Raw genomic sequence first — 112,834 nt, forward strand, 5'->3', positions numbered from 1 at the left:
GAGCGTGACATACTGGTTCGGGAACGGGTGGCATGCGTGAACAGTTTACGCGCCATGCTGGCCGAGTTTGGTCTCATTATGCCTACCGGACATTGCGCTTTTCATCAGGGCATTCCCGATATCCTGGGGAACGGAGATATTGCACTGTCCCCCTTTGTGCGTCGCAGCGTTGCGCGCCAGTTTGAGCATATTCTTGCGCTCGAAGACCAGGTTACCCTGATTGAACAAGAACTCAGTCAGTGGGCGAAAAGCCAGCCAGCCTGTCAGCGGGTGATGAAAGTGCCGGGAGTAGGGCTGATGACCGCGACCTACCTGGTGGCGTCGGTAGGCAATGGGCAGCAATTTCATTGTGCAAAGCANGCCGTTGCGGCGGTGATTGAACGGCACAGGGAAACGATGCCGTGGTTGTTCGCCTTGCTACAGAAGAAAAACTACAACGTGGCCGTGGTGGCCCAGACGAGCAAAACGGCCCGCATTCTGTGGTCGATGCGGGTGAAGGGAACAGAATATCGCCCTGCTGCCCCCATTGAGGCGACCTCAATGGGGGCAGCAAGCGTAAACGCAGTCCGGTAGTTGCCCGTGTAATCAAGAAGATGGCGAAACAGGTAAGACCACAGGTGAGACACGCCGTAATCGGTCAGGGCAATGTAGCCCGTACGGATGGTTAGGCGCTCACCTGGCGGATTTCATCATGGTTCGGTTCACAGCAAGACCCCGAAAGAAACCGGATATATGGCTGCAATACCTGTTCACGTTTTCAGAAAAAAACATTGGCATTATCGGAGCGTCCATATAAGGCCGATTGAGGCGAGACAAACAGGGAGGTTTGTCGTAGCCGACCCGCCCGGCGACGGGGACACCCGCGCAGCGGGCAGGCCATGTTAAGCGCAGGCCGGGGTGTCGGGGCCGGGCCTTCGGCCCTGACAATTGCCTGCCACTATTGCCGCAAAGAAATTCGATACGATTAAGGCAATTCCCTTTACACGGCGGGTTACAGATACTGTTTCGCCGACGTTGTTTGTTGGATGTGTGGAAGAACGCGCGTTAGTGCTTAAACATCACATGCCGAACAACCGTGTAATCTTCCAGCCCATACATCGACATATCCTTGCCGTACCCCGACAGCTTCTGCCCGCCGTGCGGCATTTCACTCACCAACATGAAGTGCGTATTCACCCAGGTGCAACCATACTGCAAGCGGGCGCTCAGGCGGTGCGCGCGGCCAACGTCCTGCGTCCATACCGAAGACGCCAGGCCATAGTCAGACGCATTGGCCCAGGCCAGCGCTTGTGCTTCATCTTCGAACGGCGTAATGGTCACTACCGGCCCAAACACCTCGCGCTGCACAATTTCGTCCTCCTGGCGCGCGCCGGCCAGCAGCGTCGGCTGGAAATAGTACCCCGGGCCGTCCACTCTCTCACCGCCGGTAACCACCTGAATGTGCGGCAGCGCCTTGGCGCGCTCGACAAAGCCGCTCACCCGCTCCAGGTGCTGTTGAGTGATCAATGGCCCAAGCTCGGTGCTGCTGTCGTCCGGCGAGCCGATTTTCAGGCTGGCGACCGCTTCGCCCAGCGCCTTCACCAGTTCAGGATAGATACCCTTCTGTGCATAGATACGGCAGGCGGCGGTGCAGTCTTGCCCGGCATTGTAGTAACCGAAGGTACGGATGCCTTCCACCACCGCGGCCAAATCGGCGTCGTCAAACACCAACACCGGCGCCTTGCCGCCCAGTTCCATATGGGTGCGCTTCACCCCCTGCGACGTGTGGGCGATAATGTGCGAACCGGTCGCGATCGAACCGGTGAGCGAAACCATACGCACTTTGGCATGCCCGGTCAGGGCGTCGCCCACGCTGGCGCCTGCGCCGAACAGCACATTCAGCACGCCGGCCGGGAATAGCCCGGCGGCCAGTTCAGCCAGTTTGAAAGCAGTCAGCGGCGTCTGCTCGGCGGGTTTCAGCACCACGCAGTTGCCCGCCGCCAACGCCGGCGCCAACTTCCAGGCCACCATCATCAGCGGATAGTTCCACGGCGCGATCGACGCCACCACGCCAAGCGGATCGCGGCGGATCATTGAAGTGTGGTCCGCCAGATATTCACCGGCGGCCAACCCGCCAAGGCAGCGGCTGGCGCCGGCAAAGAAGCGGAACACGTCCACCACCGCTGGCAGTTCGTCATTAAGCACCGCATGGTAAGGCTTGCCACAGTCCTGCGATTCAAGACGGGCAAAAATTTCCGCGTTTTGTTCTATCAAATCGGCCAGCTTCAGCAGGTGTTCGGAGCGCTCTTTCGGCGTGGTCTGGCCCCAGGTCGCGAAGGCCGTATCGGCAGCCTGTACCGCCTGATCGACCTGCTCGGAGCTCGCCTGTGCAATTTGCGCAATCACCTCACCCGTCGCCGGGTTATACACCGGCAATTTTTCGCCCTGGCCGGTCACCAGTTGGCCGTTAATCAGCAGTTGACTTTGCATAGGGGTATCCTTTTGTGTTCATTAACCCTGGTTCTACAAGTTTGCAGACATCAGCATATAAAGGCAGTGGCGCAGAGCTATTTGCCGCTGCCGGCAACGCCTTCCCCACCTTTGGTGAGGTAATAGGCACCCAAAATCGGGATCATGGTCATCACCATTACCGCTAGCGCCACCACGTTGGTGATCGGCACGTCACGCGGCCGGCTCAACTGATTGAGCAGCCACAGCGGCAGCGTGCGTTCGTGCCCGGCGGTAAAGGTGGTGACGATGATTTCATCAAACGACAACGCAAAAGCCAGCATCCCGCCCGCCAACAGCGCCGAACCGAGGTTCGGCAGGATCACATGGCGGAAGGTTTGCCAGCCATCGGCGCCAAGATCCATCGAAGCCTCAATCAGGCTGTACGACGTGCGCCGAAAGCGCGCTATAACGTTGTTAAACACAATCACCACACAGAACGTGGCGTGGCCGATAACGATGGTCATCATCCCCGGTTCAATATCCAACGCCTTAAACGCCGCCAACAGCGCGATACCGGTAACGATCCCCGGCAGCGCGATCGGCAACAGCAGCAGCAGTGAGATGCTTTCCTTACCGAAAAAGTCGCGGCGATACAGCGCGGCGGCGGCCAACGTGCCGAGGATCAATGCGATCACCGTCGCCAGACAGGCGATCTGCACCGAAAGCCACACCGCATCCATAATGTCCTGGCGGCCGGCGGCCACGCTGAACCAGTGCAGGGTGAAGCCGCGCGGCGGAAAACTGAACGCCGCGTCCTCCGTATTAAAAGCATAAATAGCAATAATCACCAATGGAAAATGTAAGAAGACCAGGCCGCCCCAGGCGGCGATCTTCAGGGCTAATGGCGCGCGTTCAGAGTGCATCAAAGGCCCCCAGACGTTTCACAATGGAAAGATAAATGGCGATCAGTACGATGGGCACCAGCGTGAACGCCGCCGCCATCGGCATATTGCCGATCGCCCCCTGCTGGGCATACACCATGCTGCCGATGAAATAGCCCGGCGGCCCCACCAGCTGCGGCACGATGAAATCCCCCAGCGTCAGCGAGAAGGTGAAGATCGAACCGGCGGCGATCCCCGGCACGGCCAGCGGAAGTATCACATGGCGGAAGGTCTGCGCCGGGCGTGCGCCCAGATCCGCCGAGGCCTGCAACAGCGACGGCGGCAAGCGCTCCAGCGCCGCCTGGATCGGCAGGATCATGAACGGCAGCCAGATATAGACGAACACCAGAAAACGCCCCAGCCCGGATGTCGACAGGGTATTACCGCCCACGCCGGGCACCGACAGGATCGCCGTCAGCACCGGCTCCAGGCCAAGGTGCGTCAGGAACCACTGCACCACGCCGTCTTTTGCCAGCAACAGCGTCCAGGCGTAAGCCTTAACGATGTAGCTGGCCCACATCGGCATCATCACCGCGATATAAAACAGCGCCTTCACCTTGCCGCTGGTGTAGCGCGCCATGTAATAGGCGATGGGAAATGCCACCACTGCGCTGGCCAGTGAAACCACAATCGCCATCGTTAACGTACGCACGATGATGTCGTAATTGGCCGGGTTGAGCAGCGCACGCAGGTTGTCGAAGGTCAGATCCGGCGTCACCGTCATGGTGAAATCATCAAAGGTGTAAAAGCCCTGCCACAGCAACGTCAGCAGCGATCCCAGATACACCGCGCCAAACCACAGGAGCGGCGGCACCAGCAGCAACGACAGGTACAGCGTAGGTTTGCGATACAGGAAAGTTGATAGCGCACGCATCCTACCGCCGCGCGCCCTGGGGCAGTCAATGCTCATATCCATCTCACCTCTCCTCCAGCTCCACCATCGCCTCGCGCGCCCAACAGGCGGTCACCGGCTGGCCAATGGTTGGCAAGGGTTGCGCTGCAGGCCATTGCGGGTTGGCCTGGCTGACCAATAGCTTCTCGCCGTTGGTCAGTATGATTTCATAACGCGTGGCCGCTCCCTGATATTGAATATCCTGCAAGGTGCCCTGCACCTGCACATCGCCATGAGCTGCGTCTATCCCATCCAACAGACGAATATGTTCCGGGCGGATGGAGTAAGTGGCGCCCTGGCCCAGCAGTTGCTGCGCCAGTTCACGGCGCACCACGTTCGACGTGCCGACAAATTCGGCGACGAACGGCGTTTTGGGGCGCATATACAGCTCACGCGGCGCATCTACCTGCTCAATGCGGCCGTTGTTGAATACCGCCACCCGATCGGACATCGACAAGGCTTCACTCTGATCGTGAGTGACGAAAATAAAGGTGATCCCCAACTGGCGCTGCAGCTTCTTCAGCTCGCCCTGCATCTGCTCGCGTAGCTTCAGATCCAGCGCGCCCAGCGGTTCATCAAGCAGCAGCACCCGCGGGCGGTTGACCAACGCGCGCGCCAGCGCCACCCGCTGGCGTTGGCCGCCGGAAAGGTGCGCCGGTTTGCGCTGGCTAACAAAACCCAGCGCCACGCTTTCCAGCGCTTCCTGCGCACGCGCCAGGCGCTCTGATTTGGACACGCCCTTCACCATCAGGCCATAGGCGACGTTTTCCAGCACCGACATATGCGGGAACAACGCGTAATCCTGGAATACGGTGTTCACATCACGCTGGTAAGGCGGCAGGCCGGCGGCTTCCTGGCCGTGGATACGAATGGCGCCGGCGCTCGGTTGTTCAAAGCCGGCGATCAAACGCAAGCAGGTGGTTTTGCCCGAGCCGGAAGGCCCGAGCATGGAAAAAAACTCGCCATCTTGAATATCAATGGATACACGATCAACAGCGCGAACATCGCCGAAAACCCGCGAAACATCTATAAACTGCACGGCAATGGTCATAATCATCGCTCCCAATTTTACCGAAATCCGTCAACGCGGCGCAGCCGGGCGGAGGCTTGGCGGCATACGGTGCCGCCCACAGCCAGGTCGGCTACGCATCCGCGGCCTTAACGCCCACCCATAATGGCGATATAGTCCTGCGTCCAGCGGCTGTAAGGGACAAACTTACCGCCCTGGGCCTGTGGCGTTTTCCAGAAAGCGATTTTGTCGAACTGGTTGAATCCATTGGTTTCACAGCCTTTCTCGCCCAGCAGCGTGCTGGCCTTGCAGCCGGCGGGCGCCGCAGGCACCGAGCCAAACCAGGCGGCGATATCGCCCTGCACTTTCGGCTCCAGCGACCAGTTCATCCATTGGTAGGCGCAGTTCGGGTGTTTGGCTTCGGCGTGCAACATGGTGCTGTCGGCCCAGCCGGTCACGCCCTCTTTCGGGAAGACGGTGGCGATCGGCTGCCCTTCCCCTTTCAAGGCGTTGGCCTGATAAGGCCAGGCGCTGGAGGCGACGATGCCTTCATTTTTGAAGTCGCTCATTTGCACCGAGGTGTCATGCCAGTAGCGATGCACCAACGCATGCTGGCTGCGCAGCAGCTTCAGCACCGCCTGGTACTGCTCTTCATTCAATTGGTACGGATCGGTAATACCGAGCTGGGGTTGGGCGGTTTTCAGGTACAGCGCCGCATCGGCGATGTAAATCGGCCCATCATAGGCCTGCACGCGGCCCTGGTTGGTTTTGCCGTCCGGCAGGGTTTGCTGTTCGAAGACCACGGCCCAGCTATCCGGCGGCGTTGGGAAGGTTTTGGTGTTGTACATCAGCAGGTTCGGCCCCCACTGATAGGGCGTGCCGTAGGTTTTGCCGGCAACGGTATACCACGGGCCGTTCAGCAGGCGCGGATCGATGTTTTTCCAGTTCGGGATCAACGCGGTATTGATCGGCTGCACCCGCTTGCCGAAAATCAATCGCAGCGAGGCATCGCCGGAGGCCGTAACCAGATCGTAGCCCCCTTTGGCCATCAGGCTGACCATCTCATCAGACGTAGCGGCGGTTTTTACATTCACCGCACAGCCGGTTTGCTTTTCAAACTGGGTGACCCAGTCATATTGTTTGTCGGTCTGGCCGCGCTCGATATAACCCGGCCAGGCGATAATATCCAGGCGCCCTTCGCCCTTGCCAATCTGCTGCGGAAGTTCGGCAGCCAGAGCCTGGCCGCAAAGCACCGTGAAACAGAGTGCGGAGAGCGTGGAGACAGTGGTGGTTTTTCCCATCGTAATTTCCCCTGTATTGCGTATGTTACGTTTTATTACGGCAGGGAACGGCTGCCGCGGTTTTTATCCCCGTTCTCTTTCAGGCCACAGCGGCGTTTTTAGGGCGTGCGTGCGCCGCCTTGCCACGGCCTGAAAGCTATCAGGTGTAATTTATAATTCGCTAAAATGCGGGTTTAACTTTCGCCATCACATGCCTGACCACGCTGTAGTCCTGCAGTGAATCGCTGGAGAGATCCTTGCCGTAGCCCGAGCGCTTCATGCCGCCGTGGGGCATTTCACTCACCAACGTAAAATGGGTATTGATCCAGGTGCTGCCGTATTGCAGATGGGCGGCAATGTGCAGCGCCCGATCGATATTCTGCGTCCACACCGAGGAAGCCAGGCCGTATTCCGAATCGTTCGCCCAGTCGACCGCCTGCTCCAGCGCCTCAAAGCGCGTGACGCTGACCGCCGGGCCGAAGACCTCGCGCTGTACGATTTCGTCGCTTTGCCGGCAACCGGCCAGCAGCGTGGGCTGGTAGTAAAAGCCAGGCCCCGAATGTTCGGCGCCGCCGGTGATAAGCTCAATATGCGGCTGGCTGAGCGCACGTTCGACAAAGCTGGCGACGCGATCGCGCTGGCGTGCGCTGATCAAGGGGCCCATCTCGTTTTCTTCGTCGCGCGAGCGGGCAAAACGCAGGCTGGACACCGCTTCACCCAGCGCGTCCACCAGCCGTGGATAAATCCCGGCCTGAGCATAGATACGGCAGGCGGCGGTACAGTCTTGCCCGGCGTTGTAATAGCCGAAGGTGCGGATACTGCTGACCACCTCATCCAGATCGGCGTCGTCACAGACGATCACCGGGGCCTTGCCGCCCAGTTCCAGATGGGTGCGTTTGATGTTTTTCACCGACGCCTGCAGGATTTTCTGCCCGGTGACGATATCGCCGGTAACCGACACCAGCCTCACCTGCGGGTGGCCGACCAAATGGCTGCCGACGCTCTCCCCGCCGCCATAAACCACGTTCAGGACACCGGGCGGCAGAATCTCCTGCAATGCCGGCACCAGCGCCAGAATAGTCAGCGGCGTATGCTCAGACGGTTTGAAAACTACGGTATTGCCAGCCGCTAGCGCCGGCGCAATCTTCCACGCCGCCATCATTAGCGGGTAATTCCAGGGCGCGATTGAAGCCACCACGCCCAGCGGATCGCGGCGGATCATGGAAGTGTGCCCGGCCATGTATTCGCCGGCCAGTTGCCCTTGCTGCGTGCGCACGGCGCCGGCAAAGAAACGGAACACGTCGACGGCGGCCGGTAAATCATCATTGAGCGCCAGGTGCAGCGGCTTGCCGCAGTTGAGCGCTTCAAGCTGTGCCAGGCGTTCGGCCTGGTGTTCGATAGCGTTGGCGATGCGTAACAAAAGCGAAGAGCGATAGGCCGGCGTGGTACGCGCCCACTGGCTGAACGCCTGCTGCGCGGCCTGCACCGCGTGGCCGACCTGCGTGGAAGAGGCTTCGGCGATGGAAACCAGCGTTTCGCCGGTCGCAGGATTGATAATGCTTTCATTCCGGCCTTCGCCAGCCACCGATTGCCCGTTAATGTACTGTTGGCAGGTAAAGCCCGTCGGGAAGCACACATCCACCATTGCGTATCCCTCTTGTTAACTAAATGTGATAAGCCGGTTTTATCAGACTAGGCGAGACGAAGGCGGGCAACAAATTCTAAATACTGAACGCCGCGTTCGGTTAAACCGAATGCTTGGCGGCGGCGCTCATCGTGCTGTTTTCTCGAGCAATGGTCAGGAACGGCGTGACCAGCTCCGGCCGCGCGCTGCCGCGCCGCCAGGCCAGGCCGATATCCAACGGCTCCAGCAAATCCACCAGCTTGCGCGCTTCAATCAGGTTGCCTTCCAGCGACCAGGCGCGGTAGGCCATATCGGGCTGAATGGAAATCCCAATGCCGGCGGCAACCAGGCTGCGTACCGCTTCCGTCGAGGCGGTTTTCATCGCGATATCCGGCTTCAGGCCAGCGCGCGCCCAGATACGCTGCGCGTGCATATCCATTTCATCTACGTTGAGCTGGATCAGTGGCTGCTTGGCCACGTCCGCCAGGCTGATGCTTTCATGCTCCAGCAGCGGGTGCAGCGGCGGCAGCCACAGGCGGTACGGCGAGTGCATCAGCACTTCGGTTTGCAAGGCGTCACGGTCTTCGATGTTGGACAGAATAAGCACGCCGATATCGATTTCACCGTTAACCAGCAGGTGCTCGATATACCGGCGCTCGTCTTCGATCACCCGCAGGGTGACGTTGGGGTAAGCAGACTGAAAGCGCTTTAACAGCTCCACCAGAAAATAGCCGGCCACCAGGCTGGTCACGCCGATAGTCAGCTTGCCGGTCAGGCTTTCCGTGCCCAGTTGCAGGCTGCGCCGGGCGTTGTCGACGGTCGCCAGGATCAAATAAGACTGGCGTAAAAACTGGTGGCCATGATGCGTCAGCTCCATGCCTTTGGCGTGACGATCGAACAGGCGGACACCGATATCGGTTTCCAACTGTTGGATCGCTTGCGTCAGCGAAGATTGGGAAACAAACACCGTTTGCGCCGCGGCAGAAATTGAGCCATTTTCAGCCACGGCAATGAAATGGCGGATCTGGCGTAACGTCATCATGGCAAGAACCTCAAACAAAACATACGGTTTGAGTATATGTATTTGCCTGCGGCCGATCGAGTAACCTGCGAAAAACGCGATAGCGTTCGCTTTTTCCGAATGATAACAGTGGGAAATAGCGAGTTTTGCAACGACTGCGGTTTGATTACACGGGCGGAGAAAGAAAAAATGCGCCACCAATGAGAAAGGCGCAGCACGCTGCGCCTTGATAAACAGGAAGGGAAACGGCCGCCGCCGCACAGCGTTTAGCGGGGCGCGGCCGCAATGGCGAAATTAGATCGCCTCTTCGTCCTGCTCGCCGGTGCGGATCCTTATCACCCGCGCCACGTCAAACACAAAGATTTTGCCGTCTCCGATTTTACCGGTCTGGGCCGTCTGCATGATGGTTTCCACGCAGGTGTCTACGATATCGTCAGGCACGACGATTTCCACTTTCACCTTCGGCAGGAAGTCGACCATGTACTCGGCACCACGATACAATTCGGTGTGGCCTTTCTGGCGACCAAAGCCTTTCACTTCGGTGACGGTCATCCCGGTGATGCCGACTTCAGCCAGCGCTTCGCGGACGTCATCCAGTTTGAACGGCTTGATAATAGCGTCAATTTTCTTCATGGCGTTTCCTTAATTACCAATTTTTGCGGCCAAAGCCGGATGTGATCGGATAGCGACGATCCTTGCCGAAGTTACGGGCAGTGATACGTGGCCCGACGGGGGCCTGACGGCGCTTGTATTCGTTAATGTCTACCAGGCGGATCACCTTGCGCACCGTGGCTTCGTCAAATCCCTCGGCTACCAGATCGGCCACCGATTTATCAAGCTCCACGTAGCCGCCCAGGATCGCATCCAGGATATCGTACGGCGGCAGGCTGTCTTGATCGACTTGATCCGGCGCCAGCTCGGCGGATGGCGGACGATCGATCACCCGCTGTGGGATCACGTAAGAGACGGTATTACGGTATTCCGCTAGCTTGAACACCAGGGTTTTCGGCACATCTTTCAGCACGTCAAAGCCCCCGGCCATATCGCCGTACAGCGTCGCATACCCCACCGCCATCTCGCTCTTGTTGCCGGTGGTCAACACGATGCTGCGCCGTTTATTGGACAGCGCCATCAACACCACCCCACGGCAACGCGCTTGCAAGTTTTCTTCTGTGGTGTCACGTTCGGTGCCGGCAAACATCGGCGCAAGCTGGCCCATAAACGCATCAAACATCGGCTCAATCGAGACGATATCGAAATCCACACCGAGGATCTCGGCTTCTTCTTTCGCATCGGCAATGCTGATATCTGCAGTGTAGCGGAACGGCATCATTAACGCCTGAACCTTGTCTTTGCCCAGCGCATCCACCGCAATGGCCAACGTCAGTGCGGAATCGATACCGCCAGACAGGCCGAGCACCGCCCCCTTGAAGCCGTTTTTGGTCACGTAGTCACGCACGGCCAGCACCAACGCCTGATAGATTTGCGCCAGCGCCGGCAGCTCTGCCGGCGGTTCCGCCATCGGCAGCGGCGCCAGATCGTTGAATTGCAGCATCGTCACCTGTTCAGCGAACGCCGCCAACCGATGGGTCATATTGCCCGCGCCGTCAAACACTTTGGAGCCGCCGTCAAAAATCAGCTCATCCTGGCCGCCAACCTGGTTCAGATACACCAGCGGCAGCCCAGTGCGCTGGCAGTGGCCGGCCATCAGCGTTTTACGCACGTACGGTTTTTCACGGTTATACGGTGAAGCGTTGATGGACAGCAGGATCTCGGCCCCTGCCGCGCTGGCGGCGTCGACCGGTTCAGGGAACCACATGTCTTCGCAAATCAACAGCCCCAAGCGGTAGCCTTTCAATTCAACCACGCAGTTTTCCGTGCCTTCACGGAAATAGCGTTTCTCATCAAAAACGCCGTAGTTCGGCAGGCGCTGTTTAAAGTAGCGCGCCAGCAGTTTCCCTTCAGAAAACAGCGACAGCGCGTTATACAACGCCCCGTCTTCACGCCACGGGTGGCCGACCAGGATCCCCACTTCGCCGGACGCCTGCTGCAGCCGGGCCAGCTGTGCATCGCAGCGCTGGTAGAAATCGTCGCGATACAGCAGGTCTTCCGGCGGATAGCCGGACAGCGCCAGTTCGGTGAACATAACCAGATCGGCTCCCGCCGCCTGCTGCTCCTGCACAATTTGCAACATACGTTCGGTGTTGCCTTCAATATCGCCCACCAGCAAATTCAGCTGGGCCAGAGCGATGGAAAGTGATCTGCTCATTGTTTCGATCTCGCTTAATACGATCCAAATTCACGACGAACGGTCATGCCGCAAAAAAAGAAACCGGAGTGTAAAACATTCCAGGCCATTTGTTGAGAACCCGCGTTACCGCAGGCCCGGCAAGAAAACATCATTCTTTGAAATCGTTCGCGTCCAATTCGTGGCGCGATAACAATTTATAGAACTCCGTACGGTTGCGGCCCGCCATGCGCGCCGCCTGGGTGACGTTCCCTTTGGTAATCTGCAGCAGCTTGCGCAGATAGTGTAATTCAAACTGATTACGCGCTTCGACAAACGTCGGCAACGCGGTATTTTCGCCCTCCAGCGCCTGCTCGACCAGCGCTTCGCCGATCACCGGCGCCGAAGTCAGCGCCACGCACTGTTCGATCACGTTGACCAGTTGGCGCACATTGCCCGGCCAGCTGGCGGTCATCAGCCGCTTCATCGCATCGGTAGAGAAACTGCGCACAAACGGCTTATGCCGGTTAGCGGCAACCCGCAACAGGTGGTTCGCCAACAGCGGAATATCCTCCGCACGCTCGTTCAGCGCCGGGATTTTCAGATTAACCACGTTCAGGCGGTAGTAGAGATCTTCACGGAATTCGTTTTTCGCCATCGCTTTTTGCAGATCGCGGTGCGTGGCGGAAATAATGCGCACGTCGATGTCCAGATCGCGATTGCTGCCCAGCGGGCGCACCTTGCGCTCCTGCAATACGCGCAGCAGCTTTACCTGCAAAGAAAGCGGCATATCGCCGATTTCATCCAGGAACAGCGTGCCGCCCGCCGCCGCCTGGAACAGCCCTTCACGGTTGCTTACCGCACCGGTGAAGGCGCCTTTGGCGTGGCCGAACAGTTCCGATTCCAGCAGTTGCTCCGGCAGCGCACCGCAGTTGATGGCGATAAAAGCCTTGCCTGCGCGCGGGCTGGCGCCGTGGATTGCCTGGGCCAACACCTCTTTGCCGGTGCCGCTTTGGCCATTGATCAACACGCTGACGTCAGACTGCGCCACCATTTTCGCCTGCTCCAGCAGGCGCAGCATAATCGGGCTGCGGGTGATGATATCCTCACGCCAGCTTTCATCGCCGGCCGGCGCGGCAAGCGCCAGCGCCTCGTCAATCGCCTTGTACAACGCATCGCGATCCACCGGCTTGGTAAGGAAGCTGAACACCCCCTTTTGGGTGGCGGAGACCGCATCCGGGATCGAACCGTGGGCGGTCAGGATGATCACCGGCATCCCCGGCTGGTGCTTCTGGATTTCCGCAAACAGCGCCATGCCGTCCATTTCATCCATCCGCAGATCGCTTATCACCAGATCGATCTGCTCACGCGCCAGCAGGCGCAAGGCCTCCTGGCCGCTTTCGGCGGTGGTGACGTGAAAACCTTCACTGCTCAGACGCATGCCCAGCAGCTTCAACAGGCTTGGATCATCGTCTACCAACAACAGGTTGGCCGGTTTACGTGCGGTCATTGCGCGTCAGACTCCTTGTTATCAGGCAGCGGCATCTCGCTATCTTCTGGCTCCACCGGCAGCGCCGTACCCTTCTCCGGCATAGATTCCGGCGCCGCTTTTTTGGCCGGGGCGCTGCCCTTGCCGCTGTTATCCGGCCGGGTGGCGTTTTCCGGAATGTCGCCCTGCAACTGTTTGCGCGAAGAAAGCCGCCGCTCAATATCAGTCAGGTTTTCCAGCTTGCGCGACGTTTCCTGCAGTTGCGTTTGCAGGCCTAGTTGGCTTTGGCGAAGCGCATCAATCTGGCTGTCGCTGCTTTCCTGCAACCGCTGATAACGGGCCTTTTCATCAGCCAGCGCAATCTGCAAGGCCTGCTGCTGGCTCCAGATCTGCAGTAACGGGCGCAGCGCATTCGGGAACTCCAGGCTGTAGCTGTTCACGCGCTCGGCCTGTTGCCGGCGCTCTGCCACCACGGGCTGTGCGGCGCCAAGCAGGATAGCTTGCTTAAAGGCGCCGTCCCAGTGGCCATTTTCCACGGTTTTCGCCAGCGTGCGCGCCTGATTGGCGCTCAGGCTTTCCGCACATTCCATGGCACGCAGCCAGTAAAGCGAATTCTCCAGCGTTTCCTGTTCATCGAGCTGCCACAGTGTGCCGCAGGCGGCAAGGCGAAAATCCACCACTTTGCTGTCCGGGATGGTTTCTTGTTGTTGCAGGGCCAGGCTGCCGCTCACGGCGCGTTCAGCGCAACCCGCCAACAGGAACGGCGCTAAAAAAAGCATTCCCCATAAAGAAAGAGGATGTTTGTTGAGCAACGCTCCCTGCGTTGCTCGTTCACGCGTTATGCGACGTGGGCGTTTAAGCCATGTAGACATTTTTTATTCATTCTCGGCGGTTAATGGCAATTCAATACGGAAGCAGACGTCAGCGCCATCTACGCTGACCAACTGCAACTCTCCACGCATGCGGCGGATACAGTCCCGAGCAATGCTCAACCCCAGCCCACTTCCTTTTACCGCCCCTTTCCGCTGGTGACTCCCTTGGAAAAAAGGCTCAAAAATCATGGCTTGTTCGGACTCGGGAATCGGCGTACCGGTATTGGCGACATCGATCTGCACGCGTTGCCCAACCCGGCGGCTGCGGATCCAAATGTTACCGGATTCCTTGCCGTAGTGCACCGCATTGGAATAGAGATTATCCAGCACACGCATTAATAGCGTAGGCTCTGCCCAGCAAATTTCCGCCTCGAGTTCAACCTCGGTTGCGATCAGTTTGGCGCGCGCGGGCAAACTGTGGGCGGCGACCACCGCCTCGACCAGGGCGACCAGCGCGACCTTTTCATGTTCCGCCGGCCCATCGGCCATCTTGCGGTTATAGTCCAGCAACTGTTCGATCAGGCGTTGCAGATGGCGGCTGCTTTGATCGAGGATCGCCACCACCTCTTTTTGATCCGGCGTCAGCGAGCCGACCACTTCATCCGCCAGCAGCTCGGTGCCCTCGCGCATACTGGCCAATGGCGTTTTCAATTCATGCGAAATATGGCGCAAAAACTCATGGCGCTGTGATTCCAGCCACGCCAGGCGCTCACTCAACCAGATAATGCGCTGCGCCAGGGAGCGCAGCTCACGCGGCCCCTTGAAGGTCGCAGTGCTGCCCAGCGCCCGCCCTTCGCCAAGGCGGTTGATCATGCGTTCTACCGCCTTGACCGGGCCGATGATCATCCGGGTAAACAAACCCACCAGCAACACGCTGACCAGAAACAGCAGCAGCGCCTGCCAGCCAAAGAACTGGCCACGCTCGGCGATCGCCCGTTGCAACTGCTGGCCGCGGGAAAACACCACCGTGCGCGTTGCCTGGACCATTTCGGCGTTTGAGCGGGAGAAAGATTCCAGCAATTCAGAGGTATCGGCGTCGGGGCCGCTATTGTGGCATTTTATCGCCGCCAGTTGCGTCAGCAGGCCGCGCAACGTTTGATAATAGCGTTCATCCGGCAACACCGGCGCATGGGCATCCAACATTTGCGAATACTGCTTGCGCTGATTTTGGTAAAGCCGCGCCAGCGTTGGATCCACCAGCACGCAGTATTGGCGGTAGCTGCGTTCCATTTCCAGCGCCACGCTGGTCATCGCTTCACTGCGGCGCGCATCAACCAACGTGGTGCGGTTAATGTCCGCCGCCTGCGCACTCAGGTGATCCAGGCTCTGGTAGGCCTGATACGCCAGGACCAGCAACGGCAGCAGCACCAGCAGGAAGGCCATCAATACCAGTTGGCGCAGCGAGCGCGGGGATATACGCCATTTTTTCAACGAAATCATCTCATGGTTTCTCTTCTGCTGTGATGCTAACCGAGTCGCTGGTAAGAAAAAAGCCCAGGCGGGAAGAATCCGCTGATCCACGGCGCCCCGCCAGGATAAGCCTTAAAAAAGCACCAATTTATCCACCATGCAGCGGTATTTGGCGCCAAAGCAGCGTTGGCAACAGAACAGGATAGAGACGGCAGTGAGGGACGGGTTATAGAGCGGATAAGACAGGGAAGCGCGGGGCAACGCTGTGCCCCGCGGCAGGAATGCGTGGATGCTGTGTTTCGCCCCAGGCCGATGCATCACAAGTGACATCGTTATTGCTGCGCCAGGCAGCCAAGGCGGAGCATCCGGTTTTGATGAATGCGTCACCAAAACTCGATACAGGCGGTGCCTCACTCCACGTGTCGCCCGATGCTTGATAAAGCGCTTGCGCGGCTGTTATCGGTTTGGTTGGACGATAGGCACCATTTCTTTGGCATCATTCTGGGCTTATGAGGTATGTTGCCGATCTATGCCGGACCATCATAAAAAGTTGAATGAGCAACTGGTGGGTATAATGCATGTGGCGTGCCAAACTTGCAAAATAAAAAATAACAAATTGAAAATAATAAGTTTTATTTTACAGCATAGATAATTCATCGGGGAATGCCCGGCAAATGGCGTACGATAATTCGCTATACCGTCGCCAAAACCCGACATCCAAACACAGAAAATATAATCAGAATATAAATCAATGAATTGCATGTCACCTTTTGGCGACAGGCGAAATCAGGTTTGTCGCTAAAAACCGACAATGGCGGATATCAGGCACAACATGGGGTGGAAAACAAAACACGTTGGCCGCAACAGCAGCCAACGTTACACAGGCAGATACTCGTCATACTTCAGGTTGGCTGCGCCAGCACGCCCCGATCGCAGAATGCTCTCTGCTCCCAGGCACTCACTGACGCGCCGCCCCGGCGCATGGTGAATGATTTACCTCAGCGCAATTACCCTAATTGCTTACGCGCATTGCGGAACATGCGCATCCATGGGCTATCTTCACCCCATGAATCCGGGTGCCATGAGTTGCTGACCGTACGGAACACGCGTTCCGGGTGCGGCATCATCACGGTAGCGCGGCCATTGGCGCTGGTCACCGCCGTGATCCCATTCGGCGAACCATTCGGGTTGGCTGGGTAAGTTTCGGTTACCTGGCCGGCGTTATCAACAAACCGCAGCGCCACCAGGCTGCTGCTTTCCAGCGCAGCCAGGTGCGCGGCATCACGCACTTCCACATGGCCTTCGCCGTGGGAAACCGCAATCGGCATCCGGGAACCGGCCATACCCTCCATAAACAGCGATGGGCTTGCCGCCACTTCCACCAAGCTAAAACGCGCCTCAAAGCGCTCTGACAGGTTGCGGACAAAGCGCGGCCAGTGCTCAGCACCCGGGATCAGTTCGCGCAGGTTAGACATCATCTGGCAACCATTACACACCCCTAATGCCAAGGTCTGCGGGCGGTGGAAGAAGGTTTCGAATTCATCGCGCACGCGCGCATTGAACAGGATAGACTTCGCCCAGCCTTCCCCGGCGCCCAGCACGTCGCCGTAAGAGAACCCGCCGCAGGCCACCAGCGTGTGGAAATCTTCCAGGCCGATACGCCCGGCCAGCAGATCGCTCATGTGCACATCCACCGCATCGAAGCCGGCGCGGTGGAACGCCGCGGCCATTTCCACATGCGAGTTGACGCCCTGCTCACGCAGCACGGCGACCTTCGGCCGCGCGCCGGTGGCGATATAAGGCGCGGCGACATCTTCTTCCAGTGCAAAGGTCAGCTTCACGTTCAGGCCCGGATCGTTGTCGTCCTGCTTGGCCTGATGTTCCTGATCGGCGCACTCTGGGTTGTCGCGCAGGCGCTGCATCTGCCAGGTGGTCTCTGCCCACCAAGTGCGCAGATGGGTACGGCTTTCGCTGTACACCGGCTTGCCATCCTGGGTGATAACAAAGCGATCGCCCGCTTGCACGCGGCCAATCGGGTGTACGTTATCTACCAGGCCATGCTGAGCAAACACCTGTTGCACCGCCGCGCGCTGTTCAGCCGTAACCTGGATCACTGCGCCCAGTTCTTCGTTGAACAATGCCGCCAGTGCATCGCTGCCCAGCGCCTGAATATCCACTTCCACGCCGCAGTGGCCGGCAAAGGCCATTTCTACCAGCGTGACCAACAGGCCGCCGTCGGCGCGATCGTGATAGGCCAGCAGTGCGCCGTCGGCCACCAACTGCTGCATGGCATTGAAGAAGCCCGCCAGTTGTTCGGCGCTGCGCACATCGGCCGGTTTGTCACCCAGTTGGCGATAAACCTGCGCCAGCGCCGTTGCCCCCAACGCGTTGTGGCCGTTGCCCAGATCGATCAGCAGCAGTTCGGTGTCGCCTTTATCCGTACGCAATTGCGGCGTCACGGTGCGGCGCACGTCTTCCACGCGGGCGAACGCGGTGATCACCAACGACAATGGCGAAATCATCTCGCGTTGTTCGTTGCCTTCCTGCCAGCGGGTTTTCATCGACATGGAGTCTTTGCCCACCGGAATGGTAATGCCAAGCGCCGGGCACAGTTCTTCGCCCACCGCCTTCACGGCATCGTACAAGCCGGCGTCTTCGCCCGGGTGGCCGGCTGCGGCCATCCAGTTGGCGGAAAGTTTCACACGCTTCAGAGAGCCGATATCCGTCGCCGCCAGGTTGGTTAACGCTTCGCCCACCGCCAGGCGGCCGGAAGCGGCAAAATCCAACAGCGCCACCGGCGCACGTTCGCCGATCGACATCGCCTCGCCGTAATAGCTGTCCAGGCTGGCGGTGGTCACCGCGCAATCGGCCACCGGCACCTGCCAGGGGCCGACCATCTGATCGCGCGCCACCATGCCGGTTACGCTACGGTCGCCAATGGTGATCAGGAAGGTTTTCTCGGCCACGGCCGGCAAATGCAGCACGCGTTTTACCGCATCGGCGAGGGTGATACCGGCACGATCGATCGCTTCACCGGGCGCCGGCAAGCGCGCCACATCGCGGGTCATCTTCGGTGTTTTGCCCAACAGCACGTCCAGCGGCATATCGATAGGCTTATTGCCAAAGTGGCGATCGCTCAACGACAGGTGCTGTTCTTCGGTAGCTTCACCAATCACCGCATACGGCGCGCGCTCACGGCGGCAGATTTCGTCGAACTGTGCCATCTGCTCCGGCGCCACCGCCAGTACGTAACGCTCCTGAGATTCGTTACACCACACTTCCAGCGGGCTCATGCCCGGCTCATCGTTAAGGATATCACGCAGCTCAAAGCGGCCGCCGCGGCCGCCGTCGCTCACCAGCTCCGGCATGGCGTTCGAAAGGCCGCCGGCGCCCACATCGTGGATAAACAGAATCGGGTTTGCCTGCCCCAGTTGCCAGCAGCGATCGATCACTTCCTGGCAACGGCGTTCCATTTCCGGGTTGTCGCGCTGCACCGAAGCAAAGTCCAGATCGGCGTCAGACTGGCCGGAAGCCATGGAAGAAGCCGCGCCGCCGCCCAGGCCGATGTTCATCGCCGGGCCGCCCAACACCACCAGCTTGGCGCCGACGGTGATTTCCCCTTTCTGCACGTGTTCGGCACGAATGTTGCCGATGCCGCCGGCCAGCATGATCGGTTTATGGTAACCGCGCAGCTCAACGCCGTTGTGGCTGTTGACCTGTTCTTCATAAGTGCGGAAGTAGCCCACCAGCGCCGGACGGCCGAATTCGTTGTTAAACGCAGCGCCGCCCAGCGGGCCGTCGGTCATGATATCCAGTGCGGTCACAATGCGTGACGGCTTGCCGAAATCCTGCTCCCACGGCTGTTCAAACCCCGGAATTCGCAGGTTGGAAACCGAGAACCCCACCAGGCCCGCTTTAGGCTTGGCACCGCGCCCGGTGGCGCCTTCATCGCGGATCTCGCCGCCGGAGCCGGTTGCCGCTCCTGGCCACGGCGAGATCGCCGTTGGGTGGTTGTGGGTTTCCACCTTCATCAGGATATGCGCATCTTCCTGATGGTAATCATATTTGCCGTTTTCCGGCGCGGCGAAAAAGCGCCCAACCGATGAGCCTTCCATCACCGCGGCGTTGTCTTTATAGGCGGACAACACGTAGTCGGGGGTTTTCTCGAAGGTGTTCTTGATCATTTTGAACAGCGATTTAGGCTGCTGTTCGCCGTCGATGATCCAGTCGGCGTTGAAAATTTTGTGGCGGCAGTGCTCAGAGTTGGCCTGCGCGAACATATACAGTTCGATGTCGGTCGGGTTGCGCCCCAGGCCGGTAAAGGCCTGCAGCAGATAGTCGATTTCATCCTGCGCCAGCGCCAGACCCAGCCGGACGTTGGCCTGCTCCAGCGCTGCATGCCCTTCACCCAACACGTCCACCGTCTGGTACGGCGCCGGTTGATGATGAGAAAACAGTTGCTCGGCCTGCTGCAAATCGCTGAATACGGTTTCCATCATACGATCGTGCAGCAGCGCCACCAGTTGCTGCCACTGGGCCGGCGCCAACTGCGGCGCCGTAACGTAAAACGCCAGGCCGCGCTCCAGGCGCACAACCTGCGCCAGGCCGCAGTTATGGGCAATATCGGTCGCTTTGGAAGACCACGGCGAAATGGTGCCGGGGCGCGGGGTCACCAGCAGTAGCCGCCCTTCAGGGGCGTGTTCGGCGAGAGAGGGGCCGTATTTGAGCAGGCGCTGCAGTTTGGCGTGCTCTTCAGCGCTTAGCGGCGCGCTGACATCGGCAAAGTGAACGTATTCGGCGTAAATATCACTAACCGGAAGTTGAGCGTCCTGAAAGCGGGACAGCAGTTTAGTAATACGAAAGGCCGACAAAGCGGGCGAACCACGCAGTATTTCCATAATCAAAGTTCTCTCGTCTTCGAAGCAACTGACTTCAGCACTTCATTGGGCGCAACAGGGGGAAAACGCGCGCCATTATAGAGAATCCACGCCGCTGACGAAACCGTTTGCGTGGCGATAATTAATAAAAGCGCACCGGCCGGGCAAATTGTCATAACGTGTCAATAAAGTTGCACACTGGCGTTTTGTTGCGCAAAATGCCCCGACACTGTTGATTTAACCATAACAAATTTACGGTAGAAAACCAGCGGTGTTTATGTGTCACCAGCGGATAACTTTTTGAAACGTATAAAAATAAATTACATACTGATCGGTATTGTCGCCTTGCTCCTGGCGCTTGCCTTATGGCCCAATATTGCCTGGCGCAATGGGCAGGGTGGGCAACTTGATGCCATCAAATCCCGTGGGGAACTACGGATTAGCACGTTAAATTCACCGGTCACCTACTTCTCGACCCCGCAAGGGCCGGGAGGGCTTGACTACGAGCTGGCAAAACGCTTTGCCGATTACCTGGGCGTGAAGCTGGTTGTGCAGGCGCACCAGAACATCAACGATCTGTTTGACGATCTGGACGACGGCGATGCCGATCTGCTGGCCGCTGGGCTGATCTACAACCAGGAGCGCATCAGCCGTGCGCGCACCGGCCCGGCTTATTACTCTGTTTCCCAGCAGTTGGTCTATCGCCTGGGCACGCCGCGGCCGAAAAGCTTTGCCGATATCAAAGGCCGGCTGGGGGTTGCTTCCGGCTCGGCGCATGCCAGCACGTTGAAACAGCTCAAGCAGGCCACCTTCCCGGCGCTCAGTTGGGAAGCCGCCAGCGACCAAACCTCAAAAGAGCTGCTCGAACAGGTTGCCGACAACAAGCTGGATTACACCGTGGGCGATTCGGTGACGATCGCCCTGCTGCAGCGCATTCACCCACAGTTGGCGGTGGCGTTCGACGTGACCGACGAAGAACCCGTTACCTGGTATTTCAAACGCATGAATGACGACAGCCTGTACGCCGCGATGCTCGATTTCTATAGCAAGATGGTGGAAGACGGCACGCTGGCAAAGCTGGAAGAAAAATACCTTGGCCACGTTGGCAGCTTTGATTATGTCGATACCAAGACGTTTCTCTCGGCGATCGATACCGTGCTGCCGAACTTCCGCACGCTGTTTGAACACTATGCCAACGAGATCGATTGGACGTTGCTGGCGGCGATCGCCTATCAGGAATCACACTGGAACCCGCAGGCCACCTCCCCTACCGGCGTACGCGGTTTGATGATGCTGACACGCGCCACGGCCGATGGGCTGGGGGTGAATAATCGCCTGGATCCGGAAGAAAGCATCCAGGGCGGTGCGCTCTACCTGCAGCGCCTGATGGACAAGGTGCCAGACAGCGTGCCGGAAGATGAGCGCATCTGGTTTGCCTTGGCCGCCTATAACATGGGCTGGGGCCATATGCTGGATGCCCGCAAGCTGACAAAAATGCAAAAAGGCAACCCGGACAGTTGGGTGGATGTAAAACAACGCCTGCCGATGCTCAGCCAGAAACGCTACTACCCACATCTGACCTACGGCTACGCGCGCGGGCGCGAGGCTTACTCCTACGTAGAGAATATCCGCCGCTATCACGTCAGCCTGGTAGGGTATTTGGTGGAAAAAGAAAAGAAAGCGGCAACGCAGAAGTATAGCTACCCGGCTGTTGCGCCGGAGCTGGCGCTCAATCAACAGCGGTGAGCCGCATGGCCCACGCTTATTGCTCGCCTTTCTCCGCTCGACGCGCCAGCTTTAAGGCCTTTTGCTGCTCGCGGCGCTGGCGGAAGAACGCGCTCAGCATCCCCGCACAGTCATCGGCTAACACACCGGCGGTAATAGTCAGTTGGTGATTCATGCCAGGGTGGCGCAGGATATCCAGCAACGAACCGGCCGCGCCGGTTTTCATATCCGCCGCGCCGTAGACCAGGCGGCCGATGCGGCTGTGGATCATCGCGCCAGCGCACATAACGCACGGCTCTAGCGTCACATACAGCGTGGCGTTCAGCAAACGGTAGTTTTGCAACACCGCCCCGCCCTGGCGCAGCGCCATAATTTCCGCATGGGCCGTTGGATCGTGGCGGCCGATCGGCCGGTTCCAGCCTTCGCCAATCACCTGGTTGTCCAGCACCAGCAGCGCCCCGACCGGCACCTCGCCTTCCTCCTGCGCACGCAGAGCAAGCCGCAATGCCTGGCGCATCCAATATTCATCATTATGTTCGGTCATGGCATGGCTCCTCGGGCGCTTTTGCGGCGGGCATTATACACACCCGGCGGGGCCCGGCAATGCCGCGTGAGTGCCCCCCGCTATCGTTTGGCTATGCCGCCAGAAACGGCAAAGGGCGGAAATCCGCCCTTTTTTCATTCCAACTGCTGCAGTTCGCCCTTCTTGCTCACCCGCCAACGGTGTTCGCAAAAAAACAGCAGCGGGTTGTCCTGCTTGCTGTCGCTGTAGCCGCTGTACAGCTTGAGCGGCGCGCCCAGCCGTTGTTCCAATTGCACCACTTTCTGCACGCCAAGACAGCGCATTGCTAGCACCCAGCCGCCGTGGCGGCGCGCCATCTGGCTGCCCACTAGCCGCACCCCGGGCAGAAAAGCCGAATCGCGATAGACCTGCTCCACCAGGCGCTCTGGCGAGCCGGTGATCAACCACACCTGCGCATCGTGCGATTCAAGGTATTGCCGCAGGCGCAGTTGCACCACGGGAAAAGCGGTGACCTTCGCGCGGAACTCGCTGACGAACTGCTGCTCCAGCGCTTTCAACCGGGCTTCGCGACGGCCGAAGGTGATGGCCCACAGCAGCACGCTCATCGGCCAGCGCGCCGCGCGCCCCATCACCAGCATGGCCAGCCCGACGATTGGCAACAGCGGCACCACCAACAGCAAGTTCAATGGCATATTACGCAGCAAAAAGCGCAGAAAGCTGCCGAACATGTCTTCCTGATGCAACGTACCGTCCAGATCGAAAAAGACGACGCGGTAACCTTCTATGGCCTCCTGGCCCTGTTGGTCATTCAAACCTGACTCCTTTGGAGGTTAAACCCAGCATTCGGGCAAACATACGCCCAGCGGCTATCGTAATCACCCCGCCGGGCAGATACAACTGAGGCCGCACTCCGGATACCGGCACGGCCCCAACGCAGGCCATCAGAGCTGCAGGCCTAACGCCGCACGCAAATAGCCCTGGTGCTGGCGCAGGCGCCGCTGGGCTTCGGGTGCATCAACGCCGGCCAATATCATCAGGATCGCTGGTTTTACCTCAAACCCCGTTTGCGCCAGCGCCGCCTGCGCCGCGCTACGTTCCGCGCCGGTGGCTTCGACGACGATACGGCAGGCGCGATCCACCAACTTTTCATTGGTGGCTTTCACATCCACCATCAGGTTCTGATACACCTTGCCCAGTTTGACCATCGCGCCAGTTGAGATCATATTCAACACCAGCTTTTGCGCAGTGCCGGACTTCATGCGCGTGGAGCCGGTCAGCGCTTCAGGGCCGACCACCGGGGAAATGGCCACCTGCGCTTCTTTTGCTATCGGCGAACCGGGGTTGCAGGAAATAGCCGCCGTCGGGCAGCCCAACTGGCGCGCATAGCGCAATGCGCCGATCACATACGGCGTGCGCCCGGAAGCGGCCAGGCCAATCACCATATCGGTGGCGGCCAGGTTTAACGCCCGCAGGTCTTCTTCGCCCAAGGCGGCATTATCTTCCGCCCCTTCCACCGCTTTCAGCAGCGCCCCCGGCCCACCGGCGATCAGCCCCACCACCATGCCATGCGGCACGCCAAAGGTCGGTGGGCATTCCGAAGCATCCAGCACCCCCAGGCGGCCGCTGGTGCCGGCCCCCAGGTAGATTAAGCGCCCGCCGGCCTGCAGCGCCGCCGCGGCCAGATCCACCGCCTGCGCAATCGCCGGCAACACCTGTGCTACCGCCTCCGGCACGTTGTGATCTTCCCGGTTAAAGCAGGCCACCATTTCAAGCGTGCTCATCTCATCAAGCGCCATAGTCGCCGGATTGCGGGTTTCTGATACTAAAGCCCCTAAATCCATCTCATCACCTTTTACACGTTCAATTCTCTAATTGATTAATTTTTGAATACTTTATGCAACAAAGCGAGCGCTATTTGCTATTTTAAATGCGTACGCACGGAAAAATTTAACGTTTTTTTGACTGCCAGCTCCGCTGGCTCAAAGGAAAGGATTCAATGAATACCTTACTGCGCATTCGCCAACTGTACCCAACGTTGGCGCAGAACGATCGCAAACTGGCAGACTTTCTTTTGCACAATACCGAGCAGGTTTGCCATATCAGTTCGCAAAAGCTGGCCGATCTCATCGGCGTGAGCCAGTCGGCAGTGGTGAAATTCGCCCAAAAAATGGGCTACAAAGGCTTCCCGGCGCTGAAACTGGCGCTCAATGAAACCCTGGCCCATACACCGGCAGAGACGGTGGTGCCGGTGCACAACCAGATCCTCAGCAGTGACGCACTGAAGACCGTGGGCGAAAAACTGCTGGCCGAAAAGCAGGCGGCGCTGCGCGCTACGCTGGATATCAACAGTGAGGATCGCCTGGCGCAAGCGCTGGAGATGCTGCGCCAGGCGCGGCGCATTATCCTGGTGGGCGTGGGCGCCTCCAGCCTGGTGGCCAAGGATTTTTGCTTCAAACTGCTTAAAATCGGGGTGATGGCCACTGCCGAAGCGGATACCCACGTGCAGTTGGCCGCGGTGCAGGCGATGGAAAAACAGGATTTGCTGGTGGCGATTTCATTCAGCGGTGCGCGGCGGGAAGTAAATCTGGCGGCGGAAGAGGCGCGCCTTGCTGGCGCCAGCGTGCTGGCGTTGACCAGCTTTACCCCCAACGCCTTGCAGCAGCGGGCCGATCACTGCCTGTATACCATCGCCGAAGAGCCCAATACCCGCAGCGCCGCAATCTCTTCCAGCACGGCGCAGTTCGCGCTGACCGATCTGCTCTTCATGGCGCTGATCCAGCACGATCCCGATCACGCACGCGATCGCATCCGCCACAGTGAACAATTGATGAAAAAATTGGTGTAACGCGTATAATCTGCGCTCCGAAAAGTTCCCCCTGTAAATAATGAGAGATTGACCATGGCCCTGCTAATCACACGTAAATGCATCAACTGCGATATGTGCGTGCTTTGATTTATTTTGCTTTTTAATCAATTTTTTATAAAAACGCGTTACCAATTGCGTTCCCAGCTCTCCTCCTAAAAATTCATCGACACAATCACCAGCAACACAAACTTACTCCAAATCCAGTAATCCTTTACTTGATCAAATCTGGAAAATGTTTGTGGAACTGGTTTTTGATAAGCGCAACGTTGCCGAACTGCCTGGCGCAGCAGACATCATCAAGGCAGAACTCACCAAGCGCGTACACAAAGTTTACCCTGATGCTGACGTCAGGGTAAAACCTATGCAAGCCAATGGGCTAAACACTGATGCCAGCAAGACGGAAAAAGAGAAGCTGAGCCGGCTGTTGGAAGAGATGTTTGAAGAGTCAGATCAGTGGCTTGTGGTCGATATTTAAGGGCAAACTATCTGATAGATAGCCTGTTAAGGACACCACACATGGATGCAGGCGCTGCAGCAGGTATTCGTGCAGACAGATGAGAAAAGCTTCCATGCGACCCGGCGGGAAGTGGCCGGTCAGTTGGAGAAGTGCTTGCCGGCAGTCACGGAGATGATAGACGACGCCGAAGCAGATGTGCAGGCGTACTTTGCTTTCCCGAAGGCGCATCGGGTGAAAATCCACTCCACGAACACGTTGGAGCGTCTAAACAAGGAAGTGAAACGCCGTGCTAACGTGGTAGGCATTTTCCCCAACGAAGAGGGAGTCATGGGGCTTCTGGGGGCGGTACTGACGGAGCAGAACGAGGAATGGTTGCTGCAAAACCGCTACCCGCCACAACACAGCATGGCGGAGATAGAACAGACTGCAGATAACGATGTAATAGAAACACCTGGCGATTAACGCATAACAGGCACATTACCGGGCCGGAAAGCTGACACTGTATTTACACCACCTTGACGGACTCGACCGCAATTTCTTCCAATACCGATTACAGATGCAATGGTTAAGTAAACTTCTCGTTACTGATAATGGAAGGGAATTTTATGTTTACGACACCGTTCTGGCCTGCTGCTGACTCATACCATATCCACATGATGGATATCCCTCTGCCTGACTCACTTTCGCCCGCGGCGCTGGACCTTATCCACCAGGCTACGCGTCTTGCAGAAGCGGCCAGTCATATTCACCCTGTTTCCACACGAACCGGGAGTACGTTGCTTCAGTCTGTTGAAGAAAAGCTCAGCATTATCTGTTTTAAGCTTGCGCAGGAATTTGACGATCCGGATACCTGCAAAGCGTTGCAGTTACGCGCAGAAATCCTCTGTGACGCCAGCACAGCAAGAGAACTTCTCCCGCAGATAGCAGCGCTGGATGAACAGGAGCTGGTGCAGGGAATAGGTTACATGTCGACATGGGTAGGTAAGTCCCGCACGCAGCATTATTCCGCCTGGTTTGGATTACCCAATCGCGGACTGCAGGAAGTTTCGGATGCGGTGGATGACCTCTTTCCTGACAACCTGTGCTGGCTGCAAAACCATATCGACCAGCGGCTGGTTGCGCTGCCTGGATGCCGCTACAAAATTGTCGACCTGTTTGCCATTGCCGGCGAAGCTAACAGCTACCCAAAGCATTTCGCCTATTTTTTCCCTGAAGATGAAGGCGTGAAATATGCACCTCAGAAGCGCACCATCGTGTTTGCGAATACATATCTGAACCTGTTTGAACGGTTTGCCCGGTCCCAGGCTTCTTTGCTTGGCTGGCATCATGAATCTATCCCGAACTGCACTCTCTGTGCCCGGCACCTGATTGCCTGGTTCCGCGGTCATGATCTTGGGCATTCCGTTGTCTTTGAAAAGATGATGTTTGGCCAGTTAAGTAAACAAGACAGATGGGGATCAATGGTTGTGCAGGAAGCTCTGGCGGATGTGTTTGGACTGCTGATGTGCCTGACGGAGCCTTCCCGGCAGGCCCTGCAGCTGAATGAGACGTTGCAGTTAAAAATTTTCTTGCTGGAAATGCTGCGATATTTGCGCCGCGGCCCGTGTGATTATCCTGACGCAGAGGCGGCCTATATACAGCTCAAGTGGCTAACTGAACACAAGTGCCTGAACTGGAGTGGGACGCATTATGTGGTGGAACTCAGCGCGGTGAAGCCTGCTCTGACGGCACTGGCAACAGCAATGACACACTCTGTATTGCAGGGTGATACAGAGGCCGCCCTGGCATTCCTGCAATGCTATTCACCTCATCATCAGCGTGAAGCGGCGGATCTGCTGCTGAACCGGTTGGGTAAAACTGTCGACATGATCGAGTACGACCAGAAGATTAAAGGCTTTACGTTATGATCGAGTTTTCAAGTGGTTTCTTACTGAGCCTTTCGCTGTGTCTTGATATCGGGATTGCCAATATCGCTATGATTACCCTTGCCATGCAACGCGGATATTTTCATGGTTTCTGGCTGGGAATGGGGACTTGTGTGGGTGACCTGGCATATGCATTACTGGCGCTGGCGGGAATGGCTGTACTGCTTCAGTATGAAGCAGTACGCTGGATACTGTGGATTGGCGGTGGTGCTATGCTTCTGTGGTTCGCCGGCAAAATGCTGATGGCCGCTTTCAGGCAACCTTCAGAGCTGAACGTGAGCGAAACTCATCAGTATAGCCCGCTGCTGCGTGAATTTAACCGGGGTGTGGTGCTTGCCATGTCCTCCCCCACCGCCATTCTGTGGTTTGCGACAGTGGGCGGTGCGCTGATATCCCGGATGGGCCAGCATAGCGTTACGGCAACGTCCTGGTTTCTGAGTGGCTTTTTCATCGCGGGAATGTTCTGGACCTGTGTCCTGTGCCTGATTGGAAGTTTTGGAGGCAAACTACTTGGCCAGCGCCTGCTTAAATATTCCTACATAGCCTCAGCGCTCATATTCAGCTATTTTGCGCTTTACGTGATCGTGTCAGGGTACCGGGAGTTTATGATGACCTGATCTGACCTGCGAAGCATAGTGATGGGGTGTTGTTCCCATCACTTTGCGAAATGCATTAATGAAATGACTCTGATCGTAAAATCCCAGCATTATCGCCGCATCTAGCGGATGGACGTTTCTGCGAAGCAAGTCGCGGGCATGGTGCAGACGAAGCTGCATATGATACTGCAGAGGCGGCATACCCGTATGCCGGGTAAAGAAGCGAACAAGATGATATTTGCTCATCCCCGCCAGCTGTGCGAGTATCTCCAGCTGCGGTTTTGCGCTGAGGTGCTCCTGCAAATACCCGATAACAACATTGATTTTCTGCTCATCACCTCTCTGAAGTAGAGCTGGCGTCTCAATTAGCTCACCACAAAGTAAAATTAGTTCCTGCTCCTCATCCATGCCCGGCTCCAGCCGGGCTGATGTTGCAAAACGGTACAGCGCGTCAAACAGGCGAGTGTTATTGATTATACCTTCTCGCAGAACAGGGGCTTCATGAGCGCTGTTAAGATTGTCTTCATCTGCATGTATTTTTATCACTGTCTGGGGTATGTGCACACTGATGAATTCCACGGCTTGAGTATCAAAACGCGAAGCCTGAATGGTTCCCGGATTGTATAAGGTAACCTGACCACTTTTAACATACGCGGTTTTTCCTGCCAGCCAGATTTCCTCTACCCCCGTCAGGTTTGCACTGATGACATATTCATCGTGAAGATGTTTCGGAAAGCCCGAATTACGGGCTCTGACCCGTGAACACTCTATGCCATTCCGGCTAAACCACTCTGCAGACTCTAGTGACAACGTACCTGACCTTACGCAGCAATAGTGAATAATTATTAATGAATAATAAAACCATGTACTGAACGCTTTTTCAACTGGTGGTTTTCGGGCTCCAGCGAATAAATTATTCTCCGGGCACAGTCTGCCCGTAATCTTCTTACCCACCTTGACGGACTCAACCTGCGTCTCCTGCGTAGGTGGGTAATCCCCCCCAGCCGGATACACTATCTCCCCAGCCGAATCATTGACAAAGCTCCATCGCAAGTTACTGACGTTGATCGGCCTGACGCCTGTGAGGATCATGTATCTCATTGCGTTTTTTTGATGCACAGATCTGGCTGCAGCGATATTAAGCCACAGCCCCGCGATAGACTCGATATCAGTAAACAGACGGGACGGCGTCGGTTTCTGGACTCTCGATGAGATGTAGTCACTCGGCAGGCTGGCGGCAACGTTGCGCCCGTTACAGTAACGCGGTGCGCCTAAGTTCCGCCGATAGCTCCAGAGCCTGATTGTTGGATTTTGTTTCAATCCAGAGATCGAACACTTCAAGCAGGCGATTATACGTCACATCGCTGAACACTTCGCGACCACCAAACGCAGCGGCGATTTGCTTTGTCCTGGTACAGTAGGTTTTGTAACTATCCTCCCCCAGCGTTTTACCCTTCAGCCCCATTTTCTTTGGGAACTCAGCATAGAATGTAACTTTTCCCGCCTTGCTAAAATCTATGCGGAGGTAATTATCCTTTTCGTACTTTGAACGCCTGGCTTGTCCGAGATGCGCCAAAATGATTTTGGCAGCAGCAACACAGACTCTTATGTGTGAACTTGCGTAAGGCGGCTTGCAGTCTTCCCAGCGCGCAGATGCGGCCAAGAAATCATCATTTTTGGGGATATCCTGCATCTGTGTTACAGTGCGCGGCATTGATATTCCCGTGTATCAGAGGCCACCAGCAGTAAGCTCACACATGAGGTTAAATCTGGGGGCTAAAAAAACATGTGTTGCCATTCTGTGTTGCTGAACATGGTTTTTCAATGTTTGAAATATAAACACACACCGCACGGAATAAAAAAGCATATAACCGCAAGATTTTAACAGATTAAACTCGTAAGTGATTGATATGGCGTTACTAATAACGAAGCGGTGCATCAACTGCGATATGTGCGAACCAGAGTGCCCTAATCAGGCCATCTCTATGGGGGACAATATTTACCAGATAGACAGCGACCGCTGCACGGAATGCGTCGGCCATTATGATACCCCGACCTGCCAGCAGGTTTGCCCCATCGATAACACCATCATTACCGATCCGCAGCGGGTGGAAAGCCAGGAACAGCTGTGGGAAAAGTTCGTGGTGCTGCACCACGCCGACCGGCTGTAAGCCCGCGGCCGGCGCAGTTGTTCAAAGCATTGCGCTTTAGCTTTAGCCTTCAATAATTACCGTCGCGCAGGCGTAGCGGCGTTCATCCGCCAGTGACACATGAATCGACGTGATGCCCATTTGCTGCGCCAGCTCGGCGGCGCGCGCGTGCAGGCGAATGTTGGGTTTACCGAGCGCGTCGTTGAACACCTCGAACTGATTGAAGGCCAGGCCATTGCGAATGCCGGTGCCGAACGCTTTCGCCGCCGCTTCCTTGACCGCAAAACGCTTGGCTAAAAAGCGCACCGGTTGCTGATGTTGCAAAAACAGCGCCCACTCCGCCTGATTGAGCACGCGCCGCGCCAGACGATCGCCGCTGCGCGCCACCACAGCCTCGATGCGCGCGATTTCAACGATGTCGGTGCCTAGCCCCAGTACAGCCATCAGCGGCGCGCTTCCCGCATCAGTTGCTTCATCTGCGCCACCGCCGCCGGCAGGCCGCTCATTACCGCCTGGCCGATAATCGCGTGGCCGATATTCAGCTCATGTATTTCCGGAAGCGCAGCGATCGGCTGCACGTTGTGGTAGGTCAGGCCATGGCCGGCATTCACTTTCAGCCCTTTGCTGGCTGCGTAGCGCGCCGCTTCAACAATGCGCGCCAGTTCAGCCTGGGTGGCCTGTTCGCCCTGCGCATCGGCATAGGCACCGGTGTGGATTTCGATAAACGGCGCGCCGACGGCCACCGCGGCATCAATCTGGCGCGCGTCAGGATCGATAAACAAAGAAACCGCAATCCCCGCCTGCGCCAGGCGAGCCACGGCCACCGCCATTTTATCCAACTGGCCGGCGACATCCAGGCCGCCTTCGGTAGTAACCTCTTCGCGTTTTTCCGGCACCAGGCAGCAGAAGTGCGGCTTAAGCTCAACGGCAATCGCCACCATTTCATCCGTCACCGCCATTTCCAGGTTCATGCGCGTCTGGATAGTTTGGCGCAGCAGGCGCACGTCGCGATCGGTGATGTGGCGGCGGTCTTCACGCAGGTGCACCGTAATGCCGTCCGCGCCGGCCTGCTCGGCAATAAATGCCGCCTGAACCGGATCCGGGTATTGGGTTCCACGCGCGTTACGTAACGTGGCGATATGATCGATGTTAACGCCGAGCAATAAATCAGCCATGACAACCTTCTAAATAACAATGACAAAGTACAGGCAGTTTACGGCAAAAGCAGAAAGGCGACTAGGCGTCGTCGACCGGAGGTGGGGAGGCTTTGCGCACAAACTGGCGAAACAGCTCGCGGCTTTTCAACGGTTTGCCGCCCAGATAGGGTTTCAGCGCGATGCGGGTAAAACGTTTGGCGGCGCGCAGCGTCGCCGCATCCGGAAACTGGCGCTGCGCCAGCGCCCGTAGCTCGCGGCCGGTGAAGCTGTAGTGATCCACCACCAGGCTGGCGATAAAACCTTTTTCTTCGCGGTAGCGGTAGGTCATGCCGTCATCGACAGGCTGGCCGCTGCCGGCGCAGTGCAGGAAATCAACGCCGTACCCCAGGTGATGCAACAAGGCCAACTCAAACTGGCGCAGGGCGTGCTCCGGCGAACTGTCCTCGCCGGCCAGCGCCTGCAAACACTGCAGGTAATCGAAAAACAGCACCGAGTAGTTGGCTTCCTGCTCCAGCACGCGCGACAACAGCTCGTTCACATACAGGCCGCTGTAGAGCATCATGCCGCTGAGCGGTAAACCAAGAGAGACGGCCTCTGCGCCGCGCAGCGTTTTGATTTCGCCGCGCCCACCCCAGCGCACCAGCAGCGGTGTAAAGGGCTGCAACGAGCCCTTCAGATTGGAGCGGCGGCTGCGCGCGCCTTTGGCCAGTAAACGCACCCGGCCATGCCCTTCCGTGAACAGATCCAGCATCAGGCTGGTTTCACTGTACGGCCGCCCATGCAGGACGAAAGCGCGCTCCCAGCCATCCATGATGGGTTACTTCAGATCGTCAACATAGCCCAGGCTACGCAATGCACGTTCGTCATCAGCCCAGCCGGATTTCACTTTCACCCACAGCTCCAGATGCACTTTGGCTTCGAACATCTGTTCCATATCCTGGCGCGCTTCAATACCGATCGTTTTGATTTTGCTGCCTTTATTGCCGATCACCATTTTCTTCTGGCCTTCACGTTCAACCAGAATCAGGCCGTGCACGTCATAGCCGCCGCGATCGTTGGCAACAAACTGCTCGATCTCGACCGTCACAGAATAAGGCAGCTCTTCGCCGAGGAAACGCATCAGTTTTTCACGAATGATTTCCGAAGCCATAAAACGCTGGGAACGATCGGTGATGTAGTCTTCCGGGAAGTGGTGTTCCGCTTCCGGCAACTGTTTACGCACGATAGCGGCGATGGTGTCCACGTTCATGCCTTTTTCCGCAGAGATCGGCACGACATCGAGGAAATTCATCTGCTGGCTGAGAAACGCAATATGCGGCAACAGCTTGCCTTTATCGGTGACGTTGTCAACTTTGTTGATCGCCAGCAACACCGGGCATTTCAGGCTGCGCAGCTTGTTAAGCACCATGTCATCGTCGTCGGTCCAGTTGGTGCCTTCCACCACGAAAATCACCAGCTCGACGTCGCCGATGGAGCTGCTCGCCGCACGGTTCATCAGCCGGTTGATGGCGCGCTTTTCTTCGATATGCAGCCCGGGGGTATCCACGTAGATGGCTTGGTAAGGCCCATCGGTATCGATGCCCATGATACGGTGGCGCGTGGTTTGCGGCTTACGCGACGTAATGGAGACTTTTTGCCCCAGCAGTTGGTTCAGCAACGTGGATTTGCCCACGTTTGGCCGGCCAACGATCGCGATAAACCCGCAGTATTGCTTCTCTTCGCTCATTCAAGCTCCAGCTTTTTCAGCGCCTGTTCCGCCGCGGCCTGTTCGGCTTTGCGACGGCTTGAACCCGTACCTACTACGGGCTCGCTTAAACCACTCACCTGGCAATGGATGGTAAATTCCTGATCGTGCGCCTCACCACGGACTTGCACCACCAGATAAGCCGGTAATGGCAGATGCCGGCCCTGCAGGAACTCCTGCAAACGGGTTTTCGGGTCTTTCTGCTTATCACCGGGGCTGATTTCATCCAGCCGGCTGCGATACCAGTCCAGGATCAACCGCTCAACGGTTTGAATATCGCTGTCCAAAAATACGCCGCCGATCAGCGCTTCTACCGTATCGGCCAGGATCGATTCACGGCGAAAACCACCGCTTTTTAATTCCCCTGGCCCCAGGCGCAAACACTCACCCAGATCGAATTCACGCGCCATTTCCGCCAGCGTATTACCACGCACCAGCGTCGCACGCATTCTGCTCATGTCCCCTTCGTCAACCCGGGGGAAACGATGATAGAGCGCATTGGCGATGACAAAACTGAGGATGGAGTCGCCCAGAAACTCAAGACGTTCATTGTGCTTGCTGCTGGCACTGCGGTGAGTCAACGCTTGCAGCAAAAGCTCGTGCTGTTGAAAAGTATAGCCCAGCTTCCGCTGCAGCCTGTTAATTACGATGGGGTTCATGAGTTACCAATAGATATAATGCGTCAAAAACTTTGCAGCATACGGAACAGGCCTGAGCCGAGCAGAAAGCCAATCCAAAGCTGTTTCGTTTGCAGTGGCTCCCGCAGAAGCCAACTTTTATCATGCGTGAACTATTCTACAACGAGTGGAAATATAATGCTGCGTTTATATATACCCAAAATAACGTGCGTTGCCCCCAAGGGAGTCATCGCACCTGCCAGACGGAAGATTCTCCCGGCAACGGGTTATTGCCCTAACCTGCGAATAAAACCCCGGCGCTTATTTTAAATAATGCGTCGGGGTTAATCTGCGGGTTAATGAGGATATACGCGCTTAATGAATTCCACCGATACGGCTAAACCTTACGCCGGTAGGCCATTCACCTTCTTGTTTTTCAAAACTCATCCAGATTGCCGTGGCTTTACCCACCAGATTTTTCTCCGGCACAAAGCCCCAGTAACGGCTGTCGGCGCTGTTATCGCGGTTATCACCCATCATAAAATAATGGCCCGCCGGCACCACCCACTCCGCCAGTTGCTGCCCAGGCTGCTGGTAATAAGCGCCGATCTGATCCTGAACGCCCGGCACCGCCAGAATACGGTGGGTAACGTCGCCCAGCGTTTCCTGGCGCTCACGCAGGCGGATGCCCCCTTGTGGAACGGCATCGCTGGTCGGTATCTGGTAAAAACCGTTGCTGGCTTCGCCCATGCCGCTGCGGCTGAACATCTGCACAAAGTCACTGGGCTGCGCATTGCTGTAGGTGACTGCCACTGCGGTATCGCAAGACTGCCCGCTATTGCAGGAAGGCTGCACCGTCACACGTTTGTTGACCGGATCATAAGTTACGCGATCGCCCGGCAGGCCGACCACGCGCTTAATATAGTCTAGCTTGGGATCAAGCGGATATTTAAATACGGCGATATCGCCGCGTTTCGGGTGGCCGGTTGGAATCAACGTGGTCTGGGTAATGGGATCTTTAATACCGTAGGCGAATTTCTCCACCAGAATAAAATCGCCAATCAGCAGCGTCGGCATCATTGAACCGGACGGGATCTGGAAAGGTTCATAAATAAATGAACGCACCACAAATACCAGCAACAGCACCGGGAACACCGATGCGCCGGTTTCAACCCAACCCGGCTGCTTGGCGGCCTTCGCCAACGTGTTGTCGTCTACCACGCCCGCAGTCTGTGCATTCAGCGCCGCGATTTTCTCGCGCCGCGCCGGCGCCCATTTAAAGCGCTCGAAGCACCAGATGATCCCGGTCACCAACGTTGCGACCGCCAAGATCAGGGCAAACATATTCGCCATGCAAACTCCCTCGTTACGTAAGCCTTCCGCTTACTTACCGTCTTTACCAACATGCAGGATTGCCAAGAAGGCTTCTTGCGGCAGCTCAACGTTACCGACCTGCTTCATACGTTTCTTACCGTCTTTCTGTTTCTGCAGCAGCTTTTTCTTACGGCTGACGTCGCCGCCGTAGCACTTGGCCAGCACGTTTTTACGCAACTGTTTCACCGTGGAACGGGCGATAACCTGGTTGCCGATAGCCGCCTGAATCGCGATATCGAACTGCTGGCGCGGGATCAGATCTTTCATCTTATCCACCAGCTCACGCCCACGGTAGTTCGCGTTATCGCGGTGAGTGATCAGCGCCAGCGCATCCACACGGTCACCGTTGATCAGTACGTCAACCCGCACCATGTCCGAAGCCTGGAAACGTTTGAAGTTGTAATCCAACGACGCATAGCCGCGCGACGTTGACTTCAGGCGATCAAAGAAATCGAGCACCACTTCCGCCATTGGGATTTCATACGTAAGCGCCACCTGGTTACCATGGTAAACCATGTTGGTTTGCACACCACGCTTTTCCACACACAGCGTGATGACGTTGCCCAGGTATTCCTGCGGCACCAAAATATGGCACTCGGCGATCGGCTCGCGCAGCTCTTCAATGTTATTTAGCGGCGGCAGCTTAGAGGGGCTATCAACGTAGACAGTCTCTTTGCTGGTGGTCTGCACTTCGTACACCACCGTCGGCGCCGTGGTGATCAGCTCCAGATCGTATTCGCGCTCCAGACGTTCCTGGATGATTTCCATGTGCAGCAGGCCAAGGAAGCCACAACGGAAGCCGAAGCCCAGCGCCGTCGAGCTTTCCGGCTCATAGAACAGGGAAGCATCGTTAAGGCTCAGCTTGCCGAGCGCATCGCGGAAGCTTTCGTAATCGTCAGAGCTGATCGGGAACAGGCCGGCATACACCTGCGGCTTCACTTTCTTAAAGCCCGGCAGGGCTTTTTCCGCCGGCTGACGGGCTAATGTAAGGGTATCGCCTACTGGCGCGCCGAGGATATCTTTGATCGCACAGACCAGCCAACCTACTTCACCGCAGTTCAGAATGTTGCGGTCGACCTGTTTCGGGGTAAAGATGCCCAAACGGTCGGCATTGTAGACCTGGCCGGTGCTCATCACCTTGATTTTGTCGCCTTTGCGCAGCGTGCCGTTTTTTATCCGCACCAGTGAAACCACGCCCAGGTAGTTATCGAACCAGGAGTCGATGATCAGCGCCTGCAACGGCGCATCGGCGTCGCCTTCCGGCGGCGGAATATCACGCACCAGGCGTTCCAGCACTTCAGGCACGCCCACGCCGGTTTTCGCCGAGCAGCGCACGGCGTCGGTGGCATCGATACCAACGATGTCTTCAATTTCCTGCGCTGCGCGTTCAGGATCGGCCGCCGGCAGGTCGATCTTATTCAGCACCGGCACAACTTCCAGATCCATTTCGATCGCCGTGTAGCAGTTGGCCAGCGTCTGGGCTTCTACGCCCTGCCCGGCATCCACCACCAGCAACGCGCCTTCACAAGCCGCCAGCGAGCGGGAAACTTCATAAGAGAAGTCAACGTGGCCCGGGGTATCAATGAAGTTCAGTTGGTAGATCTGGCCGTCTGGCGCTTTATAGTCCAGCGTAACGCTCTGCGCCTTGATGGTGATGCCGCGTTCACGCTCCAGATCCATAGAGTCAAGGACCTGCGCGGCCATTTCACGGTCGGTCAGGCCGCCGCAAATCTGGATAATACGGTCGGACAGCGTCGACTTACCGTGGTCAATATGGGCAATAATGGAGAAGTTTCTTATGTGCTTCATTTAATTAATTTTATCTCTAATTAAGCGCTTAAGTTTTAATTTGGTGGACACAGTCATGGACACAAACCCAAAACCACCCACATAGCATGGGGCGCATCTTACACTGTATAGGCGCTGCGTGAAAGGCAGTGAGGGCTCGCTGTTTGTAAGGTTGGGTAACCCTAAACCCGGCAATCGGTTCAGTGGAACGCGCTATTATGCAAGCTTCAGTGTATTACAGGCTGCACAGGGTTGTGAAAGCAGATGTTAACCACCGCGGACGAACACCAGCCGGTGCCTTTACGGGGTAAAACATCACGTTAAGCCCCGGCCCGCCCTCTGCTAAACCATTAACGCCGAACGCGCCATAAACCCTTTCCTAAAAATTTAAAAAATAATATTGAGATCAAGGTATTAGATTTTAATATCGCCTTTTCGCTTTAGGAAAAAACCCATATACGCTACCGCGGCACCCAGTTAGAAAGGGGGCCGAACTCCGCAAAAAAAATACTTCGCGTTACCACGCATGGGCTCTACACATCGGCATGCCCACCGGAGTTCATCAGCATATCTTTGTTCGTTGTTTGGAAGGTAATTCATGATCGATAAAGGGCAAATGCTGAGCCGGCACGATTTTTCGAAGGTCAACTGGGGCATTCTGGCGGCCGCCGCGCTGCTGTTAACCACCGGTGCAGTGCTTTTGCTGCTGCCGTTGCTGAACAACAGCATGGATGAGGCCGGCGTTCTTACCCTGTTGCAAGCCGGCACGGCCACAATACTTTTGGGGTGCATTTTACTGGCGCTGCGGCATTACCTGCGGCCAACGCTCACCTATCGCTTGTATGAGCACGGCGTGCGGGTTGTGGATAATGCCAGCAATAAAGAACGTTTTATTCCGTTTGAGAAAATCAGCGAAATCTACCGCTACCGGGCAAGAAACCCGTTCGGCCAGTTGTGCAACGTCATGGCCTTCCGCTGCGCGGCGGAGCGGCCCTGGTACACGATTTTCAGCAATCTTTCCCATGCCTGGAGCCTGAGCGACGCCATCATCAACCAGCAGGTGCAAATCCGTGGGCCGCAAGCGCTGAACGAGCTGTATAACGGCAACGTGCTGGATTTTACTTATATCAACAACAACGCCCGCGCACTGCTCCACCTGCTGCGCAACGACATGCGAACCCTGCCGGGGCAAACGCTGCGTTTGAGCAGCACGCAGTTGAGCACGCCGCAGCGCCAGATCCCGCTGGCAACCATTGGCGCGTTGGAAAGCAACCGTGAGCAGGGTACGATCCGTTTACTGGATAAGCAGGGGAATACGTTGTTTTTGGCCGATTACTTTGCGCTGATCTGCGCGGATTTGTTTATCGCACTGCTAGAGCATATGATTTACCACCGCGCCACGGATGGCAAGCGCCTCTCACTGTAGAGCCAGCACTCAAAGCCGGTGGTGGCGCGGCGGCGGTTTACAGCGGGGAATGTTGTTCCGGCGGCTCGCGCATTGCGCCGGGCGGCAGGCCAATTTGCAGCACTACCGGCTGGTAACTCTCTTGGGCACTCAAACGGCCAGCCAGGCGGCGCACCACGAGAAAGGCCCCGCCGCCGCCCGCTAAGGCGCCAAGCAGCGCAGCGCTGTCGCTGCCCATCAGCCACTGCAGCATGGCGGCACCCAATAGGATCCCCAGCAGCGGTGCCAAATACACCAGCATGGCGGAGCGCAGCAGGCTGCCTTCGGCGATCCCTACCTCAATGCGCTGGCCCGGCACCAACGGCTGGGCAATGTGCACCTGCAGTTGATGCTGCGTTTCGGGCGCCAGTTCATTCAGCGCGCGGGCGCCGCAGCCGGTGCGAGCCTGACAACTGCCGCAGCCGCCGGCTTTGGGCTCACAGCGCAGCACCGCTACGCCCTGCTGCCACGACACGACCGTGGCCCATTCTTTCATCATTAGGGAGCTACCTTAAACGTAATACTGTCTGCAATGCGTTTGGCCGTTGGCGTTGGCAACTCGCCAATAATCGTGATCTCGTGGCCATTGCGCACTTCGATCTGGATAGTACGCCGCCCCTGGCGATAATACTGCGGAGCACTGCCGCTCGCCGCCGGGCTGACATTCACCGAGAAACTAAACAAACCATCGCTATAGAGCCGTGATTCCACCGGCGCCGCCACGTTAGGCAGCGAGTGGCGAGTGGTCGCCACCTCATCAACGCCAGCCGGCAACCAACCCACGGCCCACCCCAGTTTAGCGGTGGCGGCCGCCGGTGGCGATAACACCGGCGGCAGGTTGGCTTTGAGCAACCCGCGCATCACGTTCTGCACGTCGCTGCCGACCACAAAGGAAATGACCCGGTATTGTTCCAGCGTTTCACCATCGCGATCAAGCAAATCAACCCGCAGCGGCAGTTTGGTGTCTTCATCAATCCACACCAGGTAGCTGTAGCGTGAACCATCTCGGGCCACGACGCGGACCACTTCACACGGGCGATCGGCAATACGGGTGCGGCCGACGGAGAGGAAGTCGTAATATTTCGCCAGACGGTTAAAGTCGCTATAAACGATACCCGGCAGCGCATCGACAATATGATCACCGGGCAGGGTGAACGGCTCTAAACCGGGTTCAAAATAACTGATGCCCTTGCCCCGTTGCAACACTTCGCGGTGTGGGCCATCCATATGCAATAGTTGGGCAAGCGGCTGTTGATCAACCAACGCATAGCGATAGCGCAGGGATTCGATCCCCAGCTTATTGATGCTGATATAGGCGAGTTCATAATTGAGCGTGCGGCTGGCGCTGTTCATCTGTTGCAACATCGCCCCGGGCGTATCTTGCGCCGGGGCGATGCTTGAGTAGAACAGGCTACCCGCCAAAAGACAGACGGAGAACCAAAGTTGCTTCATTACTGCTGCTGCATTCCTAAGGACTGGGTGCCTGGAACCTGAATGGCGGCCTGCTGCGGATTGCTTTGTTCAAGTTGCAGATCGCCAGAATGCAGGCGGCGCTGCAATTCATAATCCTGCAGCATTGCGTTAATACGCCGGCGCTGTTCCTGCACCTGCTGCTGTTGGCCGCTGCCCACCGCCAGGCCTTCAGACGGCACGCCAAGGCTGACCGGTGAAGGTTGCCCCATGATCGGCAACGTATTGAACGCCGGCGTTTCAGCCGCCTCGGAGTGCTCAGCCGGCTGGTTATACTGCTGAACCCCAACAATCACCGCCAGAGAAACACAGGCGGCAACGCCCACCTGAGTGAGCTGGCTGGCCCACGGGCGAACCTTGTGCCAAAACGGCAGTTTTTGCCAAGTTTCGGGCTGGGGTTGAGACTCGGGAACGGCTGAAGGAACCAAACGAGCCGGCTCTTTCTCCAGCGCTGCAGCCACACGTTCTGCGATATCGAAATGAATTACTTGTCCGATATCACCCCGCATTGTGTCACGTATCAGGTGATAGCTCTGCCAGCTTTGTTGAAGCGCCCGATCTTTAGACAATGAACTCAGCAGTTCATTATCGAGCGATTCCCCATCCATCAGAGCGGAAAGCTTTTCTTTCTGCATGCCTAAGTACCCTTCCTGTGCCCGCTATTGCTAACGTTGGATCAGCGGTTGAACTTTATTATCGATAGCCTCCCGAGCACGGAAAATGCGCGAACGCACCGTTCCGACCGGGCAATCCATGACGGCCGCTATCTCTTCGTAGCTTAAACCGTCCAGCTCACGCAACGTGATCGCCATGCGGAGATCTTCTGGGAGCGACTCAATAGTACGGAAAACTATCTGTCTCAGCTCTTCTGACAACATTAAGTTCTCAGGGTTCGAAATTTCTTTCAGTGCGCCCGCACTTTCGTAATTTTCCGCATCGTTGGCGTCCACATCGCTGGACGGCGGACGGCGGCCCTGGGCAACCAGGTAATTCTTTGCCGTGTTCACGGCGATACGATATAGCCAGGTATAAAAGGCGCTATCGCCACGGAACGATTCCAGTGCGCGATAAGCTTTAATGAACGACTCCTGCACCACATCAGGCACATCGCCCTGCGGTACATAGCGGGAAACAAGGCTCGCAACCTTGTGCTGGTAACGAACAACCAGCAGGTTAAACGATTTTTGATCACCCTTTTGGACCCGCTCAACCAGAACCTGATCCGTTAACTGCTCGCTCATCCGAGGTAATGTCTCCCCAAATCTGTCTCCACGCATAAAATTGTACTGCCAGCCATACGTTCTTTTCCTGAGCAAGCATTCGCTTGGAGTTTACACATAACACGAAGTTCCCTGACGCCGTTGTTTTTTTGTACCACTTGTGTGCCCCATCCATGGCTTTTGCCGGGAGAAGTAGGCTAACATGAATTTCATTCTTCTTCCTGCACAGATCATACGCTATGCAACCGTCATCTGAACATGTCAGCGATGTGCTGATCATTGGCAGCGGTGCTGCGGGCCTTTCTCTAGCCCTGCGGCTGGCCGAATACTGCAAGGTTACCGTACTGAGCAAGGGGCCGCTCAATGAAGGCTCGACCTTCTATGCGCAAGGCGGTATCGCCGCCGTGTTTGATGAAACCGACAGCATAACTTCCCATGTGGACGATACGCTGATCGCCGGCGCGGGCCTGTGCGATAAGGAAGCCGTTGAGTTTATCGCCGGCAATGCGCGCCACTGCGTGCAGTGGCTGATCGACCAAGGCGTATTATTCGATACCGAAACCAACGCCCAAGGGGAAGCGCGCTACCACCTGACGCGCGAAGGGGGCCACAGCCACCGCCGCATTCTGCATGCCGCCGACGCCACCGGCAAGGCAGTAGAAAATACGCTGGTGGGGAAAGCAAGCGCCCATCCGAATATTTATGTAAAGGAACGTAGCAACGCCGTTGATCTGATCACCTCAAGCAAAATCGGCCTGCCGGGCACCCAGCGCGTCGTCGGCGCCTATGTCTGGAACCGCGATCGCGAGCAGGTGGAAACCCACCGCGCCAAAACGGTCGTGCTGGCCACTGGCGGCGCGGCAAAGGTGTACCAATATACCACCAACCCAGACGTTGCCTCGGGTGACGGTATCGCCATGGCCTGGCGCGCTGGCTGCCGGGTGGCGAATCTCGAGTTCAACCAGTTCCACCCCACCTGCCTGTTTCATCCGCAGGCGCGCAACTTCCTGCTGACGGAAGCGCTGCGCGGTGAAGGCGCCCATTTGAAACGCCCAGACGGCAGCCGTTTTATGCCGGATTTCGATCCGCGCGGCGAACTGGCCCCACGTGATATTGTGGCCCGCGCCATCGATCATGAAATGAAGCGCCTGGGCGCAGATTGCATGTATCTGGACATCAGCCATAAACCGGCTGAATTCATTACCCAGCACTTCCCGATGATCCACGAAAAGCTGCTGTCGCTGGGCTTTGATCTCACCCGCCAGCCGATCCCCATTGTCCCGGCGGCCCACTATACCTGCGGTGGAGTGATGGTCGATCAGCACGGCCGCACCGATCTGGACGGCCTGTACGCCATCGGCGAGGTCAGCTATACCGGCCTGCACGGCGCCAACCGCATGGCCTCTAACTCACTGCTGGAATGCCTGGTGTATGGCTGGGCGGCGGCGGAAGACATCCGGCTGCGCCTGCCGGCCATTAAAGCCGCCAAAGCGCTGCCCGCCTGGGATGAAAGCCGGGTTGATGATTCCGATGAGCGCGTGGTTATTCAGCATAACTGGCATGAGCTGCGGCTATTTATGTGGGATTACGTCGGCATTGTGCGCACCACCAAGCGGCTGGAGCGCGCTCTGCGCCGTATCACGACACTGCAGCAGGAGATCGATGAGTATTACGCCAATTTCCGCATTTCCAACAACCTGCTGGAACTGCGCAACCTGGTTCAGGTGGCGGAGCTTATCGTGCGCAGCGCCATGGCGCGCAAAGAGAGCCGCGGGCTGCATTACACGCTGGACTACCCGGATACGCTGCCGGAGGCGAAGCCCACCATCCTGCAGCCCTGAATTTTCTATTAATAGAACAGATAAAAATCAGTAATCAGGCGGCGAAACTGCGCGGTATAGCTGCCGTCCGCCTGTTTGATGGCGAGCGCCGTTTCCGCCGTTGCCTGCGGCTGGCGCACCAGCGCCAACAGTACCCGATGGCATGGCGTGTCGGCACGATCGCTAACGTTAACCCGCTGTGCGCAGTGCCAACCGCACTGCAACGCGGCGGTTTCAAACGCGCTGCCGATATCATGGGGCAACACCACGCAGAAAACCCCTTGTTCACGAAGCAGTTGGCTGGCGCAGGCCAGCAACGCTTCGTGCGTGAGGGTGCCGGTGTAGCGCGCCTGAGCGCGGGCGTCATCGCGGCAGGCGACGGCGGGTTCGAAATACGGCGGGTTGCTGACGATCAGATCGTAAACCCCGGCGTGCTGCCGCACATAGTCGTGAATATCCTGCTGGTGCACCTGAATGCGCTGTGGCCAGGGGCAAGTTTGCACGTTGTCGCCGGCCTGGGCGGCGGCGGCGGCATCCAGCTCCACCGCATCAATATGCAGTTGCGCGGAACGCTGCGCCAGCATGAGGGCAATCAACCCGCTACCGCATCCGATATCCAACGCACGGCCCTTGGCGGGCAGCGGCACCCAGGCACCGAGCAACACGCCGTCGGTGCCCACTTTCATGGCGCAACGATCGTGGGCGACAAAAAACTGTTTGAAGGTAAACCCGCCGCGGCGCGGCTTAAAATTCGCTTTAGACTGAGTGCTCACAGTAACCACCGGGTATTAAAACTGGCGTAGCATAAGGCAAAGCGTTTTTCGGGAAAAGGAAAGCTTTCCACTTAAAGGGTGAACAACGCGGCCAACCCGTCTATAATCGGCGCCCCAAGTAGAGGTAGACAATGACAGCAACCAATTTTTCCGAACTCGATCTCGATGACCGCCTGCTCGACGCACTGCGCGACAAAGGCTATGACCGCCCAACCGCCATTCAGGCTGAAGCTATCCCTCCGGCAATGGATGGGCGTGATGTATTGGGCTCTGCGCCAACCGGCACCGGAAAAACGGCTGCGTTTTTGCTGCCTGTATTACAGCACCTGCTGGATTTCCCACGCAAGAAATCCGGGCCACCGCGCGTACTGATCCTAACCCCAACGCGTGAACTGGCGATGCAAGTGGCCGATCAGGCCCGCGAGCTGGCCGCCCATACTTCGCTGGACATCGCCACCATCACCGGCGGCGTGGCTTATATGAACCACGCCGAAGTCTTCAGCGAAAACCAGGATTTGGTCGTCGCCACCACCGGCCGTTTGCTTCAATACATCAAAGAAGAAAACTTTGACTGCCGCGCGGTCGAAACCCTGATCCTCGACGAAGCCGACCGCATGCTGGATATGGGCTTTGCGCAGGATATCGAAACCATCGCGGCCGAAACCCGCTGGCGCAAGCAAACCATGCTGTTCTCCGCCACCCTGGAAGGGGAAGCGATCAGGGAATTCGCCGAACGCATTCTGGAAGAACCGGTAGAGGTGGAGGCCGATCCTTCACGCCGTGAGCGCAAAAAGATCCTGCAGTGGTACTACCGCGCCGACGACATCCAGCACAAAACCGCCCTGCTGGTGCATCTGCTCAAACAGCCGGAAGTGCAGAAATCCGTGGTGTTCGTGCGCAAGCGTGAGCGGGTGCATGAGCTGGTGGCCTGGCTGCGCGAAGCGGGCATCAACACCTGCTATCTGGAAGGTGAAATGGTGCAGGCCAAGCGTAACGAAGCGGTTAAACGCATGATGGATGGCCGCGTGAATGTGCTGATCGCCACCGACGTCGCCGCCCGCGGCCTGGATATTCTGGATATCACCCACGTATTCAACTTTGATATGCCACGCACCGCCGATATTTACCTGCACCGTATTGGCCGCACCGGCCGCGCCGGGCGCAAAGGCACCGCCATCTCACTGGTTGAAGCGCACGATCATCTGCTGCTGGGTAAAGTGGGCCGTTACCTGAATGAACCGCTGAAGGCACGGGTGATTGACGAACTGCGGCCCAAGAGCAAGGTACCCAGCGAAAAGAGCAACGGCAAACCTTCGAAAAAGGTGCTGGCAAAGCGCGCTGAACAGAAAGAAAAGAATAAAACCAAACCTAAAATCAAAGTGCGCCAGCGCGACGCGAAAAACGTCGGCAAGCGCCGCCAGCCAAAAGCTAACCAAGCCTAATCTAATCCAGGCCGGGTAACCGGCCCCTGCTCCCGCCATACTTTTCGGCCAAATGTAAAAAAGCCAGTCAGCGTTAACTGACTGGCTTTTAGCCCCCCTGTTACCTTAAGCCAGAATTACAGGCTTTCAGTAAAGGTGCGGGTGATAACGTCGCGTTGCTGTTCTGGGGTCAGTGAGTTGAAACGCACGGCGTAGCCAGAAACACGGATGGTCAACTGCGGGTATTTTTCTGGGTGTTTAACCGCATCTTCCAGCGTTTCACGGCGCAGTACGTTCACGTTCAGGTGCTGACCGCCTTCTACGCGCACGGAAGGTTGCATTTCCATTGGCACTTCGCGGTATTCGAACTGGCCCAGTTCGCTGACCGGTACAATCTGGTCTTCCGCGTAGTCAGCTTTGGCGCATACGCAGCGGGCTTCAGATTTGTCTGCATCCAGCAGCCAGAAAGAATTCACCAGCGCCTGATTGTTCGCTTTCGTGATTTGAATACCTGTGATCATCTTGTGCCTCCTACAAGAGCGAAAGAATTTTGTTGCGTGAGAAAACCTAACGCCGGTTTTGGCCATTTGGTAAAACCATTGTTGTCTTGTTGTTCTATATACCAGCCTAAACGTGGCGATTCTTTGACTAATATCAATTTTTTAGGGGTAACGCGAAACACCAAAGAAGCAAATTTCTGTTTTATATCAATATTCCCACTTTCACCGATAAAAAATAATTTTGTAAATTTTCAATTATTTTTGCAAAGATCGTAGGCATTCCACTTTTTCAGGATCATGAAAAGCAGGTTTCACTCAACGTTGGTAAACGGTAAGCTATGCCCGGTGAAATGTTAACAAAAACAAAGGAGAGCGGTTATGTCCACTTCCCTCACCTGGCATGACGTGATCGGCAAAGAAAAAGAGCAGCCCTATTTTCGTGAAACGCTCGCCTTTGTAGCCGCAGAACGCCAGGCCGGTAAGACCATTTACCCACCCCAGAAAGACGTATTTAACGCTTTCCGCTTTACCGAACTGGGCGACGTGAAAGTGGTTATCCTGGGGCAAGATCCTTATCACGGCCCGAACCAGGCACATGGCCTGTCGTTTTCCGTCCGCCCGGGCGTGCCTGCGCCACCGTCTTTGGTCAATATGTATAAAGAGTTGGCGACGGATATCCCCGGCTTCCAACGCCCGGAGCATGGCTATCTGCAAAGCTGGGCGGAACAAGGGGTTATGCTGCTCAACACCGTGCTGACCGTTGAAGCCGGCCGGGCGCACTCCCACGCCAACCTGGGCTGGGAAACCTTTACCGATCGGGTTATCGCCGCATTAAACGAACATCGCGAAGGAATTGTGTTCTTGCTGTGGGGATCGCACGCGCAGAAGAAAGGGAATTTTATCGATCGTAACCGCCACCACGTCCTGAAAGCGCCACATCCTTCACCGCTTTCTGCTCACCGTGGGTTCTTTGGTTGCCATCATTTTTCGCAGGCGAACCAACTGCTGGAACAACAAGGGCTGGCGCCTATTGATTGGGTGCCGCGTTTGCCGCAGGCCTGAGCGATAAAGCGCCAAAAGTTATCGCCCCCTCAAGACAATCAACCGAGGGGGCATGCAGTACCTTGCCCTGACTTTACCCTGCGGGTAACAGCAAGGAACAGCCGCCGCGGGGTTTAGCGGCGGCCGATGCACTGCATAGGCGTTGGTTAGCTTTTGGCTTTGGAAACCGCCACCATCGCCGGGCGCAGCAGGCGGCCATTTAGCGTATAGCCTTTCTGCATCACCATGGTCACATGGTTTGGCTGGTGTTCTTCAGATTCCACCATGCTCATCGCCTGGTGCACATCCGGGTTGAACGGCACGTTCACATCCCCGACGATCTCAATACCGTATTTGCGCACCACATCCTGCAGCGATTTCAGCGTCAGCTCAATGCCTTCAATCATCGGCGCCAGATCGGGGTTGTTTTTATCCGCCAGTTCCAGCGCGCGCTCCAGGTTGTCGATCACCGGCAACAAATCACCAGAGAATTTCTCCAGCGCAAATTTATGTGCCTTTTCAATATCCAGCTCGGTGCGGCGGCGGATATTTTCTACTTCAGCCTTGGCACGCAGCAGGCTTTCACGTTCACGTTGCTGCGCTTCAGCCAGTTGCGCTTCCAGTTCAGCAATACGCTCATCACGGACATCGGCACTTTCGGTCTGCACATCATCATGTTCGTTGTGTACTTCCTGCGCCTGATCCTTTTCTTCCGAGACTTGCTCGTTTGGCGTCTTCTGTTCTTTACTACTCATGAATATCTCCGCGTTTTAGCATTAATCTCGCAACTTGGCTTATTATGTGGGGATCAAAACCGGGGTTTCAAGTCAACCGGTGATAATGTCGGGCATAATCCGGCTCCGGTGAGGAAAATCACACCAATGAATAAAAAATTCAAATGTATCGGCATTGTTGGGCACCCAAGGCACCCCTCTGCGCTGGCAACCCATGAGATGCTGTACGACTGGCTGAAAGCCCATGGTTACCCGGTAATCGTCGAGCGGCAGATTGCCCATGATTTAAAGCTGAAAGGCGCGGTAACCGGCAGCCTGGCTGAAATAGGCCAACAGGCCGATCTGGCCGTGGTGGTCGGCGGCGATGGCAATATGCTCGGCGCCGCACGCGTGCTGGCGCGCTATGCCATCAAAGTGATTGGCGTTAACCGCGGCAACCTCGGCTTCCTGACCGATCTGGACCCAGACAACGCCCTGCAGCAGTTGGCTAACGTGCTGGAAGGCGAATATATCGATGAGCAGCGCTTCCTGTTGGAAGCCCTGGTACACAATCAGCATCAACAGTGCCGCACCAGCACCGCCATCAACGAAGTGGTGCTACATCCGGGCAAGGTCGCCCATATGATTGAATTTGAAGTCTATATCGACGACATTTTCGCCTTCTCGCAGCGCTCTGACGGGCTGATTATCGCCACCCCCACAGGCTCGACCGCCTATTCGCTCTCTGCCGGCGGCCCGATACTGACGCCTTCGCTACAGGCCATCGCACTGGTGCCAATGTTCCCACACACCCTGTCTGCACGCCCGCTGGTCATTAACGGCGACAGCACCATCCGGCTCAAATTTTCGCAGGTGAGCAGCGATCTGGAGATCAGCTGCGACAGCCAGATTGCTCTGCCGATCCAGGAAGGAGAAGAGGTGTTAATCCGCCGCAGCGACTTCCACCTGGATCTGATACACCCCAAAGATTACAGCTATTTCAATACGTTGAGCACCAAATTAGGGTGGTCAAAAAAATTATTCTGAAAATAGCGCCAGCCACTTTACTGTATATAAAACCAGTTTATACTGTATGAAACTACAGTTATGTGTTTATACACAGGAAGGTCACCATGCTGGCGCAATTAACCATCAGCAATTTTGCTATCGTTCGTGAGTTGGAAATTGATTTTCAACCGGGTATGACGGCGATTACCGGTGAAACCGGCGCCGGTAAATCCATTGCCATCGATGCCCTGGGGCTGTGCCTGGGCAACCGGGCTGATGGCAACGTGGTGCGCCAGGGGGCCTCCCGCGCCGATATCTGTGCACGCTTTTCTCTGGCAGACACCCCTTCGGCCCGCCAGTGGCTGGAACAAAACCAACTGGACGACAGCAACGAATGCCTGTTACGCCGCGTGATCGGCGCCGATGGCCGCTCACGCGGCTTTATTAACGGCACCGCCGTGCCCCTTTCACAACTGCGCGAATTGGGCCAACATCTGATCCAAATCCATGGCCAGCATGCCCACCAACTGTTGCTCAAGCCCGAGCACCAAAAGGCCCTGCTGGACGCCTATGCCGGCGAACACGCGTTGTTCACCGCCATGCGCCAGGCATACCTGCAGTGGCACCAAAGCTGCCGCGAACTGGCGCACCATCAGCAGCAGTCGATTGAGCGCGACGCACGCAAACAGTTACTGCAATACCAGTTGAAAGAGCTGAACGAGTTCTCGCCCCAGGCTGGCGAGTTCGAGCAAGTCGATGCCGAATACAAGCTGTTGGCCAACAGCGGCCAATTGCAGAGCCTTAGCCAACAGGCGCTGCTCTTACTGGCCGATCACGACGAGCAAAACATGCTCAGCCAGCTCAACAGCGCCAAGAACCTGCTGGTTGAACTGGCCGGTATGGATGAAAAATTGGCCGGTCTGTTAGAGATGCTGGAAGAAGCCACGATTCAAATCAGTGAGGCCAGCGACGAACTGCGGCACTATGCCGATCGCATGGAGCTTGATCCCAACCGGCTGCATGAACTGGAGCAACGGCTGTCGCGCCAGATCAGCCTGGCGCGCAAGCACCACGTTGCACCGGAAGAACTGCCCCAGCTGCACCAGCAACTGCTGGATGAACAGCAACAGCTTTCACAGCAGGAAAGCGATCATGCCCACCTGAGCGAAGCCGTGAACCTGCACCATCAGCAGGCGCTGCAGTTGGCGCAACAACTGCAGCAAAAACGCCAGCACTATGCCGATGAACTGACCCAACTGATCACCGCCAGTATGCACGCGCTGGCGATGCCGCACGGCAAGTTCCATATCGCCGTGCACTTTGAGCCGGAGCATCTTAGCGCCGAAGGAGCCAGCCGGGTGGAGTTTTGCGTTTCCACCAACCCAGGGCAGCCGCTGCAGGCGTTGGCCAAAGTGGCATCAGGCGGTGAGCTTTCGCGCATCGCACTGGCGATCCAGGTGATCACCGCACGCAAAATGGAAACCCCGGCGCTGATCTTTGACGAAGTGGACGTGGGCATCAGCGGCCCAACCGCCGCCATTGTCGGCCGCCTGCTGCGCCAACTGGGGGAATCAACCCAGGTGATGTGTGTAACCCACCTGCCGCAGGTTGCCGGGTGCGGGCATCAGCACTTCTTTGTTAGCAAACTCACCGACGGCACAGAGACGGAAACCCAGATGGCGGCGCTGAGCAAACGCGCCCGTCTCCAGGAGCTGGCCCGCCTGCTGGGCGGCAGTGAAGTCACCAAAAATACGCTGGCAAACGCAAAAGAACTGTTAGCCGCATAGAAAAGCTCAACTTTTTTGCATCCTCGTGGTCTGAGTTTGGCGCTCTATGCCCGGCAGCTTTCCGTCAACGGGAAAACGCCACTCCCGCCCTTCGATCGCCTGGTGCCTGAGGGCTGGAGGAGCGCCAACGCTCTGGCAAGTTGAAATATGCCGGGTATATACTCTCAATAATCTACGTTGCAGAACAAAAGCGCCAACAGCGCGTTTATTCTGCCCTTGTGCTGGCCCCGAGGGCGTATCGCCGAAATACGCGGCAAGCAAAGGAGCCGAGGGCTGACTCAGATAAATGATTCGGGCGGCTGAGCGCAGCCAACGCACAGGCAACTTGCAGTATGGTGAGCATAAAGGTTTCCAACTGCTGCAAGGTCTATTATCATCGGCACCCTATGCCCAAAAGGAATGTAATTACTATGCGCTGTAAAATGCTGACTGCTGCCGCTGTGGTTCTTGTGATGCTGACTGCAGGCTGTTCAACTTTTGAAAAAGTGGTTTACCGGCCGGATATCAATCAGGGGAACTACTTAACAGCAGCCGATGTGGCGAAAATTCACAAAGGTATGACCCAACAGCAGGTCGCTTACACCTTGGGTACCCCTATGATGCAAGATCCGTTCGGTACTCAAACGTGGTTCTATGTGTTCCGCCAGCAGCCAGGCCATGAGCCGGTCAGCCAACAAACGCTGACGCTGAGTTTTGATAGTGCGGGTGTATTGACGGATATCCAGAACAAGCCAGCGCTGACCAATTAATCAGCCCGGCGCCCGTTATCATCGCAGGCGTCGCCGGCCTTGCCAGGCAGGCGCACTTTTCGGTGATGGGTAGCAAAAAAACAAGGCGCCTTCCGCGCCTTATTTTTTTGCTCTTTCCGCCCGCTGGCGGCGCAACTCTTTCGGATCGGCAATTAACGGCCGGTAGATCTCCACCCGATCGCCATCATTCACGTCATCCCCCAGTTTGGCCGGGCGGCTATAGATGCCCACCTTGTTGGCGGCAAGATCGATCTCGCTGCGCAGTTCCAACAGCCCGGAAGCCCGGATCGCCTGTTCAACACTGCTGCCCTGCGCCAGGGTAACCGTGCGCAAGTACTGGCGCTCCGGCAGTGCGTAGACCACTTCGACCCGGATATCAGGCACTGTAAACCTCTTTGGCCCGCTGGGTGAACGCTTGCACCATGCTGCCTGCCAGCTCTTTGAACACTTTACCGAAAGCCAACTCAATCAGCTTATTGGTGAATTCAAAATCCAGATGTAACTCCACCTTGCAGGCATCGGGGCTCAGCGGCGTGAAATGCCAGCCGCCCATCAGTTTGCGGAATGGGCCATCCACAAGCTGCATATTGATGCTTTGGTTATCCTGCAAGGTGTTACGTGTGGTAAACGTTTTGCTAATCCCCGCCTTGGCGACGTCTACTGCCGCCGTCATTTCCTTATCCGTGGCGTTGAGCACGCGGCTACCGGTGCAACCCGGCAGGAAATCAGGGTAAGAATGAACATCATTAACCAATTGGTACATCTGCGCAGCACTAAACGGTACCAACGCAGACCGACTGATCTGTGGCATATCATTTCCTGTGAATCATAAACGCGCAGATAATAACATCGATCGGGCATCAGACAAAAAATCTACGCTTGATTTACCCGGCGCAAAAAGCGAGAAATTACGCATGTGCTGAACGGGAAAGGATTTCTTTCGCTGCGGCATCCAGTATAATGACCGCACTATGACAAAGAAAAAAGCATACAAACCCGGTTCCGCCACCATTGCGCAAAACAAGCGCGCCCGCTACGAATACTTCATTGAAGAAGAGTTCGAAGCCGGCCTGTCCCTGCAAGGGTGGGAAGTTAAATCGCTGCGTGCTGGCAAGGCCAACATCAGTGACAGCTACGTTATGTTCCGCGACGGCGAAGCTTATCTGTTTGGTGCCACCATCACGCCACTGAACGTGGCTTCTACGCACGTGGTGTGCGATCCCACGCGTTCACGCAAACTGTTGCTGAACAAGCGCGAGCTTGATTCACTGCTCGGCCGCGTTAACCGCGAAGGCTACACCGTGGTCGCCCTTTCCATGTACTGGAAGAATGCCTGGACCAAACTGAAAATTGGCGTAGCCAAAGGTAAAAAAGAGCACGACAAGCGCGACAACATTAAAGAGCGCGAATGGCAAACGGCGAAAGCCCGCATCATGAAGAACGCCGCCGGCCGTTAAGTTGCTGGCGTAGCAGGGTAAACTTCTGTTATACTGCTGTTTAGTTACTGGGGCTGATTCTGGATTCGACGGGATTGTGAAGCCTTAGGAGCATGCCGAGGGGCGGTTGGCCTCGTAAAAAGCCGCAAAAAAATAGTTGCAAACGACGAAAACTACGCTTTAGCAGCTTAATAACCTGCTTTGAGCCCTCTCTCCCTAGCCTCCGCTCTTAGGACGGGGATCAAGAGAGGTCAAATCCAAAAGAGATCGCGTGGATATCCTGCCTGGGGTTGAAGCGTTAAATCTAATCAGGCTAGTTTGTTAGTGGCGTGTCCATCCGCAGCTGGCAGGCGAATGTAAAGATTGGACTAAGCATGTAGTGCCAACGGTGTAGTAATTTCGGACGGGGGTTCAAATCCCCCCAGCTCCACCAAATAAAACAAGGGGTTACGTGAAAACGTAGCCCCTTTTTTCTAGAACTGGCGGCAAAATGGCGACAGACAACTAGTGCCTAACGGAGTAACTATGGCAAAGCTCATTCCTCAGCCAATCATTTCCGTTGTAGCTGAGTACGTCTCAAATGTTGAAACTCACGCAACCTTAGACAGTTTATTTGCATACGCTGATGCACCAGGCGACCCCCCTGTTGCTTCTAAAGCAGCCAAATCGCTTGAGTGGTTGAGACGAATTAATAAAGAATGTGAAGAACCGCTATCCATTCTGGGGAGACTCTTAGAGGGATACATGGAGGCTGACCAACCTTCTTCCCCTCATTTTGACTGGGAAAAAACTCAAGTAGAGTTCGTTGAGAAAATACATGACCTCTTAGGGAGGTATGGCCTTAGATATATCACTGGCGGTTTCATAACCGACGGCTCGTCAATTACTACGCAATCCCTCCAAGAGGCGATAAAGAAACGTAACATCCCTGCTGTCGAAATGGAGTTCACAAGGGCACTTGAAAACTTACATTCCGAACCACGTGAAGCAGTTTCCGCTGCCTGCAACATATTAGAATCCACGTTTAAAATTTATATAGCAGATGAGAACATTCCTTCACCTGCAAAACAAGATTTGCAAGGTTTATGGAAAGTAGTCCGTGACTCGTTAGGAATGGATACGAAATCCGTTGAAGATGAAGATTTAAAGCGCATATTAAGTGGCTTGTACTCTATAACTGATGGTATCGGTGCACTAAGAACGCATGCAAGCTCTGCTCATGGTGCAGGCAGGAAGATCTATAACTTAAAACCCCGACATGCTCGGTTAGCAATAAATTCCGCTCATACTCTAACCATGTTCATTCTTGAGTCATGGGATGACAGAAAAAAGATCCAACAATGAGTTCAAGAATTTCAGTTGCACTAAGCATTTCAGTTGCACTAAGCGGTAGAATTTCCTTGTAAACCTTACTGTGCTTGGTCTGCCGCATTACGTTTGCACAACCTCAAGATCCATTTCATAAATTCCGCGATCCACGTAATTCACAAATAACTTTTTAAATTCAATGCATTAACTTTTCATCCATAACACTGCGTGATCCAAAAACTGAAAATTACTGAAATCCGTTTCAATCTTTTCAGTTTGGGATCGCAAGCAAAACCCCAGCAGTGGCGCGGCCTGGCGGGGGCGTTTGTAGAAAAATAAAACTGAAAAATTTTTATGATCCAAAACGCGCAGGCGGGTGCGGTGTAGTGCCGTTTTCGTGGTGCGGACGTTTATTTCGTGGGGATTCTGCTGCGCTGGCAGCTTGCTGTCGGTTTGATCTTCTCGGTGAGTGTCGCCGCGTGGTTTATATCGGCTAAGGCGCTACGGGGCGCACAGGCGGCCTATGAGGCAGATGTAAAAAAGCCCGCGCAAGGCGGGCGTACGGTAACGTGTTTCCTTAGCCTATGACGGGGGAATATTTCTTGCGCAAGGTGTCCGACCTGGTACCGGTAGCGTTTATCTCGCCGGCGTTTATCGGGGTGCCCGTGTTGTTGTGGGTATGGCTGGCGGTGCGTTGCGCCAGCTCTTTCACCACGTCCAGCGTTTCCAGCATGAGCGACATCACGTTAATCTGCTGACTGCCCACCCACACCACCGGGGCGATCACCTCCTGGCGAACGGCCGCGATGCTGCTGCGTATCTTCCCTATTTTCTCCACCAGGCTACCGCCAATTTCCGTACTGGCATCTTTTGCCACGCTGGCCACATAGCCGGATTGGGTGGCTATGCTGTAATCCCCTTCGGCAATTTGCACAATCGCGCCGGCCAGCAAGGTGGCCGTGCCCAATACGGTGGTGTGGTCATTGGCCTGCACCGTGGCCGTTCTGGCCACTGTGGTGCGGGTTTCTTCGTCCGCGTGGATCTCGCGGCGCATGGAATGTTCACGGATAGCCTGATCGGTTTTCCGCTCCCAATCGCCCGCCTGTGTAACACGTTGCGAAACCTCCGCACGCTGCTGTTGCAACTGCTCACCCGGCTTGATGTCTGGTAGCGCATGGCCTTCGGCAATGGTCTGGCGCACAAACGGTTTGTCTGGCCGCCCGCCGGTAAATCCAACCTCGACCAATGCCCCCACCGGCGGAAACTGGAACATGCCCGATTCGCTACCGGCCATAGGCACCGGCAAAGGCACCGCCGGATAAATCGGCGTGTCTTTTGCCGGGTTGCCGTCCGCATCCAGCAGTTGCACGTCCACGGCATAGCGTGGCCTGAATGGATCGGCCAGGTTACCGCTGCTCACCGCCTCCGTTGGCGCCACCACCCTGGCAAACTTCGGTAGATGCAGCCCGGCAGCCAGTTCGGGATATGCCGCTTCAATCTGGCGCTGCGCCGCCGGTTTGTCCTGCACCTTGCCGGTCAACGGATTCAGCGCCAGCCAGGTGAGCGCTGTGTTGTCGTTTTCCAGTCGTACCTTATTCAGGCGCTTGCCATTGACTATTGCCCCCGGCCGCAAGGCTTGCACCAGGGGGATCGTCATGCTGTTGCCATTGGCTTGGCTTTGGCTGAATTCTGCAGGAATATCGACCGGGGTACCGGCCAGCATCGAGTGCGCCCAGCTCCCCAGGAACAGCCCACCGTCCGGCAGTGGCTGCCACATGTAATCCGGCACGCCAAAAGCCGGCCCCAAATTGGCCAGCAACTGATAGCCGTTACCGCTGTGGGTAAAATGCGGGATCGGTTTATCGGTGTAGTCGGCGGTCGGCAATGTGAAGGCGATCCCGCTGTTTTCCTGCAACCAGTCGGCCACCTGGCGCAGCGTCGGATGCTGGAAGGCGCAGGGCCACAACTTATCGAATACGCCCGCCAGTTCGCGCACGAACAGCCGTTGAAAGCCGTTTTCTGCCGGTTGGGAGCGCTCAACGTAGCCAGTAAACCAGCGCAGAATGTTGTCGGTATAGCCGGCATCCAGCCGCACCAGCTTGCCGGTGTAGTCCTGCCCGGTTTGCGCGGTGATAAAGCCGCGCCCGCAGGCGTTCAGCTCCAGCACCAGATTAACCTCCACCAAAGGGACGGTATCGCCGGACAGCATCAGCCGTTTAACTGTTTTCATCGTTGCCTACCACCTTGGCGGCCAGCGCATCCGCCGGCTTCAATACCTTGCGTTCGAACCAGCTCAATTGTTGCTCGTCTTCGGCAGCCTTCGCACCTTTCACCACACCATTGCCGCCCGGCGTCTGTTTCCTGGCCGTGGTCTTGCTCCCCTCCCTGGCGTCTTTTTTCTCCGGCACGCTCAGGTGCTCGCGCAAGGTAAACGTTACCAACCACGCCTGCTTACCGTCCTGTTTGGGGGCGTCGATTGAACCGGTGAACGTGGCCAACCGGAAATTGATCGCCTGGGCGGTAAGATTGGCCACGCGGTAACGTTTCAACTTGCCGCCTTCCGTTGCCTCCGCCAGCGCAAACAGGCGAGTTAACACCTCGGCTTCACTAAAGGGGATCATGCCCGAAATGCGTAGCTCCTTGGGTTTAATCCCCTGTTCCGCATTGGCGGTGCTGGACGTTTGGCCAGATTGGTCTTTGTCCTGGAACTGCATCATCGGGGTAACCATCAAACCTTTCAGCGCAATGGCTTCACCGTTGAGCGCCAACGTGACTATCGTCATGGATCATCGCCTCCAGCGTAGACAGGTCTTTGCCCGCAAACAGCATCCCCAGCGTAAACACCGCGTCCTGCTGCGGTACGTTTTTTTGCATCTCGCCGGCCAGGCTTGCCGCGCTCCCCTGACCGGTAAACACCCATGCCGGTGCCGTTTTTCCCTGCAAGGCCATCATGGCTTGGCTGATCCCATCAAGCGCAGACTGCCGCACCTGCATAAACCCGGCCAGGGCAGATTGCAGCCCCGTTGCACTGGCACTAACGGCAGCACCGGCCCTGGCCTCGGCAATGCGTTGCGCGTTCAGCGCCAAACGCTGGGCAGGCGTCGACAACGGCACCGCCGCCGGCAGGCCACCGCCAAACTTGCCGGGGATCTGCATTTTTTCCACCGCTTGCGTGGCTACCGTCTGAGCCATCCGCTTGACCTGCCCCAGCACCGGCAGCGGCATCACCTCCGCTACGCTTGCCAGCAAGGGCATAAACTCTGCGTAGGACGTTGCACAGACCAACAGCACGGTAACGGTGATATCCTCACTGCCACTACCAAGCCGCTCGGCCAGGTAATTCACCGCGTTCTGCGGACTCAGATAATTGCCCGATACCTCCGCGCGCCCAACCCCATGCACCCAGGGGTGTGCCGGCACCATCGAACAGGTTAACGCCTGCATATCACCGGGCATCTGTAACGTTGCCTTACGCCACACCCGGCACCTCCGGCCATGTAATTACGGCGTTTTTCGCCGGCTCAATCCGATTTACCGCAATGCGGTATTTTTTCCATACCAATAATGCAGCGCGTTCTGCCTCGGTGGCCATCCCCAAATCACTGGCATCCTGCAATGGGGCTATCGCCTTGCTGGCTTTTTCTAACAGCAGCGTTTTTTGCCGTTCATCCGCTTTGATTTGTTGTTCTCTGGTTAGAGGCGCCGCCGGGGGAATATCCACCCACGCCGGATAGCCTGTACTGTCCGCGCCGCGTTGCTTGCCTATCGGGGGCTGGCCGGTAAACGTGTTGAAAATAGTCTCGTCGACCTCGATCCCCTCTTCTGGCCAGGCGCCGGATTTAACGTAGCTGTCCTTCAACACCAAAGGATAAAAGGAGACATTTTTTGCGCAAAAAAGATATTTCATGATTATTTCCCTATAGCAAACCAGGTCATGCCGCAATCCCAATCCCGGCGAATATCCTCGCTGTAAGCCTGCTTATTCCAGTTAAAACCGCTGTTATTGTTGGAACCCAATTGCACGCCATAATCGTAAGCGCGATCCCAGGCATCACGGCCAGGCCAATAAGGGGTTAACAGTATCGGGCCAACCCATTGCTGAAACGGAATATTAAAGCCCTGCCACAAATTGGCATTTTCATTAATGCCATACGTTACCGTGCGGCCATATTGCAGCAGAATGCCGGTGCACTCATCCTTCCACCACCCGTTGCCCTCATGCGTGCGGTTGTTAAAGGTGTTCCAATCTACCCGACCGTTAACCTGTTCAATAATGGCATCCCACAACCATTTATTACCCCAGCGGGAACCAAAGATATTACCGTCGCTCGCCATTTTGGCCGCACCGACGCCTAAACCCACTGCCGGGCCGTTTAATTGCAGCGAGCCATCAGGGCGAAAGTTAAACCAGCCGTCACCGCCGCCATTGGCAACGTGAATGATAAGTTCGTGGTATTTTCCCACCTGTTCGTGGTGGTACAGATCTGCATACAGATCCCCGGCCCCCTGAATGCGTAATCCATTGGTCTGCCGACTTTCGCCCCCACTGTCGCTATAACGGGTTGTGCCACTCTTCCTGATAAAGTCTTCGCCACTGATATTAATACTGCGACCGATCTTCACGTCCCCCGAAATGGCAGCATGATGGCCAAAGGTGACATCACCAGTTTTAAAATTGGCATAGAAGGGGCGCAGGTTATTCCAGTTGCCATATTGATCTTTGGCATTAGTGAACAGCAGATACATATTATTGCCGTCATTACGCCAGAATGCGCCATAATCACCGGTGATTAAGCGGTAGTTGTTCTGCGCGGTAGACTGAATTTCACCGCTAACCTTGCCGCCGGCTTTGGCCAGGAATTTATCATCCGCCTCACCTTGACTGTAGGCACCGACATCAGCCGCAGCGGGTTTATAGTCTGTGGTATACACCCTGGCCCATTGGGTTGACCCGGCGTTATCCTTTCTCATCGATCGCAGATAGAACGCCCGATCCCCTGAACCCACAGCGAATTGTACATTGCGGTATTCATTCAATTTACCCGTGAATACAACACCCAAGCCCGTAGGCAACGGATACCCCGCCTTGTTATCACCATTGATTGACTCAACCGTAAAACCATTGGCGCGATCCATATCTTTATCAGCATGCGCCGTCGGCGTATCAGGAAAGACTACGCGCGGTAATGCCAACGCTCCGCTCATGGTGTCACCTGCCCGCTTCACAAAGCGCGTATCGGCCTCTGTTTTATTCCAGGCATTGACATCACCGGCCAACAGGTTGACATCGCCGGTTAACGGTTTGCCATTGACCTTATAAGATCGCAGTGCATACTTTTGCGCGGCCTGAGTATCTGTCAACGCCCCCACATCCGCCGCTGTCGGCTTATTCTCTGTGCTGTAATAATACTGGAACGGCCCCCATTGCCCCCCAGGGGAAGTACGATAACGCACATAGGTACGCGTGGTTGCCGCGCCCGCCTGCCAAAACAGCTGTTTGGTCGATCCCGCATCATATTTGATGCACAACATTTCCCAGGATGCATTGACGTTTGGGCTATTCGTATGCGCCCCCGCACGCAGCGAATAGAAGCCGTTTTTGTCACTCGTATTAGCATCTGCGATCAGAATGCCCGTGCCCCCAAGGCCATATGCGCCAACAGCCATCAGGTTGCCGCTGCCCGTCCCGACATTACGCGTCGCTGCGGTTCCCAGGCCCAGGCTACCGCGTGCTTCCGCCGGATTGTTCAGGTCGGACAGATTTTTGTCTTTGCGCAAAAACGCCTCGTTGCCGGTCTGGTCTGACAATGACCCTTTTGGCCGCAAGTCGGTGATGTTGCCCGCAGTATCAATACTGGCCACCGCAAACACATAATGCCGGAACCCGGCCGCGTCGGTGTAATCGGCTGCCGTCGCGGCAACGGTCAGTTTCACCACGGCTGACCATTGGCTCACCACGTTGCCCTGGTAGCTCGCATCCACCCACACCTTGACCGGATTGGCGCCCACGGTGATGGTTTGATTTGTCGCCAGTACCGCACGCAGCCCGCCCACGTAACCGGTGCCGGCATTCACCACATACTGCGCCCCGTTCTTCACGACCAAAAAGCCGTTGCCGAAGAACGCGCCGGCGCCGTAGTGGTCACGATTGATAAGCCGCTGCATGTCATCAATACCGCCGAGCCGCGCGGTAAAATCAATCTGCCAGGTCTCGGCCGGCGTGGTGATGCCGGTTTCTTTGGCGGCGCCGTCATATTCCATCAGGAAAGAGCGCGTGATCGCGTTGCCCTGCTGACCGGCACGGTTCGCCACCTTGCGCTGCGTCGGGGCATGGATAACCATCGCCACTGTACCACTGGCCTTATTGACCAGGCCGATCCAGTTAAAATCAAAGTCGCCGATCTCGGTGCCGAGCGTCACCGAGTACACCACGGTGTTGCTGTTCACGACGCCGGTTTTGTTGACGGCCTGGCGATGCACGATATGCCCCGCCGCCGGCATCCCTTCCTTGCGGTCGATGGGCTTGTTCGGATCGAGACCGGGCACGTTGGCGAACACAAATTCATCCAGCACCACGCGCGTGCCGCCTATGGCCTCTTTGGCTTTCCATTGCTCGAAAGCAAAGGTGATCGCAGTTTGTGACATACTTCTTACCCCTTTAAAGACGCACGCGACACGCTGGCGCTGCTCGGTTGTTGGGTGCCGGCAAGCGTCGCGCTGTAGCACACGTATTCACCCCCGACCCAGCCGACGCGCAGCTGCAAGGAGGAATTGTTGATAACTTCAAATCGATAGCGGCGGCAGGTGCGCCCGTACTGCCGGATGATCTGCATCAGCAAATCGGGGTTGCCGGCCACCTGGCCATCGGTGACGCGCACGCTGATCACGTCCCAATCAATGCCCGGCTGGCGCTCCAGGATCTCCACATAGCCCACGCCCAGCCGTTCGAAAATGGCGACAAAGCCCGCCACGGAACCGGCATCGCGGGCGTTGATAAACGCATACATCACCCGCTTGCGAAACAGATCCAGCGGCTCGCCGTCGAAGCGGGCAATATCACGCTGATAGGCCAAAATGTGCAGCAGCGCCACGGTGCAGGTGGCGGCATCCAATTGACGCAGCGGCCACACCAGCCAGCCATGCACCCAGCGCCAGAACGCGCGGGCCGCCCGCAGCAACTTGGCCGGTTCGCCTCGGTTCATCCATGACGGCAGGCGCAGGCCGTCCAGTTGCTTATCGAATTCAGGCATTGCTTACCCCCACTTTCAGCGACGACAGGCGCGGCACGTTCAGCTCGCTCACAATGTCGCCCAGGGAAAAGGTGATCGACTCCAGCACCGGGAACGCGCGGTGCAGCTCCCGGCCCAGGTTGGAAAATGAAAATCGCGCATACGGCCAGGTCTTCTTAACGTCATACTCCGCATTTTGGCGAAAGGCGCAGCGGATCAGGGCTTCGCAATTGCGCACCAGCAGCAATAGCTCGTCGGCGGTAAAGTTGGCCTTATTCTCGACGAACAGCGTCACCACCAGTGCGTGCTGGGTTTCCGGCAGCGCAAAGCACTGCATATCATCGCCGTGGCCGTGGTGGCCCTGCCCGTTGATGTAGTCGTTAACCGCGCTGATAAAGGGCTGTGAAACCACGCCCGAATCCAGCAGCAAATAGGCATTGGCGGTGCCCGGCCCGCGCGGGGCGTCATGTTTGAAGAAAATGCGATCGATACTCAGGCCGGCGACGCTCGCAATCATGCTGCGATACACCGCATCCGTGTGATAGTTGCCGGCCAGGTTGTACTGGTTGCGGCAGCGGTCGCGCAAATCGTCGTCCGACTCCCGATCGGCGCCCGGCGTGGTTAACCAACCGTCCTCGTTTTCAACACGCACGATCCCCGGCACGGCCTGCGGCAGGATACGGAAATAGCCCGGCGCCAGATTGTGCGCCCCGCCCGGTTCGGTGGCGGTCACCGCGATAAGCCCGGAGGCGTTGCCGGCCGGCAGCGTGGTTTCCTGCGCCGCGGCCAGGCTGTAAACGTTACCGTTGATACGCTCGGTTTGTATGACGGTTCCCGCCGGCACGGTCACCGATGCCTGCGCGTTGTCCTTGAAAAAACGCACCATGCCCGCCGCCGCCGTTGCCGGCTTGCGCTTGACGTTCACGCCCCAGGCGAACACGTCCAGAAAGCTGCCGGCGGCGGTGGCCAGATACATGTTGCGCATCACCACCGTGACCAGCACCGCCTTGAGCCACATCACGGGTGTGGTCACAATGACCTGAATTAACCGCCAGAACGGCGACATTCTGGAGGTGTTGGTTATTAAGCCTTCATGGGTGACCAGGGCATTAAATTTCTGGTTTACGTCTTCTTCGGTCAGCGGCATACCGCTTTCGGTAAGCGCCTGCTCATAATCAATTTGCGGTTTCGTCGCCATAATTAACGCTGGCCTCCACTTTGCCGAAATCATAGGTTTCTGCGGTCACCCAAAGCCGGGATTTTGTTTCCTCATGCACCACAACGGTGCCGGGAATGATGCGTTCATCATCCTCGACCAATAAAATAATCTGCATCAGCACATCCGCGCGAAGTGTCGGACTTCTTTCGGCCACAAGCTGGGTAATTAACCCACTTTCAATAATGGCGTGTACGCAGTCTTGACCAATGCTCACCCGGTTATTGCATAACACCGGTTCATTACCGGGATTTAACGTAAAATTGCCGTTTTCAATCAGCAGGTCGATATATAAGGGATCGCGCATCAGTTTAATTCCTGCCATTCCATTAATTGCTCTGGCGTCATGCCTTGCTTGACGTTGATATTTTCAATGCGTATTTGCTTACTGTTATCGGTGACGGTGCGCGTGTTATTGGTGATGTCCTTGCTTAATCCGCCCGGCCCAATCCCTTTTAGCTTGCCGCCGGTGATAAGCGTATTACCGGTGAGCGCTGCCGGTTTGGTCTTGTCGGGCTGTACGGCCGCCATCGCTTTAACCTGCGGCGCCGGCGGCTGTGGAATGGCAAGTGCAACGGGCGCCGGCGTTCTCTGCACCGCCCCGGCAACTGACGCGGCCGCTGTCGGCAGCGACTGCCCCACCGGTAATGCGGAGGGCGCCGGCAGGACTTCACCCGACACCGCCGCCGCAGCCCCCGGCAAGGCCGGCACATCAGCCACGGCAGGCACCACATCTACCGTCATGGCATCAATATCGATGCCCGGCAGCATATTCAGCTTGTCCACGATCCAATTGTAGGTGTCGGCAAACGAGGCCTTGAGCACCTTCCACAGGTTGGAAAACACGTTGCTCACCACCTGGCCGATTTTCTTGAACGACTCGACAGGCCGCGCCGGATCAAAGGCGGCGATAACATCCAGCCAGCCCTGGTAAACAATGCCAATCGCATCGAACAGGTGACCGACCATGTTGATCACCAGCTCGAGCGGAGCCAACAGCAACCCGAGCGCACCCGCCACAATCTGCCCGCAGGCTTCGCCGGCACTGGTCACGCCCTGGAGTTCGCCGGCCGTCCACTGCACCGGGGCCAACAGATTCATGAACCACCCGAACAAGGTTTTGACCGCGCTCCACACGGCGCCAATCGCCCGCGAAATCGGACTGAACAGCCCGGCGAACGGCGCCAGCGTGCCGGCCGCCTGTTTAAACCCGCTGATAAACCCTTTCACAAACACCTTGATTGGCTGCCAGAAGATGTAAACCGCCGCCACTGCCGCGCCGATCGCTGCAACCACCAACGCTATCGGCCAGGCCATCAGCAGGAACGAGGCGGCCCCGGTACGCGCGGCAATACTGGTCGCCAACAGGGCGGCCCGCACGCCTTTCAGTCCCCGATTAAAAACGGTTGTCGCGGCGCCGCCGGCCAGCATGGCCAGGCGGTTTAGCCCCAGCAATTTGGCCACCGGCCCCAGCAGGTTCTTAAGACCCAACATCAGGAAGGCATGAACGCCGATCGCAATGTTGGCAATGGCGCCGGCAGCCGCCAGGCTCATAAAGGCGATCACGGCCAGGCCAATGGCGCGGGCCAGATTGGGGAACAGCTTCAACCAGCGAACCAGCGTTTGGCCGGCATCCGCCATCTTGTTAATCAGCGGGTACAGAACCGGCAGCAGGGTTAAACCCATCGCCGCGCGGATGGAATACCAGATCGCCGTCAGCCGTTCCCACGGATTGGCCATCTTGTGCGCCATTTCCGTGGCCCGCTTCATGCCGTCGCTGCTGCCGAGGGTGTTGATATGGCGATTCAAGATGTCAACGTTGCCGTACAGCTGTTTGATAACGTTCGCGCCATCGCCAAAGGCTTTATCCAGCTCGGCCTGCGCCTTGAGATTGCCCTCAATGCTGGCGCCATATTTGGCCTGTAGCTTCTCCAGCATTTGCGGCATGGTCAGCATTTGCCCGGACGCATTCACAAAGCTCAGGCCCAGCTGTTTGGCCCCCTGCTGCGCCACCTTGTAAAAGGATTCATAGCTGCCGCTGGCCTCGGTGCCCAACGTCTTCTCCAGCTGTCCCAGCACCGCAAACTGTTCATCCAGCCCCACGCCGTAGTTGGAGCCGACGCCCTTGGCACCTTCCATCAGATCGGAGATCGTCTGCATACTGGTGCCGAACGCCTGCGCCATGTAGGCCGTTTTGCCGGCCACCTGCTCGGCAAACTCCACCCGCCCGATTTTCTCGGCGTAGCTGTCGAATTTGTTGTACATGCTGCCCATGTACTCCGCCGCCTCGGCGGCACTGCCCTTGACGGCGGCGGCCAGGGTGTTGGTCGCCACCGCGAAGGCCGGCAGCTCGTCATTGCTCAGCCGCGCCACCTGGCTGCGAATAGCCTCAGTGGAGCCGATAAACTCGGTGGCGGATTTGCCGTACCGGGCACTGAACGCCAGCGCATCGCCGGCCACTTTTTGCAGGGTTTTATCGTCGATTCCCTTGGTGGCGGCCGAGTTGAGCGCGTCGGTCATTTCAATGGCCGGGCCGAGTGCCCCCTTGATTGACAAGCCGACGCCCACCAGGGCCGCACCGCCGACGGCAATCTTGCCAAAGGCCGCCTGTGATTTTTCCGCGAAGCCGGTCACCGACGCCTGCGCCTGTTTTAATGGCCGCGTCAGCTTGTCGATCAGGCTAAGGGTAAAATCTAGCTGTTTCATTATTCGCCTTTAAATGCCAAAGAAATGCCGTTTGCCACGGAAATGGCGTTATTTTCCCAATACCGGTTATCCAGCCAAATGGCGCGGGCCAGATTTTCGGTAGAATCATTCTCATTCGGCAAATAATGCCGACGCAGCGTTAACGCCTGTTCAATGAAATTACCGTCAATGGCCCGCAGCCGGTTGGTCAGTTTTTTACTTCAATTTCCAGCTTGGGCGCATATTTCGCATTGACCGCTTCGGCAATCTGGAGCGCGGCGCCCGGCAGCTTCAACAATTCATCCAGCACTGCTTTGCTGTCATTGGAAACAATGCGGCGCAAATAGGTATCGTGCGGCGCCACCTTATTGTCCATCGTCATGTCGTTAATCAGGCTGTTATACGCGGTGGTGTTTGGCTCAAAGGTCACATCCATGCGCTGAATGGTCAGGGTGATTTTATTTACGGCTGCGTCTTTACTCATGGTATTAATTCCTCTCGCTGGTTTATTTCGTCAACTAATTGATTATGTCTGGCGGCGCACGCCGGGTAATTATCGAAATACCACAGCAGCGCGTCGCTAATATCCTTGCCCGTCACGCCATTAAGGCGCGGTAGCGTTTCCGGGCACTTCACCCGCAGATTTTCCTGAAAGGGCACGTTCGGCACGGTCGGCGGCGTCGTTGTACATCCTGATAAAGTCATCAGACAGACACACGCGGGTAAAAACCGGCTTAACCACTTCGGTGCGGATCTCTTTGGGTGGCGCGTTTCGTATTGCATCCAACTTTTCCTCCAACTGGCGGGCCGAGGCGCTGGCCACCGCCTGCGCGGCCTGCCGGGACTGCTCACCGGCCTGCGACGCCGCCCGCTCAATGGCCAACTGCACACTGTCCCGGTGCCAACCGTTGGCCTGCCATCCCAGCGCAAACGCCGCCACTAACACCGCCAGCCCCCACCATGCCGCCCTGTTCATCAGCGCACCCCGTTGTGTTCCAGGCTAAAGTGGTTGCCATCAGGGCGACTCTTGAAGCGCCCGCCCCAACTGCCGCCGATGGACTCCCAAAACTCGCCGAGCGGTAAATAGGCCTCGGTCTGCGTCTGGTATTGGCCGTTGATGAACAGATTAAAATCCACCGCCAGCCGCTGGGTGTGCAGACTGTTGGCAATGCCCGCGCCGGTTTTGGCATTGCGGGCGGCCTGTTCCGGCGTGCGGTAGGCCTCGCCGAAGGTCAGCCGATAGCCCCGCTCGTCCGCCCAATAGATCAGCTGGGCGATCATCACGGTAAAAAGCTGCTGTTTTTCACTCAGTGTCATGTTTTCCCTTCCCTTTCAGCAGGCTGCTGCCTTTACGCCGCAACCACAGTTCCACCGCCTGGTGGCCGGCAATCCCCAGCGCCGCCCCCAGCCCGACGATCGCGAGCGGCGACAATCCCGGCACCCAGATAAGCGCGGCCCCCGCCGCCATCGAGGTGGCCGAACCCAGCACGATGCGGCCAATGAACAACCGCAGGGTGATCGGCTCCTGGCTGCTCAGCACCTGGCCCACGGCGATAATCGCCCCCAGCACCAACAGCCAGACAATATTTTTCTCATGCTCCTGCATTGCCTACCCTTACCCGATCAGGTTCTGCGTAACGTCCGACTCCAGGTAAGGAATGCCCCCCAGGCGCACAAAATCGGGATCGGTCACGACGAACTTGATTTTGTGGGTCATGATGCTGCCGCCCTTCGGATCAACGTCCAGAATGTCGCTCACAATCAGCTTGCAACCGAACGCCTCAACCTTCAGTTCTTCATTGCCGGCCTTGGCATACCACATCAGATCGATAGGCGGGATGCCGCGCCAGCTGCCGGCGGCCTGCGCCCTGGCTTTCACCTGGGCGAATGCCTTGGTGCTCAGTTCGATTTCGCCCTCGGCCGCCACGTCGCCGCTTACCCACCCGTCCGGCACGCCCTGGGTTTGGGCGGCGGCGGTGTTGTCGGTAATGCTCAAACTGACCTTTTCAGCGTGGATCAGTGCGCCGTCCATGTTGAAGTCGACCGACTGGCCCGAAATACGCTTTGTCATGCTGTTGCCTCCAGCGAGTTATCCAGCATCAGGCTCACCGTGATGCCTTTCGGGCATTCGTAGGTACGGATCACCAGATAAATTTCTACCTTGGTGGACGTGCGCCAGGTGATTTTGACGTCGCCATCCTGTGGGGACTTCACTTCACCGGGGAACGTCACCCCATTAATTTGGGTGCTGCGCGACATTTCACGCAGCACGCGGGCAAAGTACGCCTGGTGCGCGGCAATGCTCCCCGGCGTGCTGTTCAGCGACCGATCGGCAATCTTGGCAATCGCCTGGAGGCGCACGCGCCGCGCCACCTTGTCGACCACGCGCAGGCTCTCAACGGCCTGATAGTCGCCGCCCTCCACATCCAGCGTGCGGCCGTCCGACCAATACATGCCGTCATAGTCGGGATACCACATCGGCACGCTGAAACGCAGTGCCTCCAGCGCCTGGAGCGTGGCCAGCTCCAACTGCACCCCGGTGCCATCCACCGGCAGGGCCGTGCTGCCCATTTCGACCAGCGCCCCGGTGGCCACGCGGGCCGGACTGTCGGCGATGGTGACCTTGCGACTGCACAGACGCCCCGCCAGCACGCCCGGCTCGTTGCCCCACAGGCGCGGCGTCAGCTGAATGCCTGGCTCCGCCACCCCTTTTTGCAGGTCTTTCACCCGTCCCAGGTAGTCCGCCCAGGTTTCGCCCTTCTGTACGCCCTCGGCAGACAAAATAAACCACTGCCACCGGCCAAATTTGGCGATGAACTCCGCCCGCAGACTGGCGGCCGTCTTGATGATTTCCGCCGTTGCCGGCACCAGGCACACCACTCCTTCCACGCTCGCCACCTGCTGCGCACTGCGTACCGCCGCCGCCCAGGTTGCCGGCGCATCCGGTTCAGCCAGCACATGCACATAGCCGAACCAGTTTTGCCCGGCATTGAGCATCGCCGCCTTCACGTTGCTTTTCAGCACCGAATCGCCCATGCCAAGCAGCGCATCCAGATCGCTTTGCGTGTTGACCGCCAGCGTTTTGCCGACATTGGTCTTACCGCTGCCGACGAACAGCAACACCCGCTCAATGTCTTTGGTTTCACCTTGCAACCGGTTAACCTGGTTAACCTGAATCTCTGGCCAACTCATAATTTCCCCTTCATATCCTGCGCCTTGACATCCCAGCCGAACCCGATCGCCTGTAGTTGACGTGCCAACGCCTTGTTAAATTCTTCGTCGCTCATGCCCAGGAACGGACGGGCGGGAAGTTCTACCGTCCAAACGGATTTCGCCGCTTTCCCGCTCAGTTTTCTGATAAGCAACCCCGCCTGGGCGAACGACATCACCCCGGCAATTTCTTTCAACGGTGGCCGCCGCCACCGCGCCCCCCGCTTGATGCGGTAACCCAATTGCCGCAGCTTTTTGGCCTGGCGCAATGTCGCCTTGCGGTTGGGGTCGTTGTGCCGCTTGCCCGTCCGTTGGCGGCGGTTTTGCGTGCGCATCCCTTCCTGCTGGGCCGCGCCGACCACCCCGGCCGGCACCGGATTTTCACCGTTGCGATATCCGCCGCCCTGGAGGTAAACCCGCACCGCCTCGATGTCCGGCAGGTCGCGGATGTGCAGCAAATTGGGCAGGTTGCGCAGCATCTTGCCGCGCCGTCGCGTTTTCCTTGCCGCCCAGGCTTCCCCGTCCGGGGTCTGCTGCTTTTTGACGTGCTGCTTTGCCGTCTGGATCACGCCGTACTTGGCCATGCGCCACAAAAAGCGCTGTTTCTTCTTCTGGCCCAGCTCCAGCCTGGCCAGCTCGCCGCGCAACTCTCGCAGCTGTTTTTTACTCAGTTCGCCATTGATGATCATGACGTTTTACCGATCGGCGCCCCGGTCGCATCGGCGCCGTATACCGTCCCTTCAAGCGCCCACCAGATTTGCGGATCGGCCAGTCGCCAGCGCTCACCATCGAAGGGGATCATGCCTTCCGCATCCCTGACCACCGTCAGCGCTTCATACAGCGTCAGCGTCACCTCGACAACGGCCGTTTGCGTATCCGCCAGGATCACTATCTCTGGCATTTCCAGATCAAAGCCCTGCTCTGCCAGCCCCTCGTCGGTGTGCTCTATCAGCCAGGACATCAGCAGGGCGCACAGATTACGCGGATCAAACAGGCGGAAGGGGAAACGCCCCCAGGACAACACCACCTCGAACTGCATCACCGCCAGCTGATACTGGTCTAACCCCAGCTCGCGCTGCGCCGGAATAAACCGCAGCCCGTCCATGTCGCTGGTAAACTCCAGGTTGGCGATCCGCGCCGGCAAATTCGCCTTGATAAATTGCGTCAATGAGTCGAGTTTGCTCATACCAGCCGCGCCGACGATCGGCGCACCCCCTTCATGTTGCGCAGCACAAAAGCGGCCTCGGCCAGCAAGCGGCTGCGGGTTTCCGGGTTTTCCTGCCCGGCGTTGGGCGCCCGGCTAAACTGCGTCGAATACTCGCCCAGCAGATCGGCCTTGGCCCTGGCAAACACGGCTTTCTCGTATTGGGCGATCAGCGCGGTTTTACCGTCGATATTTGGCCCCGGCACCGCTGCGGCCACCTGATACCCCTGGCCTTTTAGCTGGGTGGCCAGCTTCGCCAGATCAAGATTGATTTCCGCCACCGTCGCCACCAGGGCCGCCGACAACGTGCCCGCGTCGATGTCGCTGGGAATGTTGCGCCGCTGCTGGAAGTCGGCCAGGTTCAGATCCGGCCAAAATCCGTCATTGGTCAGCACTTCATTCTGGTAATCAATGGGTTCACCGCTAAACATCGTTTCACTCCGAAAAAAAGCGGGCAGACCGGTTTCCATAGCACATCGCACCGAAGTGCCTTGCCTCCACCGCGCCCGCTTTGGCTTGCGGTAGTCGTTTTACTCTTTCGCCAGGGCACGCAACCGGGCGGCGATACGCTGCCGGTGCGTTTTGACCTTGGCCCCAACCGGATCGAACGCGTGCGCCTGCATCAGCAGATTGTCGGCCTGCTCCAGCGTGGCCACATCGTCCACCGCCGTGGCGCGGGGTTCGCCGTTGTCATCACGCAGCAGCATCAACCCGGCAAACTTGAACCACTTGGCGCTGATTTCCTCATGCAGCCGCCAGTTGTCCCGCACGTTCTCGAAGGTGCGGGAAAAGTACGGCTCCACGCTGTTGCCCTGGGCGGCTTCTTCTTCCGCCCAGGCCAGCACGGTGTCCGCCGCAAAGGCGGCAAAACTGCGCCGCATCCGGTCGGGCGTCTGTTGACGCTGGGCGATCGCGATGTCCACCCAATCCAGCCCCAAATCAAAATCGCCTACGTCGAACAACCAGATCACGCACCAGGCAAAAATCGGATTGGCGTGAACGTCACCCGCCGCAAGATAAGCCTCCACCGTGGGCTGCCAGCGCGGCAGCAACACGTCGCGTTTCATCAGGATGCGATCGGCAATGGTCGGCAGGTTGCGCAGCCGCGCAATGTCGCTTTCCATTGCCCGCACCTGAATGTGCAGGCTGTCCCAGCCGGCAATCGCCTGCTGGTTATCCAGTTTGCGCTGCGCCTGGATCATGGCGCTGTGGCGCTGGGCGGGTGACAGGGCCATGCCGTGTTACTCCTTCGCCACCGGCTCGCTTGGCTCTTTCACCTTGCCGATGGTGACGGCGCTTTCATCAAAGGCCGCGTACAGTTCCGGGTACTCCACCGCGTAACCTTCGTTGCGCAGGTATTTGTTCTCGTACTGTTTGCGGTCTTCCACGAACTCCGCCTTGCGCTGGCGGGTGTTGCGCTGGGTGTAGCAATGCAGGTTGCTCAGCGGCGTCACGATCATGCGTTTGCCCGGCATGAACGGCGGCACGATGGCCGGACGGCCGGCAATGGAGGTGCCCAGCATCTGCGCGGCGATTTTCTCGGTTGGGCGATCGGCAGCCTGATACAGGCGGTATTGCTCCGCCGCGACCAGGTCGGCGCCAACCAGCACCACCAGGCGCGGATCGTTGCGGAATTGCTGCGGAATTTTGCTGTTGATAAGGTCTGACGCCATCGCGTCCAGTGATTTGTAATCGCCCTTTTCATCCAGCGTGATCGGCGTATCGATGATTTGGTTTTTGTCGTAGTTGCGGACAAACTGGTGCCAACCGATGTTCACGTCTTCGCCGTTCGGGTTCTTATCCGGATCGGTAGACTTGGCCACGTTGGTGCCGTTGAAGCCGATGCGCAGCATATCCAGCGCAAAGGACTGGTTGGTGAATTCTTGCATACGCTGGAAGAATTCGTTTTCATCGCCGGCGTTCGCCCACACCGACAGCAACGCCCATTTCAGGGCCGCGCCGGAGTCGGTTTCAACCAGCTTGTACTCAAGCCCGTCGACGCCGGTATTGCGGATAAAACGGCCACCCTCTTTACGCCCGGTAAAGATGCCCGGATTACCCACGTTGACCACCTGGCCCTGCAACTGGTCAACATCGGCGCAGGTGATCATGGACAGGAAGTCCACGGACTCCAGCAGCGCCGCACGCAGTTGGGTTTCTTTCGGGTCGGTCAGAGAAAAATAGCGGTCAGCACGCGACTGGCCGTATTCTTGCGCAAGGCCGGCGCTGTATTTATCCAGCATCTCACGCGCACGTTGATTTAATTGCATAGTTTCCCCTCATCCACAGGATGAAATAAAAGCGGATGGTCGATTAAAGGAACTTGAACGGCTTACGCGCGTCGCCCTTTGGATTTTTGTTTGGCAACTTGGTAATGCGATCGTCCAGTTTGCTGAAATTCTTCACGATGCCGCCGATATTGTCGCGCAGCAGTTTGAATTCCTGGGTGTCCACCACTTCCTTCACGGTTTCCACATCTTCCTGGACTTCTTCAACCGTCGCGGCGGTTTCTTCGGTTTTGCCTTCCAGCGCTGCAACGCGATTTTCCAGTGCGGCGACAGCTTCCGCCAACGCCTGTAATTTATCCGGCTCGCCGGTGGTCTCTTCCGGTAATTCATCCTCCAGCGAGAAGAATTTACGCCAGCTGTTTTTTTTGTCCTTAGCCATATTGTTACCTATCAGGTTCAAGGGTTGAGTGGCCGCATAAATCAAACCCTGCTTGCGGGTCTGGCTAAAGTGCAGCCGTTCGGTGTAGACACTCGCCGGCTCGTCGGTGACGGCCAGCCCTTCCAGATACGATTTGCCCGTACCCCGGAAATTGCCATCGGGGGTAAACTCGGCCGAGCAGAACACCAATTGCCCCGCTGCATTGGCTCGCATCAGCCCGATATTGGGCCGCAGGCGAGCGAACAGCCGCATAATGCCGTCTTCGCCTTCTTCACATTTCAGGGCCAGCACTTCGCCACAATTCCCGTATTCGGTTTCGCGGCTATGTTCAGGCCAGATCATGGCGGTTTTTAATTTCGGATCGTATAGCTCGGCGGCATCGATTAACCATTGACGCTCAACAAAACGTTTGTCGCCGGTTTCGCCTTCCGCGCAAATACAAATCCAATCGGTCATTAATTGGGACACTGCACGCTCTTTTCTTATCCGGTTATATCGATAACCTGATTATTACCCCGCAATAAAAACCGCGCACCCCGTTAATTTCTGACACTTTCGGATAAGCCCCCTTAACCGATACCAGCCGATTTAAATCCAGCGTCAACAAAAAATAAAGCCCGCATAATTGCCGCATGGCTAAATACTCACAAGAACTTATCGGCGTAGCGCGTTCACTGTATTTGAAACACTGGACGCCCAAGGAAATCGCCAGCGAATTAAATCTGCCGAATGCGCGGATCGTTTATTATTGGGCGGATAAATGGCAATGGGCCGACTTGCTCAGCCATGAAAGCATTGAGGAAGTGATCAACCGCCGCATTCAGGTGCTGACTCACCGCGACAATAAAACGGACATCGAGCTTAAAGAACTCGACAGCCTGATCGCGCACCACTGCAAACTGCGCATCCAGCAGGCGAAACACGCGGAAAAAATGGCGGCGCTCAGCAGCCAGGGAGCCAGTGAAGGCGGCGACGACTACACCGGCGCCGGCGACGAACGCGAGGGTGGCAAGAAAAAACGCAAGTATCGTAAAAATGACATTTCGTCACTGTCCAAGGACGACTTTGACGCCTTCGCCGATGAACACCTTTTCGGCTACCAGAAGCACTTGCGCCTGAATATCACCCAGCAGATCCGCAACATCCTCAAAAGCCGCCAGATTGGCGCGACCTGGTACTTTGCCTTTGAAGCGTTTGAAAACGCGGTACTGACCGGCGAGCCGCAAATCTTCCTGTCGGCCTCGCGCCCGCAGGCGGAGGTGTTCCGCTCCTATATCGTCAACATCGCCGAACAGTATTTTGGCGTGACGCTGACCGGCAACCCAATGCGCTTGAGTAACGGCGCCGAACTGCGCTTTTTGTCCACCAACTCCAACACCGCGCAGTCTTACAGCGGGCACCTCTATATCGACGAGTATTTCTGGATACAGAACTTTACCCGCTTGAACGAAGTAGCCAGCGCGATGGCCACGCATGACCGGTGGCGCACCACCTACTTTTCCACGCCCAGCAGCAAGACGCACCAGGCTTACCCGTTTTGGACGGGGGAAGAATGGAAGCGCGGCGACGCCAAGCGCAAAAAGGTGGACTTCCCCACCTTTGACCAACTGCGCGACGGCGGGCGCCTTTGCCCGGATGAACAATGGCGTTATGTCATTACCCTGGAAGATGCGATCGCCGGCGGGTTCAACCTGGCCAGCATCGACCGCCTGCGCAACAAGTACCCGCGCGATACGTTCAACATGCTGTTTATGTGCGTGTTCGTCGACAGCGGCGACAGCGTGTTCAAGTTCCGCGACCTGGAAGGCTGCGGCGTCGACATTGCCGTTTGGCAAGATCACGATCCGGAAGCCGCGCGGCCCTTTGGTAGCCGCGAGGTGTGGGGCGGCTTCGACCCGGCCCGTTCCGGGGATACCTCGACCTTCGTTATCCTGGCGCCGCCGCTCTACGAGGGCGAACGCTTCCGCGTGCTGGCCACCTTCTACTGGCAGGGCATGAACTGGAAGCACCAGGCCAGCCAGATCAAGAAGCTGTTCAAGCGCTACAACATGACGCACATCGGTATCGATACCACCGGGATCGGCAGCGGCGTGTTCGAGATGGTGGAGGCATTCGCGCCGCGCCAGACCGTCGCTATTCGCTACGGGGTGGAAACCAAAAACCGGCTTGTACTCAAGATGGTCGACCTGGTGGAAAACCAGCGCATCGAATGGGACAACGAGCAGAAGGAAATCCCCGCCAGCTTCCTGGCCATCCGTCGCACCACCACCGCCAAGGGCGGCAGCATGACGTTCACCGCCGATCGCAGCGCCGAGACCGGGCACGCTGACGTGTTCTTTGCCCTGTCCCACGCCGCCGACAATGAACCGCTCAACTACGAGAACGCCCGCAAATCAACATGGAAAACGAGAAAAGCCGCATGAAGAAGAACAAACACCGCCGCCGCGCTGAACCGCGCCAGGCCAGCGCCGCCGGCAGCAACCGAAAAATGAGCATCATGAACCTGGGCAACCTCGGCAAGCCCGAGCCGGTACTCACCACCGGCACCGATTACCGGGAAATCTGGTATGACAACGACTTTGACCACTACAGCCAACCGATTGACCGCCTGGCGCTGGCGCAACTGGTCAACCTCAACGGCCAGCATGGCGGCGTGCTCTATGCGCGGCGCAATATGGTGGCGGCCAACTACCAGGGCGGCGGCCTGACCCATGAAAAGCTGAAAGCCGGCGTGTTCGATTACCTGACCTTTGGCGATCTGGCCATCCTCAAGGTGCGCAACGGCTGGGGCGAGGTGATCGGCCTGGAGCCGCTGCCGTCGCTCTATCTGCGCATCCGCAAGGACAACTCGTTTGTGGTGCTGCAAAAAGGCGAGCCGTTGGTGTACCTGCCGCAGGATATTATCTTCTTGCAGCAGTACGATCCGCAGCAGCAGATTTACGGCCTGCCCGATTACATCGGCGGAATTCACTCGGCCCTGCTCAACAGCGAGGCGACGATATTTCGCCGGCTGTACTACCACAACGGCGCACATACGGGCGGCATCATCTACACCAACGACCCGAACTTAAGCACCGAAGTAGAAGAAGAAATCATACAATGCCTGGAGCAAAGCAAAGGGATCGGCAATTTCAGCACGCTGTTTGTGAACATCCCGAAAGGCGATCCAGAGGGGATTAAATTTATTCCGATCGGCGACATCAGCGCCAAGGATGAGTTTGCCAATATCAAGAACATCAGCGCCCAGGATGTGTTAACTGCACACCGCTATCCGGCCGGGCTGGCCGGCATCATTCCCAGCAACGCGGCCGGCCTCGGCGACCCGGTGAAGGCCCGCGAAACCTACCGGCAGGACGAGGTGATCCCGTTGCAGCGCATGATTATGGACGCGGTGAATACCGATCGTGATGTGCCAGCGCATTTACATTTGAAATTCGACATTGAAACATCACAATCGGGTGCGTTATGAGCAGAAAAACGTTAAAATTCCGGAAGATTGCCACTTTTGGAGCCAGAAACATGCGCGTGATGAAAGTCTTATGCCCGGAATGTGGCGCGAATGCCATCATCAAGAAAACCGCCCGGAAACATCGCCAGATTTCGGATCTGTATTGCGCCTGTACTGACGTGGAATGTGGCCACACTTTTGTGATGAACGTGACCTTTTCCCACACGCTTAGCCCCAGCGCCAAAACCGGGGACAAGTTACTGAAAACCGTCATTGACGGCATGAACCTTCAGCAACGCCAGATGATGCTGGATTTATTGCAGAGTGCTACCTCCGCCGCCTGACTCAACGCCTCCATCCTGGGGGCGTTTTTCTTCATCCTTCTGCCTTTCAACCATTGCCGTAGTCATTTCCGCTATCCATGCAATCGCCAGCTCATGATCGCCAGGCCTGACTGGCGCACCCGCGACTAAACGGGCAACCAAATCAACACGTTCAAAAGCCAGAGATTGGAAGAAACTATCACGCATTTCAGATCCCTCTCATTGAATTATACTGTTTATTTATACAGTGTCGTTATTATTTTAGCAACATGCTAAATGCCTAACCATTCCACCCCGGCCAAAGCTCATGCTCAGGCAGACTGCCCACTTCTTCCAACCGTCCTTTACGCAGAATTAGCCGCCTATCGCCGTGAATAAGCAGACTGCTGCCCCGTTCCAGTATCATCATTTCGTGTTCACTCCCCTCAAAACCGCGACGCTTGAGCAGTACCGATAATTGACGCCTTAGCCCCGGCGTACAGTTATTGACAGAACTCCAAGGGGCGGCGTTGCCGCCAGAAACACCGGCCTGCGCTGACGCTTCGGCCAACTTAGGAACCACCTTCCACTGCACCAGCCGTGTGCACACGCGCGACGCCTCGCCCAGGCGCGGCGAATAGACGCCCGCAACCCGCTGGACGTCCTCGGCGTAGGCGTTGCCCTGCTCGGTGATTTCATAGGCCAGGCGCACCACCAGATCCGCCCGCGCCACCAACGGCCCGCCCTGGGCCTCGGTGTATGCCGCCCAATCGACGGCCACATCGGCAGCCGCCAACACGGCATCCATCTGCGGATTATCCAGCTGCTGACCCCGCAGCCGGCGCAGCTCCCGCCAGACGGTGACCGGCGCCCCGCCGATTTGCTGAAACTGCCTAATACGCCAGCGGCTCGCCCAGGCGCTGACCGCCTTGGCCATATCCCGCAGGTTTTCGCCGGTTTCCTCGTCTTTTTCCCCGTCCAGCGCGTACCCGTCGATGTTCTTGGAAATGTACTTGGCAATGTAGCCGGTGGCGCTGCCCTTGCTCTCGTCGATAGTCTTGAAGTGAAAACGGGCCTTGCGGGCCTTGAACGTCCGCAGCTCCTGCTTGTCTTCCGCGCAGGCGTATTTGTGCAGGATGCGGCGCAGCGGCTTGAGGTCGGCGGCGAGAGTGAACAACAGCATGTGCCAGTGTGGCGTGCCATCGTGATGCGGCTCGACGACGCGGAAGCCGAACACGCTGATCCCGGCGCGGGCAATCGCCGCGCGGGCTTTGGCCCACACCCGGCACAGGTATTTTTGCGTGTCGCGCGGGTTGGCGCCGTTCCACTGTTCGACAAAGCCGCCAACGCTGTGGACGGAGTGGTATTTTGACGGCGCCGTGATGGTGTAGAACTCGCCGACATAGCCCTTTTCCTTGGCGATGTCTTCAAAGCCGCGCATTCTGACCATCAGCTCACAGCGACGAATGGCCGGATTAGCGTTGCTGCCGTTGACCATATCCGCCATAGAAACACGCTCGCCGGTTTCCTCGTTCTCCAGATCGAACACCTTGAAAAATTCGCGGTTGCGCTTCTTCTGTTCGGCCCACTCGCCCAGGGTGCTGCGGCTCACGTACGACGACGCGGCTTTCTGCACCTGGCCCACGGCGATCGCCATATGCTCGCGCATCAGATCACGGCGCCCCTTCAACCGGACGCGCCACCACTCCGGCGCCATCATGCGCAGCAACCCGGATTCCATCTGGCGCACGGAGATCCGCCCCTTGATGAACAAAAACCAATACGGCGGCTCAGTGCCAATTTCCCGGCTCAGCCCGGCCAAATTGCGGTAAGTGGCCAGCGTACGGGCCGCCATGTCTTTTTGGCCCTCGGCCGGTTCAGCAAAGGTGCGATCGATGTAGTCGGCAAAGCTGGCGGCCATAAAGTCCGCCACGCGGTGCGCCAGGTTGCGCAGCTCGTCACGGCCCAGCGTCGGCAGCCTGGCCAGATCGTCATTGAAGGGGAACGGCACAACGCCGGCCGCATGGAATTGAGTTTGGAAACGTTGAGTTACCAGCCGTAGGCGTGGCAATACACTTTTACCCAGCGTGGTGCGCAAAAATGCATTGGCACGGCGGCGGCCGCCTTTTTTAACATCGCGGTAAATTTTGGCGTAGCGCTCGCCAAAGTACCGGGCCAGATAGTCCGGTATCTCGCTAAAAAATTGGGAGCGCCACGCATGATCCTCACTGTCCAGATGCCACAAATCTCGCTCCACCACGCTGATGCCATCGGGCACGGTGGGCGCGAACAGTTCACGTTGGGCACGGGCAGTGGCGTGATACTGCCCGTTTTGCACAGCTTCTACCGCCATCACTGGAACTCGGCCAACGCCGCATCGCACTGCATGGCCAGACGCTGGGTTTCCGCAACCAACTCTCCGATGCTGGCGACCTTGGTCTGGCGGATGCTGTGGTTTATCAAATCGCTAACAAGCGCCACCTCGTCCGCATACAGCGCCATCACCACCGCGCGGCCGCCGGCGGCGTTGTGTCGCAGTTCGTAAAGCGTGAAGGTCTTATCGGTCTTGGCAATGACGTAGCGATGATCGATACAGCATTTAGCGGAATGACCGGCCGGCATCAGCCTGGCCGTTTCCTCTGACACCGGACGATCACGCCATGCCGCATAAAGCGGCATGATCGAACCTTCGGTTTCGCGGCCGTTATCAATCAGCCACTGGATGAACCCGCGGGCGTCATTCGTGAAATGATTATTCATTATTCACAGACCTCCCCATAGCACCACGCCGGGTAACTGACTCGGATCGAATACCCAAGAGGCGAGGCTTCCGTAGGCGTTATTGACGCCAAAACTTCCCTTGCCGTTTTGGCGCTATCGCCGCTGGCGCTAATACTGCGCGGCGCTTCAATTTCGGTCACATCGAACCCGTGGTATAGATTTATCTCGGCCGCCCGGATGCTGTTCGAAATCACTACCGGTATGCCCGACTGACCAATACGGCGTGCGTTAACGGCCAAACTTAAGTGCTCGCGCTTTCCAAATCCTCCAGAGTGGTAATTTGTGAATGCGTCTTTGCCCTTCTCAGGCAGATAAGGCGGATCGCAGTACACCACGTCACCAGAACGCACCAGGCGCAGGGTTTCGTGAAAGTCGGCACAGATAAACGTTGCACGCTTCGCTTTTTCAGCGAAGGCGCGGATCTCATCCTCTGGGAAATAAGGTTTCTTGTAGCGCCCATAGGGCACATTGAAATCGCCGGCACGGTTGTAACGGCACAACCCGTTAAAGCAATGGCGGTTCAGGTAGAGGAACATGCTCGCGCGATAAGCAGGCTCGGGAGCGCAGAAATTAAATGCGTGGCGTATGCCGTAGTATTCCACCTCGCCGTTGCCGTGCTCGAAATAATAACGCGCATGATTAATGAACTGCTCAGGCTCTGCGACGATCACCTGGTACAGGTTGATCAGGTCGGAGTTAACGTCCGCTATCAGGTATTCCGGGTAATCGGTATTCATCATCACGGCGCAGGAGCCGCCGAACGGCTCAACCAGGCGATCGCCTTCCGGCAGGTATTCGCGCAATTTTGCCGACAGGCGGGCTTTACTCCCCGCCCATTTCAATACGGTTTTATTCATGGGTTTCGCCTAATCATAATTTTGGTTTTCGTAACGGGGTGGCTTGCACTGCCTGCGGCGCCATAGCCACACAGCAACAACACCAACAAAGCAGACCGTTAGCCCTAGCCCGATTAACGCCAGCATGGCCAGTAGCAAAAAAACAGCGCTCAATGTCATGAAGGCAACCCCTGGTTATGCAGGCGTTCCGCGTCCTGCCGCAGTAACTCGATAATCTCGACAGCCGAGAGTTCAGCCGTTGCCGCGTGTGTCGCCAGACGATCCAGACGGCTGGAAAACTTGATTGCCGCATCGCGGCTAGCTTCCTGGCGCGCCAGGTTAAGCGCATACTCAAATGACTTGGCGGCAGCACGGTTACTTATGTCTTGGCCGATAGTTGGCATGGTGTTTTCTCCAAATTTGGGCAAAGCGCGGCCCCGGCAATCTGTTGAAAGCCGTAGTGCTCTGCCGTGGGTTAATTAGTGGATCTGGCGATTATCGCCGCTGTGATGCGATTGATTCGGGGCCGTCAGTCCATGCAAAGGTTGGGCGCTTTTCCACCACAAGGCGATCATGCGCGTTGTCACCTCAAGGCCAAGGCTGCCGGCAATGTAGTAAATGGCACGGATACCGGCCAGCGCTTCCACCTGCCCCGCCGGCGACTGCGCTTCGCGGTACACCCGGCACCAGAACGCAACGTTGGCGGCAAACCATTGGTAAGGGTTGGTCAGATGATGGGAATCGTTGGCCAATTCATGAGCCAGCGAGATCAACCCGTTGGTTTCCTCGCACTTCTCCAGAAAGAAACGCGCATAGCTGGGCTTGACGCCCCAGGCGTTGAAATCGGACAACAGCCCTTCTTTTTGTACCGCAATTATTTTCATGACTACCTCAGTGATTGACGTGTAATGCTTTGAGCCGTTGCAACAGGTCGGCTTTGGCCCGCAAGGAATTGGTGCCCGTAGGTGCCTTCGTGGCCGCTGCCTTCTTCGTCGGCATCCCTGGCGCCTCGGTGCGAAAGTCCAGATCGTTGAAACCGCCGAACATACTCACCATTGCCTGCAAACGCTGAATACCCCGTTTCAACTGGTGCAACTCGCGTTCGTTGAAATCGTCCCAGGAGTAATTACAAAACAGTGACTTCATTCCGGCAGCGTGGAGCAACACGCCACGGCGTGACGGGCTAAGGCTGTTCCACACCTTGCGGGTTTTGCTGTGGTGGCCGGTAACCGTGGCGCGGCACACCGCAAGCCAGTGCTCATGATTTGCCATCGTTACCCCCTCAACCCCATCAAACGGAACCACCACGGGCGGCGCTTGGCCCGTTTACCTGGTGCGACTGAATCCCCTGAAAACACCACTCGGCTGGCGCACGGCTGCCAGCGTTGACCATTCGGCAGTTCAATCCAGCCGTGGCCATAACTTGGCAGTTGCTGCGGTGGGCAGCGATTAAGTAACAAACGCGCGGTATTAATCATTGTTACTACCCTCACAACGGCCATAGACACGCTGCCAACAGGCAACAAAATCAGCGGGGGCAGTCATTCCACTGCCAAACCACCGGCACGTATGTTCAACGATGAACTGGCAAAGAGGTTCATCAAGGTAGTACAACGCATCAGACACGTTCTCTAATGCCGTCAGCACGGACACAGAATCAAAGCCGATATTTTCAGCAGGATTCAAATAAGCATCGACAAGACAATCAGCGGCATTAAGCCATAAAATCCTTTTTTTCATGGTGTTACCTCAACTCAGACCAAACGCAGGGGCGCAGGTGTTGAGCACGTCAACAGCGGCTGCCAGCATTGGCGTGGATTGGAAACGCGCTTCAACCGACACAACGATCAGCGACAGCTCACGAATAGCCTGATTGGCACGGTCAAGAATGGCGTTTTTACGGGATTGCGTCATAGGGGCGCAGGATGCGGTTTCGCCGGCGATGGCGCCGATCGCAGCGGTAGCACTCAAAGTGTGGGTTGGCAGATTGCCGGGCTTGGCCTCATTCAGCGGCACCGCCGGCAGGCAATTCAGTTGGGCCAACAGCCCGTCCAGGATCGCCGCGTCGTCAGTGATAGCGGTCAGCTTTACCAGCTGGGACAACGTCAGCTCATGCGGCTGATCCGGGTTCAGCTTGTTGCGCAATACTTGGGCGGAAAGGCTCAGCACCGGAGCCAACTCAACCAGATTATGCGCCAAGGCAAATCGACGGCAGGCGCTATCAAGGTGCGGATGTTTGGCGTTCACAAAATCAAACATACCCATATCCTCAAAAAGTTCGCACTATGGAACTAGTGAACGCCAACAACATTGATTGAAAAATTTGAGTGCCCAAGGATCTCGCGGGTTTGTTGAGCCTTATATTTCGCGTACTTAATGCGAATGCGGCCGCCCGCCCGTTTTTTACCTGGTGCAATAGTTTTAGGAAGGATCTCCAGCTTGCCGTGCTCTTTCCACTTGTAGACAGTGTGGATAGACATACCTTCAAGCTTTGCAAATTCCTCTGGGTATACCCATGCACGAGGAATGTTTATTGAAATGGTTTCAGCCATGATGCAACATCTCCTGTTAACTCGTTTCGGTTTGCATAAGTTCGTATTATCGCACAAAACACTTATACATCCCGAATTTCGAACCGTCAACAATAATGTTCGAGGTTTAGTACTTTATGGAATTTAAGACTGGCGGAACTAATGCCATCAACAGAATGGTCGAGGCCTACGGTTTTCGGTTTAGACAGGCACTATGTGATCACTTAGGTATTTCAAAAAGCACCCTAGCAACGTGGTACAACAACGACACATTCCCAGGCAATCAGATAGTTAGATGTGCTTTAGAAACAGGCGTTTCTTTGCGCTGGCTAGCCACTGGTGAGGGCACAAAATATGAGCACTCGGAGTCGGACATTGTCAATATTGATACCTATAAACTTATAGGCAGCCACTTAAAACAGTCCGGTAAGATTATGTTTGATAAAGTTTTCCTCCCGAACAATCTAAAGGAGCCTTATGTAATCCGAACCGATATAGACTCATTTTTTGTTGATAAAGGCATCAAAGATCAGACCGATGGTCGCTGGCTCGTAGAGGTTGAAGGCAAGCACAGTATAAGAGAACTGGCATTCATACCGGTAAAAAGGGTCAAGGTATTAGGCGGCGGCGTTCCGTTTGAATGTAACGTAGACGACATTAAGTTAATCGCTCGGGTGATAGCCGTATTTAGCAAGGAGTAACCTTTGACAATAAGGAAGTTACCTAGCGGGAAATGGATTTGTGAATGTTATCCAACAGGGCGAACCGGCAAAAGAGTACGTAAACAATTCGCCACTAAAGGCGAAGCCGTTGCTTTTGAAAACTTCACGATGGAGGAAGTGGAAAATAAACCTTGGCTTGGTGAAAAAGTTGACCGGCGCAGGCTGTCAGAACTTATAGCCCTTTGGCATTCACTGTATGGGCAAACCTTAGCCGATCCGCGCCGTATGTCTGCCAAGCTAAAAATTATATGTGAAGGCCTTGGCGATCCAATAGCCAGCGAATTTAGCGCGGCGGATTTCACCTCATACCGTGAAAAACGCTTAAACGGATTGGTTCGCCTTCAAGATGGACAAATTCTACCCAAAGTAAAACCTCGGACGGTGAACCTAGAACAAAGCAACCTATCCGCCGTATTTGGAACCTTAAAGAAAATGGGGCATTGGAACGCTCCGAATCCGCTTTCTGGTTTACCTGCTTTTAAGATTGCGGAAAGCGAACTTTCATTCTTAGCACCAAACGAGATTAAACGCCTATTGGATGCCTGCGAAGAATCATTAAACCCTGATCTGATCACAGTTGCGAGAATTTGCCTTGCTACTGGTGCTCGCTGGAGTGAGGCCGAGGGTTTAAGCGGACACCAAGTTACCAAATATCGGATCACCTACACCAAAACCAAAGGCAAGAAGAATAGAACCGTTCCGATTTCGCAATCGCTGTACGATGAAATACCCAAGAAGCGCGGCCGCTTATTCAGCCCATGCCGTAAAGCATTCGAAAGAGCACTGAAAAGAGCAGGCATTGAATTACCAGAGGGCCAGTGCACCCATGTGTTACGCCATACCTTTGCCAGTCACTTTATGATGAACGGTGGAAACATCCTGGTCTTGAGAAATATTCTCGGTCATGCCGACATAAAAATGACAATGGTCTACGCACACTTCGCTCCGGATCATCTTGAAGATGCCGCAACTAAAAATCCATTGGCCGGGCTTAACTGGCACCCCAAATGTGGCGGCAAAATGGCGGCAGAGAACGCAAAGCAATACGAAACCCAACAAACAAAAACCAAATAACTCATTGATTAAAATACAAAACCATTGATTGTAAACACCATAAGATACTATGTAGTAATTTCGGACGGGGGTTCAAATCCCCCCAGCTCCACCAAATTTTGTTCTATAGAACGCCAAAGAAGTCCACTAAGCCCGCATGGCACAAGCCCTGCGGGCTTTTTTACGTCTACTGGTTGCTGTGGCGATCTTGTGGCTTCCACAACTTTTAGGTACCTTCTTAGGTACCCGAAAGGCAGGTACCCATCCAGCGGGTACCTAAATGATGGAGGTACCTATGGCACGGTTAACAAAACCCCTCACCGATACGGAGATCAAAGCCGCCAAACCACAGGAGGCGGATTACACACTGCATGACGGCGACGGTCTGCAACTGCTAATCAAAAGCAGCGGCAGAAAAGTCTGGCAGATGCGCTACTACCGGCCTTTAACCAAAAAGCGCGCAAAACTGACTTTTGGCCCTTATCCCGAAGTCACTCTGGCCGACGCCCGGCAACGCCGTACAGCGGCCCGCGCCCTGCTGGTAAAAGATATTGACCCTTATGAACACCAGCTTTCATTGCGCAAGCAAGCGCTGGAAACCCAATCCAACACCTTTAAGGTCGTTGCCGAACGCTGGCTACAGTTAAAAAAGAGCAGCGTCACCGCCGACTATGCCTCCGATATCCGGCGCTCCCTCGAAAAGGATATCTTTCCCGCCATCGGCGATATCAGCATTACGGACATTAAAGCGCGCACGCTGGTGCAGGCTATCCAGCCGGTGCAGGCCAGAGGCGCGCTGGAAACGGTAAGGCGGTTATGTCAGCGGATTAACGAGGTGATGATCTATGCCATGAACGTTGGTCTGATCGATGCGGCGCCCAGCGTCAATATCAGCAAGGCGTTCGAGAAACCGCAGAAAAAGCACATGCCCAGCATCCGCCCGGATCAACTACCGCAACTGATGCAAACGATGCGGCTGGCAAATATCGAGTTGCCGACCCGCTGTCTGTTTATGTGGCAACTTCTCACCCTCACCCGCCCTGTCGAAGCCGCTGAGACGCGCTGGCAAGAGATCGATCTGGACGCTAAAGAATGGCGCATTCCGGCCGAACGCATGAAAATGAAGCGGGTACATATCGTTCCGCTGTCAGAACAGGCGCTGGCGATTCTAGAACTTATGCGACCTTTAAGCAGCCACCGGGAATATGTTTTCCCCAGCCGCATTAAGCCGTTACAGCCAATGAATAGCCAGACGGTCAACGCCGCGCTAAAACGCGCCGGATTAGGTGGCATTCTGGTATCACACGGCATGCGCTCCATTGCCAGCACCGCGCTCAATGAGCAAGGCTTTCCGCCCGATGTCATCGAAGCCGCCCTCGCCCACGTAGATAAAAATGAAGTACGCCGGGCCTATAACCGCAGCGACTATCTGGAGCAACGCCGCCCCATGATGCAATGGTGGGCTGACTTTGTGAAAGCGGCGGACAACGGCAGCGTGCTGGAAGGCGGAGTCCGGGGACTTAAGGCGATTGGGTGATTGTATGAAGCCGTGTTTTCTCTCCCGCCTCACACCATAAACAAGTGATGGTGTGAGGCGGGAGACGCGTTATTTTTCTTTGCGTCGGGAACGCTCAAGATACAAATTCAGCACATCTTCTGCAAATTCATCGTCAACAATGTAAAAGTAGCACTCCGGCACATTGAGTACGCGGGCAAATTCACATACCAATTCAAACGTGGGTTTATGCGTGCCATTTTCATAATGAGACAAACGCGAATAGGCGGTAGCCTCTTCGATACCAGCCAGTACGCCGAGCTTCTCCTGCGTAAGATTCGCTCTTAATCTGGCCGCTTTCAAACGCTTAGGAATCATTCAGTTATTACCGGCAGTTAATGTATTGCGGTAATCTTTAGCATTCCTCAACATGGATTTTCTTTAGAGTTTATAAAGATGGCGACGCGCTTAGTGTGTACCCTGCCCTTATTTGCCATCTGGCGTGCATTGCCACCGTACGGTTTCACCGGCATACAGTTTCAGGATCGCTTCTGCAAAGCTATCGTCCACGGTGTAGAAATAGCTCTCTGGCACGTTCAATGCGTGTGCAAAGGCGCAAACCGTTTTGAACGATGGCGTATGCGTTCCGCTCTCATACTGCGAGAGACGAGAATAGGCCGTCTCTTCGCCAATCCCGGCTAATACGCCAAGCTGTTCTTGCGTCAGATTAGCCCGTAACCTCGCATTTTTAAGACGTTTAGGGATCATAAGGATCTGCCATCAATAACTGTATTGACAGAATCTTTAGCATTCCTTAAGATTCATTGTCTTTAGACTTCCTAAAGAAGAAACATAAAAACATGCCTGAGTCGGAAGAAGGCAACTTCGCTGACTCTGTCTTATGACTACTAACGAGGGTAACTTCCGATGACCGAACAAGACTGGCATCCGGCAGATATCATTGCTGGTTTAAGAAAGAAAGGCACAACGCTGGCTGCTGTTTCCAGAGACGCGGGACTCGCCTCTTCCACTTTGGCAAATACACTGACGCGCCATTGGCCTAAAGGAGAACGCTTAATCGCCGAAGCCTTGCATAAACGCCCCGAAGAGATCTGGCCTTCGCGTTATAACAGCGGACAGCATCAACAATACCGAGATGGAACCTCGGATTAGCCACTAAAAATTTACAAAATTTTTTTCATCCTGTTAGTGGATTTAGACGCTCCTTACTGGATTTCTATGGAATAGAAATCCAGTAAGGAGCCAACAAGCGCAGCGCGTTAGCCGCTTGATATACGGATTTTGGCGCAGTAAATTGTCAGTGCTACACCGCTGCTGCACGCAGCACTCCCATGTTGCCACGACCTTCAAGGCAACGCGCAGGACCAATCTGTGTGGTCGACTCCCAACCCGCCCCGCTACCCTTTTGCGGGTGATCGCTGCGGCGATGGTAGCTAACTTATCCCAACGCCTTAGGGCTGCATTCCGTTTGTTCTTCGTGAAGCAACTGCTTTTTGCATACGCATTGATGCGTACAACAACCTTTATAGCTGGCGCAACCGTCTGCGGCCTTTTGCTGCCTCAGCGAATGCATCCATGAGGCAGCGGCGTCACTTCACACGGCGGAAAGCCGTTGCAAGTGACGCCGCGAACGATCACTGCGCCAGCCCTTGCCCCACAGCGCTTTCCGGCGCGACCTGTCATCTGACGCACATTTTCTGCGTCAATTCTCATCAACCCACTTATCAGAGGAGGACTGAACCGATACCGAGGCAGGCTTTCAGCCTGAGGGGATTACCCTGCTGATGCAGGCGGCTGCACCGAGTGCATAACCGATATCCCCGCCATACCTCAACCGCTGCCGCTCCGGCGCGCAGGTATTGTTCAGTGCGGCACGGTTTCCTCGTGTCGTAAATCGCCGTGCGCCGGAGAACAGAGGTTATTGAGGATGGGGGGATAACATATGTCACGATTAAGTCTGGAAATGCAGACGCTGGCCCGACAGGCCGGCGGCAGCCATAAGACGGTTCATGACCGACTAAAGATTGCAGAGCGACTTGCCAGTCATCTGCTATCTTTGAATATTCAGATCCGCACGGTACAGCATCTGAAAGCAAAACATATCGAATGCTATATCGCCGAGCGGTTAGAACAGGGAATTACTCTGCGCACGTTGCATAACGAGATAGCAGCAGTGCGGGTGATGTTGCGCACCGCCGGGCGGGCTAAACTGGCTGATGCGGAACGGTTGAGCAACAAGGCGTTAGGGCTGGGTGGCGCCAGCCGGGACGGTACGCGGCAGGTGATTACGCCGGAACGCTATAAGGCGGCGCTGGCAACCCTGCAGCAGAAAGATGCAGGGTTAGCACTCACGCTGCAACTGGCACGAATGATGGGTTTGCGCTCACAGGAAGCGGTGCAGTGTTCGCAGTCGCTCAAGACGTGGGCCGCAGCGCTGGAGCGAGGCGACGAGCAATTAACGGTGGTATTCGGCACCAAAGGCGGACGGCCCCGGCAAACGCGGGTGCTGGATCGGGAAGCGTTAACGCAGACAGTGAATCAAGCGCTGGCGATAGCCGCTACTCGCAACGGTCGGCTGATTGATAAACCGGATCTGAAAAGCGCCATCAACCGCTGGCGCTCGCAAACGGCTCTGGCAGGACTAAAGGGGCAATATTCCCCGCACAGCCTGCGTTACGCATGGGCGCAGGATGCGATGTGCTATTACCGGCAGCAGGGGTTCAGTAACCGGGAAGCCAGCGCGCTGGTATCAATGGATTTAGGGCATGGAGATGGACGAGGGCGGTATGTGGAGCGGGTTTATGGGAAAGCGCTGTAGAGTGTCGTTGAATAAATCGGCGTGTTCTGACCCATGCTCGATCTGGCTCTTTTGCTGATCTGAGCGCAATCTAATCCGGCAGGCGGCTATGTGCCAAAAGCAGGCGTTAACTCATCTGTTTAGGTGGCCAAATTCAGTGTGCCACTTCAGTGTTAATCAATGGGGAGCAGGTCAGTGTTAATGAAAACCGGCCATGTTGACCGGTTTTTTTATGAGTTACTTGCTAATACGCTTAGCTAGGATAGAGGTGATTAAAGGAATGGTTTGAGCTGGATTACCCTCGTTAAAATTGGGGTTTTTCGCGTATGCATAGGGGAAAACGCTTTTATCAACTTCCCAGATGAACGAGTCAACAGCGATAACTTCAAAACCAGCCTGACTAAATACAAATTGATCGAAGTTTTCCTTTGTATCAGTGAAGTCACGTTCCTTGTCCGAGTTGACAAGACCAAAACTGCGCATACCTAACTGAATGTACTCAACTGACTCTATGCAAACATCTCGAGACACAATGATATCTTCTATCTTTTCACGATAAGACTTCATAAGTTCAGTTGGGTTTGGTTGGTTGGGAATACGCAGAATTTGATCTTCACCGCTACCACCAATAAACCAGCCAGTTATTACTTTTGGTTCGAAGTCGCGTATAGCCTGCTTGTCATCGTCACCCAAAGCATAAAAATCGCATTTGCGAATGTTGGGGCTGAATCCCAAACCGAGCAGATAATCGGTTGCCATCTGAATCAAATACTTATTGTTTTCGAGTGACAGAACGGCGTGGGACTTAAGCAGATGGCTGGTGCTTTGACCCGCGCCACAGCCGAATTCCAACACGTTACCATCAGGGGTAAACGCGGCCAGTTTTTTATATACATCAGATTTGTCTAACGAGTCTGACTCTTTCTTCCAAAGATCGGAATACGTCTTGTGTGTTGATAATTCAGGGATCATTTTGTTCTCTCTGTTGTGAAATGTGAATCGCCACTGATTCAATATACATGTCAGAGGTCAATATAGATGGCTTTGGTATGCTAACTCACAGTTTACACTAACTTCCGCACCTCGCTCATAGCCGCCTGATGGAACTCTTGCGGGCAACTCAATGCCAGGTATAGTCATTCGTACCCTGAGAGTTACACTTCTTAGTGATTCAGGGTATGCGCTTACTGGTTACGAATATTGTGCCAGAATCATGTGACTTGATGATTGCCGCTTTTCTTTCGAGCCAGTAGGTGCTCCACGTTCGCTAACGAATACTCAGGGCATGCAGATAAACTGCTGACTATATTTCTTTCGAAGAACGTGGAATGCATACCAATCCCCGATGAAAAGGAGTTGGTGATGACTGCGACTAATCAATTTGCTGCACATGTTGGTCTGGACTAGGCGGATAAAAAGCATGATGTCTGCGTTCAGTGTAAAAACGGTGAGCGCACATTCCATATAATTGAACACACGCCGGAAGCGCTTGATATCTGGCTCATCGGGTTGCACCAAAAGGTGAAAGGTAGGATCGCCATCGCCCTTGAGTTGAAAAAAGGCCCTGTGGTGTACGCTCTCCAGAAGTACCCTTTTGTCACTGTCTTTCCCGTGCACGCGCTATCGCTGGCCCGTTACCGGCAAACCTTATGGCCAAGTGGTGCGAAGGATGATCCACAGGATGCTGAGTTAGCTTTAGAGCTAATGCTACGTATCCCCAAAAAATAAAAGCCATAGAACCCGACAATGCGGATATTCGGTTACTTCAGCAGTTAGTTGAGCAGTGTCGATTGCTGGTCGAAGACAAACGCCGCTTTGTGAACAGGCTCATCAACACGCTTAAGCAGTATTATCCTCAGCCACTGGAGAGGTTCTCACACCGGGGCAGCTTGCTGTTGTGTGAACTGATTATACGGTGGCCCAGTCTGCAGCAACTGAAGCGTGCCAGGCGCGACACGATCCGCAACTTTCTGAATGCCAAAGGTGGCCGCGCCATGGTCCTTACCGGGCAGCGCGTTGCGAGTATTGATAACGCTATCCCATTGACAACAGATCAGAGTGTTATAGAGGCTAATGCTCTGATGGCAACAGCACTGGCGACACAAATTAAAGTCGTGAGCGAAATCATCCAAACCTATGACGAACGAATCGAAACGCTGTTTGACACATTGCCTGATGCAGGGGTGTTCAAATCACTTCCGAGTATGGGGCCGTGCATAGGCCCACGGATGCTTGCTGCGCTTGGTGATAACCGTGACCGATTTAACAGCGCTGAAGAAATTCAAAACTACGCAGGTATTGCACCGGTGACAGAACGAAGTGGCCAGAAATCTTGGGTTCACTGGCGATGGCAGTGTGCCAAGTTCGTCAGGCAGACCTTTGTTGAATGGGCTGCCAAGACGGTTAACTCATCATACTGGGCCCGGCTGTATTATCAGGGGTTGCGAGAAAAAGGAAAATCTCATCAGTCAGCGATCCGGGCTCTGGCATTCAAGTGGATAAGGATCATTTACCGCTGCTGGAAGACCAGAACCCACTACGACGAAGCGAAATATTTGCTGGCTCTTGAAGCGCGAAAATCGCCCTTACTGAAGGCATAAAAAGCTTGTCGAATGTCTCAGGGCGTGAAGCGGACAGTATGCATATCAACGGGGAAGGTCAAAACAAGTGCTTTATGTAGTCTAACTGCCTATTATCAATTTTATGCCAAGCTCCGTCTCTATCATTAAATCAATTTAAAAATCAATAAGTTATATTTTTTGGGTGTTTCTTAAACAATTCTGATAGCAAGATTTGATAGCTACTATCGTTCAAAAAAATCCTTGGTTGTGATAAAACATCTAGAACTAAATAGCTGCGCGGAATAGTAGATCACTTTGAGGGAACTCAGCCCGGATTGTGCGATCTGATCAATCGCCAAATATCCCAAACCACCAACCGGACTGAGCGATGCCGATCATAGCACCTATTCCCCGTGATGAACGACGCCTGATGCAGAAAGCGATCCATAAAACGCGTGATAAAAACCATGCCCCCAGGCTTACCGCCATGTTGATGTTACACCGCGGCGAGCGTGTCACCGATGTTGCCCGAACGCTCTGCTGCGCCCGTTCATCTGTTGGGCGCTGGATTAACTGGTTTACGCTGTCAGGTGTTGAAGGCCTGAAATCCTTACCCGCAGGGCGTTCCCGGCGTTGGCCCTTTGAGCATATCTGTACCTTGCTTCGTGAACTGATAAAACACTCTCCCGGCGATTTTGGTTATCAGCGTTCACGCTGGAGTACAGAGTTACTGGCAATAAAAATCAATGAGATAACCGGGTATCATCTGCACGCCGGAACAGTGCGTCGCTGGTTGCCGTCTGCCGGGCTAGTCTGGCGCAGAGCCGCACCAACATTGCGTATCCGTGACCCGCATAAAGAAGAAAAAATAGCGGAAACCCACAATGCGCTGGAGCAATGCAGCGCCGAAAATCCAGTGTTTTACGAGAATGAGGTGGATATCCATCTTAATCCCAAAATCGGCGCAGACTGGCAACTACGCGGGCAACAAAAACGCGTGGTTACGCCCGGTCAGAATGAAAAGTACTATCTGGCAGGGGCGCTGCACGGCAGCACAGGTAAAGTCAGCTATGTTGGTGGAAACAGTAAAAGCTCAGCCTTATTTATCAGCCTGTTAAAGCACCTTAAGGCGACGTACCGGCGGGCAAAAACGATAACGCTCATCGTGGATAACTATATTATCCATAAAAGTCGGGAAACGCAGCGCTGGCTGAAGCAAAATCCGAAGTTCAGGATAATTTACCAGCCAGTTTACTCGCCGTGGGTAAATCATGTTGAGCGGCTATGGCAGGCGCTTCACGAAACGATAACGCGCAATCATCAGTGTCGTTCAATGTGGCAGCTGTTGAAAAAGGTAAGACATTTTATGGAAACCGTCAGTCCATTCCCCGGAGGAAAACATGGTCTGGCAAAAGTGTAGCGGTATTCGGCGCAGCTATTTAGAATGTTCCAAAGATAAACTCGCATGAAAGATCATTTTTGTGCTTATTTAATATAATCGAAGAAATAATTGAGGTAGTGAAATGTCTGACTATTGTTTCTATACACATGACGCATTAGCTTTAGCAGAACGAGTAAATATAAAAGAACTAATCGATGATTTTGCTGAAAGGTATAAAAAGCAGACTTATGTTTTGTGCAAGCCTTTATCAAAAGAAGATGCATCATATGAATACAATGATGCCTTAGCTATTTTCTCCAGTGGAATGAAACCATGTTTAATAAACGCAGGGCATGATGAAGATAAATTTAATTATTACCTTGATGATTTTTTGGAGGATGTGTCATTCCTAGCCGAAAAATTCAAGTATAGGGAAAAAATAGGAAGAAAAAGAGACTGGGAAAAATATTTCCAGATAGTTGAACCTGAAAATTTAGATTTATCTTCATACCTAGTTGATAAAGTGCTAGCGAGACGTGTTGATCTTATTACATCATTAATTGTTGGTAGCATTAATGATGTGTCTAAGATAAAGTTAGAAACAGATAACCTACTTGATAGTGTCAAATCTAAAATAATTCTCTTCGATACAGATCAAACTAGTTTTGTATTTAAAACAGGTGCTGAGAAAAAATACGTAATCCAAGGTTTAGCTGGTTCAGGGAAAACTGAGTTATTACTACATAAAGTCAAAGAAATTTTTGCAAATGATTCAGAATCAAGAATAGCATTTACTTGTTTTAACAAAATTCTAGCATCCACCATGAAAAGCAGAATTCCTGAATTTTTCGATTTCATGAGGGTTGAACGGCAAATTGAGTGGAATACGAAACTTTTCTGTTTCCAGTCTTGGGGGAGTGGAAAGGATCCATACTCAGGAATGTATCGGTATATTTGTCATTTTTACAACATACCATTTGGTACTTATGGCTCAGGATCTTTAGATTATCACAGTCAAAAAGCAGTTGAATTTTTATCGAAACAAGATGTGAGTGATAAAGCATTTGATTATGTCTTCATAGATGAAAGTCAGGATTTCCCTGCTAGTTTTTTACAATTATGTGAAATGGTAACCGCCAAAAAGGTCTTTATCGCAGGTGATGTGTTTCAGAATATATTCAGGCCGATTGATGATGGCGTCAGTACAGCCAATATGGTGTTAAAAAAGTGCTATAGAACTGATCCTAAAAATTTAATGTTCTCCCATGCATTAGGTATGGGATTGTTTGAAAAACCTGTGTTGAGATGGTTGAAGCCCGAGGAATGGGATGCCTGTGGTTATAATTATAATGATAATGATGGAAGAGCACATCTGACACGTGATCCCTTACGACGATTTGAAGATATTCCCAATAACTACCCAAGTACTTCAATGCATTTATTAGAAGGTGACACTGACATCTCTGATGAAATTATTTCAATGATTCAAAGCATCAGGGATAGATATCCTACAACCGAGCAAGGCGACATTGCTGTTATTTTTATAGATAAGGCTAATTATATTTACGATGAGATATCAACACTAAGATTTAAAATAAAAAAACAATACGGCTGGGACTCCAACGTATCTTTTGAGACAAAAAACAGACTAACTGACAAGCTATTTATATCGAATATTAATAATGCTAAAGGATTGGAATTTCCTTTCGTTATTTGTTTTGCAAAACAATTACAATGTTATCCTGGTTTCAGAAATGCTCTTTACACAATGATGGCTAGGTCATTTTTAGAAAGCCATTTATTACTTAGCAATGATACAGATTCAAAAGTATTTAATGCTGTATCAACAGGTTTAGAAAAGTTGATATCAGATAACGAATTAAACGTCAGAATACCAACAGCTGAAGAAATTGAAAAACAGAAAGATCTGTTTATTCTAGCTGAGGGGATTTCTATTGAGAAATCTGTTAAACGTTACTGCGAGTCACGGAAAGCCACGCCTCGATTGGTTGCTAAAATTATCAGCACGGTATCTTCAATGTTAGAAGGAATAGATGATTATTCAGAAGAATATTTACTATCAATAATTGAGGCTGAATATATTAGGAATAAAAAACTATGAGTGTTTATTTATTCGCTAATATACCTAATTATCATCTTGCTGGCTTTCTGCCGGTAAGAGATTCGTATGACAATTTTCTTAATGTGCTGACTTTTATAGAGACAGTCAGCAGTTGCGGACATTGCCGCATAGAAAACGAAGCTGATTCGCAGTTTGCAATATTTACAGGTAATACTACTCGCATTTTAATTAAAAAAGAATTTGGCTATTATACTATGTTTCTGCCGTTTCAAATAATCGACTATGGGGGAAATATTAGTTTCAATTATGATGAATGTAACATGCCAGTAACCTCTCTTTTTATTTCTATAATGAGAAGTTGTGTTGAAGCTTGCCGTGATTATGGATATTCGCATGAGGATATTTTAGAAAATATCATGGTGAATTATAATACTGACTTCAGGGAGGCTGTTAATTATTGTGATATATTCACGACTTTGATAACTGAAGATCATGGGTATTTTAGATTCGATGATGATGAAGTGAATGAAAATGGTCGAGTTCATCCAAGATATCATTTTGACTTCTATTACAAGAACACTTCCTCGATTAAGGTTGGAATTGATAGAAATATCAATTTTGATTTTTTTAAAAATTTGTTTGATCGTGAAGCCGAAAGGCCGTATGTCATTTAACCATTTGAAAGCAGAAGTCGTTGTAATTATTTCAAACACATTAAATAATGTTCTTTTCCGGCCCAGTTTACTGGGCCTTATTGTTAAATGTTTCAGATTTGGTTTTCATGATTATATTCATTTACTCAAAGTAGCACGCCCGCATATTCCAATCATATATAGTTCATCTTTCTTATATATCATCAAGTAGATTCCCTGTGTTTTTATTAAATTTGAGGGTCCGAACTTCACTCATGCCAACCTTTTAAATCGCAATAACAGAAATGGGAATAATTTACTGGGTAGCTTGCAATCTAATCCAAAATATTATTTAAGTCGTCTATGTTTTTTCTCATTTCAGAAGTGCTCTCCTCTGATTGAAATGGTACGGGTTTTAGCATTCCAGAAATTTCTTTCGTTGTATCCCAAGTACCATAGTCAATACACTTAATGGTTTGTTTGTCAGACGTCATACCATAGTTTCTTGCATGCGGATCGTCTATCTCAACTGGCACCTGAGCGCCTGATTTTAGGGCGGGATCTAACTGTGTACATAATTTTTCCATAATCAGATATTTCCCTGACTTACTAATACTTAGAACCTGTGCAATGCAGTCGGTCACCCTAGAAAGTCCGTTTATAATGCTAGTAAAGTAAAAAGTTGCTTCATTTTCATTATGACTATACATCCCGGGCTTGGCTTCTTTTAATACTAAATCACTGATTCCCTTGACCTCAAATACACATCTTGCATGGCCACAATCAATACGATCACCTTTGATCGCCTCATATTCATGATCGGCTGACCTACATGCTGGAATCATACTTATCCTTAAAAATTCAAAGCACAGGTAAAGTGCCTGTTCTGTTTGTATGGCTGATTAATGCCGGGTTAGTAAATTCTCAATCAACTGAGAAAGATTACGTACTTCCGCTTTTCGCTCATAGCCGCCTGATGGAACTCTTGCGGGCAACTGAGTGCCAGAAGCAGATATTACAAACACTACCGTGTGTTAATCTATGGGGAGCAGGTCACTATGACTATAAAACATACAATTCGATTCCTCGGCTAAAAATATTTTTGCTACTCATGTCACAAATAAGTCCCACAGCCTCCACTTTAATCAGGCAAACAAAATTTTTAGGCCCACACTTAGGCCCATAGAACAAAAATTGAATCAGGAATAAGCCATACAATCAAATTAATAGGCAACCTATTCAACTCCCCCCAGCCCAAAAAGCGCGAAAAACTGACTTTTGGGCCTTATCCCGAAGTCACTCTGGACGACGCGCGGCAATGCCGCACTGCGGCCCGCGCCCTTCTGGTGCAGGCCAGAGGCGCGCTGGAAACGGTAAGGCGGTTATGACAGCAGATTAACGAGGTGATGATCTATGCGATAAACGTTGGCCTGATCGATGCGGCTCCCTGCGTCAATATCAGCAAGGCCTTCGAGAAACCGCAGAAAAAACACATACCCAGCATCCGCCCGGCTCAACTGCCGCAACTGATGCAAATGATGCGGCAGGCAAATATCGAGTTATCGACCCGCTGTCTGTTCATGTGGCAACTTCTCACCCTCCCCGCCCTGTCGGAGTGTAAGGAGCCGCTGAGACGCGTTGGCAAGAGATCGATCGGGACGCTAAAGAATGGCGCACTCCAGCCGAACGAATGAAAATGAAGCGGGAACATATCGTTCCGCTTTCGGAACAGGCGTTGGCAATTCTGACGCTAATGAAGCCCTTAAGCAGCCATCGGGAATATGTTTTTCCCAGCCGCATTAAGCCGTACAGCCAATGAATAGCCAGACGGGCACCTGATACCAGCAGTTGCAAACACTTCATCAGGCTGACTTCACTGGCGTCCGGGTTAACGTAAAGGCAATGTTGCTGACCATTCTCAGTAAAAGCATTTTGAATATGTTCATACCATGGGAATTCTGTATCGTAAGCTGAGTGGTATTGCAGTGCACTGCCGCACAAGGTGGCGGGTATAATGGCCATTAGCTACGGTCTGTGCCGTTCTGGCACCGGTCAGGCGGCCTTTACCGGCCGCTCCGATATCGGTATTGAGGTAAGCACCCGCAATGTGGAATTGGTGATAGGGGATGAATAAATCGGTATTGTCCTAAAAAATGGATCATACTAGAGTGCTCGATAATTCAGCTGTAAAATGGCCTGCAAAAAAATAGGGACGTTATGTTATGCAAATTTGCAGGATGGATTACAACGATGTATCAGCAGACCGGAGAAAGCTGAAACTTCATGTTTATAGCGTGGGCACCTTTCCGGTTTTCTCTGGGATAGAGCCAGTAACAAATATTGCAGAGTGTGCTTTTAAAAGGAATGCAGCTTTACCCGTGGGGACGTATTGGATCGTTGATGCACCAGAAGGTAGTTTAACTAATCGAGTGATCAGAGCAGTAAAAGACTTCAAGAACGGTACAAACCATGCTGAATGGTTCGGTTTATATAATGCATCAACAATGAGCGATCACGTTTTTGTCAATGGCGTCGATAGGGGATCTTTTCGACTCCATCCGCTTCGGCCTAATGGGGAAAGGGAATCATGGGGATGCATTACTTTCTATAACATCCCAGATTTCAGTCTTGTTAGGCAATCACTGCTGGGGCGAAAAAAAATTCGTGTTCCAGGCGGGAAAGGGTTAATGGCATATGGCCGGGTAGATGTAATGGGGCGGACTGACTATGCGTCATGCAAAATTAATTACTAACGTGTTGTTTTTTCTGCTCTGCCTGGTAGTTTCATTTTTTATTGTGCTATTCCCATTGGGCGGGCTATTGGATCATTTATCTGAGATTAGCAATGCGTTCCTGAATAGAACAGGATTGGGGTTTGCCGATGGGGATGCTGATCCGTCATTTCTTTGGGTGCTTATAGTTCTCATGCTGATTGTGACAGGATTCCTGATGCTGATTATCCAAAAAATACGCCGAAAGCATTGACTACTTCAAGGCGATAACTCGCGTTTATATGGCCCACGACGGGGCCTCAACCACCAGCAGCGCTGAAATTCCCGGCCGGCAGATTTTTCTGCCACCCGAATTATTTAGAGTATATATTTTTATTCCTGGTGAAAATTAGCCAGATAAAGAAACAATCACATCATTGCGCAATTTACTAATATGCGTTCTCATCGCCTCGACGCTTTTTACCGCATCGCGCTGAGTCAGGTAATGAATAATATCCTGATGCTCGACATGATTTTCACTCTGGCGATGCAGTGGGCTGTGCAGGCGAAACAGCCGCACATTAATGCGCAGCTTTTCCAGCATTTGCACCAGCACTTTATTGCCTGAGGATTCGGCGATAAAATTGTGCAGCCGGTCGTCAAAGCGCCAGTATACATGTTCCTCATGCTCGCCAGACATCAACGCCTGCAGTTCGCTGGCATACTGGCCGAGTTCGTCCAGGTCGATACGTTCTACCGCGCGGCTTACCGCCTCGCACTCCAGCACCTCGCGCAGCGCCATTGTGTCCAGATATTCTTTAATATCCACGGAACGCACCGCATAAGAGCGAGCGCCGCGCCTCACCAGCAGATTCTCGCCCGCCAGTCGGACCAATGCTTCACGCATCGGCGTGCGCGATACCTGCAATTCATCAGCCAGCCGCGATTCAGACATCTCGCTGCTGCCCGGAATTTTCCTTTCCAGAATCAACTCCCGCAGCAGCAGGTAAACCTGCTCAGAAAGACTGGCTGATTTCAGATAAAGTGGCTTAGCCGCCATAATCGCGGCAAGCACGTGATCCTGATAGTCTGACATGGAACATGTTTACCTGTGTCCATAAAAGTAAGGGCCTAAGTGTAACGAATTATATGGCCGGAGGGAAAGGCGCCGCGCAGGGTAAAAAGCGCCCGTCGCCCGCCTGGCCACAAAAAGCCCCATCGGCCCATACTAGTTTGCCGCGCGCCAGCGTGATCGATGGCCAGGCGCGCAGCGCCTTACCCTCATACGGCGTGTAATCGGCGGCCGAATGCAGATCCGCATGGCGGATCGTTTTATCGCTCTGCGTATCCCAGATAACAATATCCGCATCGGCGCCGATCGACAGCGTGCCCTTCTGCGGATACAGCCCATACAACTTTGCGGGCGCCGTCGCGGTCAGCTCGACAAACCGCTGTGGCGTCAGCCTGCCGCTCAGTACCCCTTCGCTCATCAGTAACGGCATACGCGTTTCCAGCCCCGGAATACCGTTGGGCACTCGATCGAACGAGGCGTTATCGCCATGCAGTTTCTTGCCGTGCGGATCGTCATAGTTATAGGGCGAATGATCGGACGAAAAAATGCTAAAGGTGCCATTGGTCAGCCCGGTCCAGATCGCATTTTGGCTGTCGGTATCGCGAGGCGGCGGGCTACAGATACATTTCGCGCCGTGGAAATGATCGTCGATCCCCAGATCTTCTGCGGTCAGGAACAGATACTGTGGACAGGTTTCAGAGAAAATATTCAGCCCCTTGCCACGCGCCCAATAGATCTGCTCCAGCGCAGAGCGGCTGGAGACGTGCACCAGTAAAATCGGTACATCGACCAGTTCGGCCAGCGAAATCGCCCGGTGCGTCGCCTCCCTCTCACCGATCGCGCTATGCGCAACGGCATGGAAACGCGGCGCGCTCTTACCCTGCTTTAACAGACGTTCAGTCAGCCAACTGATGCAGTCGTCGTTCTCCGCATGGATCATGCTAAGCGCCCCCAGTTTGCGCGACGCGTCCAGCACGTCAAGAATGTCGCGATCTCTGAGTTTCAGCGCGTCATAGGTCATGTAAATTTTAAATGAGCTATAGCCGGACGCCACCATGCGTGGCAGTTGTTCATTCACCACTTCAGGCGCGGCGTCGCTGATGATCAGGTGGAAGGCATAGTCGATACAGGCCTTACCGTCGGCGCGCCGATGGTAATCGGCCACCGCGTCATCCAGGCTTTGCCCCTTAAACTGCATGGCGAACGGGATCACTGTCGTGGTGCCGCCGCAAGCGGCCGAGCGGGTGCCAGTGAGAAAGTCGTCGGAACCGACAGAGCCGTCGGCCGAAGGCTGATCGAGATGACAATGCGCGTCTACCCCGCCCGGCGTCACCATCCGCCCCGCCGCGTCAATGGTCTGTTCCGCTAGCGCCGGATCAAGCCGTTCGCCAATGGCGGCAATCCGCCCCTGATGAATACCGATATCGCCGATAAAGCGATCCGCCGCAGTTACGATGTCGGCCCGGCGGATGATCAGATCATATGCTTTCATTAGCGCGTCTCGTTATTTAATGTGTTGCCGGCGCCGATTGCCGCCCCGGCCTTTTCGTCCTTCGGCGTATGCTCGCTGCGGTAAGCGTTAGCGTAATGTCGCTCAATGCGGCGCTGTATCAGATCCCACAGCGTGGTCAGAATCAGGTAATAAGTGGCGGCCACCATAAACAGCTCCAGCACCATAAACTTTTCCTGAATCAGCATCTGCGTACGGCGCAGCAGCTCTTCCATCGAGATCACCGAGGCAATCGAGGTGGTTTTCAGCAAGCCGTTGAAACTGTTGCCAAGAGACGGCAGGATCAGCCGCATCGTCTGGGGAAAGATAACGTAGCGCAGCACGCCTACACCGCCGAACCCCAGCGCTTTCGCCGCGTTGATCTGGCCGCGCGGGACCGCCTGCACGCCGCCGCGGATAATCTCGGCCAGATAAGCGGCCTCGTTCAGAATTAGGCCAATCAGCACCGCCTCCACAACGGTAAAGCGAATACCTATCTGCGGCAGGCCGGTATAGATGATGATTAACTGCACCAGCAATGGCGTGCCGCGGAATATCCATGTATAGAATTTGGCCGTCTGGCTCAACCAGACTATCGGGGAGAGGCGGGAGAAAGCGAGTAACGCCCCCAGCAGTAGGCCTCCGACCATCCCCACCAGGGTAAGACAGATGGTATAAACAACACCCATCATTAAATAATGATTGAACAGGTACTCGAAGTAGCCTGCCCAGCTCCAGCCGTGATTCATTGCTCATCTCTCCCGTAAGGCAGTTACAAGGAAGGGCCGTGAACGGTAAAAGTTCCGGACGTCGTTTGCGCATTAAAGCGTTTGAACAGGGCATCCAGGCTGCCATCGGCACGCATCTCGTTTAGGACTTTCGCCGTGGCCTCCGCCAGGGCGCGATCGCGGAACGCAAGAGAAACCGGCGTTGGCTCCAGGCCGGAAATCACCTGGCGAAACTGTCCCTGCCGCTGGTATTCATTGGCCACAGCATCCAGGCTGATCACTGCGTCCACTTGGCCGGCGCGCAGCGCCTGAAAAGCGATGGCGAAGTTATCAAACGTGAGGATCTCGATCGGCTTGAGCTTTTTAGCCTGCAGCTCGGCGCTGACACGGCGGATCGCTTTTTCTTCAAAACCGCCGATCTCCACGCCCACGCGCTTACCGGCCAGATCCTCAGGCTTGCTGATGCTGGCGGGGTTATCCGGCATCGTCGACAGGCCTACTGACTGATTTTCATACGGGATCATCCACATGATTTTGGCGCGTTCCGGCGTAAAGAAAATACCGGTATTGATCATGTCCCAGCGGCCGCCCTGCAGCCCAGGCACCATGGCGGAAAACTCGATACGAATATAGTTGGGCTCAAGGCATAGCCTCTTCGCAATCTCTTTGCCCAGCTCGATACGCATCCCCTTCAGTTGGCCAGTGTTATCAACAAACTGTAAAGGCGGCAGCGTCGGGTTAGTGGACATATTTAACTGACCGGGAACGATCAGCTGCGCGCCGGCTGGCGCGCTACAGGCGGCGGCGAAAGATCCCGTGCTAACCAACAGCCCGGACAGCGCAACAGCGTGAAGCAAAGCAGACAATTTTTTCATATCGTTTTCCCCAGTAATGAACAAAGAGAGAATCGGTTACTGCATATTGATGCTATTAAGCACACCGAGCTTATCCAGCGCCTGGCGCAACGCCTGTTGGGCGGATGCCTCCAGCGGCAAACGCGGCGCGCGCGGATCGCCGACCGGCAGACCGAGCATATCGAGCCCGGCTTTGCTGGCCGAAACATAGAATGGCCCGCCCACGGCCCGGACGACAGGCACGATCTGTTTATAAATCGCCAGCGCTTCGTCGCGGTTCTGCCGGTCCACCGCAGCTTCAAACATCTGAGCGCACAGTTGCGGCAGCAAATTAGAGGCGACGGCAATCCAGCCGCAGGCGCCCAGCCAGAAGGATTCATAACCGAGAATGCCGGCAAATACGTTCATTTTGTCGCCGCACAGTTCGATGATGTCGCGCACCCGGGTGACTTCCAGCGTCGATTCCTTGATGTAATTCACCGTATCAATCTGCGCCAGCCGCGCGACCAATTTGGGTTGCAGATCAACATTCGCCGTAGCCGGGTTGTTGTAGATCATGATCGGGATGCTGATCGCTTCGCCGACTTTGCGGTAATGGGTGAAGAGCTCATCGTCATTCGGGCAGCTATAGAACGGCGGAATGATCATCACGCCATCCGCACCCATCGTCTCCGCTTCGCGGCTGAGTTCGATACAGTCGCGGGTCCATTCAGCCCCGGTGCCCATTAGCACGGGCACACGCCCTCTGCTGGTGCGAATCACCGTTTCGGTGACCAATTGTCGCTCTTCCCGCGTCATCGACAAAAACTCGCCGGTGCTACCAAGCGGAATAAGCCCATGAATTCCCTGTTCTATTTGCCATTCCACCAGCCGTTCCAATGCTGGCACGTCAATTGCTGCTCCATCCGGAGTAAATGGAGTGACTAAAACCGTATAGGTACCGCGAAAAGTTTCCATCGTTCTGTCCAAATGTAAATGAGGTTATTGCATACGAAGTGTATACGTATACAATGTGTATGCAACCTTTTTTTGGACAGGATCAAATGCGCCTTATTCATCCCTCAATTGAATGTGATTCTCCGACGATCCAGATCTGGTTCAACGGCACCCCGATTCCCGCCCAGCAGGGGGAAACCATCGCCGCCGCGCTGGCAAGGGCCGATCTGGTTAGCATTCGCCAGACTCAGAGCGGCGATCGTCGGGGGCTATACTGCGGCATGGGTGCCTGTTTCGAGTGCGTGGTGGAAGTCGACGGCTGTCCTGGGCAACGCAGTTGTATGACCAAAGTCGCGAACGGCATGCGGATCAACAGTGCGCCGTCCGCCCTTGACCAGCGCCAGGCGCTGAGCAATACGCCGTACGAAAATGAACCGCCGCTGGAAACCTGTGATGTGCTGGTGGTGGGCGCGGGGCCAGCGGGGCTCTCCGCCGCGCTGGCCGCCGCGCGCCAGGGTGCGAAAGTCTGTGTCCTCGACGAACGGGCGCAAAGCGGCGGGCAGTTCTATAAACCGCTGGCGCCGTCGCACCGCTTTGTCCGCCGGGTGCCGGCGCAATTCGCCAATGGACTCTCCCTCCTTACACAGTTGAAGGATGTTGGCGTTACCCTGTATCAGAACACTACCGTCTGGGGCGCCTTTGCAGCCGATGAAATCGCGGTGTTGATCGATGGTAAAGCGAGATTGTTCCGTCCCCGTAAACTGATCATCGCTGCCGGCGCCTATGAACGGCCGGTGCCCTTTCCCGGCTGGACCCTGCCGGGCGTCATGACCACCGGTGCGGCGCAAACTTTATCGCGGGCTTACCAGGTTATGCCCGGCCAGCGTATCGCGATCAGCGGCAATGGCCCGCTGAATCTACAGCTAGCGGCCGATCTGACCGCCGGCGGTGCCAGCGTGTGCGCGCTGTTGGAAACCGCACCCCGGCCCGGCCTGAAAGACAGCGTACAGGCATTGAGGCTACTGAAAAATGCGCCGGACCTGATCGCCGAGGGGCAGAAATATATCGCGCGACTGAAACTGGGCCGCGTACCGATGTACTGGGGGCAGACAGTGATTGCCGCGCACGGCGCCGAACTGCTCGAGGCGATCACCGTTGCCCGGCTTGATCCGTCCGGCCAGGTCGTGCCAAGCAGCGAGCGCCGTATCGAGTGCGATGTGCTCTGCCTTGGCCACGGTTTTATTCCTTCCACCGAGCTGGCGCGCATGCTGGGCTGCGAGCAATACCTGCGCGACACCCCGTTCAGTACGCCAGCCATTAAAACCGATCCTGCCGGCGCCAGCAGCGTCGACGGGGTGTTCGTGGTGGGCGACGGCGCGGATCTGGGCGGCTCCCGCGTGGCGTTAGCCCGCGGCACGCTGGCCGGACTGGCCGCCGCCGCCGCGCTGGGGCTTGGCGACAATGCGCCAGCTCGCCGCCAGGCGGAAGCGAAGCTGCGGCGGGCGGAAGATTTTCAGCGCGCGCTGTGGCGTATCTACCAGGCGCCGCCCGTTAGTCTGTCCCATCTGCCAGACGACACGCTGATCTGCCGCTGTGAAAATATCACCCTTGGCCAGCTTCGCAGCCAGATAAAACAGGGCTATGACACGCCCGGCATGCTAAAACGCAATACCCGGCTCGGTATGGGCCCCTGCCAGGGGCGCTACTGTTCCGGCGTCGCTGCCCGCTTAATCAGCGAAATGACCGGGCGCCAGCCCGACGTGGAAGGATTTTTCTCCCCCCGAGTGCCGGCCAAACCCGTTCCTATCGCCGCCCTAACATTCGAAAAACCGGAATGGGGCGGCCACTTCCCGGCCATCACCCCCAACCTCGCCCGGCCGGTGGTCAACGACACGCTGCCAGAACAATCTGTCGACATCCTGACCATCGGCGCCGGCGTGCTGGGCAATTGCCTGGGCTATTACCTGGCCAGTCAGGGCGCCGACGTTCTGGTGATCGACCGCGATGAGGCCAATATGCAGGCTTCGGGCGCCAATGCCGGCAGTCTGCATGTCCAATTATTGTCGTTTGATTTCGGCCAGAAAGCGCAGGCCGGCGGCGGCCCGGCAGCCCAGACGCTGCCGCTCGGCCCACACGCCATCCGTCAGTGGCAAATGCTGGAAGCGTTGAGCGGCGAGTCGCTGGAGATCAAAATCACCGGCGGTCTGATGGTCGCGGACAGCGAACAAGGGCTGCGTTTCCTTGAGCAAAAAATCCGCATGGAGCGCAGCTACGGCATTGAGGCGGAACTGCTGGGCCAGGCGGATCTGCTGCGTCTTTCGCCGCACCTTGCGCCAACGCTGAAAGGGGCGGAATTCTGCCCCTTGGAGGGAAAAATCAACCCGTTGCGCGCCACCTATGTGGTTGGCCGTCTGGCTCGGCAACAGGGAGCGCGCTTCCAACGCGGCACCAACGTTTTGTCGATAGAAACGCTGCGCGAAGGCGGCTATCGCGTCACTACCAGCCGCGGCGTTATCCGCGCCCGGAGGCTGGTCAACGCCGCAGGCGCCTGGGCCGGCAGCGTCGGTCAGATGGCCGGTATTAACGTTCCGGTACGCGGCGCACCGCTGCAGATGATCGTGACTGAGCGGGCACCCAAAATGATCGACCACCTGATCGCCCATGCCGACCGCCATTTAAGCCTGAAACAGACCGTCAACGGCGGCCTGCTGATCGGCGGCGGCTGGAGCGCGGGCTTTTCCGCCGATATGCGCATGAATTACGCCCTGCGCCGCAGCATCGAAGGCAATTTATGGGTCGCCGCCAACGTGCTGCCGCCGTTGCGCGGGCTGCATATGCTGCGCAGCTGGGCCGGCATGAACGTCAACATCGACGGCGCGCCGATCATCGGCGAGGTGCCCGGCAAACCGGGCTTCTTCAACGCTGTGACCTCGAACGGCTACACGCTGGCGCCGATTGTCGCCCGCATCGTGGCCGATCTGATGACCCGCGGGCATACCGACATCGATATTTCCCCCTACCTTATTGAGCGTTTCAACTAAAGAGGCCGTATTGAATGAATGTGGATAAACAACGACTGGCAACTCTGATTGACGACGACTTCGCCGCCCAGGTCGATATGCTGAAAGCCCTGGTGAAGACGCCGTCGGATAATCCGCCGGGCGACTGCGCCCCGCATGCGGAACGTACGGCCCAGTTGCTGGAGGAAATGGGGTTCACGGTGGAACGCCATCAGGTGCCGGCGGACGTTGTGCAGGGTGCCGGCATGCGCAGTGCAACCAACCTGATTGTGCGCGAGCATTTCGGCGCCGGCCCGACTATCGCACTCAATGCGCACGGCGATGTGGTGCCGCCGGGACAGGGCTGGAGTGTGGATCCCTACGGCGCGGAAATCCACGACGGCTGGCTATACGGCCGGGGCGCCGCGGTATCCAAATCGGATATCACCACCTTCGCCTGCGCGCTGCGGGCGTTGAAACAGCTGGCCCCTCCCCTTGCCGGCTGCGTTGAGCTGCACGTGACCTACGATGAAGAAACCGGAGGCCAGACCGGCCCGGGCTGGATCCTCGATAACGGTAAAAGTAAGCCGGATTACGTGATCTGCGCGGCGCTGCCCTACCACGTAGTTACCGCACACAACGGTTGCCTGCATCTGGAGATCACGGTAAAGGGCGTGTCAGCCCACGCGGCGATGCCAGACAGCGGCACCGATGCCATTGAGGCGGGCGTACAACTGCTGCAGGCGCTGTACGCCTATCGCGATAGTCTGGCGCAGCGCAGTTCGTCCATTCCCGGGATCGGTCATCCAACCATGGTGGTCGGCTTAATTAACGGCGGCATCAATACCAATGTGGTGGCTGATACGCTGACTCTGCGGCTGGACCGACGCATTATCCCGGAAGAATCCCCGGAAGAGGTTGAAGCAGAGATGCGCGCGCTAATCGCCCGCGTGGAGGAGACGCTGCCGCAGATCACGATTCAGGTGCGCCAAATCCTGCTGGCACGCCCGTTTACCCCGGTGGCGGGCAGCGATCGGTTGGCGGAGCTGGTATGCCGGGAAGCCGAAGCCGTACTGGGCGAACCGATTCCGGTGGTCGGCCTGCCGCTCTATACCGATGCCCGCCTCTACAGCAGCGCCGGTATTCCCACCATCATGTACGGTGCCGGTCCACGCACGCTGCTCGAAGCGAATGCCCACCGCGCTGATGAACGCGTGCGGCTGGAAGATCTGCGTCTGGCCACGCATGTTGTGGCGAACAGCCTGTTCTCTCTGTTATCCGAAGGAGTATAAAGTGATAAAAATCAACAATCTTTGCAAATCTTACGGAGACTTTCAGGTGCTGAAGAACTGCTCCGTTCAGGTGAATACCGGCGAAGTCGTTGTTATTTGCGGCCCGTCCGGCTCCGGCAAATCGACGTTAATTAAATGCATCAACGCGCTGGAAACCTTTGATCAGGGCAATATCCAGATCGATGAGATGCGGCTGGGCGATAAAAATACCCATTTGCCGGAGCTGCGCCGTCAGGTCGGCATGGTGTTTCAGTCATTCGAACTGTTCCCACATCTGACCGTGATGGATAATTTGGTGATCCCGCAGAGAAAGATCTTAAAGCGCAATAAGGCGGCCGCGCTCAGCAAAGGCCAGGCGCTGCTGCGACGCGTCGGCCTGCTGGAGCACGCCGATAAATATCCGGAGCAACTGTCCGGCGGGCAACAGCAGCGCGTCGCCATCGCCCGAGCGCTGGCGATGGAGCCTCGCGCAATGCTATTTGACGAACCGACATCTGCGTTAGATCCGGAAATGGTGGCGGAGGTGCTCGCGGTGATGGCCGAACTGGCGCACGACGGGATGACCATGTTCTGCGTAACACATGAGCTGGGCTTCGCGCGAAAAATAGCCGATCGGATATTGTTTATGGATGCAGGAGAGATTGTTGAAGATACCGACGCGGAGCAATTCTTCCAGGCGCCGAAGTCGCAGCGCGCGCGGGAATTTCTGCAGCAGGTGCTAACGCATTGAGGGAAGCTCACAAGCACACTGCCAACCGATGGCGCCACCTGGCACACGCGGTGCGGAGCCAGCCTGGCGCTGGGGGGCGGATTAGATACGCGAGAATGGCAAACTGATTATCGGCTGCGGTGGTATGAACCGAACACAGAGGTCACAGGTTATAACTCGCACAGTCAACGAGATAGATAGGTTTACTTTGCCTTGGCCTGTAACCTATGTGCCTGGTTCATACACAGTTCGAACGCCTACTAAAGAAAATTAGTATCGAGACGACTCTCAACACTGAAATAACTCACCGCCCAGGTTACGAAAAACCAGCCACATCTGGCTCCAATACCTGCAACGGCTACCCGGCACCACGGTTAATCCCCCAAAACCTCCCCTACAACGCCTTTTCCTTATTCAGCAGTTGCATCACCCGCTGGTGCTCGCCCGGCGCCAGGCGCTGGAACATGGGCAGCATGGCGGCGGCAACGTTGCCCAGGGCTTCCACCAGCGCCAGCACCCGTTCGTTCGGCGCACGGCCAAGCGGCGTGACCACGCCAAAGTAATAGGGAATATCAATCTCCAGCTCGCGGATCACCACCCCTTGCACCGGCAGGCCATAGGCCGTCACCGGTTCCAGGATTGCGATGCCCAGCCCGGCGCGCACACAGGCAAGAATATTGGCAGAGGAGTTGGTTTCAACGATCGTTTTCGGCCGGGTGCGGTGCTTTGCCAGCGCCTTATCAAAGCGGCGACGCAGGCGCCAGGGGTTGTGCGGGGCAATCAGCGGGCGCGATGCCAAATCGCCCAGGCTAATCACCGCCTTGGCCGCCAGCGGATCGGCTTCCGGCAGTGCCAGAACGCAGCGCGCCTGGCCGATCCAGTGCAGGTTTACCGCATGGTGCTCCAGCGGCAGGCTACTGATGGCCAGATCGGCCTCGCCGGTGATCACGGCATGGGCGGTTTGTTCAGCCGAGTCGCTGAGGATCTGCACGCCCGCCGTCAGCGCCATCTGCGCCAACGCCCCCGGCAATAAGCCGGAAGACATCGCCGGGGTGGCGGCAATCATCAGCGGCTTCTCCCCTGCCTGGCCGATCTCCTGCGCCCGCAGGCGAATTTGCTCCAGCGAAAGCAGCGCTTTTTCTACATATTGATGCAGCTTCAGTGCCTGTTCGGTGGGGTGAATGCGCGGGCCATTGCGCACAAACAGCGGGTAGCCCAAAGAAGCTTCAAGATCCTGAATAAGCCGGGTCACCGCCGGTTGCGAACGGCCCAACACTCTGGCCGCCGCCGTCACGCTGCCGGCAGAGATCACGGTGGCGAACGCTTCCAGTTGGCGCAGATCCAGATCGTTTAGTGATGTCATGTTACCTCTTCTCCCCTGAGCGCCGTCAGCGCCTGGGCGCGCTAAAACGCCCGATAATCCGCGATTAACCAGCGATAATAAATCGCTGTTTGTGAATAAGCTAATGATTAATTATTATTAATAAATCACATCAAACACCAATTATAATCCACAAAAAGAATAATAAACATTCGCCTCTGGCGGCCTTCTCAGGCATGCTTACCGAAGGCTGCCGCTTAAACGGCCCCGCTCCATCGCGAAATACCGATCTGAAGGAGACACTGTTCGATGAGCAGTCATCACACCACTCTGAAGGCGCTTGAACAGCGGCTGGCAGACGATCTCAGCCTGCTGGAACTGCCGGCCAAACCCTGGATCCCGCCACGCCATTACCAGCAGCATGCGGTTCATGATGTGATCATCATCGGCGCCGGCATGTGCGGCCTCACCGCCGCCGCATCACTGCGCTTTCTCGGCGTGGACAACCTGCTGTGCCTTGATAAATCGCCAGCGGGATTGGAAGGGCCCTGGCTGAAATTTGCCCGCATGGAAACGCTGCGCTCACCAAAACAGCTCACCGGCCCGGCGCTGGGCCTGCCGGCACTCACCTTCCGCGCATGGTACCAAGCGCAATTCGGCAACGCCGCCTGGGAGGCGCTCGGGAAAATCCCCCGCACCCAATGGATGGACTATCTGGCCTGGTATCGCAAGGTGCTGCAATTGCCGGTGGTTAACCAGGTTGAGGTAACGGATATTCAATCCATTGAACCCGGCCTGTTTGAGCTGCACACACAGGATTTGGCGAACGGCGGCACACAGATTAATTACGCGCGGCGCGTGGTGCTGGCGAATGGCCGCGACGGCCTGGGCGGCCCTTATGTGCCGGGCATCGCCCGCTCGGTGGATCAACGCTTCTGGGCGCACTCGGCCGATGATATCGATTTTACCCAACTCGCCGGCAAGCACATTGCGGTGATCGGTGCAGGCGCTTCGGCGATGGACAACGCCGCCACCGCGCTGGAACTGGGGGCCGCCCAGGTGGATCTGTTTATTCGCCGTGGCGATATCCCGCGCATTAATAAATTCACCGGCATCGCCAGCCAGGGTGTGGTGCACGGTTTCCAGGCGCTGGACGATCGCTGGAAGTGGAAGTTCCTGCACCATACGTTAGCGGCACAAACCCCGCCGCCGCGTGATTCAACGTTGCGCGTTTCACGCCATCCAAACGGCCGGTTTTGGCTCAATAGCCCGGTTCTGTCGCTTAAGCAACAGGGCGAGCGCGTGCTGCTGGCAACGCCTTCCGGTACCCACGAACTGGATTTTGTGATTTTCGCCACCGGCTTTCGGGTTGATCTGGCCCAAAAGCCAGAATTGGCGCGCTTTGCTTCGGCCATCAAATTTTGGCAAGACGCCTTCACGCCACCCGCCGGTGAAGAACAAGGCGAACTGGCAACCTCCCCCTATCTGGGGGATGACTTTAGCTTCCAGGAAAAGCAACCGGGCCAATGCCCTGCGTTGCACCGCATTTACTGCTTCAACTATCCCTCCACCCTCAGCCACGGCAAACTCTCCGGCGATATTCCGGCGGTGAGTGAAGGCGCGCGCCGCCTGGCGCAGGGGATTGTGCGCAGCATTTTTGTGGAAGACCGCGAAACCCACTTCGCCAACCTGGTGGCGTTTGATACGCCGGAGTTGTTAGGGGATGAATGGCAGGATGCAAACCATGAATAATCAGGGCGAAACCCCACTCAACGTGGTGGATGCCGTGGCCGGCATAGCGCCCGGCTCTGCACTGTATGCAGTACGCCGCGCCCGCCCGGAGTTTGTCGATGGCGTGGAAGCCTGCCGCGCTACTGTGCTGTGGCCCAAGAATGATCAAGGGCTCCCCAGCGCACTGCGCATCGCGCTGGCGCAACGCATAGCCCGGCTAAGCGGCAACCCGGCGCAGGCGGCGTTTTACCACACGCTCGCCCAGGGCGACGCCTATCAAGCGATCGCCAACGGCGGCTCGCCGTCGGCAGAAGACACCTGGCTGGCGGCCATCGTGCGCCATAGCGATCACGTTACCCTGCAGCCCAGGCACAGCACCGAGCAGCACATTCACACGCTGGCCGAAGCCGGCCTGAGCGCGCCGCAGATTGTCGCGCTAACGGAGCTGATAGCCTTTGTTAATTTCGAATCCCGCGTGATGGCGGGCCTACAGTTGCTGGGGGCGCTGTAACATGGCGAACAAGGCCGTAAAAGTCACGGTGAAAGCCCAGCACTGGGCGCCCTGGATCACGCCGGTTGACGTCGCGGAAGCCACGCCGGAACAGCTGGCGGCGATGCAGGTCACGCCGTCCAATACTAAAATCTCGCCCTACGTGCGCACACTGGCGCACGATCCGGAATCCTACCTGGCGCGTACCCGCCTGTTTAACGCCATCATGTACTGCCGTGGCGGCCTGGGCCGCGATGAGCGGGAACTGGGCGCGTTGGTGGCCTCTGGCGTTAACGGCTGCGTCTACTGCGCATCCGTGCATGCCCGCCGCTATCTGGAGCTTTCCGGCCGGCAGGATGTGATCAACGCCTTATATACCCAAGGCTTTAGCGCCCGTTTTGCCCCGCGTCAGCAGGCAATTATCGATTTCTGCCGCGCACTTTCGCAAAGTGCCGATGCGGTTACCGCCGAACAGCTGCAGCCGTTGTTGGCCGCCGGCCTGAGCAAAGCGGAAATCGTCGATCTGATCCACGCCGCAGCCATTTTCGGCTGGGCCAACCGGTTGATGCATACGCTGGGCCACGCCACGCCCAGGTAGGCGCCGTTTTATTTCCGCATCAGTGATAAAAAAGCGCAACGGCCGGAATGGCGGTTGCGCTTTTGGCTGTGCCGTTGCACGCCGGCTCAGCGGCGGTTGCGCAGGTAACGCCAGCCAGGCGTCAGCAGGATAAACACCGAAAGCGCGATCAGCAGCCAGGAAAGCGGCGTATTGACCAACGCCACAGGATCGCCGCCTGAAATGGTCAGCGCCAGGTTCAACTGGGTTTCGGCAATCGGCCCAAGCATCACCCCCAAAATAATCGGTGCGCTGGGGTAGCCCAATTTCTCAAGAAAATACGCCACAATGCCAATGCCGAAGAACAACCACAGATCAAACTCGGCGTTATTGACTGCATAAACCCCCACGGTGATAAACAGCATGATCACCGGTGCCAACAACACGGTCGGCAGGCGCAGCGCCTGACCAAAAATGCGCGTGGCGGTCAGCCCGCCCACCAGCACCAACATCAGGGCAGAAATCAGCATTTGCAGCATAAAACCGTAGACCACGTCGGGGTGATCCTGAAACAGCTGCGGGCCAGGGCGCAGCCCTTGCACCAACAGGCCGCCAAGGATCACCGCCGCCACCCCGGAACCGGGAATGCCCAGCGTCAGCGCCGGGATCAGCGAAGAAGCGTTATCCGCACCGTTGCCCGCTTCCGATGCCGCAACGCCGCGCGGGTTGCCATGGCCAAAGCTTTCCGGGTCTTTATCGCGGCGCTTGGCATCGTTATACGCCAGATAGCAAGACATGCTGCCGCCCGCGCCGGGCAAGATACCGATGATGATGCCAATCACCGAGCTGCGTAACCACACCGGCAAAAACTCACGCCACTTCGCCAGCACCGAGCCCTGTTTGCGCAAATGAAGCAGGTGCGAAGACATGCCTTTCAGCGTTACCTTCTCCAGCATGTGGATCACCGGCGGGAAAGCGAACAGCGCCGTCAGCAGCACCACCAGATCCAGCCCTTCCGCCAGTTCCAACCTGCCAAACGTGTAGCGCTCGTCACCGGTGGAGATATCCTGCCCGATGGTGCCAATCACCAGCCCGATAATGGCGGCAATCAGCCCTTTCAGGAAATCGTTGCCCAATAGCGAGGTGACGGTCGCCAGGCCAAGAATCGACACCCAGAAATACTCCGCTGGGCCAAATACCAGGCTGACCTTCGCCAGCCCCGGCGCAAATAAGATCAGTGAAATCGCCGAAAGCACGCTGCCCACCACGCCGGAGACTACCGCTACCTGCAGCGCATAGGCCGCCTTGCCCTGCTGGGTCAGCGCGTAGCCATCCAGCGTGGTGGCGACGGATGCCGGCGTGCCGGGGATACGCAACAAAATCGCCGGTATGGCGCCGCCGTAGCTGC

At 55.7% G+C, this 112,834-nt stretch carries 111 protein-coding genes, 1 other RNA gene and 5 pseudogenes (1 of these 117 cut by a window edge); 38 read left to right on the plus strand and 79 right to left on the minus strand.

All coding sequences use genetic code 11. The features are described from left to right. The coding region (locus AC559G_RS11100) for a transposase (RefSeq protein WP_498912590.1) at positions 1-573 on the plus strand (573 nt) is incomplete at its 5' end. Between the two features lie 471 nt (positions 574-1,044). Here the strand turns inward: AC559G_RS11100 and patD are convergent. From patD to purL, 13 genes are all read right to left on the minus strand, one after another. Beyond that, complete coding sequence (patD, locus tag AC559G_RS11105; RefSeq protein WP_498912591.1) at positions 1,045-2,469, minus strand: gamma-aminobutyraldehyde dehydrogenase; 1,425 nt, start codon at positions 2,467-2,469, stop codon at positions 1,045-1,047. Positions 2,470-2,546: 77 nt separating this feature from the next. Next, positions 2,547-3,353, minus strand: coding sequence for an ABC transporter permease (locus AC559G_RS11110; RefSeq protein WP_279023841.1), 807 nt, complete (start codon positions 3,351-3,353; stop codon positions 2,547-2,549). Further along, positions 3,343-4,287, minus strand: coding sequence for an ABC transporter permease (locus AC559G_RS11115; protein ID WP_498912592.1), 945 nt, complete (start codon positions 4,285-4,287; stop codon positions 3,343-3,345). Before AC559G_RS11115 ends, AC559G_RS11110 begins: the two co-directional genes overlap by 11 nt. 1 nt (position 4,288) lies before the next feature. After that, complete coding sequence (locus AC559G_RS11120; RefSeq protein WP_498912593.1) at positions 4,289-5,314, minus strand: ABC transporter ATP-binding protein; 1,026 nt, start codon at positions 5,312-5,314, stop codon at positions 4,289-4,291. Positions 5,315-5,421: 107 nt separating this feature from the next. Next, positions 5,422-6,573 (minus strand): ABC transporter substrate-binding protein, encoded by a 1,152-nt coding sequence (gene ydcS, locus AC559G_RS11125; RefSeq protein WP_498912594.1) that lies wholly within the window; start codon positions 6,571-6,573, stop codon positions 5,422-5,424. A gap of 160 nt (positions 6,574-6,733) precedes the next feature. After that, positions 6,734-8,197 (minus strand): gamma-aminobutyraldehyde dehydrogenase, encoded by a 1,464-nt coding sequence (locus AC559G_RS11130; protein WP_498912595.1) that lies wholly within the window; start codon positions 8,195-8,197, stop codon positions 6,734-6,736. A gap of 100 nt (positions 8,198-8,297) precedes the next feature. Next, complete coding sequence (locus AC559G_RS11135) at positions 8,298-9,218, minus strand: LysR substrate-binding domain-containing protein (protein ID WP_095849081.1); 921 nt, start codon at positions 9,216-9,218, stop codon at positions 8,298-8,300. Between the two features lie 273 nt (positions 9,219-9,491). Next, positions 9,492-9,830, minus strand: a complete 339-nt coding sequence (glnB, locus tag AC559G_RS11140; protein WP_095847582.1) for a nitrogen regulatory protein P-II — start codon at positions 9,828-9,830, stop codon at positions 9,492-9,494. 13 nt (positions 9,831-9,843) lie between these two features. After that, positions 9,844-11,466 (minus strand): glutamine-dependent NAD(+) synthetase, encoded by a 1,623-nt coding sequence (locus AC559G_RS11145; protein WP_498912596.1) that lies wholly within the window; start codon positions 11,464-11,466, stop codon positions 9,844-9,846. A 130-nt stretch (positions 11,467-11,596) separates the two neighbouring features. Then, on the minus strand, positions 11,597-12,934 hold the full coding sequence (gene glrR / locus AC559G_RS11150; RefSeq protein WP_498912597.1) for a two-component system response regulator QseF/GlrR: 1,338 nt from the start codon (positions 12,932-12,934) through the stop codon (positions 11,597-11,599). Continuing rightward, positions 12,931-13,692, minus strand: a complete 762-nt coding sequence (qseG, locus tag AC559G_RS11155) for a two-component system QseEF-associated lipoprotein QseG (protein WP_498912598.1) — start codon at positions 13,690-13,692, stop codon at positions 12,931-12,933. The genes glrR and qseG overlap by 4 nt, the downstream gene beginning before the upstream one ends. Positions 13,693-13,788: 96 nt before the next feature. Further along, positions 13,789-15,225 carry a sensor histidine kinase gene (locus tag AC559G_RS11160; protein ID WP_498912599.1) on the minus strand — a complete coding sequence of 479 codons (1,437 nt, stop codon included), beginning with the start codon at positions 15,223-15,225 and terminating at the stop codon, positions 13,789-13,791. A 977-nt stretch (positions 15,226-16,202) separates the two neighbouring features. Then, on the minus strand, positions 16,203-20,093 hold the full coding sequence (gene purL, locus AC559G_RS11165) for a phosphoribosylformylglycinamidine synthase (protein WP_498912600.1): 3,891 nt from the start codon (positions 20,091-20,093) through the stop codon (positions 16,203-16,205). A 279-nt stretch (positions 20,094-20,372) separates the two neighbouring features. On the opposite strand from purL, the gene mltF reads away from it, so the two are divergent. Next, positions 20,373-21,818 carry a membrane-bound lytic murein transglycosylase MltF gene (mltF, locus tag AC559G_RS11170; RefSeq protein ID WP_498912601.1) on the plus strand — a complete coding sequence of 482 codons (1,446 nt, stop codon included), beginning with the start codon at positions 20,373-20,375 and terminating at the stop codon, positions 21,816-21,818. Positions 21,819-21,834: 16 nt separating this feature from the next. Here the strand turns inward: mltF and tadA are convergent, their stop codons facing one another. The 3 genes from tadA to murQ form a co-directional block, all read right to left on the minus strand. Then, positions 21,835-22,341 (minus strand): tRNA adenosine(34) deaminase TadA, encoded by a 507-nt coding sequence (gene tadA, locus AC559G_RS11175; RefSeq protein ID WP_438599869.1) that lies wholly within the window; start codon positions 22,339-22,341, stop codon positions 21,835-21,837. A gap of 134 nt (positions 22,342-22,475) precedes the next feature. Continuing rightward, positions 22,476-23,132 (minus strand): phosphatidylglycerophosphatase C, encoded by a 657-nt coding sequence (yfhb, locus tag AC559G_RS11180; protein WP_279023820.1) that lies wholly within the window; start codon positions 23,130-23,132, stop codon positions 22,476-22,478. 129 nt (positions 23,133-23,261) lie between these two features. Beyond that, positions 23,262-24,161 (minus strand): N-acetylmuramic acid 6-phosphate etherase, encoded by a 900-nt coding sequence (murQ, locus tag AC559G_RS11185; protein WP_498912602.1) that lies wholly within the window; start codon positions 24,159-24,161, stop codon positions 23,262-23,264. A 155-nt stretch (positions 24,162-24,316) separates the two neighbouring features. On the opposite strand from murQ, the gene AC559G_RS11190 reads away from it, so the two are divergent. From AC559G_RS11190 to AC559G_RS11210, 5 genes and pseudogenes are all read left to right on the plus strand, one after another. Beyond that, entirely contained in the window at positions 24,317-25,165 is an 849-nt protein-coding gene (locus AC559G_RS11190; protein WP_498912603.1) for a MurR/RpiR family transcriptional regulator, read from the plus strand. Positions 25,166-25,418: 253 nt separating this feature from the next. Continuing rightward, positions 25,419-25,661 carry a DinI family protein gene (locus tag AC559G_RS11195; RefSeq protein ID WP_498912604.1) on the plus strand — a complete coding sequence of 81 codons (243 nt, stop codon included), beginning with the start codon at positions 25,419-25,421 and terminating at the stop codon, positions 25,659-25,661. A gap of 51 nt (positions 25,662-25,712) precedes the next feature. Beyond that, positions 25,713-26,105, plus strand: a pseudogene (locus tag AC559G_RS11200) (transposase); the annotation flags it as partial. Between the two features lie 143 nt (positions 26,106-26,248). Then, positions 26,249-27,550 (plus strand): DUF8614 domain-containing protein, encoded by a 1,302-nt coding sequence (locus tag AC559G_RS11205; RefSeq protein WP_498912605.1) that lies wholly within the window; start codon positions 26,249-26,251, stop codon positions 27,548-27,550. Further along, positions 27,547-28,185 (plus strand): LysE family translocator, encoded by a 639-nt coding sequence (locus AC559G_RS11210; protein ID WP_498912606.1) that lies wholly within the window; start codon positions 27,547-27,549, stop codon positions 28,183-28,185. The genes AC559G_RS11205 and AC559G_RS11210 overlap by 4 nt, the downstream gene beginning before the upstream one ends. Here the strand turns inward: AC559G_RS11210 and AC559G_RS11215 are convergent. Together AC559G_RS11215 and AC559G_RS11220 are read right to left on the minus strand one after the other, a co-directional pair. Then, positions 28,156-29,178 (minus strand): helix-turn-helix transcriptional regulator, encoded by a 1,023-nt coding sequence (locus AC559G_RS11215; RefSeq protein ID WP_498912694.1) that lies wholly within the window; start codon positions 29,176-29,178, stop codon positions 28,156-28,158. The two genes, AC559G_RS11210 and AC559G_RS11215, sit on opposite strands and share 30 nt — an antisense overlap. Beyond that, a pseudogene (locus AC559G_RS11220) lies at positions 29,164-29,878 on the minus strand (recombinase); the annotation flags it as partial. The gene AC559G_RS11215 and the pseudogene AC559G_RS11220, both read right to left, overlap by 15 nt. Before the next feature lie 196 nt (positions 29,879-30,074). Here AC559G_RS11220 and AC559G_RS11225 point away from each other — a divergent pair. Next, the gene (locus AC559G_RS11225; RefSeq protein WP_121553573.1) at positions 30,075-30,335 is read left to right on the plus strand and encodes a YfhL family 4Fe-4S dicluster ferredoxin; all 261 of its coding nucleotides are present in this window, start codon (positions 30,075-30,077) and stop codon (positions 30,333-30,335) included. A 42-nt stretch (positions 30,336-30,377) separates the two neighbouring features. On the opposite strand, the gene acpS is transcribed toward AC559G_RS11225, so the two are convergent. The 7 genes from acpS to lepA form a co-directional block, all read right to left on the minus strand. After that, positions 30,378-30,758 carry a holo-ACP synthase gene (gene acpS, locus AC559G_RS11230; protein WP_095847569.1) on the minus strand — a complete coding sequence of 127 codons (381 nt, stop codon included), beginning with the start codon at positions 30,756-30,758 and terminating at the stop codon, positions 30,378-30,380. Next, positions 30,758-31,489, minus strand: coding sequence for a pyridoxine 5'-phosphate synthase (gene pdxJ / locus AC559G_RS11235; protein ID WP_498912607.1), 732 nt, complete (start codon positions 31,487-31,489; stop codon positions 30,758-30,760). Before pdxJ ends, acpS begins: the two co-directional genes overlap by 1 nt. 61 nt (positions 31,490-31,550) lie before the next feature. Further along, complete coding sequence (gene recO, locus AC559G_RS11240; RefSeq protein WP_279023810.1) at positions 31,551-32,282, minus strand: DNA repair protein RecO; 732 nt, start codon at positions 32,280-32,282, stop codon at positions 31,551-31,553. Positions 32,283-32,288: 6 nt separating this feature from the next. Next, a complete protein-coding gene (gene era, locus AC559G_RS11245) occupies positions 32,289-33,197 on the minus strand; it encodes a GTPase Era (protein ID WP_462614235.1) in 909 nt (302 codons plus the stop codon). Then, positions 33,194-33,874 (minus strand): ribonuclease III, encoded by a 681-nt coding sequence (gene rnc / locus AC559G_RS11250; protein ID WP_095847565.1) that lies wholly within the window; start codon positions 33,872-33,874, stop codon positions 33,194-33,196. Before rnc ends, era begins: the two co-directional genes overlap by 4 nt. A gap of 333 nt (positions 33,875-34,207) precedes the next feature. After that, positions 34,208-35,185, minus strand: a complete 978-nt coding sequence (gene lepB, locus AC559G_RS11255; RefSeq protein WP_095847564.1) for a signal peptidase I — start codon at positions 35,183-35,185, stop codon at positions 34,208-34,210. Positions 35,186-35,215: 30 nt separating this feature from the next. Continuing rightward, positions 35,216-37,015 (minus strand): elongation factor 4, encoded by a 1,800-nt coding sequence (gene lepA / locus AC559G_RS11260; RefSeq protein ID WP_498912608.1) that lies wholly within the window; start codon positions 37,013-37,015, stop codon positions 35,216-35,218. 577 nt (positions 37,016-37,592) lie between these two features. Between lepA and AC559G_RS11265 the strand changes: the two genes are divergently transcribed. After that, a complete protein-coding gene (locus AC559G_RS11265; RefSeq protein ID WP_498912609.1) occupies positions 37,593-38,420 on the plus strand; it encodes a hypothetical protein in 828 nt (275 codons plus the stop codon). Between the two features lie 37 nt (positions 38,421-38,457). Here AC559G_RS11265 and rseC read toward each other — a convergent pair whose 3' ends face one another. Genes rseC through rpoE form a run of 4 tightly spaced genes read right to left on the minus strand, consistent with a single transcriptional unit; the run spans position 38,458 to position 41,149 of the window. Beyond that, the gene (gene rseC / locus AC559G_RS11270) at positions 38,458-38,937 is read right to left on the minus strand and encodes a SoxR reducing system protein RseC (protein WP_498912610.1); all 480 of its coding nucleotides are present in this window, start codon (positions 38,935-38,937) and stop codon (positions 38,458-38,460) included. Then, positions 38,937-39,890, minus strand: a complete 954-nt coding sequence (gene rseB, locus AC559G_RS11275) for a sigma-E factor regulatory protein RseB (RefSeq protein ID WP_498912611.1) — start codon at positions 39,888-39,890, stop codon at positions 38,937-38,939. Before rseB ends, rseC begins: the two co-directional genes overlap by 1 nt. Continuing rightward, positions 39,890-40,543: an anti-sigma-E factor RseA gene (gene rseA, locus AC559G_RS11280; RefSeq protein WP_438596802.1), complete on the minus strand. Its 654-nt coding sequence runs from the start codon at positions 40,541-40,543 to the stop codon at positions 39,890-39,892. The genes rseB and rseA overlap by 1 nt, the downstream gene beginning before the upstream one ends. Positions 40,544-40,573: 30 nt before the next feature. After that, positions 40,574-41,149 (minus strand): RNA polymerase sigma factor RpoE, encoded by a 576-nt coding sequence (gene rpoE, locus AC559G_RS11285; protein WP_095847558.1) that lies wholly within the window; start codon positions 41,147-41,149, stop codon positions 40,574-40,576. 218 nt (positions 41,150-41,367) lie between these two features. Between rpoE and nadB the strand changes: the two genes are divergently transcribed. Continuing rightward, positions 41,368-42,969 (plus strand): L-aspartate oxidase, encoded by a 1,602-nt coding sequence (gene nadB, locus AC559G_RS11290; protein ID WP_438596801.1) that lies wholly within the window; start codon positions 41,368-41,370, stop codon positions 42,967-42,969. 8 nt (positions 42,970-42,977) lie between these two features. On the opposite strand, the gene trmN is transcribed toward nadB, so the two are convergent. Continuing rightward, on the minus strand, positions 42,978-43,721 hold the full coding sequence (gene trmN, locus AC559G_RS11295) for a tRNA1(Val) (adenine(37)-N6)-methyltransferase (RefSeq protein ID WP_498912612.1): 744 nt from the start codon (positions 43,719-43,721) through the stop codon (positions 42,978-42,980). A gap of 131 nt (positions 43,722-43,852) precedes the next feature. On the opposite strand from trmN, the gene srmB reads away from it, so the two are divergent. Next, entirely contained in the window at positions 43,853-45,163 is a 1,311-nt protein-coding gene (gene srmB, locus AC559G_RS11300; RefSeq protein WP_498912613.1) for an ATP-dependent RNA helicase SrmB, read from the plus strand. A gap of 116 nt (positions 45,164-45,279) precedes the next feature. On the opposite strand, the gene grcA is transcribed toward srmB, so the two are convergent. Continuing rightward, positions 45,280-45,663, minus strand: a complete 384-nt coding sequence (grcA, locus tag AC559G_RS11305; protein ID WP_279023789.1) for an autonomous glycyl radical cofactor GrcA — start codon at positions 45,661-45,663, stop codon at positions 45,280-45,282. Positions 45,664-46,020: 357 nt separating this feature from the next. Between grcA and ung the strand changes: the two genes are divergently transcribed. Beyond that, on the plus strand, positions 46,021-46,704 hold the full coding sequence (gene ung / locus AC559G_RS11310; protein WP_095847554.1) for a uracil-DNA glycosylase: 684 nt from the start codon (positions 46,021-46,023) through the stop codon (positions 46,702-46,704). Between the two features lie 146 nt (positions 46,705-46,850). Here ung and grpE read toward each other — a convergent pair whose 3' ends face one another. After that, the gene (gene grpE, locus AC559G_RS11315; protein WP_498912614.1) at positions 46,851-47,438 is read right to left on the minus strand and encodes a nucleotide exchange factor GrpE; all 588 of its coding nucleotides are present in this window, start codon (positions 47,436-47,438) and stop codon (positions 46,851-46,853) included. 126 nt (positions 47,439-47,564) lie between these two features. On the opposite strand from grpE, the gene nadK reads away from it, so the two are divergent. The 3 genes from nadK to bamE all read left to right on the plus strand — a co-directional run bounded on the left by nadK (position 47,565) and on the right by bamE (position 50,940). After that, positions 47,565-48,443 (plus strand): NAD(+) kinase, encoded by an 879-nt coding sequence (nadK, locus tag AC559G_RS11320; RefSeq protein WP_279023784.1) that lies wholly within the window; start codon positions 47,565-47,567, stop codon positions 48,441-48,443. Between the two features lie 86 nt (positions 48,444-48,529). Then, entirely contained in the window at positions 48,530-50,191 is a 1,662-nt protein-coding gene (gene recN / locus AC559G_RS11325) for a DNA repair protein RecN (protein WP_498912615.1), read from the plus strand. A gap of 410 nt (positions 50,192-50,601) precedes the next feature. Continuing rightward, positions 50,602-50,940, plus strand: coding sequence for an outer membrane protein assembly factor BamE (bamE, locus tag AC559G_RS11330; protein ID WP_438596796.1), 339 nt, complete (start codon positions 50,602-50,604; stop codon positions 50,938-50,940). Between the two features lie 99 nt (positions 50,941-51,039). Here bamE and AC559G_RS11335 read toward each other — a convergent pair whose 3' ends face one another. Together AC559G_RS11335 and AC559G_RS11340 are read right to left on the minus strand one after the other, a co-directional pair. Then, positions 51,040-51,324, minus strand: coding sequence for an RnfH family protein (locus tag AC559G_RS11335; RefSeq protein WP_121525570.1), 285 nt, complete (start codon positions 51,322-51,324; stop codon positions 51,040-51,042). Further along, entirely contained in the window at positions 51,317-51,751 is a 435-nt protein-coding gene (locus tag AC559G_RS11340; protein WP_095847548.1) for a type II toxin-antitoxin system RatA family toxin, read from the minus strand. The genes AC559G_RS11335 and AC559G_RS11340 overlap by 8 nt, the downstream gene beginning before the upstream one ends. A gap of 160 nt (positions 51,752-51,911) precedes the next feature. Here AC559G_RS11340 and smpB point away from each other — a divergent pair, with 160 nt between their 5' ends. From smpB to AC559G_RS11355, 3 genes are all read left to right on the plus strand, one after another. Next, entirely contained in the window at positions 51,912-52,397 is a 486-nt protein-coding gene (smpB, locus tag AC559G_RS11345) for an SsrA-binding protein SmpB (protein WP_095847547.1), read from the plus strand. A gap of 49 nt (positions 52,398-52,446) precedes the next feature. Next, positions 52,447-52,809, plus strand: a transfer-messenger RNA (tmRNA) gene (gene ssrA, locus AC559G_RS11350). Positions 52,810-52,901: 92 nt separating this feature from the next. Continuing rightward, complete coding sequence (locus AC559G_RS11355; protein ID WP_498912616.1) at positions 52,902-53,720, plus strand: abortive infection family protein; 819 nt, start codon at positions 52,902-52,904, stop codon at positions 53,718-53,720. Between the two features lie 541 nt (positions 53,721-54,261). Here AC559G_RS11355 and AC559G_RS11360 read toward each other — a convergent pair. From AC559G_RS11360 to AC559G_RS11465, 22 genes are all read right to left on the minus strand, one after another. Continuing rightward, on the minus strand, positions 54,262-55,914 hold the full coding sequence (locus AC559G_RS11360; protein ID WP_498912617.1) for a hypothetical protein: 1,653 nt from the start codon (positions 55,912-55,914) through the stop codon (positions 54,262-54,264). Then, complete coding sequence (locus tag AC559G_RS11365; protein WP_498912618.1) at positions 55,901-56,467, minus strand: baseplate complex protein; 567 nt, start codon at positions 56,465-56,467, stop codon at positions 55,901-55,903. The genes AC559G_RS11360 and AC559G_RS11365 overlap by 14 nt, the downstream gene beginning before the upstream one ends. Next, positions 56,436-57,164, minus strand: coding sequence for a hypothetical protein (locus AC559G_RS11370; RefSeq protein ID WP_498912619.1), 729 nt, complete (start codon positions 57,162-57,164; stop codon positions 56,436-56,438). The genes AC559G_RS11365 and AC559G_RS11370 overlap by 32 nt, the downstream gene beginning before the upstream one ends. Further along, positions 57,154-57,627, minus strand: a complete 474-nt coding sequence (locus AC559G_RS11375) for a tail fiber assembly protein (RefSeq protein WP_498912620.1) — start codon at positions 57,625-57,627, stop codon at positions 57,154-57,156. Before AC559G_RS11375 ends, AC559G_RS11370 begins: the two co-directional genes overlap by 11 nt. Beyond that, positions 57,594-60,329, minus strand: coding sequence for a phage tail-collar fiber domain-containing protein (locus AC559G_RS11380; protein WP_498912621.1), 2,736 nt, complete (start codon positions 60,327-60,329; stop codon positions 57,594-57,596). The genes AC559G_RS11375 and AC559G_RS11380 overlap by 34 nt, the downstream gene beginning before the upstream one ends. 5 nt (positions 60,330-60,334) lie before the next feature. After that, positions 60,335-60,934 (minus strand): phage tail protein, encoded by a 600-nt coding sequence (locus AC559G_RS11385; RefSeq protein WP_046897784.1) that lies wholly within the window; start codon positions 60,932-60,934, stop codon positions 60,335-60,337. Beyond that, positions 60,927-62,111: a baseplate J/gp47 family protein gene (locus AC559G_RS11390; RefSeq protein ID WP_498912622.1), complete on the minus strand. Its 1,185-nt coding sequence runs from the start codon at positions 62,109-62,111 to the stop codon at positions 60,927-60,929. Before AC559G_RS11390 ends, AC559G_RS11385 begins: the two co-directional genes overlap by 8 nt. Next, a complete protein-coding gene (locus AC559G_RS11395; protein ID WP_060431894.1) occupies positions 62,089-62,436 on the minus strand; it encodes a DUF2590 family protein in 348 nt (115 codons plus the stop codon). Before AC559G_RS11395 ends, AC559G_RS11390 begins: the two co-directional genes overlap by 23 nt. Then, on the minus strand, positions 62,436-64,835 hold the full coding sequence (locus AC559G_RS11400) for a phage tail tape measure protein (RefSeq protein ID WP_498912623.1): 2,400 nt from the start codon (positions 64,833-64,835) through the stop codon (positions 62,436-62,438). Before AC559G_RS11400 ends, AC559G_RS11395 begins: the two co-directional genes overlap by 1 nt. Continuing rightward, positions 64,835-65,026: a DUF6890 family protein gene (locus AC559G_RS11405; protein ID WP_373465745.1), complete on the minus strand. Its 192-nt coding sequence runs from the start codon at positions 65,024-65,026 to the stop codon at positions 64,835-64,837. The genes AC559G_RS11400 and AC559G_RS11405 overlap by 1 nt, the downstream gene beginning before the upstream one ends. Further along, complete coding sequence (locus tag AC559G_RS11410) at positions 65,023-65,298, minus strand: putative phage tail assembly chaperone (RefSeq protein ID WP_046897788.1); 276 nt, start codon at positions 65,296-65,298, stop codon at positions 65,023-65,025. The genes AC559G_RS11405 and AC559G_RS11410 overlap by 4 nt, the downstream gene beginning before the upstream one ends. A 120-nt stretch (positions 65,299-65,418) precedes the next feature. Next, the gene (locus AC559G_RS11415; RefSeq protein WP_498912624.1) at positions 65,419-65,790 is read right to left on the minus strand and encodes a hypothetical protein; all 372 of its coding nucleotides are present in this window, start codon (positions 65,788-65,790) and stop codon (positions 65,419-65,421) included. Beyond that, positions 65,790-66,131 carry a M15 family metallopeptidase gene (locus tag AC559G_RS11420; protein WP_060431891.1) on the minus strand — a complete coding sequence of 114 codons (342 nt, stop codon included), beginning with the start codon at positions 66,129-66,131 and terminating at the stop codon, positions 65,790-65,792. Before AC559G_RS11420 ends, AC559G_RS11415 begins: the two co-directional genes overlap by 1 nt. After that, positions 66,118-66,420: a phage holin family protein gene (locus tag AC559G_RS11425; protein ID WP_060431890.1), complete on the minus strand. Its 303-nt coding sequence runs from the start codon at positions 66,418-66,420 to the stop codon at positions 66,118-66,120. The genes AC559G_RS11420 and AC559G_RS11425 overlap by 14 nt, the downstream gene beginning before the upstream one ends. A gap of 9 nt (positions 66,421-66,429) precedes the next feature. Further along, a complete protein-coding gene (locus AC559G_RS11430; protein WP_046897793.1) occupies positions 66,430-66,885 on the minus strand; it encodes a DUF2597 family protein in 456 nt (151 codons plus the stop codon). After that, positions 66,882-68,006, minus strand: a complete 1,125-nt coding sequence (locus AC559G_RS11435) for a DUF2586 domain-containing protein (protein ID WP_060435826.1) — start codon at positions 68,004-68,006, stop codon at positions 66,882-66,884. The genes AC559G_RS11430 and AC559G_RS11435 overlap by 4 nt, the downstream gene beginning before the upstream one ends. Then, the gene (locus AC559G_RS11440; RefSeq protein ID WP_392895209.1) at positions 68,003-68,713 is read right to left on the minus strand and encodes a hypothetical protein; all 711 of its coding nucleotides are present in this window, start codon (positions 68,711-68,713) and stop codon (positions 68,003-68,005) included. The genes AC559G_RS11435 and AC559G_RS11440 overlap by 4 nt, the downstream gene beginning before the upstream one ends. Beyond that, positions 68,710-69,210: a phage tail protein gene (locus tag AC559G_RS11445; RefSeq protein WP_046897796.1), complete on the minus strand. Its 501-nt coding sequence runs from the start codon at positions 69,208-69,210 to the stop codon at positions 68,710-68,712. Before AC559G_RS11445 ends, AC559G_RS11440 begins: the two co-directional genes overlap by 4 nt. After that, a complete protein-coding gene (locus AC559G_RS11450; protein ID WP_197848293.1) occupies positions 69,207-69,659 on the minus strand; it encodes a head completion/stabilization protein in 453 nt (150 codons plus the stop codon). The genes AC559G_RS11445 and AC559G_RS11450 overlap by 4 nt, the downstream gene beginning before the upstream one ends. 99 nt (positions 69,660-69,758) lie before the next feature. After that, entirely contained in the window at positions 69,759-70,463 is a 705-nt protein-coding gene (gpM, locus tag AC559G_RS11455) for a phage terminase small subunit (protein WP_072628525.1), read from the minus strand. 6 nt (positions 70,464-70,469) lie between these two features. Continuing rightward, positions 70,470-71,498: a phage major capsid protein, P2 family gene (locus tag AC559G_RS11460; RefSeq protein ID WP_072628526.1), complete on the minus strand. Its 1,029-nt coding sequence runs from the start codon at positions 71,496-71,498 to the stop codon at positions 70,470-70,472. A gap of 43 nt (positions 71,499-71,541) precedes the next feature. After that, positions 71,542-72,363, minus strand: a complete 822-nt coding sequence (locus AC559G_RS11465; RefSeq protein WP_498912625.1) for a GPO family capsid scaffolding protein — start codon at positions 72,361-72,363, stop codon at positions 71,542-71,544. Positions 72,364-72,527: 164 nt separating this feature from the next. Between AC559G_RS11465 and AC559G_RS11470 the strand changes: the two genes are divergently transcribed. Genes AC559G_RS11470 through AC559G_RS11480 form a run of 3 tightly spaced genes read left to right on the plus strand, consistent with a single transcriptional unit; the run spans position 72,528 to position 75,687 of the window. Then, positions 72,528-74,318: a terminase large subunit domain-containing protein gene (locus AC559G_RS11470; protein ID WP_498912626.1), complete on the plus strand. Its 1,791-nt coding sequence runs from the start codon at positions 72,528-72,530 to the stop codon at positions 74,316-74,318. Next, positions 74,315-75,364 (plus strand): phage portal protein, encoded by a 1,050-nt coding sequence (locus AC559G_RS11475; RefSeq protein ID WP_498912627.1) that lies wholly within the window; start codon positions 74,315-74,317, stop codon positions 75,362-75,364. Before AC559G_RS11470 ends, AC559G_RS11475 begins: the two co-directional genes overlap by 4 nt. Beyond that, positions 75,361-75,687: an Ogr/Delta-like zinc finger protein gene (locus tag AC559G_RS11480; RefSeq protein WP_498912628.1), complete on the plus strand. Its 327-nt coding sequence runs from the start codon at positions 75,361-75,363 to the stop codon at positions 75,685-75,687. Before AC559G_RS11475 ends, AC559G_RS11480 begins: the two co-directional genes overlap by 4 nt. On the opposite strand, the gene AC559G_RS11485 is transcribed toward AC559G_RS11480, so the two are convergent. The 11 genes from AC559G_RS11485 to AC559G_RS11535 form a co-directional block, all read right to left on the minus strand. Further along, positions 75,658-75,873 carry a hypothetical protein gene (locus AC559G_RS11485; RefSeq protein ID WP_498912629.1) on the minus strand — a complete coding sequence of 72 codons (216 nt, stop codon included), beginning with the start codon at positions 75,871-75,873 and terminating at the stop codon, positions 75,658-75,660. The two genes, AC559G_RS11480 and AC559G_RS11485, sit on opposite strands and share 30 nt — an antisense overlap. Positions 75,874-75,946: 73 nt before the next feature. Further along, positions 75,947-77,998, minus strand: a complete 2,052-nt coding sequence (locus tag AC559G_RS11490; protein WP_498912631.1) for a replication endonuclease — start codon at positions 77,996-77,998, stop codon at positions 75,947-75,949. Then, complete coding sequence (locus AC559G_RS11495; RefSeq protein WP_498912632.1) at positions 77,998-78,405, minus strand: DUF5405 family protein; 408 nt, start codon at positions 78,403-78,405, stop codon at positions 77,998-78,000. Before AC559G_RS11495 ends, AC559G_RS11490 begins: the two co-directional genes overlap by 1 nt. Then, positions 78,405-79,283, minus strand: a complete 879-nt coding sequence (locus tag AC559G_RS11500) for a DNA adenine methylase (RefSeq protein ID WP_498912633.1) — start codon at positions 79,281-79,283, stop codon at positions 78,405-78,407. Before AC559G_RS11500 ends, AC559G_RS11495 begins: the two co-directional genes overlap by 1 nt. Positions 79,284-79,438: 155 nt before the next feature. Continuing rightward, positions 79,439-79,666 (minus strand): DUF2732 family protein, encoded by a 228-nt coding sequence (locus AC559G_RS11505; RefSeq protein ID WP_498912634.1) that lies wholly within the window; start codon positions 79,664-79,666, stop codon positions 79,439-79,441. Between the two features lie 75 nt (positions 79,667-79,741). Further along, positions 79,742-80,146 carry a hypothetical protein gene (locus AC559G_RS11510; RefSeq protein WP_498912635.1) on the minus strand — a complete coding sequence of 135 codons (405 nt, stop codon included), beginning with the start codon at positions 80,144-80,146 and terminating at the stop codon, positions 79,742-79,744. 7 nt (positions 80,147-80,153) lie between these two features. Then, positions 80,154-80,534: a hypothetical protein gene (locus AC559G_RS11515; RefSeq protein ID WP_498912636.1), complete on the minus strand. Its 381-nt coding sequence runs from the start codon at positions 80,532-80,534 to the stop codon at positions 80,154-80,156. Between the two features lie 2 nt (positions 80,535-80,536). Next, entirely contained in the window at positions 80,537-80,740 is a 204-nt protein-coding gene (locus AC559G_RS11520; RefSeq protein ID WP_498912637.1) for a phage filamentation protein Fil family protein, read from the minus strand. Then, the gene (locus AC559G_RS11525) at positions 80,733-81,002 is read right to left on the minus strand and encodes a hypothetical protein (protein WP_498912638.1); all 270 of its coding nucleotides are present in this window, start codon (positions 81,000-81,002) and stop codon (positions 80,733-80,735) included. The genes AC559G_RS11520 and AC559G_RS11525 overlap by 8 nt, the downstream gene beginning before the upstream one ends. 9 nt (positions 81,003-81,011) lie before the next feature. Further along, positions 81,012-81,521 (minus strand): phage regulatory CII family protein, encoded by a 510-nt coding sequence (locus AC559G_RS11530; protein ID WP_498912639.1) that lies wholly within the window; start codon positions 81,519-81,521, stop codon positions 81,012-81,014. 32 nt (positions 81,522-81,553) lie between these two features. Continuing rightward, positions 81,554-81,814 (minus strand): hypothetical protein, encoded by a 261-nt coding sequence (locus AC559G_RS11535; protein WP_498912640.1) that lies wholly within the window; start codon positions 81,812-81,814, stop codon positions 81,554-81,556. A 116-nt stretch (positions 81,815-81,930) separates the two neighbouring features. Here AC559G_RS11535 and AC559G_RS11540 point away from each other — a divergent pair, with 116 nt between their 5' ends. The 3 genes from AC559G_RS11540 (at position 81,931) to AC559G_RS11550 (ending at position 85,105) form a co-directional block, all read left to right on the plus strand. Continuing rightward, positions 81,931-82,494, plus strand: a complete 564-nt coding sequence (locus tag AC559G_RS11540; RefSeq protein ID WP_498912641.1) for a phage repressor protein CI — start codon at positions 81,931-81,933, stop codon at positions 82,492-82,494. A gap of 3 nt (positions 82,495-82,497) precedes the next feature. Then, positions 82,498-83,589 (plus strand): site-specific integrase, encoded by a 1,092-nt coding sequence (locus AC559G_RS11545; RefSeq protein WP_498912642.1) that lies wholly within the window; start codon positions 82,498-82,500, stop codon positions 83,587-83,589. A gap of 274 nt (positions 83,590-83,863) precedes the next feature. After that, positions 83,864-85,105: an integrase gene (locus AC559G_RS11550; RefSeq protein ID WP_498912643.1), complete on the plus strand. Its 1,242-nt coding sequence runs from the start codon at positions 83,864-83,866 to the stop codon at positions 85,103-85,105. A 69-nt stretch (positions 85,106-85,174) separates the two neighbouring features. Here AC559G_RS11550 and AC559G_RS11555 read toward each other — a convergent pair whose 3' ends face one another. Both AC559G_RS11555 and AC559G_RS11560 read right to left on the minus strand, forming a co-directional pair. Then, positions 85,175-85,441 (minus strand): helix-turn-helix transcriptional regulator, encoded by a 267-nt coding sequence (locus tag AC559G_RS11555; RefSeq protein ID WP_201963150.1) that lies wholly within the window; start codon positions 85,439-85,441, stop codon positions 85,175-85,177. A 108-nt stretch (positions 85,442-85,549) separates the two neighbouring features. Then, the gene (locus AC559G_RS11560; protein WP_498912644.1) at positions 85,550-85,831 is read right to left on the minus strand and encodes a helix-turn-helix domain-containing protein; all 282 of its coding nucleotides are present in this window, start codon (positions 85,829-85,831) and stop codon (positions 85,550-85,552) included. Between the two features lie 159 nt (positions 85,832-85,990). Here AC559G_RS11560 and AC559G_RS11565 point away from each other — a divergent pair, with 159 nt between their 5' ends. Both AC559G_RS11565 and AC559G_RS11570 read left to right on the plus strand, forming a co-directional pair. After that, on the plus strand, positions 85,991-86,236 hold the full coding sequence (locus AC559G_RS11565) for a helix-turn-helix domain-containing protein (protein ID WP_048636100.1): 246 nt from the start codon (positions 85,991-85,993) through the stop codon (positions 86,234-86,236). Between the two features lie 790 nt (positions 86,237-87,026). After that, complete coding sequence (locus AC559G_RS11570) at positions 87,027-87,902, plus strand: integrase domain-containing protein (RefSeq protein WP_498912645.1); 876 nt, start codon at positions 87,027-87,029, stop codon at positions 87,900-87,902. A 216-nt stretch (positions 87,903-88,118) separates the two neighbouring features. Here the strand turns inward: AC559G_RS11570 and AC559G_RS11575 are convergent, their stop codons facing one another. Further along, a complete protein-coding gene (locus AC559G_RS11575) occupies positions 88,119-88,853 on the minus strand; it encodes an O-methyltransferase (RefSeq protein ID WP_498912646.1) in 735 nt (244 codons plus the stop codon). Positions 88,854-89,243: 390 nt separating this feature from the next. On the opposite strand from AC559G_RS11575, the pseudogene AC559G_RS11580 reads away from it, so the two are divergent. From AC559G_RS11580 to AC559G_RS11595, 4 genes and pseudogenes are all read left to right on the plus strand, one after another. Further along, positions 89,244-90,481, plus strand: a pseudogene (locus AC559G_RS11580) (IS110 family RNA-guided transposase). A gap of 349 nt (positions 90,482-90,830) precedes the next feature. Beyond that, positions 90,831-91,862: an IS630 family transposase gene (locus AC559G_RS11585; RefSeq protein WP_498912647.1), complete on the plus strand. Its 1,032-nt coding sequence runs from the start codon at positions 90,831-90,833 to the stop codon at positions 91,860-91,862. Between the two features lie 103 nt (positions 91,863-91,965). Continuing rightward, a complete protein-coding gene (locus AC559G_RS11590; RefSeq protein ID WP_498912648.1) occupies positions 91,966-93,945 on the plus strand; it encodes a DEAD/DEAH box helicase in 1,980 nt (659 codons plus the stop codon). Continuing rightward, positions 93,942-94,580: an STM2766 family helicase-associated protein gene (locus tag AC559G_RS11595; protein ID WP_498912649.1), complete on the plus strand. Its 639-nt coding sequence runs from the start codon at positions 93,942-93,944 to the stop codon at positions 94,578-94,580. Before AC559G_RS11590 ends, AC559G_RS11595 begins: the two co-directional genes overlap by 4 nt. 293 nt (positions 94,581-94,873) lie before the next feature. On the opposite strand, the gene AC559G_RS11600 is transcribed toward AC559G_RS11595, so the two are convergent. After that, the gene (locus AC559G_RS11600) at positions 94,874-95,383 is read right to left on the minus strand and encodes a hypothetical protein (RefSeq protein WP_498912650.1); all 510 of its coding nucleotides are present in this window, start codon (positions 95,381-95,383) and stop codon (positions 94,874-94,876) included. A gap of 402 nt (positions 95,384-95,785) precedes the next feature. Between AC559G_RS11600 and AC559G_RS11605 the strand changes: the two are divergent. Further along, positions 95,786-96,368: pseudogene (locus AC559G_RS11605) on the plus strand (tyrosine-type recombinase/integrase); the annotation flags it as partial. A 24-nt stretch (positions 96,369-96,392) separates the two neighbouring features. On the opposite strand, the pseudogene AC559G_RS11610 reads toward AC559G_RS11605, so the two are convergent. Next, positions 96,393-96,560, minus strand: a pseudogene (locus tag AC559G_RS11610) (DUF7828 domain-containing protein); the annotation flags it as partial. Between the two features lie 215 nt (positions 96,561-96,775). On the opposite strand from AC559G_RS11610, the gene AC559G_RS11615 reads away from it, so the two are divergent. Then, a complete protein-coding gene (locus AC559G_RS11615) occupies positions 96,776-97,291 on the plus strand; it encodes a DUF2778 domain-containing protein (protein WP_498912651.1) in 516 nt (171 codons plus the stop codon). A 367-nt stretch (positions 97,292-97,658) separates the two neighbouring features. Here AC559G_RS11615 and AC559G_RS11620 read toward each other — a convergent pair whose 3' ends face one another. From AC559G_RS11620 to dapA, 5 genes are read right to left on the minus strand one after another with little or no spacing between them, the layout of a single operon-like run. Then, complete coding sequence (locus tag AC559G_RS11620; protein WP_498912652.1) at positions 97,659-98,345, minus strand: GntR family transcriptional regulator; 687 nt, start codon at positions 98,343-98,345, stop codon at positions 97,659-97,661. Positions 98,346-98,394: 49 nt separating this feature from the next. Next, positions 98,395-99,813, minus strand: coding sequence for an amidohydrolase family protein (gene hydA, locus AC559G_RS11625; RefSeq protein WP_498912653.1), 1,419 nt, complete (start codon positions 99,811-99,813; stop codon positions 98,395-98,397). Continuing rightward, a complete protein-coding gene (locus AC559G_RS11630; protein WP_498912654.1) occupies positions 99,813-100,559 on the minus strand; it encodes an amino acid ABC transporter permease in 747 nt (248 codons plus the stop codon). Before AC559G_RS11630 ends, hydA begins: the two co-directional genes overlap by 1 nt. A gap of 23 nt (positions 100,560-100,582) precedes the next feature. Next, complete coding sequence (locus AC559G_RS11635; protein ID WP_279026344.1) at positions 100,583-101,413, minus strand: ABC transporter substrate-binding protein; 831 nt, start codon at positions 101,411-101,413, stop codon at positions 100,583-100,585. A gap of 36 nt (positions 101,414-101,449) precedes the next feature. Continuing rightward, positions 101,450-102,349: a dihydrodipicolinate synthase family protein gene (gene dapA / locus AC559G_RS11640; RefSeq protein WP_498912655.1), complete on the minus strand. Its 900-nt coding sequence runs from the start codon at positions 102,347-102,349 to the stop codon at positions 101,450-101,452. 86 nt (positions 102,350-102,435) lie between these two features. Here dapA and AC559G_RS11645 point away from each other — a divergent pair, with 86 nt between their 5' ends. The 3 genes from AC559G_RS11645 to AC559G_RS11655 are packed head-to-tail and all read left to right on the plus strand — an operon-like array spanning position 102,436 to position 107,349. Continuing rightward, positions 102,436-105,369: an FAD-dependent oxidoreductase gene (locus AC559G_RS11645; RefSeq protein WP_498912656.1), complete on the plus strand. Its 2,934-nt coding sequence runs from the start codon at positions 102,436-102,438 to the stop codon at positions 105,367-105,369. A 14-nt stretch (positions 105,370-105,383) separates the two neighbouring features. Then, on the plus strand, positions 105,384-106,619 hold the full coding sequence (locus AC559G_RS11650; protein WP_498912657.1) for a zinc-binding metallopeptidase family protein: 1,236 nt from the start codon (positions 105,384-105,386) through the stop codon (positions 106,617-106,619). Between the two features lies 1 nt (position 106,620). Beyond that, positions 106,621-107,349, plus strand: coding sequence for an amino acid ABC transporter ATP-binding protein (locus AC559G_RS11655; protein ID WP_498912658.1), 729 nt, complete (start codon positions 106,621-106,623; stop codon positions 107,347-107,349). 373 nt (positions 107,350-107,722) lie between these two features. Here the strand turns inward: AC559G_RS11655 and AC559G_RS11660 are convergent, their stop codons facing one another. Beyond that, positions 107,723-108,691: a LysR family transcriptional regulator gene (locus AC559G_RS11660; RefSeq protein WP_498912659.1), complete on the minus strand. Its 969-nt coding sequence runs from the start codon at positions 108,689-108,691 to the stop codon at positions 107,723-107,725. A gap of 267 nt (positions 108,692-108,958) precedes the next feature. Between AC559G_RS11660 and AC559G_RS11665 the strand changes: the two genes are divergently transcribed. From AC559G_RS11665 to AC559G_RS11675, 3 genes are read left to right on the plus strand one after another with little or no spacing between them, the layout of a single operon-like run. Further along, positions 108,959-110,401: an NAD(P)/FAD-dependent oxidoreductase gene (locus AC559G_RS11665; protein ID WP_498912660.1), complete on the plus strand. Its 1,443-nt coding sequence runs from the start codon at positions 108,959-108,961 to the stop codon at positions 110,399-110,401. Beyond that, positions 110,394-110,891, plus strand: a complete 498-nt coding sequence (locus tag AC559G_RS11670; RefSeq protein ID WP_498912661.1) for a CMD domain-containing protein — start codon at positions 110,394-110,396, stop codon at positions 110,889-110,891. The genes AC559G_RS11665 and AC559G_RS11670 overlap by 8 nt, the downstream gene beginning before the upstream one ends. Position 110,892: 1 nt before the next feature. Next, a complete protein-coding gene (locus tag AC559G_RS11675) occupies positions 110,893-111,468 on the plus strand; it encodes a peroxidase-related enzyme (RefSeq protein WP_095847526.1) in 576 nt (191 codons plus the stop codon). 86 nt (positions 111,469-111,554) lie between these two features. On the opposite strand, the gene AC559G_RS11680 is transcribed toward AC559G_RS11675, so the two are convergent. Continuing rightward, positions 111,555-112,834 carry the 3' portion of a tripartite tricarboxylate transporter permease gene (locus AC559G_RS11680; RefSeq protein ID WP_279026360.1) on the minus strand. It continues 205 nt past the right edge of the window, so the window shows 1,280 of its 1,485 coding nt (coding positions 206-1,485); its start codon lies off the right edge, out of view; its stop codon occupies positions 111,555-111,557.

This window comes from Gibbsiella greigii, from assembly GCF_039540155.1.
GTDB classification, from domain to species: Bacteria; Pseudomonadota; Gammaproteobacteria; order Enterobacterales; family Enterobacteriaceae; genus Gibbsiella; species Gibbsiella quercinecans.

Excerpts from the sequence above, each read along its gene's own strand:
- patD (WP_498912591.1), bottom strand. The coding sequence starts at position 2,469 with ATGCAAAGTCAACTGCTGATTAACGGCCAACTGGTGACCGGCCAGGGC.
- AC559G_RS11110 (WP_279023841.1), bottom strand. The coding sequence starts at position 3,353 with ATGCACTCTGAACGCGCGCCATTAGCCCTGAAGATCGCCGCCTGGGGC.
- AC559G_RS11115 (WP_498912592.1), bottom strand. The coding sequence starts at position 4,287 with ATGGATATGAGCATTGACTGCCCCAGGGCGCGCGGCGGTAGGATGCGT.
- AC559G_RS11120 (WP_498912593.1), bottom strand. The coding sequence starts at position 5,314 with ATGACCATTGCCGTGCAGTTTATAGATGTTTCGCGGGTTTTCGGCGAT.
- ydcS (WP_498912594.1), bottom strand. The coding sequence starts at position 6,573 with ATGGGAAAAACCACCACTGTCTCCACGCTCTCCGCACTCTGTTTCACG.
- AC559G_RS11130 (WP_498912595.1), bottom strand. The coding sequence starts at position 8,197 with ATGGTGGATGTGTGCTTCCCGACGGGCTTTACCTGCCAACAGTACATT.
- AC559G_RS11135 (WP_095849081.1), bottom strand. The coding sequence starts at position 9,218 with ATGATGACGTTACGCCAGATCCGCCATTTCATTGCCGTGGCTGAAAAT.
- glnB (WP_095847582.1), bottom strand. The coding sequence starts at position 9,830 with ATGAAGAAAATTGACGCTATTATCAAGCCGTTCAAACTGGATGACGTC.
- AC559G_RS11145 (WP_498912596.1), bottom strand. The coding sequence starts at position 11,466 with ATGAGCAGATCACTTTCCATCGCTCTGGCCCAGCTGAATTTGCTGGTG.
- glrR (WP_498912597.1), bottom strand. The coding sequence starts at position 12,934 with ATGACCGCACGTAAACCGGCCAACCTGTTGTTGGTAGACGATGATCCA.
- qseG (WP_498912598.1), bottom strand. The coding sequence starts at position 13,692 with ATGCTTTTTTTAGCGCCGTTCCTGTTGGCGGGTTGCGCTGAACGCGCC.
- AC559G_RS11160 (WP_498912599.1), bottom strand. The coding sequence starts at position 15,225 with ATGATTTCGTTGAAAAAATGGCGTATATCCCCGCGCTCGCTGCGCCAA.
- purL (WP_498912600.1), bottom strand. The coding sequence starts at position 20,093 with ATGGAAATACTGCGTGGTTCGCCCGCTTTGTCGGCCTTTCGTATTACT.
- tadA (WP_438599869.1), bottom strand. The coding sequence starts at position 22,341 with ATGACCGAACATAATGATGAATATTGGATGCGCCAGGCATTGCGGCTT.
- murQ (WP_498912602.1), bottom strand. The coding sequence starts at position 24,161 with ATGGATTTAGGGGCTTTAGTATCAGAAACCCGCAATCCGGCGACTATG.
- AC559G_RS11190 (WP_498912603.1), top strand. The coding sequence starts at position 24,317 with ATGAATACCTTACTGCGCATTCGCCAACTGTACCCAACGTTGGCGCAG.
- AC559G_RS11195 (WP_498912604.1), top strand. The coding sequence starts at position 25,419 with ATGTTTGTGGAACTGGTTTTTGATAAGCGCAACGTTGCCGAACTGCCT.
- AC559G_RS11205 (WP_498912605.1), top strand. The coding sequence starts at position 26,249 with ATGTTTACGACACCGTTCTGGCCTGCTGCTGACTCATACCATATCCAC.
- AC559G_RS11210 (WP_498912606.1), top strand. The coding sequence starts at position 27,547 with ATGATCGAGTTTTCAAGTGGTTTCTTACTGAGCCTTTCGCTGTGTCTT.
- AC559G_RS11225 (WP_121553573.1), top strand. The coding sequence starts at position 30,075 with ATGGCGTTACTAATAACGAAGCGGTGCATCAACTGCGATATGTGCGAA.
- acpS (WP_095847569.1), bottom strand. The coding sequence starts at position 30,758 with ATGGCTGTACTGGGGCTAGGCACCGACATCGTTGAAATCGCGCGCATC.
- pdxJ (WP_498912607.1), bottom strand. The coding sequence starts at position 31,489 with ATGGCTGATTTATTGCTCGGCGTTAACATCGATCATATCGCCACGTTA.
- recO (WP_279023810.1), bottom strand. The coding sequence starts at position 32,282 with ATGGATGGCTGGGAGCGCGCTTTCGTCCTGCATGGGCGGCCGTACAGT.
- era (WP_462614235.1), bottom strand. The coding sequence starts at position 33,197 with ATGAGCGAAGAGAAGCAATACTGCGGGTTTATCGCGATCGTTGGCCGG.
- rnc (WP_095847565.1), bottom strand. The coding sequence starts at position 33,874 with ATGAACCCCATCGTAATTAACAGGCTGCAGCGGAAGCTGGGCTATACT.
- lepB (WP_095847564.1), bottom strand. The coding sequence starts at position 35,185 with ATGGCGAATATGTTTGCCCTGATCTTGGCGGTCGCAACGTTGGTGACC.
- lepA (WP_498912608.1), bottom strand. The coding sequence starts at position 37,015 with ATGAAGCACATAAGAAACTTCTCCATTATTGCCCATATTGACCACGGT.
- AC559G_RS11265 (WP_498912609.1), top strand. The coding sequence starts at position 37,593 with ATGATCGATAAAGGGCAAATGCTGAGCCGGCACGATTTTTCGAAGGTC.
- rseC (WP_498912610.1), bottom strand. The coding sequence starts at position 38,937 with ATGATGAAAGAATGGGCCACGGTCGTGTCGTGGCAGCAGGGCGTAGCG.
- rseB (WP_498912611.1), bottom strand. The coding sequence starts at position 39,890 with ATGAAGCAACTTTGGTTCTCCGTCTGTCTTTTGGCGGGTAGCCTGTTC.
- rseA (WP_438596802.1), bottom strand. The coding sequence starts at position 40,543 with ATGCAGAAAGAAAAGCTTTCCGCTCTGATGGATGGGGAATCGCTCGAT.
- rpoE (WP_095847558.1), bottom strand. The coding sequence starts at position 41,149 with ATGAGCGAGCAGTTAACGGATCAGGTTCTGGTTGAGCGGGTCCAAAAG.
- nadB (WP_438596801.1), top strand. The coding sequence starts at position 41,368 with ATGCAACCGTCATCTGAACATGTCAGCGATGTGCTGATCATTGGCAGC.
- srmB (WP_498912613.1), top strand. The coding sequence starts at position 43,853 with ATGACAGCAACCAATTTTTCCGAACTCGATCTCGATGACCGCCTGCTC.
- grcA (WP_279023789.1), bottom strand. The coding sequence starts at position 45,663 with ATGATCACAGGTATTCAAATCACGAAAGCGAACAATCAGGCGCTGGTG.
- ung (WP_095847554.1), top strand. The coding sequence starts at position 46,021 with ATGTCCACTTCCCTCACCTGGCATGACGTGATCGGCAAAGAAAAAGAG.
- grpE (WP_498912614.1), bottom strand. The coding sequence starts at position 47,438 with ATGAGTAGTAAAGAACAGAAGACGCCAAACGAGCAAGTCTCGGAAGAA.
- nadK (WP_279023784.1), top strand. The coding sequence starts at position 47,565 with ATGAATAAAAAATTCAAATGTATCGGCATTGTTGGGCACCCAAGGCAC.
- recN (WP_498912615.1), top strand. The coding sequence starts at position 48,530 with ATGCTGGCGCAATTAACCATCAGCAATTTTGCTATCGTTCGTGAGTTG.
- bamE (WP_438596796.1), top strand. The coding sequence starts at position 50,602 with ATGCGCTGTAAAATGCTGACTGCTGCCGCTGTGGTTCTTGTGATGCTG.
- AC559G_RS11340 (WP_095847548.1), bottom strand. The coding sequence starts at position 51,751 with ATGCCACAGATCAGTCGGTCTGCGTTGGTACCGTTTAGTGCTGCGCAG.
- smpB (WP_095847547.1), top strand. The coding sequence starts at position 51,912 with ATGACAAAGAAAAAAGCATACAAACCCGGTTCCGCCACCATTGCGCAA.
- AC559G_RS11355 (WP_498912616.1), top strand. The coding sequence starts at position 52,902 with ATGGCAAAGCTCATTCCTCAGCCAATCATTTCCGTTGTAGCTGAGTAC.
- AC559G_RS11360 (WP_498912617.1), bottom strand. The coding sequence starts at position 55,914 with ATGAAAACAGTTAAACGGCTGATGCTGTCCGGCGATACCGTCCCTTTG.
- AC559G_RS11365 (WP_498912618.1), bottom strand. The coding sequence starts at position 56,467 with ATGACGATAGTCACGTTGGCGCTCAACGGTGAAGCCATTGCGCTGAAA.
- AC559G_RS11380 (WP_498912621.1), bottom strand. The coding sequence starts at position 60,329 with ATGTCACAAACTGCGATCACCTTTGCTTTCGAGCAATGGAAAGCCAAA.
- AC559G_RS11385 (WP_046897784.1), bottom strand. The coding sequence starts at position 60,934 with ATGCCTGAATTCGATAAGCAACTGGACGGCCTGCGCCTGCCGTCATGG.
- AC559G_RS11390 (WP_498912622.1), bottom strand. The coding sequence starts at position 62,111 with ATGGCGACGAAACCGCAAATTGATTATGAGCAGGCGCTTACCGAAAGC.
- AC559G_RS11395 (WP_060431894.1), bottom strand. The coding sequence starts at position 62,436 with ATGCGCGATCCCTTATATATCGACCTGCTGATTGAAAACGGCAATTTT.
- AC559G_RS11400 (WP_498912623.1), bottom strand. The coding sequence starts at position 64,835 with ATGAAACAGCTAGATTTTACCCTTAGCCTGATCGACAAGCTGACGCGG.
- AC559G_RS11410 (WP_046897788.1), bottom strand. The coding sequence starts at position 65,298 with ATGAGTAAAGACGCAGCCGTAAATAAAATCACCCTGACCATTCAGCGC.
- AC559G_RS11415 (WP_498912624.1), bottom strand. The coding sequence starts at position 65,790 with ATGAACAGGGCGGCATGGTGGGGGCTGGCGGTGTTAGTGGCGGCGTTT.
- AC559G_RS11420 (WP_060431891.1), bottom strand. The coding sequence starts at position 66,131 with ATGACACTGAGTGAAAAACAGCAGCTTTTTACCGTGATGATCGCCCAG.
- AC559G_RS11425 (WP_060431890.1), bottom strand. The coding sequence starts at position 66,420 with ATGCAGGAGCATGAGAAAAATATTGTCTGGCTGTTGGTGCTGGGGGCG.
- AC559G_RS11430 (WP_046897793.1), bottom strand. The coding sequence starts at position 66,885 with ATGACAAAGCGTATTTCGGGCCAGTCGGTCGACTTCAACATGGACGGC.
- AC559G_RS11435 (WP_060435826.1), bottom strand. The coding sequence starts at position 68,006 with ATGAGTTGGCCAGAGATTCAGGTTAACCAGGTTAACCGGTTGCAAGGT.
- AC559G_RS11440 (WP_392895209.1), bottom strand. The coding sequence starts at position 68,713 with ATGATCATCAATGGCGAACTGAGTAAAAAACAGCTGCGAGAGTTGCGC.
- AC559G_RS11445 (WP_046897796.1), bottom strand. The coding sequence starts at position 69,210 with ATGAGCAAACTCGACTCATTGACGCAATTTATCAAGGCGAATTTGCCG.
- AC559G_RS11450 (WP_197848293.1), bottom strand. The coding sequence starts at position 69,659 with ATGTTTAGCGGTGAACCCATTGATTACCAGAATGAAGTGCTGACCAAT.
- gpM (WP_072628525.1), bottom strand. The coding sequence starts at position 70,463 with ATGGCCCTGTCACCCGCCCAGCGCCACAGCGCCATGATCCAGGCGCAG.
- AC559G_RS11460 (WP_072628526.1), bottom strand. The coding sequence starts at position 71,498 with ATGCAATTAAATCAACGTGCGCGTGAGATGCTGGATAAATACAGCGCC.
- AC559G_RS11470 (WP_498912626.1), top strand. The coding sequence starts at position 72,528 with ATGGCTAAATACTCACAAGAACTTATCGGCGTAGCGCGTTCACTGTAT.
- AC559G_RS11475 (WP_498912627.1), top strand. The coding sequence starts at position 74,315 with ATGAAGAAGAACAAACACCGCCGCCGCGCTGAACCGCGCCAGGCCAGC.
- AC559G_RS11480 (WP_498912628.1), top strand. The coding sequence starts at position 75,361 with ATGAGCAGAAAAACGTTAAAATTCCGGAAGATTGCCACTTTTGGAGCC.
- AC559G_RS11485 (WP_498912629.1), bottom strand. The coding sequence starts at position 75,873 with ATGCGTGATAGTTTCTTCCAATCTCTGGCTTTTGAACGTGTTGATTTG.
- AC559G_RS11490 (WP_498912631.1), bottom strand. The coding sequence starts at position 77,998 with ATGGCGGTAGAAGCTGTGCAAAACGGGCAGTATCACGCCACTGCCCGT.
- AC559G_RS11495 (WP_498912632.1), bottom strand. The coding sequence starts at position 78,405 with ATGAATAATCATTTCACGAATGACGCCCGCGGGTTCATCCAGTGGCTG.
- AC559G_RS11500 (WP_498912633.1), bottom strand. The coding sequence starts at position 79,283 with ATGAATAAAACCGTATTGAAATGGGCGGGGAGTAAAGCCCGCCTGTCG.
- AC559G_RS11505 (WP_498912634.1), bottom strand. The coding sequence starts at position 79,666 with ATGCCAACTATCGGCCAAGACATAAGTAACCGTGCTGCCGCCAAGTCA.
- AC559G_RS11510 (WP_498912635.1), bottom strand. The coding sequence starts at position 80,146 with ATGAAAATAATTGCGGTACAAAAAGAAGGGCTGTTGTCCGATTTCAAC.
- AC559G_RS11515 (WP_498912636.1), bottom strand. The coding sequence starts at position 80,534 with ATGGCAAATCATGAGCACTGGCTTGCGGTGTGCCGCGCCACGGTTACC.
- AC559G_RS11520 (WP_498912637.1), bottom strand. The coding sequence starts at position 80,740 with ATGATTAATACCGCGCGTTTGTTACTTAATCGCTGCCCACCGCAGCAA.
- AC559G_RS11525 (WP_498912638.1), bottom strand. The coding sequence starts at position 81,002 with ATGAAAAAAAGGATTTTATGGCTTAATGCCGCTGATTGTCTTGTCGAT.
- AC559G_RS11530 (WP_498912639.1), bottom strand. The coding sequence starts at position 81,521 with ATGTTTGATTTTGTGAACGCCAAACATCCGCACCTTGATAGCGCCTGC.
- AC559G_RS11535 (WP_498912640.1), bottom strand. The coding sequence starts at position 81,814 with ATGGCTGAAACCATTTCAATAAACATTCCTCGTGCATGGGTATACCCA.
- AC559G_RS11540 (WP_498912641.1), top strand. The coding sequence starts at position 81,931 with ATGGAATTTAAGACTGGCGGAACTAATGCCATCAACAGAATGGTCGAG.
- AC559G_RS11550 (WP_498912643.1), top strand. The coding sequence starts at position 83,864 with ATGGCACGGTTAACAAAACCCCTCACCGATACGGAGATCAAAGCCGCC.
- AC559G_RS11555 (WP_201963150.1), bottom strand. The coding sequence starts at position 85,441 with ATGATTCCTAAGCGTTTGAAAGCGGCCAGATTAAGAGCGAATCTTACG.
- AC559G_RS11560 (WP_498912644.1), bottom strand. The coding sequence starts at position 85,831 with ATGATCCCTAAACGTCTTAAAAATGCGAGGTTACGGGCTAATCTGACG.
- AC559G_RS11565 (WP_048636100.1), top strand. The coding sequence starts at position 85,991 with ATGACCGAACAAGACTGGCATCCGGCAGATATCATTGCTGGTTTAAGA.
- AC559G_RS11570 (WP_498912645.1), top strand. The coding sequence starts at position 87,027 with ATGTCACGATTAAGTCTGGAAATGCAGACGCTGGCCCGACAGGCCGGC.
- AC559G_RS11575 (WP_498912646.1), bottom strand. The coding sequence starts at position 88,853 with ATGATCCCTGAATTATCAACACACAAGACGTATTCCGATCTTTGGAAG.
- AC559G_RS11585 (WP_498912647.1), top strand. The coding sequence starts at position 90,831 with ATGCCGATCATAGCACCTATTCCCCGTGATGAACGACGCCTGATGCAG.
- AC559G_RS11590 (WP_498912648.1), top strand. The coding sequence starts at position 91,966 with ATGTCTGACTATTGTTTCTATACACATGACGCATTAGCTTTAGCAGAA.
- AC559G_RS11595 (WP_498912649.1), top strand. The coding sequence starts at position 93,942 with ATGAGTGTTTATTTATTCGCTAATATACCTAATTATCATCTTGCTGGC.
- AC559G_RS11600 (WP_498912650.1), bottom strand. The coding sequence starts at position 95,383 with ATGATTCCAGCATGTAGGTCAGCCGATCATGAATATGAGGCGATCAAA.
- AC559G_RS11615 (WP_498912651.1), top strand. The coding sequence starts at position 96,776 with ATGGATTACAACGATGTATCAGCAGACCGGAGAAAGCTGAAACTTCAT.
- AC559G_RS11620 (WP_498912652.1), bottom strand. The coding sequence starts at position 98,345 with ATGTCAGACTATCAGGATCACGTGCTTGCCGCGATTATGGCGGCTAAG.
- hydA (WP_498912653.1), bottom strand. The coding sequence starts at position 99,813 with ATGAAAGCATATGATCTGATCATCCGCCGGGCCGACATCGTAACTGCG.
- AC559G_RS11630 (WP_498912654.1), bottom strand. The coding sequence starts at position 100,559 with ATGAATCACGGCTGGAGCTGGGCAGGCTACTTCGAGTACCTGTTCAAT.
- AC559G_RS11635 (WP_279026344.1), bottom strand. The coding sequence starts at position 101,413 with ATGAAAAAATTGTCTGCTTTGCTTCACGCTGTTGCGCTGTCCGGGCTG.
- dapA (WP_498912655.1), bottom strand. The coding sequence starts at position 102,349 with ATGGAAACTTTTCGCGGTACCTATACGGTTTTAGTCACTCCATTTACT.
- AC559G_RS11645 (WP_498912656.1), top strand. The coding sequence starts at position 102,436 with ATGCGCCTTATTCATCCCTCAATTGAATGTGATTCTCCGACGATCCAG.
- AC559G_RS11650 (WP_498912657.1), top strand. The coding sequence starts at position 105,384 with ATGAATGTGGATAAACAACGACTGGCAACTCTGATTGACGACGACTTC.
- AC559G_RS11660 (WP_498912659.1), bottom strand. The coding sequence starts at position 108,691 with ATGACATCACTAAACGATCTGGATCTGCGCCAACTGGAAGCGTTCGCC.
- AC559G_RS11665 (WP_498912660.1), top strand. The coding sequence starts at position 108,959 with ATGAGCAGTCATCACACCACTCTGAAGGCGCTTGAACAGCGGCTGGCA.
- AC559G_RS11670 (WP_498912661.1), top strand. The coding sequence starts at position 110,394 with ATGAATAATCAGGGCGAAACCCCACTCAACGTGGTGGATGCCGTGGCC.
- AC559G_RS11675 (WP_095847526.1), top strand. The coding sequence starts at position 110,893 with ATGGCGAACAAGGCCGTAAAAGTCACGGTGAAAGCCCAGCACTGGGCG.